This window comes from Longispora fulva, assembly GCF_015751905.1.
Taxonomy (GTDB): Bacteria; Actinomycetota; Actinomycetes; order Mycobacteriales; family Micromonosporaceae; genus Longispora; species Longispora fulva.
The window spans coordinates 57,672-172,279 of record NZ_JADOUF010000001.1; the positions used below are offsets into that span (position 1 = coordinate 57,672).

The 114,608-nt window shown below is 69.7% G+C and carries 105 protein-coding genes and 5 pseudogenes (1 of these 110 only partly in view); 60 read left to right on the forward strand and 50 right to left on the reverse strand.

The window, feature by feature from the left end:
* Nucleotides 1-4,465, forward strand: partial view of a beta strand repeat-containing protein gene (locus tag IW245_RS00240; protein ID WP_197001165.1) — the 3' portion only. It extends 1,367 nt beyond the left edge of the window; the window shows 4,465 of its 5,832 coding nt (coding positions 1,368-5,832); the start codon falls outside the window, past its left edge; its stop codon occupies nt 4,463-4,465.
* 72 nt (nt 4,466-4,537) lie between these two features.
* On the opposite strand, the gene IW245_RS00245 is transcribed toward IW245_RS00240, so the two are convergent.
* The 5 genes from IW245_RS00245 to IW245_RS00265 all read right to left on the reverse strand — a co-directional run bounded on the left by IW245_RS00245 (nt 4,538) and on the right by IW245_RS00265 (nt 12,395).
* Nucleotides 4,538-5,467 (reverse strand): sugar kinase, encoded by a 930-nt coding sequence (locus tag IW245_RS00245; protein WP_197001166.1) that lies wholly within the window; start codon nt 5,465-5,467, stop codon nt 4,538-4,540.
* 186 nt (nt 5,468-5,653) lie between these two features.
* Nucleotides 5,654-7,621, reverse strand: coding sequence for a S8 family peptidase (locus tag IW245_RS00250; protein WP_231398604.1), 1,968 nt, complete (start codon nt 7,619-7,621; stop codon nt 5,654-5,656).
* A gap of 255 nt (nt 7,622-7,876) precedes the next feature.
* Nucleotides 7,877-8,827 (reverse strand): hypothetical protein, encoded by a 951-nt coding sequence (locus IW245_RS00255; protein ID WP_197001167.1) that lies wholly within the window; start codon nt 8,825-8,827, stop codon nt 7,877-7,879.
* A 161-nt stretch (nt 8,828-8,988) separates the two neighbouring features.
* Nucleotides 8,989-9,918: a sugar kinase gene (locus IW245_RS00260; RefSeq protein ID WP_197001168.1), complete on the reverse strand. Its 930-nt coding sequence runs from the start codon at nt 9,916-9,918 to the stop codon at nt 8,989-8,991.
* Between the two features lie 41 nt (nt 9,919-9,959).
* The gene (locus IW245_RS00265) at nt 9,960-12,395 is read right to left on the reverse strand and encodes an RICIN domain-containing protein (RefSeq protein WP_197001169.1); all 2,436 of its coding nucleotides are present in this window, start codon (nt 12,393-12,395) and stop codon (nt 9,960-9,962) included.
* Between the two features lie 329 nt (nt 12,396-12,724).
* On the opposite strand from IW245_RS00265, the gene IW245_RS00270 reads away from it, so the two are divergent.
* Nucleotides 12,725-15,061: a M4 family metallopeptidase gene (locus IW245_RS00270; protein ID WP_197001170.1), complete on the forward strand. Its 2,337-nt coding sequence runs from the start codon at nt 12,725-12,727 to the stop codon at nt 15,059-15,061.
* Nucleotides 15,062-15,247: 186 nt separating this feature from the next.
* Here the strand turns inward: IW245_RS00270 and IW245_RS00275 are convergent, their stop codons facing one another.
* From IW245_RS00275 to IW245_RS00305, 7 genes are read right to left on the reverse strand one after another with little or no spacing between them, the layout of a single operon-like run.
* Nucleotides 15,248-16,108 (reverse strand): SMP-30/gluconolactonase/LRE family protein, encoded by an 861-nt coding sequence (locus IW245_RS00275; RefSeq protein ID WP_197001171.1) that lies wholly within the window; start codon nt 16,106-16,108, stop codon nt 15,248-15,250.
* Complete coding sequence (locus IW245_RS00280) at nt 16,105-17,034, reverse strand: sugar kinase (protein WP_197001172.1); 930 nt, start codon at nt 17,032-17,034, stop codon at nt 16,105-16,107. The genes IW245_RS00275 and IW245_RS00280 overlap by 4 nt, the downstream gene beginning before the upstream one ends.
* The gene (locus IW245_RS00285) at nt 17,031-17,651 is read right to left on the reverse strand and encodes a bifunctional 4-hydroxy-2-oxoglutarate aldolase/2-dehydro-3-deoxy-phosphogluconate aldolase (RefSeq protein ID WP_197001173.1); all 621 of its coding nucleotides are present in this window, start codon (nt 17,649-17,651) and stop codon (nt 17,031-17,033) included. The genes IW245_RS00280 and IW245_RS00285 overlap by 4 nt, the downstream gene beginning before the upstream one ends.
* Nucleotides 17,648-18,484, reverse strand: coding sequence for a hypothetical protein (locus tag IW245_RS00290; RefSeq protein ID WP_197001174.1), 837 nt, complete (start codon nt 18,482-18,484; stop codon nt 17,648-17,650). The genes IW245_RS00285 and IW245_RS00290 overlap by 4 nt, the downstream gene beginning before the upstream one ends.
* A 2-nt stretch (nt 18,485-18,486) precedes the next feature.
* The gene (gene dgoD, locus IW245_RS00295; RefSeq protein ID WP_197001175.1) at nt 18,487-19,632 is read right to left on the reverse strand and encodes a galactonate dehydratase; all 1,146 of its coding nucleotides are present in this window, start codon (nt 19,630-19,632) and stop codon (nt 18,487-18,489) included.
* A complete protein-coding gene (locus IW245_RS00300; RefSeq protein WP_197001176.1) occupies nt 19,629-20,351 on the reverse strand; it encodes a FadR/GntR family transcriptional regulator in 723 nt (240 codons plus the stop codon). Before IW245_RS00300 ends, dgoD begins: the two co-directional genes overlap by 4 nt.
* A 36-nt stretch (nt 20,352-20,387) precedes the next feature.
* Complete coding sequence (locus IW245_RS00305) at nt 20,388-21,134, reverse strand: SDR family NAD(P)-dependent oxidoreductase (RefSeq protein WP_197001177.1); 747 nt, start codon at nt 21,132-21,134, stop codon at nt 20,388-20,390.
* Nucleotides 21,135-21,524: 390 nt separating this feature from the next.
* Between IW245_RS00305 and IW245_RS00310 the strand changes: the two genes are divergently transcribed.
* The 4 genes from IW245_RS00310 to IW245_RS00325 all read left to right on the forward strand — a co-directional run bounded on the left by IW245_RS00310 (nt 21,525) and on the right by IW245_RS00325 (nt 25,918).
* Nucleotides 21,525-22,565: a substrate-binding domain-containing protein gene (locus IW245_RS00310; RefSeq protein ID WP_197001178.1), complete on the forward strand. Its 1,041-nt coding sequence runs from the start codon at nt 21,525-21,527 to the stop codon at nt 22,563-22,565.
* Nucleotides 22,553-24,100, forward strand: coding sequence for a sugar ABC transporter ATP-binding protein (locus IW245_RS00315; protein ID WP_233473187.1), 1,548 nt, complete (start codon nt 22,553-22,555; stop codon nt 24,098-24,100). Before IW245_RS00310 ends, IW245_RS00315 begins: the two co-directional genes overlap by 13 nt.
* Nucleotides 24,097-25,137: an ABC transporter permease gene (locus IW245_RS00320; protein WP_197001179.1), complete on the forward strand. Its 1,041-nt coding sequence runs from the start codon at nt 24,097-24,099 to the stop codon at nt 25,135-25,137. The genes IW245_RS00315 and IW245_RS00320 overlap by 4 nt, the downstream gene beginning before the upstream one ends.
* Nucleotides 25,138-25,249: 112 nt before the next feature.
* Complete coding sequence (locus IW245_RS00325) at nt 25,250-25,918, forward strand: ribonuclease FAU-1 family protein (protein ID WP_197001180.1); 669 nt, start codon at nt 25,250-25,252, stop codon at nt 25,916-25,918.
* 128 nt (nt 25,919-26,046) lie between these two features.
* Here the strand turns inward: IW245_RS00325 and IW245_RS00330 are convergent, their stop codons facing one another.
* On the reverse strand, nt 26,047-28,524 hold the full coding sequence (locus tag IW245_RS00330) for a glycoside hydrolase family 97 N-terminal domain-containing protein (protein ID WP_197001181.1): 2,478 nt from the start codon (nt 28,522-28,524) through the stop codon (nt 26,047-26,049).
* 1,700 nt (nt 28,525-30,224) lie between these two features.
* Entirely contained in the window at nt 30,225-30,476 is a 252-nt protein-coding gene (locus IW245_RS00335; RefSeq protein ID WP_307788951.1) for an ATP-binding protein, read from the reverse strand.
* Nucleotides 30,477-30,505: 29 nt separating this feature from the next.
* Between IW245_RS00335 and IW245_RS00340 the strand changes: the two are divergent.
* Nucleotides 30,506-30,763 (forward strand): annotated as a pseudogene (locus tag IW245_RS00340) (ATP-binding protein); the annotation flags it as partial.
* Between the two features lie 978 nt (nt 30,764-31,741).
* Here the strand turns inward: IW245_RS00340 and IW245_RS00345 are convergent.
* Both IW245_RS00345 and IW245_RS00350 read right to left on the reverse strand, forming a co-directional pair.
* Entirely contained in the window at nt 31,742-32,431 is a 690-nt protein-coding gene (locus tag IW245_RS00345; protein WP_197001183.1) for a hypothetical protein, read from the reverse strand.
* 15 nt (nt 32,432-32,446) lie between these two features.
* Nucleotides 32,447-33,226, reverse strand: a complete 780-nt coding sequence (locus tag IW245_RS00350) for an HNH endonuclease (protein ID WP_197001184.1) — start codon at nt 33,224-33,226, stop codon at nt 32,447-32,449.
* Between the two features lie 495 nt (nt 33,227-33,721).
* On the opposite strand from IW245_RS00350, the gene IW245_RS00355 reads away from it, so the two are divergent.
* Entirely contained in the window at nt 33,722-33,991 is a 270-nt protein-coding gene (locus IW245_RS00355) for a ricin-type beta-trefoil lectin domain protein (RefSeq protein WP_197001185.1), read from the forward strand.
* Nucleotides 33,992-34,171: 180 nt separating this feature from the next.
* On the opposite strand, the gene IW245_RS41960 is transcribed toward IW245_RS00355, so the two are convergent.
* Together IW245_RS41960 and IW245_RS00365 are read right to left on the reverse strand one after the other, a co-directional pair.
* Entirely contained in the window at nt 34,172-35,959 is a 1,788-nt protein-coding gene (locus IW245_RS41960; RefSeq protein ID WP_197001186.1) for a protein kinase domain-containing protein, read from the reverse strand.
* Nucleotides 35,905-37,533 (reverse strand): serine/threonine protein kinase, encoded by a 1,629-nt coding sequence (locus tag IW245_RS00365; protein WP_197001187.1) that lies wholly within the window; start codon nt 37,531-37,533, stop codon nt 35,905-35,907. Before IW245_RS00365 ends, IW245_RS41960 begins: the two co-directional genes overlap by 55 nt.
* Before the next feature lie 116 nt (nt 37,534-37,649).
* Between IW245_RS00365 and IW245_RS00370 the strand changes: the two genes are divergently transcribed.
* The 9 genes and pseudogenes from IW245_RS00370 to IW245_RS40105 all read left to right on the forward strand — a co-directional run bounded on the left by IW245_RS00370 (nt 37,650) and on the right by IW245_RS40105 (nt 48,492).
* Entirely contained in the window at nt 37,650-39,452 is a 1,803-nt protein-coding gene (locus tag IW245_RS00370; RefSeq protein ID WP_197001188.1) for an AfsR/SARP family transcriptional regulator, read from the forward strand.
* Nucleotides 39,453-39,487: 35 nt separating this feature from the next.
* On the forward strand, nt 39,488-40,141 hold the full coding sequence (locus IW245_RS00375) for a hemerythrin domain-containing protein (protein WP_197001189.1): 654 nt from the start codon (nt 39,488-39,490) through the stop codon (nt 40,139-40,141).
* Nucleotides 40,138-40,722 carry a cysteine dioxygenase family protein gene (locus IW245_RS40100; RefSeq protein WP_197001190.1) on the forward strand — a complete coding sequence of 195 codons (585 nt, stop codon included), beginning with the start codon at nt 40,138-40,140 and terminating at the stop codon, nt 40,720-40,722. Before IW245_RS00375 ends, IW245_RS40100 begins: the two co-directional genes overlap by 4 nt.
* A gap of 96 nt (nt 40,723-40,818) precedes the next feature.
* A complete protein-coding gene (locus IW245_RS00385) occupies nt 40,819-43,674 on the forward strand; it encodes an AfsR/SARP family transcriptional regulator (RefSeq protein ID WP_197001191.1) in 2,856 nt (951 codons plus the stop codon).
* A 306-nt stretch (nt 43,675-43,980) separates the two neighbouring features.
* Nucleotides 43,981-44,265, forward strand: coding sequence for a DUF485 domain-containing protein (locus tag IW245_RS00390; RefSeq protein WP_197001192.1), 285 nt, complete (start codon nt 43,981-43,983; stop codon nt 44,263-44,265).
* Complete coding sequence (locus IW245_RS00395) at nt 44,262-45,953, forward strand: monocarboxylic acid transporter (RefSeq protein ID WP_197001193.1); 1,692 nt, start codon at nt 44,262-44,264, stop codon at nt 45,951-45,953. The genes IW245_RS00390 and IW245_RS00395 overlap by 4 nt, the downstream gene beginning before the upstream one ends.
* A 118-nt stretch (nt 45,954-46,071) precedes the next feature.
* Nucleotides 46,072-47,961 (forward strand): acetate--CoA ligase, encoded by a 1,890-nt coding sequence (gene acs / locus IW245_RS00400; RefSeq protein ID WP_197001194.1) that lies wholly within the window; start codon nt 46,072-46,074, stop codon nt 47,959-47,961.
* A 211-nt stretch (nt 47,962-48,172) separates the two neighbouring features.
* A pseudogene (locus IW245_RS42540) lies at nt 48,173-48,298 on the forward strand (hypothetical protein); the annotation flags it as partial.
* Nucleotides 48,268-48,492 carry a SigE family RNA polymerase sigma factor gene (locus IW245_RS40105; protein WP_231400880.1) on the forward strand — a complete coding sequence of 75 codons (225 nt, stop codon included), beginning with the start codon at nt 48,268-48,270 and terminating at the stop codon, nt 48,490-48,492. The pseudogene IW245_RS42540 and the gene IW245_RS40105, both read left to right, overlap by 31 nt.
* A gap of 349 nt (nt 48,493-48,841) precedes the next feature.
* Here the strand turns inward: IW245_RS40105 and IW245_RS00410 are convergent, their stop codons facing one another.
* Together IW245_RS00410 and IW245_RS00415 are read right to left on the reverse strand one after the other, a co-directional pair.
* Nucleotides 48,842-49,507 (reverse strand): hypothetical protein, encoded by a 666-nt coding sequence (locus tag IW245_RS00410; RefSeq protein WP_197001196.1) that lies wholly within the window; start codon nt 49,505-49,507, stop codon nt 48,842-48,844.
* On the reverse strand, nt 49,504-50,001 hold the full coding sequence (locus IW245_RS00415; protein WP_197001197.1) for a hypothetical protein: 498 nt from the start codon (nt 49,999-50,001) through the stop codon (nt 49,504-49,506). The genes IW245_RS00410 and IW245_RS00415 overlap by 4 nt, the downstream gene beginning before the upstream one ends.
* A gap of 200 nt (nt 50,002-50,201) precedes the next feature.
* On the opposite strand from IW245_RS00415, the gene IW245_RS00420 reads away from it, so the two are divergent.
* Both IW245_RS00420 and IW245_RS00425 read left to right on the forward strand, forming a co-directional pair.
* Complete coding sequence (locus IW245_RS00420; protein WP_197001198.1) at nt 50,202-51,089, forward strand: hypothetical protein; 888 nt, start codon at nt 50,202-50,204, stop codon at nt 51,087-51,089.
* 108 nt (nt 51,090-51,197) lie between these two features.
* On the forward strand, nt 51,198-51,767 hold the full coding sequence (locus IW245_RS00425) for a DUF4760 domain-containing protein (RefSeq protein ID WP_197001199.1): 570 nt from the start codon (nt 51,198-51,200) through the stop codon (nt 51,765-51,767).
* Nucleotides 51,768-51,846: 79 nt separating this feature from the next.
* Here IW245_RS00425 and IW245_RS00430 read toward each other — a convergent pair whose 3' ends face one another.
* Together IW245_RS00430 and IW245_RS00435 are read right to left on the reverse strand one after the other, a co-directional pair.
* Complete coding sequence (locus tag IW245_RS00430) at nt 51,847-52,191, reverse strand: hypothetical protein (RefSeq protein WP_197001200.1); 345 nt, start codon at nt 52,189-52,191, stop codon at nt 51,847-51,849.
* Between the two features lie 151 nt (nt 52,192-52,342).
* On the reverse strand, nt 52,343-52,612 hold the full coding sequence (locus IW245_RS00435; RefSeq protein WP_197001201.1) for a hypothetical protein: 270 nt from the start codon (nt 52,610-52,612) through the stop codon (nt 52,343-52,345).
* A gap of 23 nt (nt 52,613-52,635) precedes the next feature.
* On the opposite strand from IW245_RS00435, the gene IW245_RS00440 reads away from it, so the two are divergent.
* A complete protein-coding gene (locus tag IW245_RS00440; protein WP_197001202.1) occupies nt 52,636-53,298 on the forward strand; it encodes a tetratricopeptide repeat protein in 663 nt (220 codons plus the stop codon).
* A 133-nt stretch (nt 53,299-53,431) separates the two neighbouring features.
* Here the strand turns inward: IW245_RS00440 and IW245_RS00445 are convergent, their stop codons facing one another.
* The 3 genes from IW245_RS00445 to IW245_RS00455 form a co-directional block, all read right to left on the reverse strand.
* On the reverse strand, nt 53,432-53,701 hold the full coding sequence (locus IW245_RS00445) for a hypothetical protein (protein WP_197001203.1): 270 nt from the start codon (nt 53,699-53,701) through the stop codon (nt 53,432-53,434).
* 685 nt (nt 53,702-54,386) lie between these two features.
* Nucleotides 54,387-54,986 (reverse strand): hypothetical protein, encoded by a 600-nt coding sequence (locus tag IW245_RS00450; RefSeq protein WP_233473188.1) that lies wholly within the window; start codon nt 54,984-54,986, stop codon nt 54,387-54,389.
* Nucleotides 54,987-55,069: 83 nt separating this feature from the next.
* The gene (locus IW245_RS00455; protein ID WP_197001204.1) at nt 55,070-55,591 is read right to left on the reverse strand and encodes a hypothetical protein; all 522 of its coding nucleotides are present in this window, start codon (nt 55,589-55,591) and stop codon (nt 55,070-55,072) included.
* Nucleotides 55,592-55,701: 110 nt separating this feature from the next.
* On the opposite strand from IW245_RS00455, the gene IW245_RS00460 reads away from it, so the two are divergent.
* Nucleotides 55,702-56,118, forward strand: a complete 417-nt coding sequence (locus IW245_RS00460; protein ID WP_197001205.1) for a site-specific integrase — start codon at nt 55,702-55,704, stop codon at nt 56,116-56,118.
* 187 nt (nt 56,119-56,305) lie between these two features.
* Nucleotides 56,306-57,349 (forward strand): HNH endonuclease, encoded by a 1,044-nt coding sequence (locus IW245_RS41965; RefSeq protein ID WP_197001206.1) that lies wholly within the window; start codon nt 56,306-56,308, stop codon nt 57,347-57,349.
* 42 nt (nt 57,350-57,391) lie between these two features.
* Here IW245_RS41965 and IW245_RS00470 read toward each other — a convergent pair whose 3' ends face one another.
* Both IW245_RS00470 and IW245_RS00475 read right to left on the reverse strand, forming a co-directional pair.
* Nucleotides 57,392-57,886, reverse strand: coding sequence for a hypothetical protein (locus IW245_RS00470; protein WP_197001207.1), 495 nt, complete (start codon nt 57,884-57,886; stop codon nt 57,392-57,394).
* Between the two features lie 205 nt (nt 57,887-58,091).
* Nucleotides 58,092-58,709, reverse strand: a complete 618-nt coding sequence (locus IW245_RS00475) for a hypothetical protein (protein ID WP_197001208.1) — start codon at nt 58,707-58,709, stop codon at nt 58,092-58,094.
* Between the two features lie 210 nt (nt 58,710-58,919).
* On the opposite strand from IW245_RS00475, the gene IW245_RS00480 reads away from it, so the two are divergent.
* The gene (locus IW245_RS00480; protein ID WP_197001209.1) at nt 58,920-59,564 is read left to right on the forward strand and encodes a hypothetical protein; all 645 of its coding nucleotides are present in this window, start codon (nt 58,920-58,922) and stop codon (nt 59,562-59,564) included.
* On the opposite strand, the gene IW245_RS00485 is transcribed toward IW245_RS00480, so the two are convergent.
* Nucleotides 59,521-60,999 carry a SigE family RNA polymerase sigma factor gene (locus IW245_RS00485; protein ID WP_197001210.1) on the reverse strand — a complete coding sequence of 493 codons (1,479 nt, stop codon included), beginning with the start codon at nt 60,997-60,999 and terminating at the stop codon, nt 59,521-59,523. The genes IW245_RS00480 and IW245_RS00485 overlap by 44 nt on opposite strands.
* A 187-nt stretch (nt 61,000-61,186) precedes the next feature.
* Entirely contained in the window at nt 61,187-61,327 is a 141-nt protein-coding gene (locus IW245_RS00490) for a hypothetical protein (protein ID WP_197008946.1), read from the reverse strand.
* Nucleotides 61,328-61,330: 3 nt separating this feature from the next.
* On the opposite strand from IW245_RS00490, the pseudogene IW245_RS00495 reads away from it, so the two are divergent.
* Nucleotides 61,331-61,618 (forward strand): annotated as a pseudogene (locus IW245_RS00495) (transposase); the annotation flags it as partial.
* On the opposite strand, the gene IW245_RS00500 reads toward IW245_RS00495, so the two are convergent.
* Both IW245_RS00500 and IW245_RS40120 read right to left on the reverse strand, forming a co-directional pair.
* A complete protein-coding gene (locus IW245_RS00500; protein ID WP_197001211.1) occupies nt 61,610-61,933 on the reverse strand; it encodes a hypothetical protein in 324 nt (107 codons plus the stop codon). The pseudogene IW245_RS00495 and the gene IW245_RS00500 overlap by 9 nt on opposite strands.
* Nucleotides 61,934-61,982: 49 nt before the next feature.
* Nucleotides 61,983-62,546, reverse strand: a complete 564-nt coding sequence (locus tag IW245_RS40120) for a helix-turn-helix domain-containing protein (RefSeq protein WP_231398605.1) — start codon at nt 62,544-62,546, stop codon at nt 61,983-61,985.
* Nucleotides 62,547-62,847: 301 nt separating this feature from the next.
* On the opposite strand from IW245_RS40120, the gene IW245_RS00505 reads away from it, so the two are divergent.
* From IW245_RS00505 to IW245_RS00520, 4 genes are all read left to right on the forward strand, one after another.
* Nucleotides 62,848-63,036, forward strand: a complete 189-nt coding sequence (locus IW245_RS00505; RefSeq protein WP_197001212.1) for a hypothetical protein — start codon at nt 62,848-62,850, stop codon at nt 63,034-63,036.
* A 2-nt stretch (nt 63,037-63,038) separates the two neighbouring features.
* Entirely contained in the window at nt 63,039-63,782 is a 744-nt protein-coding gene (locus IW245_RS00510) for a hypothetical protein (protein ID WP_197001213.1), read from the forward strand.
* A gap of 62 nt (nt 63,783-63,844) precedes the next feature.
* Nucleotides 63,845-64,213: a hypothetical protein gene (locus IW245_RS00515; protein ID WP_197001214.1), complete on the forward strand. Its 369-nt coding sequence runs from the start codon at nt 63,845-63,847 to the stop codon at nt 64,211-64,213.
* A gap of 7 nt (nt 64,214-64,220) precedes the next feature.
* Nucleotides 64,221-64,889 (forward strand): class I SAM-dependent methyltransferase, encoded by a 669-nt coding sequence (locus IW245_RS00520; RefSeq protein ID WP_197001215.1) that lies wholly within the window; start codon nt 64,221-64,223, stop codon nt 64,887-64,889.
* 80 nt (nt 64,890-64,969) lie between these two features.
* Here IW245_RS00520 and IW245_RS00525 read toward each other — a convergent pair whose 3' ends face one another.
* The gene (locus tag IW245_RS00525; RefSeq protein WP_197001216.1) at nt 64,970-65,320 is read right to left on the reverse strand and encodes a hypothetical protein; all 351 of its coding nucleotides are present in this window, start codon (nt 65,318-65,320) and stop codon (nt 64,970-64,972) included.
* A 480-nt stretch (nt 65,321-65,800) separates the two neighbouring features.
* Here IW245_RS00525 and IW245_RS00530 point away from each other — a divergent pair, with 480 nt between their 5' ends.
* The 4 genes and pseudogenes from IW245_RS00530 to IW245_RS00545 form a co-directional block, all read left to right on the forward strand.
* Nucleotides 65,801-66,142, forward strand: a complete 342-nt coding sequence (locus tag IW245_RS00530) for a hypothetical protein (protein ID WP_197001217.1) — start codon at nt 65,801-65,803, stop codon at nt 66,140-66,142.
* Between the two features lie 83 nt (nt 66,143-66,225).
* Complete coding sequence (locus IW245_RS00535) at nt 66,226-67,461, forward strand: AAA family ATPase (protein WP_197001218.1); 1,236 nt, start codon at nt 66,226-66,228, stop codon at nt 67,459-67,461.
* 12 nt (nt 67,462-67,473) lie between these two features.
* Nucleotides 67,474-67,716 carry a hypothetical protein gene (locus IW245_RS00540; RefSeq protein WP_197001219.1) on the forward strand — a complete coding sequence of 81 codons (243 nt, stop codon included), beginning with the start codon at nt 67,474-67,476 and terminating at the stop codon, nt 67,714-67,716.
* 19 nt (nt 67,717-67,735) lie between these two features.
* Nucleotides 67,736-68,053 (forward strand): annotated as a pseudogene (locus tag IW245_RS00545) (ABC transporter ATP-binding protein); the annotation flags it as partial.
* Nucleotides 68,054-68,089: 36 nt separating this feature from the next.
* Here IW245_RS00545 and IW245_RS00550 read toward each other — a convergent pair.
* Nucleotides 68,090-68,974: an ArsR/SmtB family transcription factor gene (locus IW245_RS00550; protein WP_197001220.1), complete on the reverse strand. Its 885-nt coding sequence runs from the start codon at nt 68,972-68,974 to the stop codon at nt 68,090-68,092.
* Nucleotides 68,975-69,044: 70 nt separating this feature from the next.
* Here IW245_RS00550 and IW245_RS00555 point away from each other — a divergent pair, with 70 nt between their 5' ends.
* Together IW245_RS00555 and IW245_RS41385 are read left to right on the forward strand one after the other, a co-directional pair.
* Nucleotides 69,045-70,355 (forward strand): MFS transporter, encoded by a 1,311-nt coding sequence (locus tag IW245_RS00555; protein WP_197001221.1) that lies wholly within the window; start codon nt 69,045-69,047, stop codon nt 70,353-70,355.
* A 198-nt stretch (nt 70,356-70,553) separates the two neighbouring features.
* Complete coding sequence (locus IW245_RS41385; protein WP_267920129.1) at nt 70,554-70,685, forward strand: hypothetical protein; 132 nt, start codon at nt 70,554-70,556, stop codon at nt 70,683-70,685.
* Between the two features lie 201 nt (nt 70,686-70,886).
* On the opposite strand, the gene IW245_RS00560 is transcribed toward IW245_RS41385, so the two are convergent.
* A complete protein-coding gene (locus IW245_RS00560; RefSeq protein ID WP_197001222.1) occupies nt 70,887-71,570 on the reverse strand; it encodes a hypothetical protein in 684 nt (227 codons plus the stop codon).
* A gap of 857 nt (nt 71,571-72,427) precedes the next feature.
* On the opposite strand from IW245_RS00560, the gene IW245_RS00565 reads away from it, so the two are divergent.
* The 8 genes from IW245_RS00565 to IW245_RS00600 are packed head-to-tail and all read left to right on the forward strand — an operon-like array spanning nt 72,428 to nt 80,011.
* A complete protein-coding gene (locus IW245_RS00565) occupies nt 72,428-73,957 on the forward strand; it encodes an Hsp70 family protein (RefSeq protein ID WP_197001223.1) in 1,530 nt (509 codons plus the stop codon).
* A gap of 2 nt (nt 73,958-73,959) precedes the next feature.
* The gene (locus IW245_RS00570; protein ID WP_197001224.1) at nt 73,960-75,090 is read left to right on the forward strand and encodes a tetratricopeptide repeat protein; all 1,131 of its coding nucleotides are present in this window, start codon (nt 73,960-73,962) and stop codon (nt 75,088-75,090) included.
* A complete protein-coding gene (locus tag IW245_RS00575) occupies nt 75,087-75,551 on the forward strand; it encodes a nucleotide exchange factor GrpE (protein ID WP_197001225.1) in 465 nt (154 codons plus the stop codon). Before IW245_RS00570 ends, IW245_RS00575 begins: the two co-directional genes overlap by 4 nt.
* Entirely contained in the window at nt 75,535-78,252 is a 2,718-nt protein-coding gene (locus IW245_RS00580) for an FtsK/SpoIIIE domain-containing protein (protein WP_197001226.1), read from the forward strand. Before IW245_RS00575 ends, IW245_RS00580 begins: the two co-directional genes overlap by 17 nt.
* On the forward strand, nt 78,252-78,701 hold the full coding sequence (locus IW245_RS00585) for a hypothetical protein (protein WP_197001227.1): 450 nt from the start codon (nt 78,252-78,254) through the stop codon (nt 78,699-78,701). Before IW245_RS00580 ends, IW245_RS00585 begins: the two co-directional genes overlap by 1 nt.
* A 10-nt stretch (nt 78,702-78,711) precedes the next feature.
* Nucleotides 78,712-78,972, forward strand: a complete 261-nt coding sequence (locus IW245_RS00590) for a hypothetical protein (RefSeq protein ID WP_197001228.1) — start codon at nt 78,712-78,714, stop codon at nt 78,970-78,972.
* A complete protein-coding gene (locus tag IW245_RS41970; protein ID WP_197001229.1) occupies nt 78,969-79,712 on the forward strand; it encodes a ribonuclease domain-containing protein in 744 nt (247 codons plus the stop codon). The genes IW245_RS00590 and IW245_RS41970 overlap by 4 nt, the downstream gene beginning before the upstream one ends.
* A gap of 2 nt (nt 79,713-79,714) precedes the next feature.
* Nucleotides 79,715-80,011: a barstar family protein gene (locus IW245_RS00600; protein WP_197001230.1), complete on the forward strand. Its 297-nt coding sequence runs from the start codon at nt 79,715-79,717 to the stop codon at nt 80,009-80,011.
* Nucleotides 80,012-80,384: 373 nt separating this feature from the next.
* Here IW245_RS00600 and IW245_RS00605 read toward each other — a convergent pair whose 3' ends face one another.
* The 3 genes from IW245_RS00605 to IW245_RS00615 are packed head-to-tail and all read right to left on the reverse strand — an operon-like array spanning nt 80,385 to nt 83,027.
* Nucleotides 80,385-81,410, reverse strand: a complete 1,026-nt coding sequence (locus IW245_RS00605) for a hypothetical protein (protein ID WP_197001231.1) — start codon at nt 81,408-81,410, stop codon at nt 80,385-80,387.
* On the reverse strand, nt 81,404-82,246 hold the full coding sequence (locus tag IW245_RS00610; protein ID WP_197001232.1) for a hypothetical protein: 843 nt from the start codon (nt 82,244-82,246) through the stop codon (nt 81,404-81,406). Before IW245_RS00610 ends, IW245_RS00605 begins: the two co-directional genes overlap by 7 nt.
* 19 nt (nt 82,247-82,265) lie before the next feature.
* Entirely contained in the window at nt 82,266-83,027 is a 762-nt protein-coding gene (locus IW245_RS00615; protein WP_233473189.1) for an AraC family transcriptional regulator, read from the reverse strand.
* A 111-nt stretch (nt 83,028-83,138) separates the two neighbouring features.
* Here IW245_RS00615 and IW245_RS00620 point away from each other — a divergent pair, with 111 nt between their 5' ends.
* Both IW245_RS00620 and IW245_RS00625 read left to right on the forward strand, forming a co-directional pair.
* A complete protein-coding gene (locus IW245_RS00620; RefSeq protein ID WP_231398606.1) occupies nt 83,139-84,413 on the forward strand; it encodes an alpha-L-fucosidase in 1,275 nt (424 codons plus the stop codon).
* A 755-nt stretch (nt 84,414-85,168) separates the two neighbouring features.
* Nucleotides 85,169-86,043, forward strand: a protein-coding gene (locus tag IW245_RS00625; protein WP_372445297.1) for an IS5 family transposase whose coding sequence is annotated in 2 segments (ribosomal slippage) — nt 85,169-85,516 and nt 85,519-86,043 — 873 coding nt in all. Because the reading frame shifts where the segments join, the coding sequence is not laid out codon by codon here.
* A gap of 15 nt (nt 86,044-86,058) precedes the next feature.
* Here the strand turns inward: IW245_RS00625 and IW245_RS41390 are convergent.
* Nucleotides 86,059-86,187: a hypothetical protein gene (locus tag IW245_RS41390; RefSeq protein ID WP_269215921.1), complete on the reverse strand. Its 129-nt coding sequence runs from the start codon at nt 86,185-86,187 to the stop codon at nt 86,059-86,061.
* Nucleotides 86,188-86,608: 421 nt separating this feature from the next.
* Here IW245_RS41390 and IW245_RS00630 point away from each other — a divergent pair, with 421 nt between their 5' ends.
* Both IW245_RS00630 and IW245_RS00635 read left to right on the forward strand, forming a co-directional pair.
* Nucleotides 86,609-87,148: a hypothetical protein gene (locus IW245_RS00630; RefSeq protein WP_197001234.1), complete on the forward strand. Its 540-nt coding sequence runs from the start codon at nt 86,609-86,611 to the stop codon at nt 87,146-87,148.
* Nucleotides 87,149-87,547: 399 nt separating this feature from the next.
* Nucleotides 87,548-88,183 (forward strand): nucleotidyltransferase domain-containing protein, encoded by a 636-nt coding sequence (locus tag IW245_RS00635; protein ID WP_197001235.1) that lies wholly within the window; start codon nt 87,548-87,550, stop codon nt 88,181-88,183.
* A gap of 654 nt (nt 88,184-88,837) precedes the next feature.
* On the opposite strand, the gene IW245_RS00640 is transcribed toward IW245_RS00635, so the two are convergent.
* From IW245_RS00640 to IW245_RS42550, 7 genes and pseudogenes are all read right to left on the reverse strand, one after another.
* Complete coding sequence (locus IW245_RS00640) at nt 88,838-89,749, reverse strand: hypothetical protein (RefSeq protein ID WP_197001236.1); 912 nt, start codon at nt 89,747-89,749, stop codon at nt 88,838-88,840.
* Between the two features lie 384 nt (nt 89,750-90,133).
* Entirely contained in the window at nt 90,134-90,619 is a 486-nt protein-coding gene (locus tag IW245_RS00645; protein WP_197001237.1) for an NHL repeat-containing protein, read from the reverse strand.
* Nucleotides 90,620-90,865: 246 nt separating this feature from the next.
* Complete coding sequence (locus IW245_RS41975) at nt 90,866-93,403, reverse strand: tetratricopeptide repeat protein (protein ID WP_197001238.1); 2,538 nt, start codon at nt 93,401-93,403, stop codon at nt 90,866-90,868.
* 479 nt (nt 93,404-93,882) lie between these two features.
* Nucleotides 93,883-94,140, reverse strand: coding sequence for a LutC/YkgG family protein (locus tag IW245_RS00655; protein ID WP_233473213.1), 258 nt, complete (start codon nt 94,138-94,140; stop codon nt 93,883-93,885).
* Between the two features lie 181 nt (nt 94,141-94,321).
* Nucleotides 94,322-94,471: pseudogene (locus IW245_RS42545) on the reverse strand (transposase family protein); the annotation flags it as partial.
* Between the two features lie 205 nt (nt 94,472-94,676).
* The gene (locus tag IW245_RS00660; protein WP_197001240.1) at nt 94,677-96,383 is read right to left on the reverse strand and encodes a hypothetical protein; all 1,707 of its coding nucleotides are present in this window, start codon (nt 96,381-96,383) and stop codon (nt 94,677-94,679) included.
* Between the two features lie 107 nt (nt 96,384-96,490).
* Complete coding sequence (locus tag IW245_RS42550; RefSeq protein WP_372445064.1) at nt 96,491-96,802, reverse strand: DUF4262 domain-containing protein; 312 nt, start codon at nt 96,800-96,802, stop codon at nt 96,491-96,493.
* A gap of 261 nt (nt 96,803-97,063) precedes the next feature.
* Here IW245_RS42550 and IW245_RS00665 point away from each other — a divergent pair, with 261 nt between their 5' ends.
* The 3 genes from IW245_RS00665 to IW245_RS00675 all read left to right on the forward strand — a co-directional run bounded on the left by IW245_RS00665 (nt 97,064) and on the right by IW245_RS00675 (nt 98,392).
* On the forward strand, nt 97,064-97,351 hold the full coding sequence (locus IW245_RS00665) for a hypothetical protein (RefSeq protein WP_197001241.1): 288 nt from the start codon (nt 97,064-97,066) through the stop codon (nt 97,349-97,351).
* Between the two features lie 56 nt (nt 97,352-97,407).
* Nucleotides 97,408-97,728, forward strand: a complete 321-nt coding sequence (locus tag IW245_RS00670) for an NUDIX domain-containing protein (protein WP_197001242.1) — start codon at nt 97,408-97,410, stop codon at nt 97,726-97,728.
* Nucleotides 97,729-97,801: 73 nt separating this feature from the next.
* The gene (locus IW245_RS00675) at nt 97,802-98,392 is read left to right on the forward strand and encodes a hypothetical protein (protein ID WP_197001243.1); all 591 of its coding nucleotides are present in this window, start codon (nt 97,802-97,804) and stop codon (nt 98,390-98,392) included.
* 384 nt (nt 98,393-98,776) lie between these two features.
* Here the strand turns inward: IW245_RS00675 and IW245_RS00680 are convergent, their stop codons facing one another.
* The gene (locus tag IW245_RS00680) at nt 98,777-99,676 is read right to left on the reverse strand and encodes a LysR family transcriptional regulator (protein ID WP_197001244.1); all 900 of its coding nucleotides are present in this window, start codon (nt 99,674-99,676) and stop codon (nt 98,777-98,779) included.
* A gap of 119 nt (nt 99,677-99,795) precedes the next feature.
* Between IW245_RS00680 and IW245_RS00685 the strand changes: the two genes are divergently transcribed.
* The 6 genes from IW245_RS00685 (at nt 99,796) to IW245_RS00710 (ending at nt 106,123) form a co-directional block, all read left to right on the forward strand.
* A complete protein-coding gene (locus IW245_RS00685; protein WP_197001245.1) occupies nt 99,796-100,143 on the forward strand; it encodes a DoxX family protein in 348 nt (115 codons plus the stop codon).
* Nucleotides 100,143-101,399 (forward strand): GDSL-type esterase/lipase family protein, encoded by a 1,257-nt coding sequence (locus IW245_RS00690; RefSeq protein WP_197001246.1) that lies wholly within the window; start codon nt 100,143-100,145, stop codon nt 101,397-101,399. Before IW245_RS00685 ends, IW245_RS00690 begins: the two co-directional genes overlap by 1 nt.
* Nucleotides 101,400-101,419: 20 nt before the next feature.
* Nucleotides 101,420-102,775 (forward strand): S1 family peptidase, encoded by a 1,356-nt coding sequence (locus IW245_RS00695; RefSeq protein ID WP_197001247.1) that lies wholly within the window; start codon nt 101,420-101,422, stop codon nt 102,773-102,775.
* Between the two features lie 21 nt (nt 102,776-102,796).
* On the forward strand, nt 102,797-103,909 hold the full coding sequence (locus tag IW245_RS00700) for an FAD-dependent monooxygenase (protein ID WP_197001248.1): 1,113 nt from the start codon (nt 102,797-102,799) through the stop codon (nt 103,907-103,909).
* A 298-nt stretch (nt 103,910-104,207) separates the two neighbouring features.
* Entirely contained in the window at nt 104,208-104,825 is a 618-nt protein-coding gene (locus tag IW245_RS00705) for a hypothetical protein (protein ID WP_197001249.1), read from the forward strand.
* A gap of 20 nt (nt 104,826-104,845) precedes the next feature.
* Nucleotides 104,846-106,123 carry a DUF4303 domain-containing protein gene (locus tag IW245_RS00710; protein ID WP_197001250.1) on the forward strand — a complete coding sequence of 426 codons (1,278 nt, stop codon included), beginning with the start codon at nt 104,846-104,848 and terminating at the stop codon, nt 106,121-106,123.
* Nucleotides 106,124-106,330: 207 nt separating this feature from the next.
* Here IW245_RS00710 and IW245_RS42555 read toward each other — a convergent pair whose 3' ends face one another.
* From IW245_RS42555 to IW245_RS00725, 3 genes are all read right to left on the reverse strand, one after another.
* Complete coding sequence (locus tag IW245_RS42555; protein WP_372445065.1) at nt 106,331-106,654, reverse strand: hypothetical protein; 324 nt, start codon at nt 106,652-106,654, stop codon at nt 106,331-106,333.
* Entirely contained in the window at nt 106,600-109,107 is a 2,508-nt protein-coding gene (locus tag IW245_RS00720; RefSeq protein ID WP_197001252.1) for an NACHT domain-containing protein, read from the reverse strand. Before IW245_RS00720 ends, IW245_RS42555 begins: the two co-directional genes overlap by 55 nt.
* 563 nt (nt 109,108-109,670) lie before the next feature.
* On the reverse strand, nt 109,671-109,856 hold the full coding sequence (locus IW245_RS00725; protein ID WP_197001253.1) for a hypothetical protein: 186 nt from the start codon (nt 109,854-109,856) through the stop codon (nt 109,671-109,673).
* A 201-nt stretch (nt 109,857-110,057) separates the two neighbouring features.
* On the opposite strand from IW245_RS00725, the gene IW245_RS42560 reads away from it, so the two are divergent.
* The 5 genes from IW245_RS42560 (at nt 110,058) to IW245_RS00750 (ending at nt 112,963) form a co-directional block, all read left to right on the forward strand.
* The gene (locus IW245_RS42560) at nt 110,058-110,198 is read left to right on the forward strand and encodes an SEC-C metal-binding domain-containing protein (RefSeq protein WP_197001254.1); all 141 of its coding nucleotides are present in this window, start codon (nt 110,058-110,060) and stop codon (nt 110,196-110,198) included.
* 91 nt (nt 110,199-110,289) lie between these two features.
* Complete coding sequence (locus tag IW245_RS00735; RefSeq protein WP_231399130.1) at nt 110,290-110,703, forward strand: barstar family protein; 414 nt, start codon at nt 110,290-110,292, stop codon at nt 110,701-110,703.
* An 834-nt stretch (nt 110,704-111,537) separates the two neighbouring features.
* Nucleotides 111,538-111,876, forward strand: a complete 339-nt coding sequence (locus IW245_RS00740; RefSeq protein ID WP_197001256.1) for a serine integrase family protein — start codon at nt 111,538-111,540, stop codon at nt 111,874-111,876.
* Complete coding sequence (locus IW245_RS00745) at nt 111,873-112,565, forward strand: hypothetical protein (RefSeq protein WP_197001257.1); 693 nt, start codon at nt 111,873-111,875, stop codon at nt 112,563-112,565. The genes IW245_RS00740 and IW245_RS00745 overlap by 4 nt, the downstream gene beginning before the upstream one ends.
* Complete coding sequence (locus tag IW245_RS00750) at nt 112,562-112,963, forward strand: hypothetical protein (RefSeq protein WP_197001258.1); 402 nt, start codon at nt 112,562-112,564, stop codon at nt 112,961-112,963. Before IW245_RS00745 ends, IW245_RS00750 begins: the two co-directional genes overlap by 4 nt.
* Nucleotides 112,964-114,262: 1,299 nt before the next feature.
* On the opposite strand, the gene IW245_RS00755 is transcribed toward IW245_RS00750, so the two are convergent.
* Nucleotides 114,263-114,568, reverse strand: a complete 306-nt coding sequence (locus IW245_RS00755) for a hypothetical protein (protein WP_197001259.1) — start codon at nt 114,566-114,568, stop codon at nt 114,263-114,265.
* Nucleotides 114,569-114,608: the final 40 nt, after the last annotated feature.

A 114,608-nucleotide genomic window follows, 5' to 3' on the forward strand; every position in this document is an offset into this window, starting at 1 on the left:
CGCCGGCGAGACCGGCACCGGATTCCGCAACACCTCGGCGCTGACGGTGGGCTCCGTCACGACCACCGACGACGCCTGCACGCCCGTCACCGTCCCGGTGTCCTCGCTGTCGGTGGTGAAGTCCGCCACCCCCGCCGACCAGGCGTCGTTCGTCGTGGGCCAGGTGGTCACGTACTCCTTCGTGGTCACCAACACCGGCAACCAGACGCTCACGAACGTGACGGTCGACGAGACCGGTTTCAGCGGTTCGCCCAGCCCCACGGTCAGCTGCCCGGCCGGGGTGGCGTCGATGGCGGCGGGTGCCCAGGTGACGTGCACCGCCACGTACACGGTGACGCAGGCCGACGTCGACAACGGTGCCGTCACCAACACGGCCACGGCGTCGGGAACCCCGCCGAGCGGGTCGGCGGTGACCTCGACGCCGTCCTCGTTCACGGTGCCCGTCCCGGCACCGGCGCCGGCGCTCGTCGTGGCCAAGTCGGTGTCCCCGACCTCGGTACCCGGTGCCGGAGAGACGGTGACCTACTCCTTCACCGTCACGAACACCGGCAACGTCACGCTGACGAATGTGACCGTCACCGAGACCGTCTTCGCGGGAACGGGCACCGCCCCGGTGCCGAGCTGTCCGCCAGCGGCCGCGTCCATGCTGCCGGGCGCGCAGGTGGTGTGCACGGCCACGTACCAGGTGACTCAGGCGGACGTCGACAGCGGGTCGGTGCAGAACTCCGCGACCGCGTCGGGCACGCCCCCGACGGGTCCGGCCGTGACGTCCCCGCCCGGCGGCGCGACGCTGACCGTGCCGTCGACGCCGTCCCTGGCGGTGGAGAAGTCGGCGAGCCCGAACTCGGTGACGGCGGTCGGACAGCTGGTGACCTACTCCTTCGCGGTCACCAACACCGGCAACGTGACGTTGACCGGCGTGATCATCAACGAGGTCACCTTCGGTGGCACGGGTCCCGCCCCGGTCGTGACCTGCCCGCCGGGACCGCTGGCCCCCGGTGCGCAGCAGGTCTGCTCTGGCACGTACACCACGACGCAGGCCGATGTCGACGCCGGTTCGATCTCCAACACGGCCACGGCGTCGGGGACCCCGCCGAGCGGCCCGGCCGTGACGTCGGACCCGTCCACACTGGTGCTGCCGGTCACGAGGACGCCGTCGATCGACCTGGCGAAGTCGGTGTCCCCGGCCGGGCTGAGCGCGGCCGGCCAGGTGGTGACGTACTCGTTCACGGTCACCAACACCGGCAACGTCACCCTGCACGACGTGGGCGTCAGCGAGACGGGGTTCACGGGCACCGGTACCCCTCCGGTCGTCACCTGCCCGGCCGGCGCGGCGTCGGTGGCACCGGGCGCGCAGGTGGTGTGCACCGCGACCTACCAGGGCACCCAGGCGGACATCGACTCCGGCGCCACCATCGTCAACACGGCGACGGCGTCGGGCACGCCCCAGGGTGGTCCGACGGTGACGTCGGCGCCGGCGGGGGTGGCCCTGCCGGTGACGGCGCGGTCGGCCCCGGCCCTGTCGGTGGTGAAATCCGCGACCCCGCTGGATCCGGCGTCGTTCGTCGTCGGCGCGGTGCTCAGCTACTCCTTCGTGGTCACCAACACCGGCAACGTGACGATGGCCAACGTGACCGTCACCGAGACGGCCTTCAGCGGCACCGGGCCGGCCCCGGTCCCGGCGTGCCCGGCGGGAGCGGCCTCGATGGCGCCGGGTGATCAGGTGATGTGCACGGCGACCTACACGGTCGTCCAGGCCGACGTCGACGCCGGTTCGATCACCAACACGGCCACGGCGTCCGGCACACCACCGACCGGGCCCGCGGTGACCTCGCCGCCGTCGTCGCTGACGGTCCCGGCCCCGGCGAAACCCGCGATCACGATGGCGAAGTCGGTGGACCCGACCGGGGTGGTCGGCGCCGGCCGGGCCGTCACGTACTCGTTCCTGGTCACCAACACCGGCAACGTCACCCTGACGAATGTGGCGATCGACGAGAGCGCCTTCACGGGTACCGGTCCCGATCCGGTCGTGACGTGTCCCCCTGGTCCGCTGCCGCCCGGCGCGCGGGTGACGTGCACCGGCACGTACACGACGACTCAGGCGGACGTCGACGCGGGCTCGGTGGACAACACCGCCTCGGCGTCGGCGGTGCCGCCGTCAGGGTCCCCGGTGCTGTCGCAGCCGTCGAGCTCGACGCTGACGGTGACCGCGCCGCCGGCCCCGTCGTTGTCGGTGCTGAAGTCCGCGTCGCCGCTGGCCCCCTCGTCGTTCGTCCTGGGCCAGGTGCTGACCTACTCCTTCGTGGTCACGAACACCGGCAACGTCACGCTCACCAACGTCGTCGTCGCCGACACGGCGTTCAGCGGCACCGGCCCGGCCCCGGTGGTGTCGTGCCCGCCCGCGGCGGCCACGATGGCGGCGGGCGCCCAGGTGACGTGCACGGCGACGTACACCGTCACGCAGGCGGACGTGGACGCCGGGTCGATCACCAACACGGCCACGGCGACGGGTACGCCCCCGACCGGACCACCCGTGACCTCCACTCCCTCGAACCTGACCGTACCGGCGCTGTCGTCGCCCTCGCTGTCGGTGGTGAAGTCGGTGAGCCCGGACGGGGTGACCGGTGCCGGTCAGGTGGTGACCTACTCGTTCCATGTCACCAACACCGGCAACGTCACACTCACGAACGTGGTGGTCAACGAGCTCTCCTTCACCGGTACGGGGCCGGCGCCGGTCGTGACGTGTCCGCCCGGAGCTCTGCTGCCCGGTCAGCAGGTGACCTGCTCCGGCACGTACACGACGACACAGGGTGATGTCGACGCCGGGACCGTGACCAACACGGCCACCGGGTCAGGGACCCCGCCGTCGGGTCCGCCGGTCACCTCCCAGCCGTCCACCTCGACCCTGACGGTGACCCCGACGCCGGCCCCGTCGCTGTCGGTGGTGAAGTCCGCGTCGCCGCTGGCTCCGGCGTCGTTCATCGTCGGCGGTGTGATCACCTATTCGTTCGTGGTCACCAACACCGGCAACGTGCCGCTGATCAACGTGGGCGTCGCCGAGACCGGCTTCAGCGGGTCCGGGACCGCCCCGGTCGTCACCTGTCCGTCGGCGGCGTCGTCGGTGGCGCCGGGCATCCAGGTGACGTGCACGGCGGCGTACGCGATCACTCAGGCCGACGTGAACGCCGGCTCGCTGACCAACACCGCCACCGCGACCGGGACACCACCGACCGGTCCGGCGGTGACGTCGCCGCCGTCCTCGCTGACGGTCCCGGCCCCGGCGAATCCCGCACTCACCATGGTGAAGTCGGTGACCCCGGCGTCGGTGACCGCGGCCGGCCGGATGGTGACCTACGCGTTCCGGATCACCAACACCGGCAACGTCACGCTCACGAACGTCGTGGTCAACGAGACCATCTTCACGGGTACCGGGACCCCGCCCGTCGTGACCTGTCCGGCGGCCGTCGCCTCGATGCTGCCCGGCGCGGTGGTGGTCTGCAACGCCACGTACACCACGACCCAGGCGGACGTCGACGCCGGCACGGTCCAGAACGCGGCCACCGCGTCGGGCACCCCGCCGACCGGGCCGGCGATCCTGTCGGCACCGTCGAGCGTCGGGTTGCCGATCACCAGGGCACCGGCCGTGACGCTGGTGAAGACCGCGACGCCGAACCCGGTCACCGCGGCCGGGCAGACGGTGACGTACTCGTTCACGGTCACCAACACCGGCAACGTCACCCTCACCAACCCGATCGTCCACGAGACGGCGTTCACCGGCACAGGAACGGCCCCGGTCGCGACCTGTCCTCCGGGGACGGTCGCCCCGGGCGCGCAGGTCGTGTGCACCGCCACCTACACGACCACCCAGGCCGACATCGACGCCGGCACCGTCGGCAACACGGCGACCGCGTCCGCCACACCGCCGGGCGGTGGCACACCGGTGACCTCAGCACCGTCGACGCTGGCCCTCACCGTCGACGTCGCGAGCAAGCTCGGCCTGGCCAAGACCGCCCACGCGGTCGACGTCAACGGCGACGGCCGGATCGGCGCCGGCGACCGCGTCGAGTGGACGCTGCGGATCACCAACCAGGGCGGCACGACGCTGGCCGACATCCAGGTGGCCGACCCGACCGCCGGCCCGGTCACGTGCCCCGCCGGCAGCCTCGCCCCGGGGGCCAGCACGACCTGTACCGTCGCGGCGCACGTCGTCACCGCGGCGGACGCGGACGCGGGCACGGTCACCAACGCCGCGACGGCGACGGCGACCGACCCGCACGGTCGGACGGTCCACTCGGATCCGGCACGCTCCAGCGTGGGGGTCGGCAGGGGCGTCGTCCCCGCCCCGGTGCTGCTCGCCGTCACCGGCATCCAGCGGATCCAGCAGCTGACCGGCCTCGCCGGGACGATGGTGCTCCTCGGCACCATGCTGCTCCTGGCCACGCGGCGGCGCGGAGGGACAACCTGACCGCCCGACCGTGGGGGTTCGGCTCCCGAGCTCGGGGCGCACGACGCGGCAGCCGACGGCCGGTGGCCCCGTTCAGCGCAGCGGGATTCCGTTCGCATGGTCGAGCAGCGGCAGTTCCGCGCGGGTGGGCAGTCCCTGCCAGGCGCCGACCGTCGCGGTGGCGAAGGCGGCGACGGTGACCGCCCGTTGCAGCCGGTCGGCGACCCCGAGGCCGTCGAGGAGCCCGGACAGGTAGCCGGCCACGAACGCGTCCCGGGCGCCGAAGGCGTCCACCGCCCGCACCGCCCGACCCGGCTGGTGGCGGCACTCCGAACGGGTGTGCGCTGTCGCACCGCCCGCGTCGTGCCGGACGACGACCTGGTCGACGTGCTTGAGGAGCTCGGCGGGGTGCGGATCGTCGGTGACGATGGCCAGTTCCTCGTCGGAGACCACGAGCACGTCGACGGACCGGAGCAGTGGACGCAGACACGCGGCGGCCTCGGCCTGCGACCACAGCGCTGACCGGTGGCTGACATCGAGGCAGACGGCCGCCCCCGTCGCCCTGGCCAGCGCGATCGCGTCGCGGACGGCGCTGCGGGGCCCGGGGCCCAGCGCGCAGGTGACGCCGGTGATGTGCAGGATCCGGATCGGTCCGTCGGCGAAGCCGTTGAGCACGTCGTCGGTGTTCAGCGTGGAACCGGCGGAACCGGCACGGTGGTAGGAGACCCGGGTGACCCCGGCGATGCGGGTCTCGACGAAGAACAGCCCGGTCGGGGCGGACCCGTCGATCCGGCCACCGGACATGTCGACCCCCTCAGCGCGCAGGGTGCGACGGACGAGTTCGCCGAGTTCGTCGGAGCCGGTGACGCCGATCCAGCGGACGTCGTGGCCGAGCCGGGCGAGGCCCACGGCGACAGTCGCCTCCGCGCCGGCGACGGACAGCGTCATCGTGCCACCGAGACGCAGCGGCCCGTCGGCGCGCACCGAGGTCATGGCCTCGCCGAAGGTCAGGACTTCGGTCACCTCGCACTCACCACCATCGGCGTCGGCCCGGCGGCGGTGAGTGACGCCCTCGCGTCCAACAGGTTCAACGGAACTCCTCGCAGGACAGAGCCGTGGACCACGGCTGGGAGTGCTGGCCTGAACTGACTGCTGGCATGGGGGCGGGAGCCGGCCCGGGACGGCCGGCCCCCGCACTTCGTCAATCCGTCAGGACACCGTGAGTGCGGTGTCGTCGATGACGAAGTTGGTCGCGAGGCTGATGTCCTCGGTTCCGGTGAAGGTGATCGTGACGGTCTGGCCGGCGTAGGCGGCCATGTTGAAGGTCTTCTGGGCGTAGCCGGTGGCCTTGTTCAGGTTGCTGTAGGTGGCCAGCGTGGCGCTACCGACCTTGACGGTCAGTTTGTCGTACTGGACGGAGCTGGTGGTCTCGGTCGTGTCGATGTGCAGCCAGAACGACAGGGTGTAGGTGGAGCAGCCGGCCGGGATGGCGACCTGCTGCGAGGCGGTGGTGGTGTTGGTGGTGCCCTTGCCGCCGAGCAGCGCGAGCTTGGTGCCGCCGTGCGCGGGCTGGGTGGTGGTGCCGGCCCGGATGACGCCGGTCGACGCGGTCCACGGTGTGGCCGTGGCCGCCTCGAAGCCGGGGTTGCCGAGCTTCTGGCCGGCGCCGGTGCAGCCGGGTGCGGTGCCCTTGACGGTCAGGCTGTATGTGGCGGTGTGACTTGTCGAACCGGTGCCCTTCACCGTGATGGTGTACGTGCCGGCGGCGGCCGTGGTACTGGCCGCGACGGTCATCGTGGACGAGTTGCCGGAGGTGACCGAGGTGGGGTTGAAGGTGACCGTGACCCCGGCCGGGGCACCACTGGCGGTCAGGTTCACCGTCTGGGCGTTGCCGGAGGTGGTGGTGGTGCCCACGGTGGAGGTGGCCGACTGTCCCGGGTCGATCGCACCGGAGGTCGGGTTCAACGACATCGAGAAGTCGTTGACCGGGGGCTGCCCGCCGCCGACGAACAGCAGCTTGTTCGGCGAGCCGGTGCCGGGGCTGGTCACCCTGTTGTCGCTGGCGGCGTTGACCATGGCGTCGCGGACCTGCTGGGGTGTGTAGTTCGGGTTGGCGCCGAGGATCAGCGCCGCGGCCCCTGCCACGTGCGGGGTGGCCATCGAGGTGCCGCTGATGGTGTTCGTGGCGGTGTCGCCCGAGCCCCATGAGGAGGTGATGTCGACGCCCGGGGCGAAGATGTCCAGGCAGGTGCCGTAGCTGGAGAACGACGCCCGGGCGTCGGTCTTCTGGGTGGCGCCGACCGTGATCGCTGCGGGGGTGCGGGCCGGCGAGTCGTTGCAGGCGTCGCTGTTGCTGTTGCCCGCCGCCACCGCGTAGACGACGCCGGAGTTGATGGAGTTGGTGGTGGCGTCGTCGATGGCCTGGTCGGCGCTGCCGCCGAGGCTCATGTTGGCCACGGCGGGCTTGACCGCGTTGGCGGTCACCCAGTCCATGCCGGCGATGACGTTGCTGCTGGAGCCGGAGCCGGAGCAGTTGAGCACCTTGACCGCGACGACCTGGGCGGCCTTGGCCAGCCCGTACTCCGCGCCGGCGATGGTGCCGGCGACGTGGGTACCGTGCCCGTGGCAGTCGGTGTTGTTCTGATCGATCGTGTTGGTGCCCCAGGTCGCCCGGCCGCCGAACGTGGTGTGCGTGATCCGCACCCCGGTGTCGATGATGTACGCGTGCACGTTCGCCGCGTCGTTGGGGTACGTGTAGGAGTTGTCCAGCGGCAGGTCACGCTGGTCGACCCGGTCGAGCCCCCAGGACGGCGGGCTGGGCTGCGTGCCCAGGACGTGGACGACCTGGTCCTGCTGGACGTAGGAGACCGCGGGGTCCGCCGCCAGTCGCGCGGCCTGGCTCTCCGACATCTCGGCGGAGTAGCCGCGCAGGGCGCTGGTGTAGGTGTGCGTCACGGTGCCGCCGTACCGGGCGGCCAGGCCGCCGTCGAGGGTGGCGCCGTTCTTCAGGACGATGATGTAGCTCCCGGGAACCGCTGTGGCGCTGTCGGCGCCCAGCACGACCCCGACCGGGGCGGCCGCGGTGGCGGTGCCTCCGGTGAAGGCCGACCACGCGGCGACCGCTGCGGACAGCAGCACGACGCCCGACAGCCGGCGACGAGCATTCGATGTACCCATTCCTGTCACTCCTTCGTGAGGGACTCAAGGTAGTCGAATGCTATTGACGCTCGCCAATAAAGACAAGAATCGATTTGAATTACGGGTTCCGCTACACTCCCGCGCGACGTTTCCGCAGGTTACCGGCCCGTTGTAAGTAACTTCGTGGTGTCGGTAACCACAACTTTCAGCACGGTATTTGACTTTCTTTTTGCCAGTCAAAGACTTTCAATTTGACGTTGTTCTACTTTCACCTTGACAGTGGGGCGCACAATTTCACGGCCATTCCCAGGACATGCCGAAAAGGCCGGCCGGCACTGTCTGGACCGCCATCCGCGCCGTGTGGCTGTCGTCGAGGGGCACCTCGCGGAGCAGCCGGACGTCGGAGTCGAGCGAGGACTGGACGAACTCGTGGCAGCGCACCGGCACCGCCCGGGGATGGAAGGTCACCTCCGCCACGTACAGGTTCGACGGTCTCTCGAAGATCCGCGCGAACCGGTACTGGGCGTCGCCGCCCGGCCCGAAGGTGATCTCGAAGTCGAAGACCGCCACATCGCCGGGTCGCAGTGCCCGGTCGAACAACAGCTCCAGCACCCTGGACCCGGTGTCGGTGCGCACCCGGCCGGGTCGGCAACCGGATCCGGCCCGCAGTGTCCCCGTCCAGCTCGGACGGCCGGGGTCATCGGCCTGATAGTGGACGAGCCACCGGTCCACCTCACCGAGCGCCCGGGCGACGTGGTGCACCCGGACCCGGGCCTCGGCACCACGCTCGTTGAACTCGTAGTGGTCGTGCACGCTCAACGACATCAGGTCCGGATTGAGGGTGTCCGGCCGTCTTCCCGCCCCGAAGTCGGCCAGCAGATGCCGCGTCTCGAACAGTCGACTGAACCCGACCGCCGGAAGGGTTGCCACACTGCGTCCCCGTCGCCGACGCGGTCCCAGCAGGGCGACCAGCGAGTCGCCGGGCAGGCCGAGCACCTTCTCCAGCACCACCACAGCGCGCAGCGACTGGGCACGCTCGGGGCGTCGGAGCCCGCGACGCCACAGACTCAGCGTCGACATGCTCACCGGGATGCCGGCCTCCGCCAGCCGCGCCCGTAGCTGTTCCAGGCTCAGGTCGCGGTGCTCGATCGCCCGGTGCAGCGCCGCCGCGAACGGGGCGAGGCGCGCTGGCCGCACCGGCTCTGGGGGAGTCGCGCCGGGTGGGGCGCTCGGAGAGATTGTCATCGGCCCGTTCCTCACTCGAAGGGAGGTGGCCCGCACCGCGCGGTCCGGGAAGCCACCGGTGGTGGCTCGCACCGCCGGCGCGGCGACATGATCGACGCGTCGGCCGTGCGAGCCCGGATGATGTCGGTCAGGCGATCGTGGGGCGGTCAGGATCGCGCGGTCTACAGGGGACGGCCGTACGCGTCGCCGAGGAGCGGCAGTTCGGCGCGGGTGGGCAGCCCCTGCCAGTAGCCGACCGTCGCGATGCCGAACCCGGCGACGGTCGCGGCCCGGTACAGCCGGTCGGCGACCCCGAGCCCGTCGATGAGTCCGGACAGGTAGCCGACCACGAATGCGTCCTCGGCCCCGGTGGGGTCCACGGCGGACACCACCCTGGCCGGCTGGTGGCGGCGTTCCAGCCGGGTGAGGGCGGTCCCCTCGCCGGCCCCACCGTGGCGGAGCACGACCTGATCCACGAATCGCAGGAGCTCCGCCGGTGTGGCGTCCCCGGCGATGACGGCCAGGTCGTCATCGGACGCGATCAGCACGTCGACGGATCTCAGCAACGGCCGCAGGCACGCGGCCGCGTCGGCCCGGGACCACAGGGCCGGCCGGTGGTGGACGTCGAGGCACACGGTCACCCCCATCGCCTTGGCCATGGCGACCGCCTCGATGACGGCGCGGCGCGGGCCCGGTCCAAGGGCGCAGGTGATGCCGGTGACGTGCAGGATCCGGGTCTGGCCGTCGGCGAACCCGTTGAGCACGTCGTCGGCGTGCAACCGCGACCCGGCCGACCCCGCCCGGTGGTACCCGATCCGGGTCGTCCCGGCCAGCCGGGTCTCGAGGAAGCACAGCCCGGTCGACGCGCCCGCGTCGACCCGGCTGCCCGTCGTGTCGACGCCCTCGCCCCTCAGGGTGCACCGGACGAGCACGCCGACCTCGTCGGCTCCGGTGACGCCGATCCACCGCGCCGCGTGGCCGAGCCGGGCGAGCCCGATGGCGACCGTCGCCTCCGTTCCGGCGACGGACAGTCCCATCGGGCCCCCGAGCCGCACCGGCCCCTCGGCGCGCAGTGCACCCATGGCCTCGCCGAACGTCAGCACGTCGGTCATGGATGGTCCGCCTCTGTGTTCAGGGAGCTGGTGAGTGACTGTTACGGGACCTCGACCAGGGTCCACTGCTGGTTGGTTCCGTTGTTCGAGGTCCACTGGATGACCTTGGCCCCGTCGGTGGTGGAGGCCCCGGACACGTCGGCGAGCATCGAACTGTTGCGGTTCTTCAGGGTGGTGTAGCCGCCGGTGGTTGTGAGCGTCCACTGCTGGTTTGTTCCCCCGGTGCCCGTCCGCTGGGTGAGCTGGGTTCCGGCGGTCGTGCCGGCGACCTCGAGGACCTTGCCGCTGCCGACGTTGGTGAGCACCGAGTACCCGCCGGTGGTGACGATCTTCCACAGCTGCCCTGCGGAGGCCACGTCGGTGGACTGGATGATGAGCGCGCCGTCGGCCGTGGAGTTTCCGGTGACGGTGAGGGCCTTGCCGCTGTTGCGGTTGATCAGCTTGTATTTGGGGTCCGGGTTGGTCTGCCCGGCGGTGACGGCGAAGTTGTCGTACTGGGCGTTGATGTAGTTGCTCATGCCCAGCCCGACCTGGCCGGCCGCGTAGGCGCTGTCCGTGACGGAGCCCAGGGTGGTGCCGTCGACGGCGGCGGTGATCGTGGTCCCCTGGAAGGTCAGGGCGACCTTGTGCCACGCGTTGGTGTTCAACGCCGTCGTGGTACCGCTCTTCAGCGAGGTGAACTTCCACGCGGAGTCGCTCTTCTGGATGGACCAGGCCCCGGTGTTGGACACGCGTAGGTGGTAGGCGTTGAGCCCGTTGTTGTTCTTGTTCTGCGTGCCGACGCGGCCGAGGAGCTCGACGGAGCCGGCCTGTTCGAGGAGCACGTCGGAGCTGACGGTGTAGTTCGTCCAGTCGAGGGCGCCGAACGTGGTGTACGGGTAGAAGAAGGGTTCGTCGGTCCACCGGATCGGCGCGGCCGGTGCCATCTGCCGGACGCACTTGCCGGTGCGGCCGGCGGCGCAGGGGAGGGTCTCGAAGGAGCCGTTCATGTCGGTGAAGTACTTCGGGGACCGGTTGTCGCCGTAGCCGTCGAAGGTGTCGGAGTAGGGCAGGTTCAGCGGCGCCCGGGCCGGCGACGTGGCGGTGCCCTTGGCCTGGCCGGTGGTGGTGGTCAGGCTGTAGACGTAACCGGGCTTGAGGGTGAGGGAGAACGTGCCGTTGGTTGCCGGGGCGATGTCGGGCTGCTGGACGAAGTGGTCGGTCGCGTTGTTGGAGCGCATGTCGGTCGCCCACACGTGCACCGCCCCGGTGGACAGCCCGCCGCTGACCGTGAAGTTGGCGGTCTGGTTGGCGGTGGCGTCCATGGTCTCGATGACGGTGCTGTAGTTCCCGCCGGTGGGGGCCTTCAACGACACGTAGCTGCCGTTGGTGCGGGTGCCGCCCAGGTAGCCGCCGGCCGAGTCGATGTAGGTCCAGCCGGGCTGGGCGAACTGGGCCGTGTGCGCCAGCGCCCACGTCGTCTTGCCGAGGCTGTAGGCCCCCGACCACGGCTGGTCGGCGAGGGCCAGACCGTCGGTGGAGAAGGACAGGTTCTGGTACAGGGCCGCGATGATGGGCCAGTTGATGAACGCCGTCATCTTCCCGTCGATGTAGCCCCGGTTCACCCCACGCGCGACGGCCGCCGCCCCGGTGTTGTAGTCCTGCGAACCACTCTCACTCGCCCACAGCGGCTTGCCGGTGTTCACGGCCGCCGTCGAACTCGGGCAGTCGGTCTGGTTGCCGAGGTAGCCGCACGCGTAGTGCGAGCCGATCACGTCGACGGCGTTCTTGAACGCCGCGTCGCCGGCGATCGCGTCGATCTCGCCGCCGAAGCCGGTGTTCTCGTTCGCGACGACCTTCGTCGTCAACCCGGCCGAGGTCAGGCCGGCCTTGAGGTTGATGAACCACTGCTTGTCGTAGCCGCGCTCGTTCCAGCCACCGATGTAGTCGATGGTCAGGTTGTGGTCGGACTTCGCGTGCTGGATCCACTTGATCAGATAGTTGATCATGTTCTGGGACCAGAAGGTGCCGTTCCCGATCCAGCCGGGCGCTCCCCACGACAGGGCCACCAGCTTGATGTTCGGGTTACGCGCCTTGGCCTGCTCCATCAGCCACCACTCATAACCGCGCTGATAGTTCTCATCCGTCGCCGAGTGCATGTGGCTGGGCTCGGCGCCGTCGGTGGAGTTGGTGTCCCCGCCGACCTCGACCTTGAGGATCTGCAGGGAAGCCCCGTAGCCGGGCTTGAACAGGTAGTCCAGGATCTGCGAGCGCTGCGGCTCCGGGTAGTCGAACAGCAGGCGCGAGTTACCGCCACCGCCGCTGATCGCGCCCACACCGTCGAACGTGCGACCGCCCTTGGAACCGTCGATGCTGATCGACGTGGCGGCCTGGGCTGCCGTCGGAGCTCCCACGGCGATCAGGGACGTCACGAGTGCGAGTGCCGTGAGCAGGACCGCGGGCCTGATCCGCATGGAGAAGTTTCTTCGGATGCTCATTGAGATCACTTCCAGTGAGGAGGCGGCTGCCTCACGCGCACACATCGCGACGTCGCCAGTTCGACATCGACGGCACCCGCCATGTGGGTCAGGAGCGTATTCCCAACACAGTCGAACGTCAATCACCGCTGTCAACCAACAGTCCAACAACATCAAACACTCCGAACTGAAACGCTCAGCGGCAGAACATCGATAGAGGCGCATGTTCATTAGCTGGCGAAATCCCGGAACGCTATGGACACGATAAGACTGTCTTATGATTCAGTTAAAGTTCTCGATGCTTCCATGGGCGGGCCGCGAAGACGCGGTCTCACCTCAAGGGAGCACAGATGAGACGCAGAACAGCGACGGCCGGGGTATCCCTGGCCGTCTTCGCGGGAGTGGCGCTGACCCTCGCAGCCAATCCCGCCACCGCCACGAACGCCGCCGACCACAATCTCGGCGACGCTCGGGCACTCGCGATCTCCGTCGCGGACCGGGCCGCCGCCAGCGGCCTCGACGCCCTGGCGAAGGGGCCGTTCGAGGAGTACGCGCAGAAGAGCGTGACCCCGTGGGTGAACGGCCTCTACGCGGTCAACTACGACCGCAGCTACCGGGGCCTCCCGGTCGTCGGGGGCGACGCTGTCGTGCTCGCCGACGCCCAGGGCCACGTCCGCAGCACCGCCTCGGCGACCTCGGCGCGGATCAACCTGTCGATCGACCCGTCGGTCACGGCCGCCGCGGCGGAGGCCACCTCGCGCGGCCAGCTGGCCAGCGTGGACCGGGTGGACTCCAGCCGGCTCGTCGTCCTGGTCCGGGACAACAACCCGCGCCTGGCGTGGGAGACCACGATGACCGGCCTGACCGAGACCGCGCCGAGTCACCTGCACGTGTGGGTCGACGCGGCCACCGGCAAGGTCCTCTCGACGCACGACGACGTCGTCGCCGGCTCGGGCACGGCCAAGTGGAACGGCCCGAACCCGCTGACCTTCACCACCAGCGGTTCGGGCAGCAGCTTCAGCATGAAGGACACGACCCGACCGGGCCTGGAGTGTCGGGACTACAGCGGCGGGGCCGTGTTCACGGGTACCGACGACGCCTGGGGCAACGGCGACGGGACCAGCAAGGAGACCGGCTGCGTCGACGGCATGTACTCGGCGCAGCAGGAATGGGACATGCTCTCGTCCTGGCTGGGCCGCAGCGGCATCGACGGCAACGGCAAGTCGTTCCCGATCAAGATGGGCGTCGACCAGGTCAACGCCTACTGGGACGGCAGCAGCGTCACCATCGGCCACAACAACGCCGGTGAGTGGATCTCCTCGATGGACGTCATCGGCCACGAGTTCGGCCACGGCATCGACGCCAACACCCCCGGCGGTGCCAACCACGAGAACGGGCTCGGCGAGGCCACCGGCGACATCTTCGGCGCGCTGACCGAGGCGTACGCCAACCAGACCGCCCCGTACGACGACCCGGACTTCCTGGTCGGCGAGAAGATCAACCTGGTCGGCAAGGGCCCGATCCGCAACATGTACGACCCCTCGAAGGTCAACAACAACCCCAACTGCTACTCCTCGGCGATCCCCAACACCGAGGTGCACGCCGCGGCCGGCCCGCTGAACCACTGGTTCTACCTGATGGCCATGGGCACCAACCCCTCGGGCGGCCCGGTCAGCCCGACCTGCAACAACACCACGCTTACCGGCATGGGCATCCAGAACGCCGGCAAGGTGTTCTACGGCGCGATGCTGACCAAGGTGTCCGGCCAGACGCACATGACCTACCGGACCGGCACCCTGACCGCGGCGAAGGCCCTGGACTCGACCTGTGGTCTGTTCAACAAGACCAAGGCCGCGTGGGACGCGATCAGCGTTCCGGCGCAGTCGGCTGACCCGACCTGCGGTGGCACCCCGGCCAACGACTTCTCGATGTCGCTGAGCCCGGCCTCCGGTTCGGTCAACCCGGGCGCGTCGGTCACCTCGACCGTCGGCACGACCACCACCTCGGGCAACGCCCAGACGGTGAACCTGACCGCGAGCGGCGTTCCGGCCGGTGTCACCGTCAGCTTCAACCCCACCTCGGTGACCTCGGGCAGCTCCTCGACGATGACCGTCGCGGCCAGCTCCACGGCCGCCGCCGGCACGTACACCATCACGGTGACGGGCGCCGGTTCGGCGACCCACACCGCGACGTACAGCCTGACCGTCAACGGGACGGGCCCGGGTTGCACGGGTGCGGGTCAGAAGTTCGGGAACCCGGGCTTCGAGTCGGGCACCACACCGTGGACGGCGTCGACCGGCGTGATCCGGGCCGGCACGACCGCGCAGCCGGCGCACGGCGGCACCCAGCTCGCCCTCCTCGGCGGCAAGGGCACCACCAACACCACCACGCTGTCGCAGCAGGTGGCCGTCCCGACCGGGTGCACCACCTACACCCTGTCGTTCTGGCTGCACATCGACACCAAGGAGACCACCACCTCCACGCAGTACGACAAACTGACCGTCAAGGTCGGCAGCGCCACCCTGGCCACGTACAGCAACCTCAACAAGGCCACCGGCTACGCCCAGAAGACGTTCAACATGGCCGCCTACGCCGGCCAGACCGTCACGATCACCTTCACCGGAACCGAGGACATCAGCCTCGCGACCAACTTCGTCATCGACGACACCGCACTCACCGTCTCCTAGCCGAACGGTGACGTTCGGGGGCCGGCCGTCCCGGGCCGACCCCCAAACTTGTCCACAGTCGAGGTGGCGCGCGGCAGGCGGCACCACACCTGTCGCCACCTCCTGAACCTCCTGGAGGGGGGAAAGGGGCCGGTCACCACGAGGGAGGTGGCCGGCCCCGCTACCTGCTGTCCGTAGCCGTCCTCGTCACGGTGAGAGGGCTGAGCCCACGGCCCCCGGACACGCAGGGCGGCCCGCGACATCCACCGTAGCCACCAACAGCGCGCCGTCGGCGCCCCCGGGTTCCCGCAGCCCGTAGCCGGCGGTGGTAATGAACAGGGTGCGCAGGTCCGGGCCGCCGAGGCAGACACTGGTCGGTTGGCGGGCCCCGACCGGCAGGTGCACGTCGAGGGTGCCGTCCGGGCGGTACCGGCGCACCGCGGAGCCGCCCCACAGCGCGACCCACAGGTTGCCGGCGACGTCGACGGTCATCCCGTCCGGGGACCCGTCGGCCGGGTCGATCCGCGCGAAGGGCCGCCGGTCGGCGACGTCGCCCGAGGCGTCGACCGTGAGCCGGTCGATGTGGCCAAGGGCGCTGTCTGCGAGATACAGGACGGTGCCGGTCGCGTCGAACGCCGGTCCGTTCGGGATGGTGAGGCCGTCGAGGACCACGGCGTGCCCGGTGCTCGGGTGCCAGCGGTGCAGCCGGCCGGTGCCGGGAGTGGCGGCGTAGGTCATGGTGCCGATCCACATCCGGCCGGCGGGGTCGGCCACGGCGTCGTTCACCCGGGTTGTCACCGGATCGACCCCTAGGTCGACCAGCGGGCGCGGCTCCGTCGTGGGCGCGAGGCTCCACAGGCCCGTTCCGGCCGCCGCGACCCAACCCTCCTTTCCGGGTACCGGTGCCACAGCGCCCAGCGGCATCGGCATCCGCAGCACCTCCACGGGCGGCGCGTCCCCGCGCGCCTCCAGGAGGCGGCCGGCGAGCAGGTCGACGAAAACGAGCCGGCCGTCGACCCAGCGAGCGCCTTCGCCGAGTTCGAAGCGTTCGTCGCCCAGGACCCTCATCGCAGCGTGCTTCCGGACGCGTGGTCGAGCAGCGGCAACTCGTCCCGGGTGGGCAACCCCTGCCAGTCCCCGACCGTGGCGACGCCGAATCCGGCGACCGTGACGGCCCGTTGCAGCCGGTCGGCCACCCCGAGGCCGTCGAGGAGACCCGACAGGTAGCCGGCCACGAACGCGTCACCGGCCCCGGTGGTGTCCACGGCGGTGACGACCCGGGCGGGCACGTGGGTGTGTTCCGTCCGGGTGTACACGGTGGCCCCGGCGGCGCCGTGCTTGACGACGACCTGGTCGACATACCCCAGAAGGTTGGCGGGGTTGGGGTTGTCGGCGACGACGGGCAGTTCCTCGTCCGAGGCGACGAGCACGTCGACGGACGGCAGCAGCGGGCGAAGGCAGGCGGCGGCCTCGGCCTGCGACCACAGTGCGGAGCGGTGGTTGACGTCGAGGCACACGGTCGTGCCCATGGCTCTGGCCATCGCGACCGCCTCGACGACGGCCTTGCGGGGACCCGGGCCCAGGGCGCAGGTGATCCCGGTGACGTGCAGGATCCGCGTCGCCCCGTCGGCGAACCCGTTGAGCACGTCGTCGGCGGTGAGGCGGGATCCGGCCGAACCGGCGCGGTGGTAGGCGACCCGGGTCAGGCCGGCCAGCCGGTTCTCGAGGAAGAACAGGCCGGTCGGCGCGGAGGAGTCGATCCGCACGCCGGACGTGTCGACCCGTTCGGCGCGCAGGGTGCGCCGGACGAGTTCGCCGAGCTCGTCCGCTCCGGTGACGCCGATCCACCGGGCGTCGTGGCCGAGGCGGGCCAGGCCGATGGCGACCGTGGCCTCCGCGCCGGCGACGGACAGCCCGAGCGGGCCACCGAGGCGCAGCGGGCCGTCGGCGCGCAGCGCGCCCATGACCTCGCCGAAGGTGAGAACGTCGGTCATGCCGTCACCGCCGCCAGCATCAGCGCGGCGCGGGCCCGCAGTTGCAGGAGGTCGCCGCCGTGCGGGGCGTCGCCGAGCAGCGGGGAACCGACGCCGACCGCGACCGCGCCCGCCCGCAGGTACTCTCCGGCCCGGTGCGCGTCGACGCCGCCGACCGGAACGAGGGGGATGTCCGGGAGCGGGTCGCGCAGCGCGCGCAGGTATTCCGGGCCGCCGATCGAGGCGGGGAACAGCTTCACGGCCTCGGCCCCGGCGGCGTGCGCGGCGATGACCTCGGTCGGGGTGACGGCGCCGACGAGCGCGGGCAGGCCGAGTGCGCGGGCCTCGGCGACGCTGGGCGCCAGGCCCGGGGTGACCACATACGACACTCCGGCGTCGGCGGTCGCCTGGGCCTGCTCCACGGTCAGGACCGTGCCGGCGCCGAGCCCGAAGTCCGGGCCCAGGGCGCGTCGGGCCCGGGTCAGCACGCCCAGTGCGTCGGGGGTGGTCAGCGACACCTCGATCAGGGCGATCCCGCAGTCGGCCAGCGTGAGAACGGCGTCGAGGGTGGCCGCCGGGTCCGAACCCCGCACGATCGCCACCAGACGGTACTGGCGCAGCGCGTCCAACAGCTTCAACGTTGCTCCTTGCGGTTCGTGTGCGCGGTGAGGGTGAGCCGCCAGGACACGACTCCGGAGGCGGGCACGGTGGCGGCCTCGTCCGGGCCGGCTTCGGCGAGGTCGAAGACGCCGCCGAGCATCGGTTCGACGCCGATGCTGCGGTAGGGCTGCTCGGGGGGCCAGCCGCGCAGGTTGCGCCACAGCGCTGTGGACACCGGCTGGCCGGGGCAGTGCAGGGACATGTCCAGGGCGTCGGGCCCGTCGGTGACCAGTACCGACGCGCAGCCGAGCAGGATCGCCCCGACTGCGGTCGCGTCGTCGGGTCCGAGCACGTCGAGCCGGGTCCCGTCGGGCGCGGGCCACGGGCCGGAGGGTGTCGGGCCGGCGTCCGGGTACACCCGGGTCGGGGCACCGGCCGGCGCGGTCAGGGTCGCGTCTTCCCCGACGTCGAGGAGCGCGTGGGCGGCCCACACGAACCGGTACCCGGGTTCGGCGCTGAGTGTGTAGTCGGCGACGACCGCGCCGGACCGCGCGCGGACGGAGCGAGACAGGACGAAGTCGGGGCAGTGCGTCGTCCACAGGTTCGCGCCGGTCTGCCGCCAGGGTCGGCTCCACGCGTGGCCGTGGTCGGGCACGCCCCGCACCGTGGGGACGCACTCCTCGAGGCCGCCGGCGTCGACGAACGGGTGCCCGGGCCACACCAGGTGGCGGTCGGTCGTCGACCGGTGCCAGAGCCACTCGCGGTCGGTGGTGCGCAGGGAGGTCCACCGGCCGCCGTGCGCGTGGTCGAGTGCGGCGCGCAACGGGGTCCGTCGGCGGCCCGGGACGGGGGAGCGGGCCGTGGCCCGCATGGTCACCATTCCGCGAACGAGCCGTCGTCGTGCCGCCACACCGGGTTGCGCCAGGCGTGCCCGGCCCGGTCGGCGCGGCGGACGGCAGCCTCGTCGATGGTCACGCCCAGCCCGGGGCCCTGGGGGGCCCGGATGTGGCCGTGCAGGATGCGGAGCGGTTCGGGGTCGGCGACGTAGTCGAGGAGGTCGGCGCCGGCGTTGTAATGGATGCCGATGCTGTGTTCCTGGATGAGGAAGTTGGGGGTGGCGCAGGCGATCTGCAGGCTCGCGGCGAGGGCGATCGGTCCGAGCGGGCAGTGCGGGGCGAGCAGCGCGCCGTGGGTCTCGGCGGCGGCGGCGATCCGGCGGACCTCGGAGATACCGCCGGCGTGGGACAGGTCCGGCTGGACCACGGCCACGCCGGCCCGGAGCGGCTCGACGAAGTCGGTCCGGTTGTAGAGCCGTTCGCCGGTGGCGATCGGCACCGGCGAGCAGGTGACGATGTCGTGCAGCAGGTGCGCGTGTTCGGGGAGCACGGGCTCCTCCACGAACAGCGGGTGCAGGGGGGCGAGTTCGGGCAGGATGCGGCGGGCGGCCGCGGCGGTGGCCCGGCCGTGGAAGTCCAGGGCGACGTCACGGTCGGGGCCGAGCACCTCGCGGACGGCCGCGAGCCGGGCCACGATCGCGGCGACCTCCCCGGCGGTGGGCAGGGGGGACATCCGACCGGACGCGTTCATCTTCACGGCCGTCATGCCGGCGGCGACCTGGGCGGCGACCGCGTCGGCGACCTGGTCGGGCTCGTCGCCGCCGACCCAGGAGTAGACCCGGACCCGGTCGCGGACCGGCCCGCCCAGCAGGGCGTGCACGGGCGCGTTGTAGTGCTGGCCGGCGATGTCCCACAGCGCCTGATCGAGGCCGGCGACCGCGCTGGACAGGATCGGGCCGCCCCGGTAGAAGCCACCCCTGGTGAGGACCTGCCAGTGGTGCTCGATCCGCAGCGGGTCCTCACCGATCAGGTACTCAGCGAGCACGTCCACGGCGGCCCGCACCACCTCGGCGCGGCCCTCCACGACCGGCTCGCCCCAGCCGACGATGCCCTGATCGGTCTGGATCCGGCAGAACAGCCAGCGGGGCGGTACCGCGAAAGTCTCGATCTTTTCGATCTTCACCGCTTCTGTCCTTTCGCGCCCGGTCCACCCCGGGCCTTGTGCAGGTCGTGGGCGGCCTGGTCGAGCAGCCCGCCCATCGCGTTCTCGGCCGCGGCAGGGTCGCCGGCGCGGATGGCGTCCAGGACCGCGCGGTGGCTGGGGATGGGGTCGTCGTGGTGCTGGCTGTAGTGCACGAGCCGGTCGCGCTCGGCGAGGCCGATCTCCAACATGACCTCCATGCGTTGCAGGAGCTCGTTGTGGGTGGCGGCCAGCAGCGCGCGATGGAAGTTCAGGTCGGCGGCGATCTGCGACGCCGGGTCGTCGCCGGCGGCCTCCATCGCGGTCAGGGCGGACTCCAGCGCGGCGAGGTCGGCGTCGTCGCGTCGCTCGGCGGCCAGCCGCGCGGAGGCCGGCTCGACGATGCCGCGGACCTCCTGCAGTTGGTCGATCATGCGGTCGCTGGCCGAGCTGGCGAACTGCCAGCGCAGCACGTCGCCGTCGAGGAGGTTCCAGTCGGAGCGGGGCCGGACGAAGGTGCCGCGCTTCTGGCGGGCGTCGACCATGCCCTTGGCTGCGAGCACCTTCAACGTCTCGCGGACGACGGTGAGGCTGACGTCGAGTTCGACCTGCAGGGCGGCGATGTCGAGGGTCTCGCCCTCGGCCAGGGTGCCGCCCAGGATCCGCTTGGCGATGGTCTCGACGGTCTGCCCGTGCACTCCGCGGTTGACGTAGCGTGCCATGTGTCCTCGTGTCCCCTCAGGAAGTCTCGTTGCCGGTCACGCGGAAGTCTTCATGGCGGTCCAGCCGCCGTCCACCACGAGGCTCGCTCCAGTCACGTACGCGGCGTCCGCGGAGGCCAGGAACGCCACGGCGGACGCGACCTCGGCGGGCTCGCCGAACCGGCCCAGAACGGTCTGTGCGACGCTGCGTTCGCGCTCGTCGGGGGGCACCCGGTCCCAGGTCGGGGTCAGGATCGGCCCCGGGACGACGGTGTTCACCCTGATCTCCGGTCCGTACTCCACGGCCAGCTGCCGGCCGAGGGAGACCAGGCCGCCCTTGGCCGCCGCGTACGCCGGATGCCCGGGGATGCCGACCTGGGCCTGCACGGAGGAGACCAGGACGACCGACCCGCGCGTCTCCCGCAGGTCGGCCAGCAACGCGCGCACGCCGAGGAATGCGCCGGTCAGGCACACGGCCAACTGCCGGTCCCACGAGTCGCGACTGAGCTCGTGCGCAGGGGCGACCTCGACGACGAAGGCGTTGCTCACCAGGATCCCCACCGGCCCGAACGCCGCGCGCGCGGCGCCGGAGGCGGCGGCCCAGCCGGCCTCGGTCGACACGTCGGCGGCCACCGACAGCGCCCGGCCGCCCGCGGCCTCGATCTCGCGGCACAACACGGTGGTGTCGGCGACGTCCATCAGCGCCACGGCGGCGCCCTCCGCGGCGAGCCGGCGTGCGCAGGCCGCGCCGATCCCCGACGCGGACCCCGTGACCAGGGCCACCTGACCGGACATTCGGCTCATCGGGGCTCCTTCCCGCTCGCGTAACGAATATTATTTATGAAAACATCTTGCGCCATCGCGCCGCCGTGCGCAAGCCATGATCACCGGTGATCTGGAAGCTGCCTCCAGTGAAGCCCCCGGTGGGGGTGGAGCGGCCTGGGTTGGTGGGCCCGAGTGACATGGCGACCTCCGATGGTGTCCGTTTTCGTGATCAGGCGTGACGGCGGGTGATGGTCAACCAGACTGGAGCTGAAGGGCGCCACGCTCGATTACTTGATTAATTACGAATACATATTGACACTCGATCGGCCCGCTGTCACTCTCTGAAGTGAGATCGGTAACACGATCGGTCACCTCAGAGTCCCCCGGCACCGCACGGTGTCGCGGGCGATGTCAAGGAGCGTCACGTCCATGGTCAGATCCAAGATCCTCACCGCCCTGGCGGCAGCGTGCACCGTCGCCGTGGGCCTCAGCGCCTGCTCATCGGGCAAGGAGCAGGCCGCCGACAACGGGGGCCAGCCGGTCAGCGGCAAGATCTCCATCTCGTTCCTGCAGAAGCAGGGCGATCAGGAGTACTTCGTCGGCGAGGCCGCCGGCGCGCAGGCCAAGGCGAAGGAGCTGGGGATCGACCTGAAGGTCGTCAACCTCGGCAACGACGCCAACAAGACCGTGAGCGAGGTCAATGCCGCCATCGCCCAGAAGGCCAACGGCGTGATCATCGTGGTGCCCGACCCGGCGGTCGGCCCGCAGGTCGTGCAGGCGGCGAAGGCCGGGGGCGTGACGCTGCTGACCGCCGACGACCAGATCTGCGTGGACGGCACCGACCCGTCCAAGTGCGCCAAGGACAAGCTGGTGCCCCGGATCGGCTTCAGCGGCGCCCAGATGGGTGGTGAGGTCGGTAAGCGCGCGGGCGAGGAGTTCACGAAGTCCGGCTGGGCGGTGGAGGACACGGCGATCATCTCGGCGTGGAAGCAGGACGTCACGGTGTGCACCGATCGGGTGAACGCCGCCAAGGCCGCGTTCAAGTCGGGCACCGGCAAGGACGTCAAGAGCATCGACGTCGGCACGGACAACAGCGCCACCTCCGCGCAGGACAAGGTCGCCGCCACGGTCACCGCCAACCGGGCCGTCAAGCACTGGGTCGTGTGGGGCTGCAACGACGAGAACGTCTCCGGTGGTGTGACCGCCCTGCAGAACGCGGGCTACACGGCCGACAACGTGATCGGCGTGGGCCTGGGCGCGTACCTGGCGTGCAAGGACTGGGGTTCGGGCAAGCCGACCGGGATGAAGGCCGCGCTGTTCATCAACGGCTACGAGGTCGGGGCCCTGGCGGTGCAGACCATGTTCGACAAGCTCCGCAACGGCAAGGACATGCCCGCCGAGGCGTTCGCCCCCACCAAGATGGTCGACGCGGGCACCTGGAAGGAAGCCGGCGTCAAGTGCTCGGCGTAGGACACGAACTCACCGTCGGCGCGGGTCTCCGCGTCGACGGGGTGAGCAAGAACTTCTCCGGGGTCCACGCCCTCACCGATGTGACCCTCGAGTTTCCCGCGGGCCAGGTCACGGCGCTGATGGGGGAGAACGGGGCCGGCAAGTCCACCCTGATCCGGATCATCAACGGCGACCACCTCCCCGACGCGGGCGCCGTCCGGCTCGACGGCAAGGTGCTGGCGCTGCACAGTCCCGCCGACGCCCGTGCCGCCGGGATCCGGATCATCCCGCAGGAGCCGGAGATCATCCCGCACGTCTCCGTCGCCGAGAACGTCTACGTCGGCGCGCTGCCCCGGGGCGTGGCGCACCGCCTGGACAGGTCGGCACTGCGGAACAAGATCCGCGCCGACCTGGCCGAGCTGGGCTTCGAACGGGCCCTCGACCCGGACGAGCTGGGTTCGCAGTTGTCGGCGTCGCAACGTCAGCTCGTGGAGATCCTGCGCGCGCTGACCACCGACGCCCGGGTGATGGCATTCGACGAGCCGACGTCCTCGCTGTCCGAACACGAGGTCGAGGCGCTGTTCGCCCTGATCGGCCGGCTGCGGGACCGGGGGATCGCCATCGTCTACGTCTCGCACCGGATGCGGGAGATCTTCCAGCTCGCCGACCGGGTCTCCGTCCTGCGCGACGGCCAGGTCGTCGGCACCCGGCAGATCTGGTCCACCGACGAGCAGGAGATCGTCCGGATGATGGTCGGCCGGGACCTGTCCACCCTCTTCACCCGCCAGCACGGGGGCGCGGGCGGGACGGTGCTCGAGGTCCGCGGTGTGACGACCGACGACGTCCGCGACGTGAACCTGACGGTCCGCGCCGGTGAGATCGTCGCGCTCGCCGGGCTGGTCGGCGCGGGCCGCTCCGAGCTGGCCCGGGCGCTGGCGGGGGACCTGCCGATCCGGTCGGGCACGGTGGCCGTCGGCGGTCGGACGGTGAAGCTGCGCCAGCCCGCCGACGCGATCGCCGCCGGGATCGGGCTGGCCCCGGAGGAGCGCAAGGCCCAGGCGCTATTCCTGCACCGGTCGGTGCGCGACAACGCCTCCCTGGTGGTCCTCGACCGGCTGCGCCGGTTCCGGTTCGTCCGCCGGGCCGCCGAACGCCGCCTGGTCGGCGAGTACGTCGAACGGCTTCGGGTGCGCACCCCGTCCCTGGAGCACGAGGTGCGCAAACTGTCCGGCGGAAACCAGCAGAAGGTGGTGCTGGCCCGGTGGCTGGCCCGCAAGCCACAGGTTCTCATCCTCGACGAGCCCACCCGGGGCATCGACGTGGGCGCCAAGGCCGAGATCTACCACATCATCGCCGACCTGGCCTCGGCCGGAGTGGCACTGCTGGTGATCTCCTCCGACCTGCCCGAGGTCCTCGGGCTCGCCGACCGGATCGTCGTCATGCAGGGCGGCCGGATCACCGGCGAACTCGACCACCGTGACGCGACCGAGGAGAAGATCCTCGCCCTGGCGATGGCCGACGACCTGACCACACCATCCACTGGAGAACAGCCATGACTCCCACGACCGCACCCGCTCCGGCGCTGCCGAACAAGAGGCCGGCCGCAGGGCCGCCCGATCGGCTGCGCGCCCTGACGGGCAGGATCGGCGGCCAGAACCTGAGCCTTCTCGCGGCCCTCGTGGTCGTCGCCGGCGTGTTCGGTCTGCTCAACCCCGCCTACCTCAGCGTCGCCAACATCGCCGTCATCGGCGAGACCGTCACCATCGCCGGCCTGCTCGCCGTCGTGCAGACCGTCGTCATCATCTGCGGGGCCCTCGACATCTCCGTCGGCTCGCAGGCAGGCCTGGCGTCGGTGATCAGCGCGATGGCGTTCACCGCCACCGGAGGCAACCCGATCCTCGGGATCGGCGCGGCGATCGCGGTCGGGATCGCCGCCGGCGTCGTCAACGGACTCATCATCGTGTACGGGCGCGTGAATGCGGTCATCGCGACCCTGGCCACCCTCGCCGCCTACAAGGGGCTCGCGCAACTTGTCTCCAACGGGCGCGCGCAGGGTTACGTGCTCGGCGACGACTTCTTCGTGTTCCTCGCCCGGGGCAAGCTCGCGGGCCTGCCCGTGATGGTGTGGATCCTCGCGATCGTCGCGCTGGGCGTGCACCTGCTGCTGAAGTTCACCGACATCGGCCGCAATATCTACGCCATCGGCGGCAACGACACGGCGGCCCGCCTCGCCGGTATCAAGATCAATAAATATCTGATCTCCGTGTACGCCCTCGCCGGCGTCGTCGCGGCCGTCGCCGGCATCCTGTTGACCGCCCGCACCGGTTCCGGCCAGCCGGTGTCCGGCAGCGAGGGCCTGGAGCTCAAGGCCATCACCGCGGCGGCCCTCGGCGGCTGCGCGCTGAAGGGTGGCAAGGGCGGGGTGGGTGGCACCCTCCTCGCGGTGGCCCTGCTCGGCGCGCTGGAGAACGGTCTCACCGTCGTCGGCGTCAACTCCTTCTGGCAGAACGTCGCCCAGGGCGCCCTGCTCGTCATCGCCGTCGTCATCCAGCAGTGGCGCAACGGCGAACGCGCGGTGGGACTGCCCACGTGAACCGGCGGTTCGTCTCCGACGCACCGCTCGACAAGTAGTATCCCCAGAACAGGAACTCCCGGCCGAAACCCCTTCCGGCCGGGAGTTCCCCTTTCTGTGCCCACGTCATGGCATGGACCTGGTGGCCCCCGCCATCCGGCCGTTCCCGGGCGTGGCGACCGGCCCCGATGGCCCGCCGGACGCCGACTACCAGCTGGTCGACGACGCGCGCGGCTGTCGTCCAATCTTTCCTGGCTCATGGCAGGGTGGCCGGATGAGTCATGAAGATGAGACGGGCCGCCTGGTGACGGTGATCCGTGACGGCGTGCTGCGCGCGGTGGGACTGCGCCGTGGTGGTGTGGTCGCCTATGACTGGGGCTTCGAGAAGGACGGGCGGGCGTACACTCAGCGCAGCTTCGTCTTGTTGGACGACGGTGTGCAGATCAACCAACCTGCATTGTTTCCGGCCGAGCAGCGGGGCTGGTGGTATTGCGATCTGGTGGCGGTCGCAGATCACGGTGACAGTGTCGCGGTGGATGACCTGCTGATCGACGTGATCGTGGGGCCGCCTGACCATCCGTATCGGATGCTGGACCTTGATGAGTATGCCGACGCCATGGCCTCGGGCCGCTTGGACGCTGTTGCGGCGGCCGACGGCCTACGCCGCGTCCAGCGGTTCCTCGACCGGCGGCTGAACAGGAGACACGACACGACCAGGACGTGGCCGTCGTTTCCGCCTCGTGAGGTCGCCGACCTCCAGACCGCAGTACTACCCCAGGACTGGGAACTGCTGACGTCCTAGCTCGGTGCTCCGCGGAGCCTGACGTGCAGCGGTCCCGACGCGGGCGGCACAACCCATACGTGACGGGACGCGGGAAGCTCCCGGCCGAATCTTTCGGCCGGGAGCTTCCGCTCAGACGCTGTGGGGCGCTATCCGATGGCTTTCACCTCGGCGAGGGACAGGATCCCACTGCTGTTGAGTTGGATCATGACGTACCGTCCCTTGGTGCCCGCTGGGAGCGGGACACTGGTCGGGCTCCCGGCCTGGGTGGTGTAGTGCTTGCTCCAGACCCGGGCCTGCCCAGCCTGCTGTGCGGGTGGGAGCGAGGTGTCGAAGGGTGTGTCGGAGACGAAGACCCAGTAGTCGCTGAGTCGGGATCCGTACCCGTCCGTGCGGTTGTAGATCTCGATGGCTGTCAGCGTTTTCACCGAGTCGAGGTCGACCCTCCACCAGGGTGGGGTGGTCTGCGCCGGGTCGGTGTGGGTGACGGAGTTGTTCGCGAAGTTTCCGTCGGTGTTGCCGTCCACCGCCCGCGAGGCCGCGCCGCCGGCCGCGCGGGTAGAGGACTGGTCGGCGAACTTGTTGAGCGCGAGGTCCCTGACCGGGGTCAGGCGCACCGCGTAGCCCGCGCTGCCGGCCATGGACGGCGACAGGGTCGTCGTCGACGTGACGACCTGCTCACTCATGACCTGGGTGGTCGTCTTGGTGTCGCCGTCCGGGGAAGCGGCTCCGCCCTCGACGATGGCCGCGCGGTACTGCACGCCGGGGGTCAGGAAGGTCAGCGGGATGGTGGCGGTGCGGGCGCCGTTGTTGACGCTGCCGACCCACCACTCGTTCCCGGACCGCCGGGCGACCGTCGCGTAGCTGGCGACCTTGGATTCGAGGAACCGGGTCTCGTCCCAGGTCGTGGGGAGGTTGTCCCACAGTTCCGGCACGGGGTTGACGATCGCGGGGCCGGGGGGAGTGTCGTACCAGTACAGGAACTGCAGGGGGCTGTGGAAGACGACGGCCGCCGCGTACCGGAACGATCGGCTGGTGTTGGAGGCCGTGCGCATGTAGCCCCAGGTGTGGTCCGCCGGACCCTGCACGCCCCGGGTGAACAGGCTGCGGAGATCCATCGCCGCCGTGGGTTCCTCCTCCTCGCCGCGGATCCCCTCCATGGTGAGCAGGTTGGGGTAGGTGCGCTCCAGGCCGGTGGGCACCCAGTCGTCGTGGATGTCGACGACAAGGTGGTACTTGGCGGCGAGCTTGACCCAGTCGTACACCCGCTTGGTGGTGGGCTGGGAACCCACGGGGATGAAGCCGAACTTGACCCCGTCGACGTGCCACTCCTCGGAGAACTTCTTGAACATCGCGTCGAGGTTCTTCGTGGGGTCGGTGGTCTTGTCGGCGTTCCACAGCGCCCGGTAGTTCACGTACAGCAGGACCTTCTTGCCTTTGGAGTCGGCGTAGGCGCCGATGGCCTCCGGGTCGAAGCCGGCGATCGGCGAGAACGGGGTGGTGCTCCAGCTGTCCTCGGCGCCGTACCACCGAGCGTCGACTCCCAGGTAGTCGATGCCGCGGTCGACCATGGTGTCGATGACGGCCTTCGAGCCCGTCGTGGACAGCGGCACGGCGGGTGCCGTCTGCCTGTCCATGGGGCGCAGCACGGTGCCGGGCTGGATCCAGGAGGTGTCGGCGATCGTCGACGGCGGGTTCAGGGTCTTGACCAGGTAGCTGCGCTCGACCAGTTGACCCTCGTTGTCGCCGATGACGATCGTGCGCCACGGTGAGGAGAAGTCGGCGGCGGCGACGTTCACGCTGACGGTGTTGGTGACATCACCGGTGGCCATCGCGATATTCCTCGTCGTGCCGTCCAGGCGGGTGACGAGGGTGCCCGGCTGGCCGCTCACCGGCGCGAACGCCGTCCGGCAGTAGTCGAGTTGGCTCGCCTCGGTGATCGCCAGGGCGTATCCGGTGCCGACGACGGTGACCGGGCGGGCGTACATCGAGTCGTTGAGGGAGCCGACGGACTTCGTGACCGCGTCGCCCTGCGAGAGGTTGCCGGCGAAGCCGTAGGCGGTGGCCGTGTTCTCGAGGTTGAACTGGCTGGCCTCGCTGGCGATCGTGAAGGCGGGGGCGGCGGTGCTCTGCGGGAAGACGTACCTGAACGCGACGCCCTCGTTGTAGACGCGGAACACCACGCTGAACCGGAAGCTGTTGGCGCCCTGCAGGTCGACGGTGTAGGACTCGTAGTTGTCGGGGACGGTCCTGCGGGTTCCGAAGTTGTCGGTCCATGTGGTGTTGGACTGGTTCCAGCTGGTGTTCAGGACGGTGAGCCCGGAGCTGTAGTCGGCGGAGTCGGTCTTGAACCCGAGGCTGGAGTCCTCGACGACCTGCTTGCCCTTGTAGGACACCTTGTACTTCGCCACTCCGCCTTCGACCCAGAAGTTCACGGTCTGGTTGTTGTCGGGGGACTGGGTGACGTCGGGGGACGCCGCTGTCGTGTCGGACGCCGACGCGGAGACCGCCCCGACCGTGACCAGCCCGACGACGGCCAACGCGCCGGTCAGGGACGCGGCCACTAGGGCGCGCAGGGCCCTGTTCGCTCTGGCGGGTGGTGGCTGTGTTCGAAATACGACAGACATCTGCATACCTCACTACTTGGCGACAGAACCGATCCCCCGGGTGCGGTGTTTCGATCGTGTTACCGATCTCACTCCAGACGGTGCCAGCGGTTCGACTCCTCGTCAAGATGTATTCGTAATTAATTAAGTTTGCCGACCTGGAGTGCCGAGTGTCCCGGTCGTGGACGGCGACAGCGCGGCCCGCGCAGCGCGACGAACTCGCCGGGCAGGTCGACATGGTGCGGGTACAGGGTCCGGCCGTCCGCGCCGAGGGTGCTGGGGCCCCAGTGGTGGCCGCGCGGCAGGCCGGCCCGGGTGCCGTGCGCGGCGCCTTGCGGGCGATCCAGTCGCAGAGCACTTCGAGGCGATCGTGCCGTCGACCCTCGGCCCGATGTCCGGTAGCAGGTTGCCAACCGAGCCGATGGGTTTAAGTCCCCCGTGTCGCGCGGACGCGCACGCCGGGGGTCGGTTTGAACTAACATTCCATCGCGACACCGCCCATTGGCCTGGGTCGCCAGCCGACCGAGTCCGAGTGCGGAACCGCGGAATTCGATCACCGCGCTCACGTGCAGAAGCCTTACCTGCACCCGACTGCTGGACCGGTGGTAGGGGAGGCGTTCGGCGCTGGGAAGTCCTCCTGCTGAGGGTCTTTGGATCGCCCAGTGGGTCGCGCACTTGATTTGCGTGGCACCGGACGTGGTACCGCGCCTGTCTGGCGCTGTGTGGATCAAGCCCGCTGGGATGGATGCTACGGATCGAAGATGTCGAATAATCCCAGCTAAATGGACCTAAGCGGATTATCTAGTGCTATCTAGCAAAAGATATAGACAACTGGGGGTCAAGGGGTCGCAGGTTCAAATCCTGTCAGCCCGACAGTATTTTAGCAGGTCAGGCCTGGTTTTCTGGAGATCAGAAAGCCGGGCCTTGATCGTTTGACCCTCGTTTGACCCCTGACTGGGCGATGCCAGGGGTCATGAATCACCAGGTCGGCGAACCCTGACGGAGGGCCGACACGCTGTGGTTGTTAGATCCGGGCGGCGGTAACGTCTACATCGAGTCAGATGCGACGGCGAGGCCCGCCAGCCGGCAAGACATTGTCTTTGGGGTTCCCCAACCGCTCTACGCTCGTGCCGGACACACGGTGGCCCGATCCGCCCGAGCGTAGAGGTAAAAGTCGTAGACACTTCGTGCAGGCGATCGTGTCTGCCTCGCCGTCGCTGTTGGATCCACCAAGTTGATACCCGCGTGTGCCTGCTTGCGCCCCCGAGGCCGCCATCAGGGCAGTCTCGGGGCGCGGATGGTGCTACTTGCCGATGAGCCGGTGCAGGCCACCGGCTGTGGCCAACCCGGCGGCAATGCCAGGGGGCAATCCCACTATCAGATCGGCCCGTGGGCCAACTGCAGCGCCGAGCACGACACTGGACACGACGCCAGCGAGGATACCGAGTCCGATCGACACGGTGCCGATGAGCGCCCACCGAACCGACAGGCCAACACCCTGGTCGGGTGGCAGCAGCGCAGGCCGACCGCGTGGCCGTTGGCTCATGAATTTCCCCTTCGAATCGAGTACGTGTCAACGGTCATGACGTCCCCCGGGCTGGTGGCCGCGAGGCCGCCGGCTGGGTGGACACGGTTTCTCCGGATGGGCGGCCCGTGGGATCTCCGGGTGGGCGGCCGGTAGGCCGTCCGGGTCGGTGGTCGCCGGTTTTCCAGGTGGGTGGCTAGTTCAAGGGGATCACTCCTTTGCCTGCGAGGGCTTCGGCGAGGCGGTGGCTGTCGCCCTTGGTCGGGACGAGGTGGGCGTGGTGCAGGAGCCGGTCGGTGGTGGCGGTGGCCAGGGTCTTCGGCATGATCGAATCGAATCCGGACGGGTGGATATTGCTCGTCACGGCGATCGAGCGTCGCTCGTATGCGGCGTCGATGATCCGGTAGAACGCTTCGGCGGCGTCCTGGCCGGCGGGGAGCATGCCGATGTCGTCGACCTATCCCGACATCGGGATAGATCGACGAACTGGGCTATATGGAACTCGACCGCAGGGGTGCTGAGCTGCTGTTCCAGGTGCTCACAGAGCGGGAGGAGAACGCGAGCGTCGCGATCGCCAGCAACGAATCGTTCTCCGGCTGGACGAAGACGTTCACCGACCCCAGGCTTTGCGCCGCGATCGTCGACCGGCTCACGTTCGGCGGGAACATCATCCAGACCGGCACAGAGTCCTACCGCCTCGCCCACACCCGAGCCCAACTCGCAGCCGCCGCCTGAGGCGGCGAGCAACAGGCCCACGGCCCGGTCGAGCACTCCCTCGGCCGGGCCCTGTCATCACCGGGAAGACCGAGGTAGCAACCGGAGGATGGGAAGGCCCCGACGCGGTCGGGCTGGCCTTCCACACCACCCTGCACTATGGTTTCAGCACACATCCGAGCAGCCATGCATGGAAGTTCAATGCCTCGCCGAGCACCAGGCGAAATCCGGTCACAGCTCCACCAGCGCGATACCCGGCACCATAGACGGACGGTCATCAAGGGCTTGTCGGCGTCGACCAATCGGCAGATAGGTGACTTCGAGCGTCAGCGCGGACTTCCCAAGGGGGATATCGCCCTAGCCTTCCAGCGCTGGTCGAGCCGCGCCCGGCGATCTCGTAACGCCGAGGAGTGGCGCTACGGATACGCCGACGTCCCTACCGGCCACATTCGCAGCCTCCTCGAACAGGCCCTGCGAAACCTCCGCCCCAAAGCCCGGCGGGAACTACGCACAGCACTTGAGCCGATCGATGCCCTTGTCCTTGGCCGGACTGTCAACGACCCGTTCGCGTTCCCATGGCATCCGTGGTGGCTACGTCGATTCGAGATCTGACTATAGGTTTCGCACCCACTCAGCGACCCATGCCGCCAAGATCAATCATGGAAGGTGGGCCAGGGGCCAAATAGCTCCGCCACACCCATCGCAGAGCATCAACCTGCAGGTGGGGCCAGATATGACCGTCATCCACCCCAACCCTCATCCCTAAAGACACCCCGGACGGGGCCAGCCTCGCCCGTCACCCCGGGGCCCCTTACGGCTGCCCAAACCACCGGAGCAAGGGGCGGGTGCAGATCAGCAATAGCCGGGGTCGGGTCAACGGGTGGACCAGCCATAATCGGGTGTTTGGGATCTGCGTCGCCGTCGACGGTGCGGCCAGACCGGGCGCGGCGGGCAAGACGCTGCTGTAGGACCTTCTGGGTCAACGCCATAGCCCGGGGATCAGCGTCGGCCCAGGTCAGTTCGAAGTTGGCTGGCGCTCAGGCTGTGTGAGGTAAGCGCGACGACCATAGCCAGGCCGGCGAGGGCGGCGAAAGCGAACTCAAGCGCCTGCGGCAGTCTGGGGGTTAGGGCGTGGATCGTGCCGATCACGGTTCCGAAGACCCCGGTACCGGCGGCTTTCCAGATGTCATCGCGTAGCCGTGGCCTGAACCGTGCGAAGGTCCTGGGGTCGACGAGGTGATGGACGCGCCAGACCTGGCCGGCGGCCAGCATGCCGTAGGCGCCGAAGGTGAACCACCAGCCAATGAGTAGGGCGCGAGGTGAGGAAAGCCCCGTCACCTGGTAGGCGAGGATCGAGAACAAGAGAAACTCGCACAGGGCCAGGAGTAGCGGCGGGCCCAGGTCCACGACGGCTGGCACGCGGGGTGGCAGCGTGATCGAGCCGATCATTGCTCCGGCGAAGGCGACCGTGGTGGCGAGCAGGCTGACGATCCACAGGACGGCGAGTAGTGCGTGGACTTCCGCGAACGGCGGCGAGGATGACAGCAGACTGGCGGCGGAGATGCCGGCGACGCCGAGTGCGACGCTGACCACGGTGATATGCGCGGTGGTGTAGTGGTTTGCCAGATACATGTCCTGACGCTGGCGCAGCATCAGCGCGTCAACCTGCTGATCCTCTGGTGAGACCATTGCGGATGCCTCCTGTCAGGGTGCGTTGCCTTTGCGGAGGTTGCAGATCCAGTGTGCTGTCTGCAGGTTCGTAGTCGAATGACTCCCTCCACGAGTCACTGGGAGCACGTGGTCAAGGGTGATCGACATGGGATGCGGCCATAGATAGCGGCGCTCAACCGGGTGCTGGCAGAGTTGGCAGATCCAGTCGTCGCGGTCGTAGATGTCCTGCGGGTCAACCTCGTCGGCAGCCGCAGCATGAATGCCGAGTGCGCGCTTGCGCGCTTGGTAGGCGTTCTTCGCTCTGGTGGTGCGGGATCGCTTCTGGGACAGGTCCATCCGGGCGGGCGTCCATAGCTTTTCCGGCCGGGCCGGGCTGAATACGGTGGCATCCCACTGGTATTCCTGGCCAGCGTCGTCGACGTCTTTGATCATCTCGATGCCCTGGTACAGGTCAACCCCGGTTAGCGGCTCGCTGCCGTAGGTGCGCTGTCCAGTCGGAGTGTCGTAGGCCCAGACCTCGGCCATGGCCAGGCGTATGGTTTCACCGGTGGTTTCGATGAAGTGGACCGTCCACATGCGCGCGTCGGGACAGAGAACGCCCAGTACCCGGGCTGCGGGAAGTTTTGTATCGGCCAGTACCCATGCCAGATGGTCGGGCAGCCACGGTATCTGATCTAGCGGTACGTAGTGGCTCGTCACGCCATGGCGTTCGATGACGTCGCCGACGATCGGGAACCAACTGTGTTCGTAGGGGAACTCGGCTTCCCTGACCGTGCGGAAGATCTGTGGCGCGCGACTGGCGCGCTCACTCATTATCGCCAGCGTGCCAGCATGTGGCTGGTACCCAGGGATCTCGCCTCGCTCAATCCGACGTTTGAAGCGGCGCTTGAGCGAATCATTGCAGCGTGGAGAGCACACATGCCGGTCGCGTTGCTTCGGATGTGCCGTTGGTGAGATCGGCTGCTGGCAGATCCGACACGGTTCTCCGCCAAGGGCACGACTGTCGGCGGCGAGCATCTGGTCGAACCAGTCCCAGTATGGCTCCACCATCGGCGATCTCCTGTGTTGTGGACGTGCGACCACGGCAGCGTCGCTGAGCGGCGACACAGCTTTGTGAACAGTATCGACGGCCTACGTCGCGGCCGATGTCGGGTAGTCGACCGGACACGTATAGCAATTGTCTGGGCGTGCATCTGACGATATCGTCAGATGTCGATCTAAAGATGCGAATGGGGACATCCAAGGCGGCGCCTGGTCCCATCGGCGGTGCGTGGAAGGGGCTGGGCAAGCGCAGGTTCACACCAGGCGATGGTGCCGGTATCGCCGCAGCAGTGGAACGTGCGGGCCGGGCGGTCGGCGTTCCCCGGCAAGTGCGTGGACCTGGATCAGAACAACCGCTACAACGGCGCGAAGATCCAGTCCTACGACTGCAACGGTACCGACGCCCAGCACTGGTCGGTGCAGGGCAACGGTGAGATCAAGCTCGCCGGCACCGACTTCTGCCTGGACGCCTGGGCCGGTCAGGGCAGCCCGGTCCGGCTCTGGGGCTGCAACGGCACCGCCGCCCAGCGCTGGTAGTACGACCCGAACACCCAGGCCTTCGCCCACGAGGGCGGCGTCTGCATGGACGTGACCAACGGGAACCGCAACAACAGCACCCCGCTCCAGGTGTACGCCTGCAACCAGACCGACTCGCAGCGGTGGACCTTCTAGTACGGTGACCGGTCCGCCCCCGTGCCCGCGTGGCACGGGGGCGGATCAGTGCTGGGCGTGCCGGGCCGCGGCGGCCAGGGACTGAGCGCTGTCGTACCGCAGCGCCGGGTCCTTCGCCATCGCCTTCTCGATCACGGCGCGGACCGCCTTCGGCACCGTGGCCGGCAGCGGGGGCGGCGGCTCGTGGATGTGCTTCAGTGCGACCCGTACCGGGTGGTCCGCGGTGAACGGCGGCCGGCCGGTCAGGCAGCGGTAGCCGACGACACCGAGGCTGTACAGGTCGGCCGCCGGGGTGACCGGCTCGCCGGCCGCCTGCTCGGGGGCGAGGTAGGCGGCCGTGCCCAGTACCGCGCCGGCCGTGGTCTCGTGGTCGGCCCGCAGGCCGCGCGCGATCCCGAAGTCGGTGAGCACCAGGGTGCCGTCGGGGCGGAGCAGCAGGTTGGCCGGCTTGACGTCGCGGTGCACCACGCCGAGGGCGTGCGCGGCGGACAGCGCGTCGGCGGCCTGGGCCAGCAGGTCCAGGGTCCGCGCGGGGTCGAGAGTGGGCTCCTCGTCGAGGAGCGCGCCGAGGGTGCTGCCGTCGACGTACTCCATCACCAGGTAGGGCGCGCCGTCGGCGGTCTCGCCGTAGTCGTGGATCCGGGCCACGTTGGGGTGGTCCAGCCCGGCCATGATCCGGGCCTCGCTCCGGAACCGGGCGAGGAATCCGGGCTGGCCGGCGAGCTCGGCGTGCAGCAGCTTGACGGCGACGGACCGTTCGAGGACGAGGTCCGTGCCGAGCCAGACTCCGCCCATGCCGCCGGCCGCGATCCGGCGGAGCAGGCGGTACCGCCCGCCGATGTCGGTCATCGGCTCGGGCTCACCGACGGGGCGCGCGACGGTGGTGGCGTCGTTCGCCGGAGGCGCGAGCGGGGTGACCGGGGCCGGCGGGCTCTTCGGACCGCGGCGCGCCCAGAGTCGGCGGCAGATCGGCGGCGCCAGCATCCCGCCGGCGAGCAGTATGCCGGCGAGCAGTACCCACCACCAGGGCGCGATGCCCGTCCTGCCCGGGCCGCCCGCCGTCGTGGCCGGGCCGGTCGCCGCGCTGGTGGCGGACGGCGCCACCGGTGGCGTACCGCTGCTCGCCGGGCTGACGGGGGCGGCCGTGCGGGCGCTCTCGGTCCGGCCGGGGACGGCGGGGGCGACCGCGGTGGCTGGCGCCCGGGTCGGGGTGTTCGGGGCATTCGGGGTGACTGGCGGGGGCGGGGCCGGTGCCGGGGGCGGCGACGTGTCGAACAGCCAGCTCTGGGGCTGGCCCGGCTGGCACGGCCGCGTTTCGAGCGGCCGGCCGGCGCCGACGTCGGTGACGCAGTTGCCGGATTGGAGGTTGACGATCTTGTAGGCGTTGGGGATGTTGTCGACGATGCCCATCCACCACTTCTGGTTGTCGTTGCAGCAGTTGCCCCACAGGGTCACGGTCCTGCCGTCCTCGACCTTCTGGTCGAAGACCCGTTCCAGGCCGTTCGGCGCCCGGTTCACCAGCTTCGAGTGTGGATGGCCGAGGGTGTACTCGAAGAAGGTCTGGGACCAGTCGCCGACATAGGCCGCCGAGACCAGGTTGACCCCGTCGGCGGCGAGGTCGGCCCCGGCCACGGCGATCACCCGGCCGGTGTCGACGTTCCTGATCCGCATCGCGGTGCCGAACGCCGCGGCCGGGCCGGTCGGCACGACCAGGCTGGCGGCGGCGAGCAGCGCGACGAGCAGGAACTGTCGGAACCGGGGTCGCAGGTCCACTGTGCTCAGCCCGACTCCGTCGAGTTCAGCTTCCAGTACTGGCTGGTCGACTCGGTGCACGCGGTCACGGTCACCTGGCCGGGCGTGCCGTTGGCCGAGGTGTTGGTCAGGCACTCGCCGGTGTTCACGCTGACGAGCTGGACCCAGCCGTCGCGCTTGTTGCGCAGCCACCACTTCTCGTTCGCCGGCAGCCCGTTGTCGGCGAGGTAGGCGTCGCGGCCGCCGTCGATGTGCCACAGCTGTACCCGATTGCTGTGGGTGTCCTTGTCCAGCACGAAGGTGTCGGGTGCGTCCATCGGCGTGATCGCCGTGGTGCCATCGGGGTAGGTGTGCAGGCAGAACCGCTGGTTGTTTCCTCGGGTGCTGCCCGACCAGATGTAGGTCAGCACCTGGTTGCCGTCGGTGAGCTGGTTGTTGTACAGGTCGAGGTACCAGTCGTCCACGAAGCTCTTGATCCCGGCGCACGCCGCGACCGGCGGCGCGGACGGGCTCGGGGTGGGGGTGAGGGTGGGCCCGGCCGAAGGTCCGGGCCGGGAGGGCGTCGCCGAGGCTTCCGGGGAGCCCGCGGTGCCCGGCGTCGACGGCCGGCTCGACGGGCCGGCCGACCTGCTCGGCGAGGGCGTGGGACCCGGGGTCGGGGCGGCACCCGGGTAGGACAGCGGGGCGGTGCTCAACGCGGCCGGCCGAGCGGCGAGGTCGGGCCCCGCGACTCCGCTCCGGCCGCCGGTCCAGGCCTGGGCGCCGGCCACCAGCGCCGAGGCGACGACCACCGCCGCGGCCATCGCGAACCGGGTCCGGAGCCGGAGGTGGCCGGAGCGGCCCGCCGGAGTGTCGCCGGCCTTCCGTGCGGCCACCGCGAACGCGGTCGCGTCGGCGTACCGCTCACCGGGCGCCTTGCGCATCGCCCGCTCCACCACCTCGCGGACCCCGGCGGGCACGCTGACGGGCAGCGGCGCGGGGCTCGCCTGGATGTGCTTGACGGCGATCTGGATCGGATTGTCGCCGGTGAAGGGCGGGTTGCCGGTCAGGCACCGGTAGCCGACGACGCCGAGCGAGTACAGGTCGGCGGCCGGGGTGACCTCGTCGCCGGTCGCCTGCTCGGGTGCCAGGTAGCTGGCCGTGCCGACCAGGTCTCCGAGTGTGGTGCCCGGATCGGTGCCGGCGGCGTGTGCGATGCCGAAATCGGTGAGCACCAGGCCGCCGTCCGCGCGGATCAGCAGGTTGGCCGGCTTGATGTCGCGGTGGATGATGCCGTGGCGGTGCGCGGCCGCGAGCGCCTCGGCCGCCTGGGCGAGGAGCTCCATGGTCCGGGCGGGTTCGAGCGTGCCCACCCGGTCCAGCAGCGCGGCCAGGCTCTCGCCCTCGACGAACTCCATCACCAGGTAGCCGGCGCCGTCCAGCTCGCCGTAGTCGTGGATCCGCACCACGCCGGGATGCCGGATCGTCGCCGTCAGCCGGGCCTCGGCCCGGAACCGGTCACCGAAACCGGGCCGGCCGGCGAACTCGGCTCGCAGCAGCTTCACCGCGACGGTCCGGTCGAGCACCAGGTCGGTGGCGCGCCACACCTGTCCCATTCCGCCGACGGCGATCCGGTCGGTCAGCCGGTACCGCCCGTTGATCAACGCCCCTAACATGATCACCCCCAGCGGAGCAGGCTACAGGAGACACGCGGAGGGTCCGGGCGGTGATCCACCCCGCTCTATAGGGCAGGATTGTTGACTGGTCTACGGCCGGAGGAGGTGCATGGCGCGTGCATGCCGTCCGATTCGATCTACTGGGTCCGGTTCGCGGCTATGTGGGCGGGGTGGAGACGCCGCTCGGAGCCCGGCAGCAGCTGGCGTTCCTCACCACGCTGCTCGTGGCCGGCGGCCGCACCGTGCCCGTGGACCAGCTCGTCGACGGCATCTGGTCGGAGGACCCGCCGGCCCGCGCCATCGGGGTGATCCGCACCTACGCGTCCCGGCTGCGCGGCCAGCTCGCCGGCAGCGGGGTGGACATCATCCACCGGGCCGGCGGCTACGCGGCGACCGTGCCGGCCGGCGCGCTCGACCTCGACGAGTTCGAGGAGCACGTCGCGGCCGGCCGGCTGTCCGCCGCCCTCGCGCTGCACCGGGGCGAACCCCTCGCGGGCGTGCCGGGCCCGCTCGCCGAACGGCACCGCGCCCGGCTCCTCGAACGGATCGGCCAGGTCGTCGAAGCCCGGATCGACGCCGACCTGGCGGCCGGACGAGGCGCGGACGTGATCGTGGAGTTGACCGCCCTGATCGCCGAGCAGCCGCTCCGCGAGCGGTGGCGGGGCCAGCTGATGACGGCGCTGTACCAGTCGGGCCGCCAGTCCGACGCCCTCGCGGTCTACGCCGATGCGCGCCGGATCCTCACGGAGGAGCTCGGCTGCGAGCCGGGCCCTGAGCTCCGGGAGGTCCACCGCCAGATCCTCACCGAGGAGATGGTGGTCGCCCCGCGCGGTGCCGCGCCCCGGCCGGCGCAGCTCCCGGCGGCCCCGACGGACCTGACCGGTCGGGACGCCGTGATCGGCGCGCTCGCCGGCCGGACGCCGCCGATCGTGGCGCTCACCGGGCCCGGCGGGGTGGGCAAGACCGCGGTGGCGCTCACCCTCGCCCACCACTGGCGGAACCGGTACCCGGACGGCCAGCTCCATGTCGACCTGCGCGGCGTCGACGCGGACCCCCGGGACCCGGCCGACGTGCTCGCCGACTTCCTCCGAGCCCTGGGCGCCGAGGTGCCCGACGGCCTGCCCGGGCGGGCGGCGCTGTACCGGAGCATGCTCGCCGACCGCGAGCTGCTGGTCGTGCTGGACAACGCCCGCGACCTGGCGCAGGTCACGCCGCTGCTGCCCGGAGCGGCCGGCAGCTCCGTCCTGATCACGAGCCGGACCGCGCTCGACGGTCTGGCGGGCGCGGAGGCGGTCGAGCTCACCGCCCTGTCCCGGTCGTCGTCGGTGGATCTGCTGGCGCGGATCGTTGGCCCGGGCCGGATCGCCGCCGAACCGGACGCGGCCGACGCGGTCGCCGCGGCCTGCGGCGGCCTGCCGCTGGCGCTGCGGGTGGCCGGCGCGCGGCTGGCCAAGCGGCCCGGCTGGTCGGTGGCCGCCCTGTCCGAGCGCCTGGCCGACGAATCGGGCCGGCTCGACCAGCTCCGGGCCGGCGACTTCACCGTCGAGGCCGCCTTCGCGCTCAGCTACCGCCAGCTCGACCAGGAGTCCGCGCGGGCGTTCCGGCTGCTGGCCGTCGCGCCGGCCGGGCTGGTGTCCCTGGCCGCCGCGGCGGCGCTGCTCGACCGGCCGGCGCGGGCCGCCGACGAGCTGCTGGAGTCGCTGGTCGACTGCGGCCTGCTGCGCACCCCGGCTGCCGGGCAGTACGACTACCACGACCTGCTCCGGCTGTACGCCCGCAAGTGCGGCAAGTACGAGGACTCGCCGGCCGAGCGGGCCGCCGCGCTCGACCGGCTGCTCGCGCACTACCTCGACGAGCCCGGGGCCGAGGCCGCGCACCGGGGAGGGCCGCACCGCGCGGGGCTGTTGATCAAGCGTTGAACCAGCGTTGATCACCGTCGGTGACCATGGCTGGCATGACCGACCACCGCCCTGACACCCACGACATGATCCTGGTGCACCGGGTGTACCGCCGCGAGTTCGCCCTGGCCCCGAGCCTGATCCGCGACGTCGAGCCCGGCGACCACCGGCGCGCCGCCGAGCTGGCCGTGCACATCGACACCCTGCTCGTCGGGCTGCACCGCCACCACCGCACCGAGGACGAGCTGCTGTGGCCGAAGTTGCGCGAGCGGGTCCGGATCGACGGCCTGCTGGTGGACCGGATGACCGACCAGCATGTCCGGGTCGCCCAGCTGATCGACGGCCTGGGCGTGCCGCTGGCCGCCTGGCGCATCAGCCCCGAGGTCGTGCGCCGCGAGCGGCTGGCCCGACTGCTCACCGAACTGGCCCTCGAACTCACCGCTCACCTCGACGACGAGGAGCAGCTCATCCTGCCCCTCGCCGCCGAGCATCTCAGCGTTGAGGAGTGGGACCAGCTCGGCAAGCATGGCATGGCCGGCCTGCCACAGGACCGGCTGCTGATGGCGCTCGGCGCGATCCTGGAGGACGCCGACCAGGACGAGCGGGCCGCCTTCCTGGCCAAGCTCCCCGTGCCCGTCCAGCTGGTCTGGCGACAGATCGGAGCCATCGGGTACGAGCGGACCATGGCGCGGATCCGGGCCGCCGCGTGAGTCCCCGGATCACCGAGCTGCTCGCCGACCTGCGCCGGTACGCCGAGTCGGGCGTGCTGTACGCGCCGACCGCCGCCGACCTGCTCCGCAAGCACCTCGCGGCGGGGCTGGACCTGGACCCGGAGCTGTGCGCCGGCGAGGCGACCGGTTACAGCCAGCGCGTCCTGTACTCGGGCCCGAGCCACTCGGTGCTGGCGCTGACCTGGATGCCCGGCCAGCAGACCTCGATCCACGACCACATCGCCTGGTGCGTCGTCGGAGTGCTGGAGGGCTGCGAGCTCGACGAGGTCTTCCGGCTGTGGCGGGTACCCGGCAAGCGCCGCCGCTATCTGGTCCCCGACGGCCAGACCACCAGCACCGCCGGCCGGGTCACGATGCTCCAGCCGCCGCACGAGGACATCCACCGGGTCTCCAACCCGGGCAGGACCCGCGCGGTCTCGCTGCACATCTACGGCGCCGACATCACCGCCAACGGCTCCAGCTCGATCAACCGGGTGTTCGGCGAGGCGGTCCTCGACGAGCCGCCGCTCGGGGCGCGGCCCGTCACCTGGCGCGAGCCGGCGGGGCCCCCGGCACCATGACCGCCGCGCCGGGAAGCGGGCCACCGCGATGGGGCATCGGGCCCGCTCCCGGCGCGGTTGATCCGGTGTTGATCGCCGGCTGACACCGTCGCCGGCATGATGGACACACTGCGTTTCGAGGTGCTCGGCTCGGTCCGCGCGTGGCGGGGCGACTCCGAACTGAACGTCGGTGCCCCGCAACAACGCGCGGTCCTGAGCGTCCTGCTGCTCCGCCGGGGCCGGCTGGCGACGGTCGACGAGCTGGTCGACGCGCTGTGGGAGACCGACCCGCCACCCCGCGCGGTCGGCGCGCTGCGCACCTACACGTCGCGACTGCGCGCGGTACTCGGCCCGGAGACGCTCCGCTCGGCGGCTGGCGGCTACGTGCTCGACGCGCCGGAACTGGACCTGGCGACCTTCGAGGGCCGGATCGCGGCGGCCCGGCGGGCCACCGACCCGGGCACGGCGGCCGGGCTCGTGCACGACGCCCTCGCGCTGTGGCAGGGCGAGCCGCTGGCCGGCGTGCCGGGGCCGTACGCCGCCGCGCAGCGCGACCGGCTGACGGAGGAGTGGCTGGCTGCTCTGGAGTACCGGATAGAACTGGATCTTCATCTGGGTCGGCATGCCCGGCTGGTCGGCGAGCTGGCCGAGCTCACCGCCCGGCATCCGCTCAGGGAGGGGCTGCGGGCGAGCCAGATGCTGGCGCTGTACCGGTCCGGCCGGCAGGGTGAGGCGCTGAAGGCCTTCGCCGACACCCACGAGCTGCTGGTCGAGGAGCTTGGCGCCGACCCCGGCTCGGCGCTGCGTGAACTCCACCACCAGATCCTCAACGGGACCGTGCCCGACGCGGGCGCGGAGGTGGCCGTGCCGGCGCAGCTGCCCGCCGACGTGCCCGACTTCACCGGCCGGGCCGGAGAGGTGGACGCGGCCCGCGCGGTGCTCACCGGCGCCGGGCAGCGGCCGATGAGCGTGGTGGCCGTGTCGGGCGCGGGCGGGGCGGGCAAGACGACGTTCGCGCTACACCTCGCGCACCTGGTCCGGGACCGCTTCCCGGACGGCCAGCTCTACGTCGACCTACGCGGCGTCGGTCCGGCGCCCCGCGAGGCGGACGCGGTGCTGGCCGCGTTCCTGGCGGCGTTCGGCGTGCCGATCGAGCGGCTGCCCGACGACCTCGCCGAGCGGGCCGCCCTCTTCCGGTCCACAGTGGCCGACCGGCGGGTGCTCGTCGTCCTCGACAACGCCCGCGACGCCGCGCAGGTCCGGTCGCTGCTGCCCGGTACCGCCGGCTGCGTGGTCGTCGTGACCAGCCGGGCGCGCCTCGTCGACCTGCACGCCTCGCACGTCGTCCACCTCGACGCGCTGCCCGTCAACGACGCGCTCGACCTCCTCGGCCGGATCGTCGGCGGGCACCGGACCGCGGCGGAGCCGGACGCCGCCATCGACCTCGTCCGGCTCTGCGACCACCTGCCGCTCGCGGTCCGGATCGCCGGCGCGCGGTTGGCGGCGCGGCCCGAGTGGCGCATCGGCACCGTCGTGGACCGGCTTACCGACGAGCGGCACCGGCTCGACGAGCTGCGCGCCGGCGACCTGGCGGTCGAGGCGACGATCCTCGCGGGCTACGACACCCTCGAACCGGAACTCGCCCGGGCCCTCCGGCTGCTGGCTCTGCCGGAGGCCGCCTCGCTGTCCGTGCGAGCCGCCTCCGTGCTGCTCGGCGTCGCGGAACCGGCCGCCGAGTCCCTGATGGAGCGGCTCGTGGATCTGAGCCTCCTCGGCGCGCGGGCGCCTGGCCGGTACCGCTTTCACGACCTGGTCCGGGTCGTGGCCCGCAAGCTCGCGGCGGCCACCGAGCCGGCGGCGGAGCGCACGGCGGTGATCCGGGCCCTGCTCGAGGACTACCTGGCGACCGTGAAGTCCCTGATCCGGGTCGCGGTGCCGGGCAGCGCGACGCTCGTCGGCCAGCTGGCCGATACCACGTCGCCCGGGGAACGGCTCGCCGACCGCGACGCCGCCCGCCGCTGGCTGGCCGCGGAGCACTCCGCGCTCCTCGAGGCCGTGCGCCAGGTGGCCGGCTGGCCCGAGCCGCCGGTCCGGGTGGCCGCCGACCTGCTGTTCGGGCTGCGCGACACCCTGGACTGGGACCACCACTGGTCGGAGACCGAACACGCGGCGCGCACGGTGGGCGCGGCGGCGGCCCGGGTCGGTGACCGGTGGGCCGAGGGCCGGGCCCGGGGCGTCGGCTGCACTCTGCTGCAGGCCCGGGGCCGGGTGGCCGACGTCGAGGCGGAGCTGCCCGGCGTCCGGCGCCGCGCCGCGCAGGCCGGCGACGCGCTCAACCTGGCCTACATCAGCCGACTGTCCGGCAGCGTGGCGATGGCGATGGGCCGGCCCGAGCAGGCCGCCGGGCTGTGGGCGGAAGCCCTCGTGGCGTTCGAGGAGGCCGGCGACGGGGTCGGTGCGGCCAGCACCCTCGCGAACCGGGCCGCCGCGCTCGCCGGCCTGGGCCGTTTCGACGACGCCCTCGAGGCGGGGGAGCGCGCGCGGACGCTGCACCGCGAACACGGTTTCGCCGAGGGCGAGGGGCATGCCCTGCACACCCTCGGCCGGATCGCGCGCCGGGCCGGCCAGCCGGAACTCGCCGCCGACTACCACCAGGCCAGCCTTGCGATCTACCGCGCCGAGGGCTACCGGGGCCGGGGCATGGGCTGGATGCTGTTCCGGCTGGCCGAGGCGCAGCTCGACGCCGGCCGGGCCGGGGACGCCGCGGCCTCGGCCGCCGAGTCGACGCGCATGCTTCGCGAACTCGGCGACCAGGTCGGCATGGGCCAGGCCCTGGGCGTGCTCGGCCGGGCCCTCGAAGCGGCCGGCGACCACCGGGCCGCCGCGGACTGCTGGCGGGAAGGGCACGCGGCGCTGGCCCGGGCGGGCAGCCCGCTGGCGGCTGGCCTGGCGGAGCTCGCGGCCGGCCGTTGATCCGTTGTTGACCTCCCGCTGCCAGGCTCCGTGCCGACAACCCGACCGAGAGGAACACCGATGAGCACCCCCGAACCGGAACCCGTCGACGACGTCCAAGCCGCCGACGAGGCCGTCGAGCAGCACCCGACCCACGACGGCCCGAAGCCGCTCAGCCTGGACGACGACTGGTGAGCCGCGCGGACATCCGTTGTTGATCAGGTATTGATCGCCGCCGGACAGGATCTTCGATCGGAGCGGGTCGCGGGGTCGACGGGGGCCGCGTGGCCCGCTCCGTTCGGAAACTTCTCTGGGGGTTCACAGGCAATGTCGTCCACTGATCCACGATTCATCGAGCTGCGGGGCAGGTTCCGGCGGTTCGCCTTCCCGATGACCGTGCTATTCCTGGCCTGGTTCGCCGCGTACGTGCTGCTGTCGGCCTACGCCCGAGAGTTCATGGCCGTCAGGGTGTTCGGGCACGTCAACATGGCGCTGCTGCTCGGGCTCGGCCAGTTCGCGTCGACGTTTGCGATCACGGGGGTCTATGCCCGGTTCGCCCGCCGGCGGCTCGACCCGCTCGTCGCGGAGCTGCGCGCGGAGGGCACGCGATGACCCTCGGACTGTTCCTCGCGTTCGTGGCCGGCACGCTCGGCATCACCGTCTGGGCCAGCCGGTCCAACCGGACCGCCGCGGACTTCTACACCGGCGGCCGGTCGTTCTCGCCCCTCCAGAACGGGCTCGCGATCGGCGGCGACTACATGTCCGCCGCGTCGTTCCTGGGCATCGCGGGGATCATCGCGTTCACCGGCTACGACGGGTTCCTGTACTCCATCGGGTTCCTCGTCGCCTGGCTGGTCGCGCTGCTGCTGGTCGCCGAGCCGCTGCGCAACTCCGGCCGGTTCACCATGGGCGACGTGCTCGCCGCGCGGATGCGCCAGCGCCCGGTCCGTACCGCCGCCGGGGCCTCCACCATCGTGGTATCGATCTTCTACCTGGTGGCGCAGATGGTCGGCGCCGCCTCGGTCGTCTCGCTACTGCTCGGTGTCACCGGCGACGGCGCGAAGATCTGGGTGATCGTGGGCGTGGGCGTGCTGATGATCTTCTACGTGACGGTCGGCGGCATGAAGGGCACCACCTGGGTACAGATCGTCAAGGCCGGTCTGCTGATGGGCGGCGCCGCGCTGATGACCGTGCTGGTGCTCGCGAGGTTCCACTTCAACATCTCCGAGCTGCTCGGCGCGGCGGCGACGAAGTCCGGCAAGGGCGAGGCGTTCCTCCAGCCCGGGCTCAAGTACGGCGCCACCGACGCGTGGAGCAAGCTCGACCTGGTCAGCCTCGGCTTCGCGCTGGTACTCGGCACCGCCGGGCTGCCGCACATCCTCGTCCGGTTCTACACGGTGCCCACCGCGCGGGCAGCCCGCCGCTCGGTGATCTGGGCGATCGGCCTGATCGGTACGTTCTACCTGATGACCCTGGTCCTCGGCTTCGGCGCCGCGGCGCTGGTCGGCGGAGCGGCGATCAAGAAGGTCGACCCGAGCGGCAACACCGCGGCGACCCGGCTGGCCGAGGTCCTCGGCGGCGGCGCCGGCAGCACCGGCGGCTCGATCATGCTCGCGTTCATCGCGGCGGTCGCGTTCGCCACGATCCTCGCCGTGGTCGCCGGACTGACCCTCGCCAGCTCGTCATCGTTCGCCCACGACCTGTACGCGAACGTGTTCCGCCGCCGCGGGGCCGCCGCCGTCGACGGAGCGCAGCGCGAGGCCGACGACAAGGGCGAGGTGCGGGTCGCCCGCGGCGCGGCCGTCGTGATCGGCGGTGTGTCGATCGTGCTGTCGATCTTCGCCCGGGACCTGAACGTCGCGTTCCTGGTCGCCCTGGCCTTCGCGATCGCCGCGTCGGCGAACCTGCCGGCGATCGGCTTCTCGCTGTTCTGGAAGCGCTTCAACACCCGGGGCGCGACCACCGGCATCTACGTCGGGCTGGCCGCCGCCGTCGGTGTCGTCGCGCTGTCCCCGGTCTGCTGGGGTGGCGCGTCGGCCACGAAGCCGGCCGTGAAGCTCACCGCCACCCAGGCCGCCACCTGCGACGTGCCGGTCACCTCCAAAGGGGTCGGCAACCCGACGGCCCTGTTCAGCTGCACGACTGTCGCACCTGTCCCGCTGGAGAACCCGGGCCTGGTGTCGATCCCGGTCGGCTTCCTCGCCGCGGTCGTCGGCACCCTGTTGACCCGCCGCCGCACAGACGAGGACAGCTACGAGGCCTTCGAGGTGCGTTCCCTGACGGGCGTGGGTGCCCGGTGACCCGCCGCCGCTCCACCATCGACATCGCCGACGAGGCCGCCCGCCAGATCGTCGCCGGCTGGCTCGGCTCGCGCCGACGCTGGTACACCCGCCTCCTCACCCGACGGAAGTAGACATCATGGACAACAGCTATCCGCCGCCGGCCGACTTCGCCGCGCGGGCCAACCTGACCAGCGACGCCCAGCCCGCCGACCGCCTCGCGTTCTGGGCCACCCAGGCCGCCCGGCTCGACTGGGAACGCCCCTGGGATGAGGTACTGCGCTGGGAGCCGCCGAACGCCGAGTGGTTCACCGGCGGCACCCTCAACGCCGCCGTCAACTGCGTCGACCGGCACGTCGCCGCAGGCCTCGGCGACCGGGTCGCCATCCACTGGGAGGGCGAGCCCGGCGACACCCGCACCATCACCTACGCCGATCTGCACGACGAGGTCCGCCGGGCCGCCAACGTGCTCACCGAGCTGGGCGTGCACGCGGGGGAACGGGTCGCGATCTACCTGCCGATGATCCCGGAAGCCGTGGTCGCGATGCTCGCCTGCGCCCGGATCGGCGCCCCGCACACCGTCGTGTTCGGCGGCTTCTCCGCCGAGTCCCTGGCAGCCCGGATCACCGACTGCGACGCCCGCCTGGTGATCACCGCGGACGGCGGATTCCGGCGCGGCGCGGCGAGCGCCCTGAAACCGCAGGTGGACGCGGCCGTCGCCCGCTGCCCCGGCGTGCTCAACGTGCTCGTCGTCCAGCGCACCGGGCAGGACGTCGAGTGGACCGAGCGCGACCTGTGGTGGCACGAGACGGTCGGCACGGCGTCGACGGCGCACTACGCCCGGGCGTTCGACGCGGAGCACCCGCTCTTCGTGCTCTACACCTCCGGCACCACGGCCAAGCCGAAGGGCATCCTGCACACCACAGGCGGCTACCTCACCCAGGCCGCCTACACCCACCACGCCGTCTTCGACCTCAAACCCGAGACCGACGTGTACTGGTGCACCGCCGACGTCGGCTGGGTCACCGGCCACTCCTACCTGGTGTACGGCCCGCTCGCCAACGGCGCCACCCAGGTGATGTACGAGGGCACCCCCGACTCCCCGCACCGCGGCCGGTTCTGGGAGCTCGTCGCGAAGTACGGGGTGACGATCCTCTACACCGCGCCGACGGCGATCCGGACGTTCATGAAGTGGGGCGAGGAGCTGCCGGCCGGCTACGACCTGTCGTCGCTCCGTCTACTGGGGAGCGTCGGCGAGCCGATCAACCCGGAGGCCTGGCGCTGGTACCACGAACACATCGGCGGCGGCCGGTGCCCGATCGTGGACACCTGGTGGCAGACCGAGACCGGCGCCATCATGATCTCGCCGCTGCCCGGCGCCACCGCCACCAAGCCCGGCGCGGCCCAGCGCCCCCTGCCCGGGGTGTCCGCCGACGTGTTCGACGAGGCCGGCCAGCCCACGGAGGTGGGCCACCTGGTCCTCACCGAGCCGTGGCCGTCGATGCTGCGCGGCATCTGGGGCGACCCGGAACGCTACCGCGACACCTACTGGGCGACCTACCCCGAGAACTACTTCGCGGGCGACGGGGCCCGGCGCGACGCCGACGGCGACATCTGGCTGCTCGGCCGGGTCGACGACGTCATGAACGTCTCCGGCCACCGGATCTCCACCACCGAGGTCGAGTCCGCCCTGGTCAACCACCCGGCGGTCGCGGAGGCCGCCGTGGTCGGCGCCTCGGACGCCACGACCGGGCAGGGCATCGTCGCGTTCGTGATCCTCCGGGAGAGCGCGGAGCTGGGCGAGGAACTCGTCGGCCGGCTGCGCGGGCACGTCGCCGAGCAGATCGGCGCGATCGCCAAGCCGCGGCAGATCCTCCTCGTCCCGGAGCTGCCGAAGACCCGGTCCGGGAAGATCATGCGCCGGCTGCTGCGGGACGTGGCCGAGCGGCGGCCCTTCGGGGACGTGACGACCCTCGCGGACTCGTCGGTCATGGACCTGATCGTCGAGGGGCTCGCCCCCGCCGCGTGAGAAGCGGGACTCCGGCCCACCGAAGGCACGCCAGGACGGCGCGGCGGGCCGGAGCACCCCTCGCGGCGGGCTTCCCGCCGCTATCAGCGGCAGCATTCCGGTGGATTCGGCACGGTCGCACGACGAACCCTCCGTACCATCGGGCCGGGTCGCCGAAAATTTGTCGGTGGGCCACGCAACCTCCGCCGAGGGCTCGCGGGTGTGAGAGGGCATGAGACGAAGATCGTCCCCGGCCGACTGGGAACTCGACTACGTGGCGTATGTCCAGAACCGGGCGCCCGCGCTCCGTAAACTGGCGTACCTGCTGTGCGGCGACTGGCACCGGGCCGAGGACCACACCCAGAACGCGCTGCTGCGGCTCTACGCCGCCTGGCGGCGGGTCGAGCCCGCGACGGCATCGACCCCTACGCCCGCCGGATCCTCATCAACGTCGTGCACAGCGCGGGCCGGCGCCGCTGGCTGCACGAGCGGCCCACCCCTGACCTGCCCGAGCAGTCGGCTCCCGCCGACCAGACCGAGCCCTCACATTGACAACCGGAAGCAGCGGCGCAAGCACCGCCCACTCAACATCAGTCAGATCACCGTTCGCCACACCGTTACAACGAACCCAAGATCCGCCAGTTACGCCCTAGGACTCGATCACTACGAAGGCCGCAAATGGACTGGCTGGCACCACCATGTCACCCTCGTCGCCGCAGCTCACGCCTTCTGCACCCTGCAACGGCTTCACCCAAAAGCCCACGTGCCGGCCTGACTCTCTACGGCGTGCTTCACGACCTGCAAGCACTCCTCGCCCGACTGACCGGCGCATGCCCCACCTGCCAAACCCGCTTCCCCACAACGAGAACCCGCGACAAACCCAGATCATGACGAAGCACTACTAGGCGTTGCGTGTGATCAGGTATGCCAACAGCAGGATGATGATCACGCTGGTGAGGCTTGCAGACATGCCCCAGTAGAAGGATTTCCAAGACCATCCGATCTGGGCATGCCGTTGGCTAGCCATCGTCATGTTGGTCGCCGCCTCGTTCATCGAGTCTGCGACTGCCTTCCAGCCACTGCGGCTGGCCTGGGTGGAGGACAGTGTGTTCGACGCCGACTGGAACATGCTGAGTGCCTGCTCGATGGTGGTTGCTGCCTCGTTGAGACTGCTGGCGGAGTTTGAGATCTTGTCGGCGACCTCCTGATTGAGCTGGCTGGAGGCGTAAGACAGTTGGTCGGCGACCTGGGGGTTGATGTTGCGGGAGACCGCCCAGAAGGCTTCTGCTACATCGTGGTCGATGTTGCGGGACGCAGCCCAGAGAGCTTCGGCAACGTCGTTGTTGATGTTGTTCGAGGCCGCCTCGAGCGCGCGAACCGTGTCGGGGCTGATGACACCGTCGCGTAGCGCCCGGGCCAGAAGGTCGCCGAGCTGCGGCGCCTTCTCGCACAGCGTCGTCAGCGCCTCCTTGGTCTTGGCGTCCATGCTCTCGATGCGGACGTTACCGGCGATGAACGTCCCTGAGCCGTGATTGTGCTGCTCGCGCGGAGCCGTGGCGGAGGTCACTCGCCCTCCCCGCTCGATGAGCCCGTCGTGTTGTAGACGTTGCCGGCGATGAACATCCCGGTGCCGTGGTTGTGCTGAGCTTCGACATGGACGGCCTGGTCGCCAGTGAGGATCACGCCGCTGTTGGTGCCGACGGCCACGGACCGGGCTCCTTGCGCCTGGACGTGGCTCCCCGCAGACGCGAGGATGCCCGCGACGTCGACGGCGAGGCCGGGGTCTGCAGCCAATGCCTTGCGGATCTGCAACCGCAGTGCTACTTCGGCGTCCTCCTCGCCAGCGGCCACGTCAACGAGGGCGCCTTCGATCACCTCACGCAACTCGTCCCTGTTCAGTACCCGATCCAGGACACGGCGGCCTATGTCGATGGTCGCGTCGGACAGGCGATCCGTCACGACGTCGCGGATCTTGGCCACCGTCTCCTTGCCATAGGCGGCCACCACGGCAGTCACGTAGGGCATGGCAGCGTTGGCGGTCTGCGCGATTTCGATATCCACGACATCTAGATAGCGGTGATCGATAAGGGGCGGAAGGTGTCGATCGGATATCTGTCGCACGGCATGAGCGACGATCACCGGCCCTCCACGACCGGGCCGAACAACAAGTCCAGACCTGTGGCCGCGTCGCCACGCCGAGTGAACAGGGACAGCGGTCGCATCGATGGTGGCCTGCCTCGCTGGCAGCGACAATGCCCGACATGAGCCAAGACGCGTTATCCGCGCTCGCCACCGCCATCAGTGACCAGGCAAGGGCCGTGGACATGCTGGTCGTCCCGGTCACTCCAGGCGAGGACGGCGGGTTCGCCGTCGAACTCACCAGCGAACACATGACAGCCAAGGACTTCCTTGCCCTGGCCGGTGCGGCAGGTGCCCGCATGTTTTACATCGAGACGACGCCACTTGACCCCGACGACCTGTTTGACGGTCTGGACGAAGACGAGTTCGATGAAGACGTCTGGGGTCAACTCGACGGCTTCCGCGCCGAGGCGGCAGCCCGGACGGACCAGGTAAGCCAAGTGGAACTGGCTTTTGTCGCTGGATCAGTGCTGCACCTGTGGTCGGTACAAGCCGACTGGGTCACCGACCTTGCCAATCGCATCAGAGCACTCGTGCCCGAGATTGTCGTGGAGTCACGTTCCAGAGCCGAGGTCGACGTTGAGGGTCTCGCGACCCGGCTGGCCGACTCTGCGGAGTTTCGCGCCGTGCGGTTCCAAGCCCGCACGACCGCAGCCATCGACCTGCTCGCAGAGCTACGAGCGTTGGAGGAAGCGGAAGGGCCTCGCGCCTACGAGGTGCGCCAAGTCGTCACCCGCGCCGGGGAGATCATCGAGGAGCGCCGCACCGCGATCTACAACCAGCTCCGGCCGACCTTCCCCGACCTCGCCCTCCTGCTGGCAAAGGACCCTGACTGGGTCAACGGCGGTGTAATCTCCCTGCGCAGAGAAGCCGTAGACCAGTTCCTGGCACAGCACGCTGACGGATACCTGCCCACAACCCTCGACCGCGACCGGATCATGAACCTCACGCCAGTCGGGAAGCGCCGCAAGAATCCAGTCCAAGGACCGCCGGACTCGGTGTTCGACTGAGCCGCCCAGCGGTCAGTGTCGCCTCCGGGCTGCGCAGCTAGGACGGGGATTCGTTCCCCCTCTTCCGGGGATGGGCAGACGGCAATGGCTTGCCTGGTTGGTGGCCCTGTGCGCGGGGTCGAGGAGGCGCAGTGCGGCATCTATCGTGCGGTGGTGGACGCTTCTACTCTGGTCAATGTTGTCGCCATCGCCGTCTCGCTGCTCGCCCTCGGTCTGTCGACCACCCTGGCCATCCGGCAGGTGCGGATCTCCCGGCACGCCAATCACGTGCCCGCGGTACTGGCCCTGCTCACCGAGTTTCGGTCGGTTGACTTCCACGACCGCCACGACTTCGTCACGGCCCGACTCGCCACCACCCACGACCCGCGGCTGGGTCTGTCGGGCCTGCCGGACGACGCCCGCCGTGCGGCATTGGACGTGGCGTATTACTACCAGATGTTCTGGACGATGATCATGCTCGGGATCCTCGACGAGCAAGCTGTCACTTTGATGCTGCGCCTGCGCGTCATGCTCGTCTGGGAGGCACTGGCGCCTTACGTCCACCGCGAACGGGAGATCAACCCGGTCGGCGCCCACCTGCTGGCCGGCCTGGAAGCGTGGGCGGCGAAGGCGGCCGTCATCACCCCCGAGGCGGTCGACAGGTTCTACCGCGTGCACGGACCACGAACGTCGTCGTAGGCAATGCGCCGGCGGGGCTGAGGCACATCGTGTTCTCAGCCCCGCCCATCCTCTACGTCGTAGACGGGCTCGGGCCGGGCTACACGTCCAGGAAGCGTTGCCGCCACCAGGCACCTGCGGCCCACGCTGAGTGGAACCGGGCCTGCGGGTTCCAGGTGGTGCGCCTGAGGAAGTTCGCGTCCAGCCGGTCCACGATCCCTTCAAGATCGATCCGAGCGCCCCGGGGCAGCAGGCGCAGGGCCTGCCCCAGTTCCTCTCGGGCTTCGAGTGGATCACAACAAGGGCAGTCCGCCCACGGGCGCCGCAGGTCACGCCCGGGTTGGCGGAGATAGCGCTGGAATCGTTCGATGCCGTCGGCCACCGCACCTGGCCACAGGTGCTCCTCCTCAACGCGGCGGATCGCCGCGCGCGTTCGAGAGGACACACCGGCCACGTGACGGCCGCGGGGACGGGAGGGTTTCCACTGCTCGGAGCGGAGACTGCTCGGGCGCCTACGCGGCATAGCCCTTTCGGATCGCGGTCATGGCGAAGGATCATGCCACATCACGATGTCCGGCGCATCGGATCGTCGCAGGTCATGATTCCTGGGCGGCGCGGATCCGGGTCTCTTCGGCGGCGATGGCGACCATGAACGCGCGCAGGATCTCTAGTGGCAGATCGCCGGTGCTGGTCAGGACCCGGGTGGTCGTCGGGGGATCTTCACCGAACAAGGCCGTGACGATCGCGGGGCCGAGTTCTCCGTCGACGAGTTCGGCCAGCTCGACCGCCCAGGTGTCACCTTGTATGGCGTCGTGGTACGCCATGGCCTGGAACTGGCGTTCGCCATGCGTCAACAGGGTCGTCACCATCCGATGATCACACGAACGGTGTGTCCGCGGCTCAGCAGGCGTTGTCCGCCACCAGCATGCTGGCGGTTGGGGGCCGTGAAGCGGAAGCGGAGGCGTGGTACCGACGTGCCGCCGAGGCCGGACACGGCACCGCGATGAGTAACCTCGGAAACCTGCTGCGCGACCTGGGCAGCCTCCAGCAGGCGGAGAGCTGGTATCAGCGCGCCGTTGACATGGGCAACACCGACGCGATGAGCAGCCTTGGTGTCCTCCAGTTCGGGCGAGGTGACCTGCAGCAGGCGCAAGTTTCATTCCGGCGTGCCGCCGAAGCCGGACGCATCGACGCAATGTTCAACGTAGGACAGATAAGTAAGGCGCTTGGCGACCATTCAGAAGCGGAAGTGTGGTTCCGGCATGCCGCCGAAGCCGAATCCATCGACGCGATGTGCAACCTGGGCGTCCTCCTGTACGAGCGAGGTGACATCCAAGAGGCGGAGGTCTGGTTCCGGCGTGGTGCAGACTTCGGTGACACGGACACGATGTGCAACCTTGGTGAGCTCCTGTTTATACGAGGGGAAATCCAAGAGGCGGAGGTCTGGTTCCGGCGTGCCTCCGACGCCGGACACACCGGCGCGATGAATCACCTTCGGGAGCTGTTGGATGCGCACGGCCTCGACGGGCACTGCGGAGAGCACAAGGACTGAGCTGATAAGAGCGGCGTGGACGCTCACTCTGGCCGAATTGGCCCGCGCCCCGTTGCCTCGCGACTGTAGCCAGCCTGGACGTAACGCTCAGGAGTAGGACAGATTGCGTACGGACACGACGAGGTACGTCGGGTCAGGAGTTCGGCTGCATGGTCCACCAGCGCGGGGCAGTGAACGTGTCGCGGCTGGTGGTGCCGGCGCGCTGGGTCCACTGGAAGCCGTGCGGGAACGTCTGGCCCTTGAACGGGTCCACCTTCATCCGGTACCGGGCCGGATCGGTGTTCAGGTAGTACGGGTCGTCGGAGAAGAACCCGTGCACACCCCGGGCCAGCCAGGTATCCCGGTCGACGTGGCGGTTGACGGTGTGCAGCACCACCTTCACCCCGCCGGCGATCAGCGCCACGTTGGCTGATCGTCATTGTCGAATCCCACTGCCTCCTCACACAGCCGCTTCAGGACCTCGAGGTTGTTCCGCACGTTGACGGGGTCGTAGGTATGGGTCGCCTCGATGTGGGCGCTCACGAAATTCCTCGCTGATCTTGGTTCGGCGCTCAAGTAATTCCCCACAGATCGCGTCGGGTTCGACCGGTCTGTGGGCCACGTTGAGAGTGTCGGCCCGGTAGTACCAGTAGCCGTTGCAGCAGTCGACGAACCGGTAGTTGATCTGCCACCGCATCCACTCACCCCGAGGTCAGCCCCACCGGTGGAGGACGCCACGCCCGGCGCGGCATACCCCAGATCGAGGCGACCAACTGAACCTCCAGCAGACCGTGGCGCCACTGAACCCGAACGTCGTGCTTGTCCGGCGGTTCGTGGCGTGTCTGAAACTGTCGCCGGAAGCCATCGCGCTCGTGCAGGCTCACCTCGTGCACCAGCGGCCCGGATCCGCCCGGGAGCATGAACCCATCCGGGGTCGCATTGCGCTGGGACGCCCCAGGCTCACCCCTGGACTGTTTCGTCCACCAGGTCCGCACCCACTGAGCCACCACCGTGGCCTCAACTGGCGTCTCCCGAGGCATCGCCCCAGGATGCCGGCCGGCGGCCGGAACCGCACCCGGATTCGCACCCGAACGCGCCGCCGCCACCGGTCACGGCGACAAGCCCCACCAGGCGACGATGTCCCTCCAGAACTCCACCGTCACCACCTCACCGTGGTCCAGGCCGCGCTGATCGACCGTCGGTCCACCGAACTCGTGGCCGATGTAGTCGGCCAGATCGAGCCCGTAGACGATGATGTCCGTCTGGTGCATCGACAACACTGGGTGCCTGAACTGGCCCCGCCCGGCGGGCAGGTACCGGTGGGAGTACACCGGTACCATCCGTGGAACACGAGCCAGATGGCGGCGAGCGATCAGCAGCGACTCGCGCGGATCGTCCGGTCGTGGCCCCCAAGCCGGGTACCAGTCGCCGTTGTGCTCGACGTCGAACAGCACGCCGTCCACCGGCCCGTCCAGCCTGCGCCGCAAATCGCCCGCGTCGCCATCGCGCCAGTCCGGCCAACTACGCGACCCGACCGGCAGCCCGGCCTGCAGGAACGACCGATGATCGTCAGCGAACTCGAACCCGAACGCCCGTTCGACGCGCGCCACCTCGCCATCCGTCAGTCCAGGCGCGATCTCCACACGCCCCAGCGCCGCCAACTGGCGGGCAGCCTGCACGCCCGGCGCCGGCTCAGCATTCCCACTCACCGGGGAAGCGTAGCGGCGGATAGCGCGGGCTGGGGCTCAGTCTCGTTGATGCAGGTGCCGCCGGTTCCGGCGGCAGCATGCTGCTACTCCTCGGCATCGGCGGCAGCCGTGCACAGTGCCTGCGCGGCGCTGCGCGCGGTTGCGACGTCGATGCTGAGCGGCCCCACATGCAGGACGAAATGCCCGGGCCTTCGCTCAGAGAACACGGGGAACGCGGCGGCGGCATCGGCACGCTCAAGGTCCGAGCCAGTGGATCGCTGACCACGCTTCTGCAGGCGTCCTGCGCCAAGTAGGTATTCATCGAAGTGCTCGAGCACATCACGGGCGTCCTTAACCCCAGGCAGATCAGTGTGGAACCTGTCCAACGCGTCGGAGATCAGCTCGCGTGCTGGTCCGGTTGTGTGGCGTCGTAGCACCTCGGCAGCACGCAACACCTGGCGAAGGGGATACAACAGCAGCATGGCATCGACCTCGGCCTGCTCGAGAGTAGCGTCCGGGGCGAGGATCCGATTTGCCTGAACCGTCACAGCGCTGGCTGCCCAGGCTGCGCGTCCGAGGAACAGCTTGTCGACGTGGGTGAGCATGATCGTGCGCGGATTGTTCAATGCTGTTCCCTCCTCCGGCGGCGCGCCACCGGGACACACCGTCTCGGGTTCAACGATGGAGGCAGCCCCCGCGCGGCGGACTTGTCGGAGGTGGTGGATATAACGGTGGTATGGAGATAGCCCTCGTCGATCTCGCAGCTGAACCCGATTCTTCCGTCGGCGGCGGCGTGCGCACTTGGTTGGCCGGGATCCCCAACGAGAACACCCGCCGGGCCTACGCGGGCCACCTGGAGCACTGGCTGAGCTGGTGTGCTCGGGAAGGTCGTGACCCGCTGGACGCCTCCCGCGATGATGTCGACGGATTCTTCGACAGTCTCCGGGGGGCGGCGGATCCGCCGACGGAGAACACTATTCGGACCCGTCGGTCGGCCCTCACGAGCTGGTATACCCACTTGATCGACTGCGGGATACTCGCCGACAACCCGGCGGCATCCGTCCGGCCAACCGGCTGCAAGGTCGAAGGCTGCCCGGAGGCTACGGCAACGGGTTTTGCAAGGTCCACAACCGCCGGAACAAACCCACGGTGATCCGAACACGGTCGGCAAGAGAGCACCCGTCACCCGACGAACGTGCGCCCGATGTGCTCACGTCGGCCCGGTAGAGGAGTTCTGGCAGAACCGAAACATTTGCATGCCGTGTCGACCTGTCGTCGAACAGGACGCGTACGACCAGCGAGCGGCTGCTGGAGAGACGAAAGAGTGCAGAAGGTGCCGGGTGACCAAGTCGCTGGCGGAATTCACGCGAGGTCACGCCCGGTGCAGGGCCTGCGCCTACGAGGACAAGATCAATAGCCAGGTTGAGCGTCGGGCGGACCCGGAGACGGAGCTGACGTGTGCTGGTGCGTGTGGGCTCACGCTACCGACGGTCAAGTTCGATCCCGGCAGCGTGACCTGCCGTAGCTGTCTGGACGCCCCAAAGTTCCTCGCGCGGGCCGAAGCGGCGGCACGTGGCGCGACGAAGCAGTGCCGTAAGTGCCTGGAGATCCGATCAGTGATGGAGTTCGCTCTCGGGTCCCTGGTCTGCTGGCCGTGCTGCGAGGTCTGGAAGACTCAGCGCTGGGCTGAGCTCGTGGCGACCGAGTCCCGGAAGCCATGCGGCGACTGTGAGTATGTCAAACCATTGGGCGAGTTCTATCCCTGGGACCGGCTGTGTCGGCGGTGCCGGCTTGCCGAGGTCTCCCGCCAGTGGCATGCCGATCTTGACGGCAACCGTGCTCGCAGGCGTGCTGTCTACGCGGCGAACCCCGAGCCGGCGCGCGCACGGTCAATGGCCTTCTCCAAGACATCGGCCGGCCGAGTAGTCCAACACCGGTCGTACTGGAAGCGGCGAACTGTGCTCCTCGCGAAAGGCAGACGGCGCTACGAGGAGCACGGCGAGCAGATGCGGACGACAAGCAAGGCGTGGAAGGACCGCAACCCCGACCGGGTCAACTGGCATACCCGCAAGCGGCGAAACCGCATTGTCGCGGCGATTGGCTCACACACGGACCGTGAGTGGCGGGAAATGCTGCGCCGACACGCGGGACGCTGTGCGTACTGCGGGAAACAGGCGGTTGAGCGCGACCACGTCGTTCCCCTCACCCGCGGCGGTTCGGACTTCGTTTCGAACCTCCTGCCAGCCTGCCGTGGATGCAACTGCTCGAAGAACAACAAGCTCCTCGTCGAGTGGCGATACCGGATTGACGCCGACGGCGTCCGCCGGACAGCGCCGATCCTGCATCGCCTGGCCAGGGCCCTGCCGCGTCACCCACTGCCGTGAATCAATGGCCCCACCGGATCGCTATGTGTTGATCGCAACCCGTCAGGATGCTGGGTTTCGTGCGGCTGGAGCCCGTTCCCGAAGGGCATCTAGTTCCGACGGTAGCGCAACGAATTCGCCGATAAGTTTTCGCAACCAGTCATCGTCCACAGTGATCGGCTTGACTTGCTGGTCAAGCTCGGTCAGGAGATCGAGGATGCGAAGCTCGAGTAGCGCGGCAAGCATGACGACTCTGCCGACCATGCCATAGAACGGTTCGGGCACGTGGCTTAAGGCTCTGGCCTCCCCGCTGATGGGGGCGCGGACGTTCTCGATGACCTTCACGCACGCGTAGGCCTGGCCGTCGGCGCCGTGCTTCATGACGATCGGGGCGGCGAGGCGACCCTGGAACGAGATGGTGTTCTGACGCTGGAACTTCCCAGTAATGGCTGCTCCCTGTGTGGGGCGGGTGCGGCCCGGGGCGGTGGGGCCCTGTGCCGCGGTGACGAGATCAGGCAGGCTCGGCCACGGCAGGGGGCGGCAAGGATCAACGGTCAAAAGATCTTTATGGCCCGGGTGCTCTCCCCGGGCCGATGATCAAGATGTTTTGCCCCCTTGCGCCCCCTGGCTGGGGTCGGGCGTGATGAGAGCTGTCACGCGGCTGGGGCACATCGACCTGTCGCACCAGCCACACCAGGGAGCAGCATGCTCAAGCCAGAAACACCGACTTCACCTCGACAACCCCCTCATGCGGGACAGGTGCTCAGGCTGCCGCCGTGGAACTCTCGGGCCAGGTGCCGGCTCCAGGGGCCGGGACGGTGAAGTCCTTCGCATGCTCGCCGGCCCACCCGTGCCAGTCGACGACACCCGCGTCGATGGCGGCCTTAGCGGCGCGCTGCCACGCGGCGTACCGGGCCAGATCGCCGGCCCCGAACCCGCTCGGAGGCTGAGGACGTCGGTCAAGGAACGCCACCGCCTGGTGGACGCTGCCGTCGTCGCGCCAGTCGGTGCTGGCCCGGGCCAGGTTGTATCGGGTCCGCGCTAGCGCCTCGCCCAGGCTTTCGGCACCGAACCAGCTGTGACTCGTGCTTCCGCCGGGGCGCACGACGTGCTCACTCCACATCGGTGTGTCGTCGGGACTGGGTTCCAGGGACACGATCGCGGTGTGTCCGCGAAACACCTGCACTGCAGGGCGCTGGTAGAGGGTAAGGAAGGAAGTCATGGTCGTGGTGAGGGTGTCGGCGGCGGCGCGCTCGGTGCGCCCCGTTGCCTGGAAGGCTCCGGACTCGATGGTCCAGTCCTGCTGGCGGCCTGCGGACCGGTGCGCTGTGGCTGGAACGGGGAGGCGGATGGTGCGGTCGCGGGTTACGGCTTCGGGCATCAGGGTGTCTCCGGGGTGATTGGCTGGGATTCTGTGCGGAGCGCAGACTGGACGTGGTCGCTCTTGGCACACGGGTGTGGCTGCTTCACCCGAGCCGGTTCTTCAGACGGCAGGGGTGCTCGACGAGTTGGTCCAGGTCGTCGGGCTGGCGGTGCTCGACGGTTGGGTGGCGGCCCGGTGGCCGCAGGGGCAGGTTTCCACACAGCGGCTGTGGTGGGCGTAGCGCCGGACGATGACCCGGGGGTCGACCACTGCGGGGCCGAGCGCGGCCGGGGTGGCGGTGAGCCAGAAGCCGCTGCCGTGCTCGTCGGTGACCCGCGGGCCGAGGACACCCGCACCTGGTTCGTGGCCCGGGGCGTCCCGCCGAACAGCACGGTCGCCCGGTACTGGGACGACGCCGGCATCGACCGCTCGAAGGTGATGATCTCCCGCTTCGACTACTTCGGCCACTCCAGCTCCGACGCGTTCTTCCTCCAGTACGGCTGGAAGAACGCCAAAGGCGACCCGGCCAACGTCCGGGGCGAGGCCATCATCACCAAGGACCGGCTCGACCAGCGGCTGGCCGACGCGGGGGCGTTCGCGCCCGGGGCCGTCGCGCACCTGTGGGGCTGTTACCTCGCCGCCGACATGGCCCAGGTCCTGCGCAAATACGTCTCCAAGGTGATCGCCGCTGAGGGCCGCACCGACTATGAGGGGCTGGTCGGCAACCCGGCCGCGCTGCCGGCACCGGCCGACCAGGGGTCGTGGACGGTCCTCGCGGCCGCCGACCCGGACCCGGCCGTACCCGTCTCACCGTCGCCGTCGTCCCGTGCTACCGCTGCTTGTCGCCGATCGCCACATACCAGTTCCCGGTGACGAACCTCGGGTCCACGCTGATCGTGACCGTGGAGCCCGCCGGTGGGTTCGGATACGGCGCGGAGTACTTCGTGCCGGTGGCAATCCCGATGTCGTGCCCCTCGTAGTCCCACCAGGTCATCGTCCCGGTGGGCCGTCCGTCGACCAGAAGGGCGAGGATGCCCGGGGTCTGCGAGTACCCGCTCAGCCACAGCTCGGGTCCCCACACCACCGTCGCGCTCAACGTGCCTGGGCGCAGCACCGGACCCGTGCCGGACGGGGCCGGCAGTGCCTTCAGCGGGTCAGGGCGGACAGGCAGCGGGAACCGCTCGAACGGGACCGCCTCGGCCAGCCCGATCGTGAGTGTTCCCGGGTCGGCTGGCGGCTTCGGTTGTCCACCGACCGGCACCGGGAGGATCTCGGTCACCTTGCCCTCGGAAATTCTCACCGTCGTCGGCCGTCCGATCGTGACCCCGGCGGCCTTCAGCAGATCAGCGTCGAGGGGGCGCTCCCGCTTCACCTGTGGGACACCACCGCAGCCGACGGAACCGACGTTCAACCCGTTCATCGCGACCATGAACCACAGCGGATGCTCCAGGATAAGAGGGCACAGGGTGTACAGCCGAACGTCCAGCGTCGACGGCGTCCACGGGAACTCGACCGGGGCCGCCCCCGTCATCGGCATGGTCGCGCGCGGAGCACCGGTGATCACCCGGTACCCCTCCTCGAAGTCCGGGAGGTCGGGCAGCGCCACCACCTTCTGTGGCACCGGCCCGGTCGTCGGCACCGGATGCGGCGGTGCCGGCGGCAGGGACTCCCGCGTCGCGGGCGCCATGACGTACGCCACCAGCAGGGCCAGCACGACGGCGACTGCCGCGCCGGCGGCGGCCAGCCGTCCCCGACGCCGACGCTCTATCCGGGTACGCACCGCGGCCAGCCGCTCGGCGGCGTCGGCACCGGGGGCGGCGGGCACCCGCAGTTCGCGGAGCCCCGCGTCCAGGCGCAGCTTCGCCAGGCCCTTCGCCGAGTAGCTCTTCACCGTACCCGGGGACAGGGACAACGCCTCGGCCGTCTGCTCCTCGGACAGGTCCTCCAGGTAGCGCAGCACCAGCACCGCGCGCTGCTGGCGGGGCAGCACCCGCAGTGCCCGCCAGACGGCGTCGCGGTCGTCCACGGCGCGCTGCGGCCCGGCCATCGCCAGCTCGGGCAGGACGTCGGCCGGCCGTTCGCGGTGCCAGGCCCGCCGCCACCAGGAGTTGTACGTGTTGACGATGACCCGGCGCACGTACGGCTCCGGGTCGTCCACGATCCGCCGCCACGCCGACCACGACTTCGCCAACGCCGTCTGCACCAGGTCCTCGGCCATCCCGTGGTCCTGGGTGAGCCCGTAGGCCAGCCGCACCAGGCGCGCCGACCGGCCCACCACGAACTCCTCGAACCCCGCGTGCCTGTCCATCCCGCCCCACTCTCCTGATCAGACCTCACCTGTAGGTACCAGTCGGCGGGCCTCGGAGGTTCTACCACCGTGCGACGTGGGCTACGTCACAGTGGATGCCAGGCCGGCGCCGGCCTCCGTGCACGGCGGTCCGTGGCGGAGCGACGGGCTGAGCACGCGGTCGGTTCGGGCCACCGTCGGCACGGGGTCACGGCCGGGTGGTCGGCGTGCACCTCCCGTCCGGCTGGCAGACCACGTAGTCGCCGGTGTTGAACCGGGGGAAGACGTTGTAGTTGTAGCCGGTGGCCGAGTACACGGGCACGCCCAGGGTCGCGGCCAGCAGCCGCATCAGCTGGCCGCCTACGCCGGCCTCGCGCCGGTCACCCGCAGATCCGGGTCCTCCATCCGCGGCGGGACGGATTCTCGCCGCGGCAACAAACAGCTCAAACGCGCGTTCTTCCTCGCCGCGTTCGCCTCCCTGCACCACCCCGCCTCACGCACCTACTACCAGCGAAAACGCGCCGAAGGTAAGCGTCACAACCAGGCGCTGCTCTGCCTGGCCCGTCGACGCCGCGACGTCATGTTCGCCATGCTCCGCAACGGCGTCTGCTACGAACCGAGACCAGCCGCCTCAGGCTGAACCGCCCAGGGCCCTTCTTGCCTCTGCCCACAGCCGCTCGAACTCCTCCCCAGAAATCTCGACAGCATGCTGCTGGTCTTGCCAGCCGTCGAGACTGCCCTCCGCGAGAACACCGAACTGCTGCTCGTACTGACGCATGGCCGCAAGGTCGGCGCAGTCACGCAGGCGAAGAACATCCTGCAAGGAAGCAGCCATCACCGGCGCTGAGTCCGCCCCTCGAACCTCCACCTGCCGAGCGGCCCAACCCTCGTCATCGGCTTCGAAGTACAGCCACAGGTCTTCGTCCTCGTAGTAGGTACGGAACCAGCTGGTCATCCCGTCATCCTCGCCCACCCCACGACCACAGACCAACCACGGCCAGAGCTCACCCCTTGACCAAACACATAGGGGCACCCCCCGTGGTCAAGAATCCAGCCCTCCAGCCGGGCGAGCTGTGGCCACGTCCACTGGACCGTGACGCCGGACCAGCCGTCGGTCTGCCGTCGTGACGTAGGGATGCTCGGCGAACGTGTGCCAGTGGTACTGCTCGAGGATGCGGACCGGCAGGCGCGGTTGGCGGGAACGTAACCGGCGTCCGGGCGCGTTCCACGGCATCCCTTCCCTGGTTGATCAAGGTGCCTAATGTAGGCACGGGAAGCGACGCCCAAGACTCAGAATCCACGGTCGCGGTGTGGGCTGGTGTGGGCTGGCGCCCCGCCAAACGTCGGGCCACCCGGGCGCGTTCCTCCCGGTCGTAGAGGGCCGTCAGGGTGTCACCGGAGCCCAAAACGAAGTCGCAGCGGACCGGCACGTCCCGCGACGGCCAGCGGGCATCGCGTTCGACCTGCGAGAGATAGCTGTAGTCGAAGCTGGCCTTCTTCCCGAGTCCGCGCAGGGAGAAGCCACGTTCGTCGCGCAGTCGCCGTAGTGCCTGACCGAAGGTTTCCATCTGCCTGCCACCTGCCGGGGTGTGGGCTGGGCGATGTGGGCACACGGCTCACATCTTGGGAAGGACCGACCGTAGGCAACAGGCTACTCACAGCGGGCGCGGCGGTCGAAGCCCCCACGAGACTCGGCCGCCGGGCCCGTCCCACATCCGACAGAACGCGGGAGGTGACACGGCCATGAAGGACTACCTGTACAGCGGCGAGAAGCCCGAGCCCGACGCGGACGACGACGAGTAGTCGCCCCTGGGTCGCGAGCTTGAGTTCGCACGTCGGGGGTCCGGCCCCAATCCGGAAGGCCAGGTCATGCACACCGTCTACATGTTTCACCCGGACCGACCGGACCACCCCGTCCGGCAGGTCGAGGCGGCGAGCCCCCACGAGGCGTCGCTGATCGCCGCCCGATGGCGCAACACGACCGCCGTGATCAAGAACGGCTACACGGTGGTCGTCGAGCCCACCGTCATTCCCTTCCCGCTCCGCATCAGGAGGTAGCAATGTCTGCGACTGTGATCGACCAGAAGCTGATCGAAGTCGAGATGCCCATCGCGTTCACCGCCGGATGGAACCAGGTCGCCGGGGTCTCCGTCACGGGGAACCTGCTCGCCATCAACCCCGGTGAGTTCTTCTTCCGCTACACCAACCCCAGCTGGCTGCTGTGTGACTGGGGCCGGGTGGCCGCGGAGCTGCTGCCGGCGGTGGAGTCCGACGAGATCACCATCGAGCAAATGGTGTGCGACTTCGTGAAGGCCAACGGGCGTACCAGCACCGACCCGGCCGAGGTGCTGGCCACCGCGCACTCCGTCTACGCGCACATGTACCGCCCCGAGCACCTGGACAACCCGGAGCTGGACTTCGCCACCCCGAAGACCCTGACCATGCTCCGTGAGCTCGGTACCCTGATGGCGCTCAACCGGGTAGAGATGGACGGCACGATCAGCAACGCGTCCCCGGCCTGGATGCTGTGCGCTACGGCCCGGGTCGTCTACGACCTCGACGAGAGCGAGGCTCAGGTTCTCGACGAGCTGTACCACGGTACGTGGTTCAACGAGTCCCGCCGCAGGGAGAGCGTCCTGGCCCATGCGGCGCTGGGCGGCAGGTTGGTGCACGGCTGCCAGGGGACGCCTAACATGAGCGGTGGCTGTGTCGTCCCGTTCGGTGCTGACATCGACCGGTTCCGGAAGGAGCTGTCGGCGATGCGCGGGCCGTGGATCGAGCGCAGCCTGGGCGACCTGGCGTAGGTCGCCTGACCCGTCGGAGGACCACCCGCCGGGTGGTCCTCCGACCGTCTCAAGGAGGTTGTATGGCAGTACCCAAGGACACGACCGGGCGGGTCGTGGTTGTCCGCGACATGCTCGAGGGGATCGGCACGACGCTCAAGTACACGAACTACCAGCTCGACACCGCGGGCGTCTCCCTGCCGCCTCACCCGCACAACTGGACCGAGTCCGCCGGCATCCTCCGGTCGGTCCTGACCAAGGAGGCGCAGCTGTTGGAGCAGGTCGCCGGCAACATCGACCGGTGGATCAAAACCAACCCGGGCGTTGACGCAGGCGACGTGGCCGCGATGCGCACCGCGTCGAAGGAGTACAAGGCCATCGCCCGAAGCCTGATCGGCAACTCGAAGAAGGCCCGCACCATCCAGTCGCACCTCGAAGTGACCGGAAGCTAAAACTCCGATGCGTGAAGCCGCCGCCGTCAACGCTGCCGCGTGGAACCACCAGGCACTTAGTGCCGGAAATCCCGATGGACAGACGGTCGGCCGCCTCGAACTCACGCAGTACCCCGGCCACGGACCCGGCATCGAACTCCTCGGCGATGTCAAGGGCCTGCGGGTCGTTGAGCTGGGTTGCGGACGCGGACACAACCTTGCCGCCCTCGCCGCAGCCGGAGCGTACTGCGTCGGCGTGGACATCGCCGCCGAACAGATCCGCTGGGCCCGCGCCGCATGGCCGCACATCAACTTCTACGCGGCCGACGCGCTTGACTACCTCGCCGACGCCCCGCCTGCTGACCTTTACCTGTCGATCTTCGGCGCGGTGGGACTGTGCGAGCCCGGGCTTCTACTGCGCGTCCTCGCCACAACGCTGCACCCGCAGGCGCGTCTGATCTTCGCCACTCCTGACCCAGGCTGGCTCGCTGACCGTTCCGGTTGGCTGAGCAGCCCTGGCGGGCGTCAATTCCCTGTCCGTCGGTGGCCGCTGACCCTGCCTCAGTGGCTTGGTCAGATCGAGGAAGCCGGGCTGATGGCATGCGGGCATCTCGTCGTTGACCAACCGGGCACGCAGCAGCCTTGCACCATGATCGTAACGGTGGAGCGCAGACCAGCAGGCGGCCGGCCTTGCTGAGCACCGCCTGTACCCTGCTCGTGCCGCGGGTGACGGAGGACCCGGCGTGCCGAGCTCCCGGGGCGGGAGGGCGGGCCGATTCACATCTCAGTGCGCGGTTGTTCCTGGGCGCGTCGCAGTGGGCGAATGTTGCCCTGGCTGCCGAGTTGGCTACGATGCCGGACGATCTCCTCATGCTGGGCGGCGAGCCGGGACAGTGCCATGGTCTTCATCGCCGTGAGTTCGGCGATGGTCGAGTCGCGGTCACCGATCCGGGTTCGCAACCTGGCGATCTCCTCTTTCAGCCGGGTGATCTGGGCGTCGCGGGGGTCGGTGATCTCGCCTGCTCGCCGAAGGCGCTCACGCCGCTCCCCGAACTCCTCCTTGAGGTGGGAGTACGTGGTGTACAGGCCATTGCGGGACACGCCGGCCTCGGAAGCGAGGGTCTTCACGTCGCACCGGCCACCCGGGGGTGTGTCGCCGCGTAGGAGCCGGTCCATCGTGCCGCGGATACGCGCGCGCGGCCTTTGTGGAGGCGTTTGGACGCGGTGCCGGCTGGCCTGATGCGGCTGAACACAAACCGGCCGGCCATCGGCCGGTGGCGTCCGTGGCGGATCTTCGACCCGGTGCGCCAGGTGACCCGAACCGCAGACCGGTGTCCCCGGGCTGTGATGTGGGTTTTGACCGTGACCGGCTCGTCGCGATAGACCGCCTGAGGTCGCGGTCCCAGACCGCTGTAGGGCGTCGTGGTGCGCACCGCGTCGGCGGGTACGGTCCCCGACCTTGCCTCAACAATGACGCACTCACCGCCTCCAGCAGGCTAACCACCGAAGAAGAGGGCCCCGGGGCAGCGGGCCACTCACCTTCGAAGTGGAGGGTAGCTCGGTGCCATGGGACTGGTGCCGTGCGTTGTGGTGGGTGATGATGGATACATGAGCCGACCGGCGCGGGTGGCAATCTGGGCGACGTGTTTGGCGCTGCTCATTCTGGCAGCAGGGTTTGTCCTGCTGGGTTCGGTCAAGGGGAACTATCCCGCACAGGTCCTGGGGGCGTTGGGCGCCGTCGCCGCGATCGGTGTCACCCTGTGGGCGTCGTTGCGTTCGGGGCAGTCGGGGTCCCGTGAGGTCAGAAGATCAGGTGATGCCACGGCGTCGGGCTCCGGCAGTGTGGCGATCACCGGCATGGTCGGTGGCGGCGGCGGCAGACTGGTGGAGGACACCGGAAGCGCTCGGGCCGAGGGTGGTGGACGGGCGATCACGGGCGATGAGCAGTGAGCCCAGGTCGAACGGTCGGTGGGTGGAGACGATTCCTGTCCGGTGAGGGTAGGACCGTTGTGCGGCACACCGGAGATGCCGATGTGCGCGGAACCGCAAACGTTGTTGTCACGGGGAAAACCGGCAACGTCGCGGTCACGGTGTATCAGATCATCAACCGGAGCTTGGACGAGCAACTGGCTTCCGCGGAGACTGAGCTCGTGGGGGCGACCCGCCTTGTGGAGCAGTTGCGCAACCGCGAGTCCGAGCTACTCGGGCAACTCGCCGAAGCCACAGCCGATCGTGATCGGCTTCGGGAAGAGATCGCCAGGACCAAGGGGCGGATTTCCGAGTCTGAGGCGGAGGCGCGTCTGCTTCGCAAAGTGCTGTCCGAACAGTTTCTCGTGTTCACCGAGAGACTCTCGGATCTGACCAGGAGATGCGGGGAGGCCGAATACCGGATCACCGTGTCGGCTGCGGAACTCGCTGCGGTACGCGGACAACTCGGTGGTGCAGTGGCCAGGTTCCACGGGCTGCGGACCCGACAGTCGGCACTGGTCCAGGCCAAGCCCTACATCGGAGACGTAGTGAGGCGTGACCGGATACTGAGTTGGACACTGCTGTTCATGGCGGTCGGCGCCGTATGCGCTCTCCTCGGCGGCTATGGAGTGGCGTCAGGGGTACTCAACCACGTTGCGGCGCCGCTGGCGGCGGTCGTGATCGTGGGCACGGCGCTGTTCGTCGGACGCTGGACGCAATCGTTGACCCTGATGGTCCCAACTCTCCTGACCGTATGGCTGATGATCTCAGGTAGTTCCGCGGAGGACCTGGTCGTGATCATCGCAGTCGGCGGCTCGCTCGTCGTCATTGTCATGACAGTGGCCAGCTTCCGACAGCGGGACCCGGTTGCCATGGGCACGGTCGAAAGCCCGGTGCGGAGTGCCATCGGTACGACGATCGTTGTCTTCGCCACGGTGCTGCCGGTGTCTGCGGCGGGACTGGCTTTTGGCGGCACCGAGTACGTGGGATGGCGCTACGCGCCCTTTGTTATCTCCTTCACGTGCGTGGTGGCGCAGACCACCTGGATGACTGATCGTCGCGAACGGATGTCGGGGGCGGTCGCAGGCGTGATCTACGCCGCGTTGCAGATACTGGCGGTGGCGGGCTTTCTTTCTGGAGCGTCAGCAACCACAAGATCGGCCGGCACTTCTCGGTCTGTGGACGCCCTGCCGGCGGCCGTCACCACTATGGTGATTTTCGCGGTCTTGTGCATCTTGGGAATCGCTGCGTTCGCCATCACGATCAGCGGCAGAAAGGACTCCGTCTCCAAGAGCCTCTGAGGACCAAGCCGGATGATGTACCGGATCACCACCCACTCCGCTCATCTTCTCGACCACGAGCACGAGCACGCGGTCGTCTACCACGTCCGTGCCGATGCCGCTGGTACCCGCATCGACCCGGCGACCCGTCCCGGCGAGCACGCGGCGGTCTGCGCCGACCGCGGCTACCGGCCGTCTGATCTCAACGTGCGATCTCTGACGTCCACTCTAGGACCGACCACGTCATCGCCGCATTCCTTCAAGGCGCTCGCCTGAACCTGGTTGGCAGCGTACCGGCGAGAAGCAGCTGATCACCATCGCGCGCGCGTTCCTCGCCGAGCCGGCCATCCTGATCCTCGACGAGGCGACCAGCTCCGTGGACACCCGCACGGAGGTGCTGATCGAGCGCGCGATGAACGAACTGCGCAAGGGCCGGACCAGCTTCGTGATCGCCCACCGGTTGTCCACGATCCGCGACGCCGACCTGATCCTCGTGATGGAGCACGGCTCGATCGTGGAGCAGGGCACGCACGAGGGTCTGCTCGCGGCGGACGGGGCGTACGCCCGGCTGTACGCGGCCCAGTTCGCCCGCGCGGTGGCGGAGGTGGACTGAGCGACGGTGCCCGAGGGTGGCCGGGCGGTGAGGGCCTCAGTCGCGGCCGAGGAGAGCGGTGCCCAGGTCGGTGACGGAGTAGAGGACCTCGCGGCGGTACCGGTGCGCCGCGACCAGCCCGCCGTCACGCAGCACGGCCAGGTGCTGGGACACCGCGCCGAGGCTGAGCCCGGTCCGTGCGGCGAGCTGGGTGGTGCTGGCCGGTGAGGTGGTGTGGGCCAGCAGTCGGGCCCGGCTCCGGCCGATCAGCCTGGCGAGCCCGTCGGCGGCCTGGTGGCCGCGTTCCCACAGGGTGCCGACCGCCCGGGCCGGGTACACCACGTGTGGGCGCGGCGCGCCGGCCACGGGCAGCAGGACCCGGTGCCCGGCGAACACGCTCGGGGTCAGTGGCAGTCCGTGGCCCCGGACGTCGAGCGTGTCGGTCTGGCCGTCGTCGGCGACCAGCCGGTCGCCGGCCCAGCTCAGGCTCGGATGCAGCCGGTCGAGCAGGGTCTCGAAGCCATCCTCGGCGAGTTGGCGGGCCCGGTACCCGATATCGGCCTCCAGCACGGCCCGCATCTGGGGCCAGTGTGGTTGGACCGCCGCCCGCCACCAGGCGCGCACCGCCGCGATCAGTGGGGGCAGCTCCGGGCCCGGGCTGGCCGACGCCGTCGCGAGTTCCTCCTCGAGGTCGGCCAGCGGGCAGGCCGGCGGCGGGGTGAGCCCGATCGGTACCTGGTCGGCCCGGACCAGGTCGAGCAGTGGGGCGAGCTCGGTGGCCAGGTCTTCGGCCAACGGCCGGGCGGCCCGGATCCAGTCCAGGTGCAGCGGGTGGTGACCGGGGTCGGTGAGCGCGCGCAGGCTGCCGATGGTCTCGCCGAGCGGGGACACGGCGAACCGGATCGCGGCCACGTCGCCGGCCCCGAACCGGATCTCGGTCAACCCGCCTCCTCGTTTTCGTCCAGTCTAAAACATTGGCCCGGGCGACCCGGTCCGAGCGATCTTGGCAGGTATGACAGCACCTCGCGCCAGCCTGTTCCGCCATCCCGACTTCCGGCGCCTGTGGGCGGCCGACGCGGTCAGCCAGACCGGTACCGCGGTCACGCTGGTCGCGCTGCCCCTGGTCGCGATCGGCACGCTGCACGCCGGCCCGGCGCAGGTCGGGTGGCTGGTGACGTTCGAGTACCTGGCGTTCCTGCTGATCGGCCTGCCGGCCGGTGCGTGGGTCGACCGGGCCCGCCCCCGTCGGGTGATGCTCGCCGGCGACCTGGGCCGGGCGGCGATGCTCGGCTCGGTGCCGGTGGCCGGTGCGCTCGGGGTATTGACGCTGCCGCAGCTGTACCTGGTCGCCTTCGGCCTGTCGGTGTGCACGGTGTTCTTCGACGTGGCCTACGGCAGCTACCTGCCGGCCCTCGTCTCCGACGACCAGGTGGTCGCCGGCAACGTGGCGCTGGAGGTGACCCGTAACGTCGCCGGGATCGGCGGGCCGGGCCTCGGCGGTCTGGTGGTCGCGACGGTGACCGCGCCGTTCGCGGTGGCGGTGGACGCGGTTTCGTACCTGGCGTCGGCGGCGTTCCTGAGCCGGATCCGCCGGGCGGACGTCCGCCCCGATCCGTTGGCCGGGGCCCGGCTGTGGCTGGAGATCCGGGCCGGGCTGCGGTTCGTGTTCGGCCACCCGCTGCTGCGCGTCATCACGGTCACCGGCGCGATCTCCAACCTGGCCGGGGTGCTCGGTTCGTCGATGCTGCTGGTGCTGCTGGCCGGACAACTGCGGCTGTCACCGGGACTGTGCGGGCTGGTGTTCAGCGCCGAGGCGGTCGGTGGAGTGCTCGGCGCCCTGGTCGCCGAGCGATTCATGGCCCGGCTCGGCCAGGGCCGCGCGATGTGGGTGTCCATGCTGGTCAGCAGTGTGTTGTGGCTGGCGGCGGTGCCACTGTTCCAGGCCGACGCCCGGCTGGCCGGGGCGCTGCTGCTGCACTGCCTGGGCTGGGTGGTGTTCATGACCTTCAAGATCAGTGCGGTGGGGTTCCGGCAGCGGGTGTGCCCGCCGGAGCTGCTCGGCCGGATGACCGCCACGGTGCGGTTCGTGATGTGGGGCGCGATGCCCGTCGGAGCGTTGCTCGGCGGGCTGCTCGGCCAGACCTTCGGCGCCCGGCCCGCGATGTGGGCAGGGGCGGTGCTCGAACTGCTCGCGGTGCTGCCGGTGCTGCTGTCCCCAGTTCGGGGCATGCGCGACCTGCCGTCGACACCCGGTCCCCAGCCGGCGGCCCCGGTTGCGGCGGATGCGGTCGGGCCGGACGTGCCGGTCGGATCTCCTCGATGATCCGACCGACCAGTGCGGGGCGTCGCCGACCACGAATCCCACCGTGTCCTCAGCCCGCCGGGGCCGCCCGGCGGGCGTGCAGCAGGGTGGCGTCCAAGGGCAGTCCAGAGGCCGTGCAGGGACTCCGGCGGCAGCCAGCTGTGGACCTGGTACGCCCAGACGAACAACAACGGCTGGAACTACGGAATGATCTGCAACGTGCGCTCGAGGATGTGCCTGTTCCTACGTGGCGAGTCCAGCAACGAGGGCTCCCCGCTCGAGCAGCGGCAGGGAGAGCCGTGGACCACTGCCCTGCAGTACCGGGTGGTCGAACCCCACAACCCCGACTGATGACGGAATGGCTGCATGTCGGGCGGCGATCAGCAGAATCGGTTCTCTTTTCCAGAGGAGCGGTCAGTCCGCCGGAGTGGCGGCATATCTGGGCGTGCATACGCACGGGTGGTCGAGATCGAGGCTGTGGCTGCCATCCCCGGGCGGCCCTCCATGGAGTCCTCGCCCGCGTGCGCGAACTCGGCGCCGTCCCCATCTCGGTCACGACCGGACGAGACGCACGCCGGTCGTGAGCAGCCAGGCGAGCCAGGCGACGAACCCTAGGAGCCCAACGAAGATCAGCGGCGAGCCGTCGGCGATCGCGAGGTTGCCCAGCCCTGCGGCGAGCAGCAGGCTCCCGCCCACCATGCCCAGCAGGCGCTGCCAGGTCGGAGTCAGCCCGCTCGCGTGCGCGGCGAGGGTCGAGCCGATGCAGGTGGTGGCGAGCATCGGCAGCGTCAGTGCGAACGCCGCCGCGTGCATCTGCCAGACGAGCCCGAACGCGGGCGTCGGCTCGGCGAGCCCGCTGGCGGAGAGCGCGAGCCCGATCTGCAGGACGTTGACCAGCACGAAGATGGCCGACAGCGTCGCGCCAGCGGCCAAGGCGAGGCGCGACCAGTCGGCGCCCGCTCCGCCGCGCCGCTCCACGAGGCCGTGCAGGCCCGTCACGAACACGAGCAGCAGCGGCAGGTACAGGGCTACCAGCCCGGACACGATCGCGACCGCGTCGCGGTTGGCCGTGTAGTAGGCCAGCACTTCCTCGATCGGAGCGTCGTAGGCCGGCGCGCCCGTTACCGCGAACAACACGTTCTCTATCAGCACCAACACCGCGAACGCGATCGCCGCGGCACCGACGAGCCGGCCTCGAACGAACCAACTGCTGGAGGTGTTCTGTGGTGATCTCATCACTTACTCCTTCGTTGCGGTCGGATGACCGGCGGTTTGTCGAGCGGGTTCGGGGTTTTCGTTCGGCTAGTCATTGGTTCTTCATGCGGCAGGAGCGGTCCGTCCGCCGAAGTGGCGGCAGGTTTGGGCGTGCGTACGCGCGGGGAGGGCGACCCACGTGCCGATGGTGACCCAGGGCCGGGTCGCAGCAGACCGGCCCCGCCGGTAGGGGAGGTTGGACATGCCTCCACGGTGCCCCGGCGGTGGGCGATTCACATCGGCACAAGGAGCAGTCGGCTCGTTGGCCGAAAGTACAGCGAGCAGCCTGTGCTTGTGCCCTGTGCCCGACGGTGCGTGCTCGCACCCCGAGCCACACGCCGGCCGGGTAGCCCGTGATGAAGGGCCGGTGGGCACGGAGATCCTCATCCTGGTGCGGCGGGGACTGGGGGCATGCCCGTCGGCGCGGGCGCCCGCCGCTACTGTGCCCGGCCTGACGTCGCCCATGTGCCGGTCCACGACGCGCCGCCCGTCCAGCGGACCGGTGTGGCTGGAGGCCGGCACGACCGCGCGGGTCCAGGCGGTCGAGGCCAACCGCGCGGAGTGGGGAAGTGTCACTGTGCAATGTGGAGCTACTACTCTCCGTCAGGCCCGTCGTCAAGCGCGTTCTCGTCTCCGCGACCGATCACTGGATGATCGGTCGCCTGTTGTGTCCGGACCGTCTCGGTACGTAGTCCGAATAGATGAATAACAGTCAATGCCCAAGTGCTAATGTCGACCGCGTTCGGCGACAATATTCGGAAATCCATAATGGCCCCGCGTGCGCCGAAACTCATACGTGTAAGTAAAACGTAATTCCGAATGCGCGGAGGGCAGAATACGTGGGCCGCATTATCGGGATTGACCTGGGGACGACATTCTCCGCCGTCGCGGTGGTCAACAATCTCGATCAACCAGAGGTTCTCCTCAACCGGGACGGCGAGGCGATCACCCCATCGGTCGTGCTGTTCCAGGGCGACTCGCCGCTCGTCGGCACGATGGCCAAACGCGCCGCCACGACCGCCCCGCTGGACGTGGTGGAGTTTGTGAAACGGTACATGGGGGATGCTTCTTGGCGATTCGACACCACCGAAGGTCGGACCTTCCGGGCTGAAGAGGTCGCCGGGATGATCCTCAAGCGGCTCCGGGAGGACGCCGAGGCGGCGCTCGACGAGCCGGTCACCGATGCGGTCGTCACCGTGCCGGCCTATTTCGACGACGCCCAGCGCAGGTCGACCCAGGATGCCGGCACGATCGCCGGACTCAACGTCGTCCGCGTTCTGAACGAACCGACGGCCGCCGCACTCGCCTACGGACTGGCGACCGGATTCAACGGCACCGCGCTCGTCTACGACCTCGGCGGTGGCACCTTCGACGTCACTATTCTGCGAATCTCCGGCGGCGACTTCGACATCGTCGCCACTGGTGGCGACCGTAATCTCGGCGGCTTCAACTGGGATAACGAACTGATGAATCTGATCAATGCCCGGTTCGTCGAGTCGGGCGGTGAGGACCTGATCGACGGCGGGCACCTCGAGGCCCTGCTCCGCGAGCGCGCCGTGCTGGCCAAGCACTCGCTGACCCAGGTCGCCAGGACCCGGGTGGTCCTCGGCACGCCCGCCCACACTGGCACCGTCGAGGTCACCCGCGAGGACTTCGAACGGGTCACCGCGAGCCTGCTGAGCCGGACCCGGGAGCTGACCGAGATGGTCCGCGACGATGCCGGGATGGCGTGGGAGCAGATCGACCGGGTTCTCCTGGTCGGCGGTTCCACCCGGATGCCGATGGTCCGCCGGATGGTCGACACCGTCATCGACCGGCCGGTCGAGCGCCGGATCAACCCGGACGAGGTCGTCGCGCTCGGCGCGGCCGTCCAGGCCCGGCTCGCCGAGGCCGAGCGGGGCACCGCGCCCGGCCTGCAGATCAACGGCAGCCCGGTCCGGATCGGCGACATCACCTCGCACGGCCTGGGCACTTTGGCCCTGAACCCGGACACCGGCCGGCAGGAGAACAACGTCCTGATCCCGCACAACTCGAAGATCCCCGGCTACGGCACCGGTGTCTTTCACACGATCCGCGATAGCCAGACCCAGATTGACGTGGAGGTCACCGTCGGCGACGACACAGACCCGAACTATGTGCGGATCGTCAACGGGGGTAATCCGGTCCGGGTCACTATCCCGCCGTATCCAGCCGGTGCGCCGGTGGAGATCAAGTACGCCTATGACATCGACCAGACCGTGTTCATCGAGGTACTCGACCTCACGTCCCGGTCGTCGCTGGGCACGTTCGAGGTGGCCAACGTTTCCAATATGTCCCGAGCCGACGTCCTGGACGCGGCGCAGATGATGACCGCGACAGAGGTTGGATAGCCATGGCTGACGAGTGGGTCAACTACTACGAGATCCTGCAGATCGCCCAGGCCGCCGACGTGCCGGCGATCCGGGCCGCCGTGAGCAAGGAACGCCGGACCTGGATCAAGCGGCAGGCCAGTGCCGACCCGGCGCGCCGGGCCGAGGCGGAGCTGCGGGTCCAGCAGATCGACCGGGCCGAGCAGGCGCTGCTCGACGCGGCCTCCCGGTCGGCGTTCGACGAGCGGCTCGCCCGGCAGCGGTCCCAGCCGCAGGCCGAGAGCACGGCCGGCGAGGGGGACTGGCTGGAGCGGGCCCGTGCGTACATGGCGATGGGCAACCCGGGGGCGGCGCACCGGGCCGCCCGCGAGGCGACGAACCTGCGGGGCAGCGACCACGAGGCGTGGGCGCTGCGGGCACAGGCGTCGTTCCTGACCGCGCAGTTTCCGGATGCGGAGTTCGAGTTCGCCGAGTCGATCCGGTTGGAACCGGAGAACTACGACTACCACCACGACCTGGGCGAGGTCTACAGCGAGCAGACCAAGTGGGCGCAGGCCATGCGCGAGTTCGACATCGCGTTGCGGCTGTCGCCCAACAACCCGGTGACCCGGACCGCGGTCGCCCAGATCCACCTGGCCACCGAGGACGCCCCGAAGGCCCTCGTGGTGATGGAGTCGGTGGTGTCCGGGAACCCGGACAACGAGTACTTCAAGTACTACCTGGCGGCGGCGCTGGAGGGCGTGGCCCGGCAGTCGCTGACGCTGCTCCGCGACGGCGCGATCGTCGCGACCTCGGAGGCGCAGGTCCAGCGGCTGGAGCAGCACGCCGACCGGATCGCCGCCCTGCGCCTGAGCGACCCCGACGCCGCCGAGGCAGTCCGTGACCTGCGCCGGATGGCCGGCGCGTCCCGTGAGATGAGGTGGGAACACTCCAATGTGGGTGGTTGGATCACCGGCCTGGTCATCCTGATGTGCATCGGATGTGGCGGCCTCAACAGTGACGGCGGCACCGGTACCGCGATGGCTCTGTTGTGCGCGTTGCCCCTGATGGCTGGCCTGGTCTACCTGTACGTCCACCTGCACCGCAAGCCCGCGTGGCAGCATGCCGACGCCATCTTCCGGTCGACGAACCTGATCGTGAGGAAGGGGATATGACCGAGCCGCTGATCGTCCTCGCCGAGGAGGTCGCCGGCCTGCGGGACCTGTTCCAGCGCCGGCTGCTGGAGGACCGGGGGCGGCAGCAGCTCTACGACCGGCTGTACCAGGAGCTGGAGTTCGGCCGGAAGAACCTGGTCCTGCAGTTCCTCGCGCCGGTCTACCGCGAACTCCTGCTCATCCTCGACCGGGTCGGTGCCGTCGACGCCGCACCGGAGCCGGCCGTGGCCTCGATGGTCGACGAGCTGACGGAGGTCCTGGCCCGGCGGGGCGTCCGACCGATCGAAGCGCTCGGGTTGGCGTTCGACCCGAGATGGCACGAGGCGGTCGAGCAGGTGCCGGTCGAAGACCCGAAACACCATGATCTGGTACTGGCGGAGAGGCGTCGCGGGTACCTCGTCGACGATGCCCTGCTCCGCCCGGCGCAGGTGCTGGTGGGGCGGTATGCCCACGACGGGTGACGCGCTGGCCCTCGCCGCGACCGGCCTGCGCACCGCGGCCGCCCGGGCCCTGGGCGTGCTGGCCGCGGCCGACCGCACCGCCGAGGTGGCCCACACCGACCGGGTCGCCGAGGCGGGCGTCGCCCGGGGAATGGCGACAGCCGGGATCGCGGCCCGAGGTCGCCAGGCGGCTGGCGAGGCCCGGCGCGCCTGCAGGGCCGCCGTCGCCGCGCTCGCACCCGGGGCGGCGGGCGCGCCCTGGGGCTCCGACCCGACCCCGGTGACCGATCCGCTGGCCTACTCCCATTGCGTGCGGATCGGCGAACTCGACGGCGTACCCCTGCTCGTGCCGCTGCTGGACCGGGCGAGTCTCACGGCGTACACGTCGGAATCGCCCTTGGGTTTTCTGCACGGTGTGACGCTGCGGGCGCTGCTCGGCACGGGGCCGGGTCAACTCGCGCTGAGCGGGTTCGATCCGCTGCTGCGCGGGCTGTTCGCGCCGTTCGCCGAACTCCGGCAGGCCGACCCGGACCTGGTCGAAGCCCCGGGCGCGAGCGAGGCCGATCTCGGCGACCTGCTGGGGCGGCTGTCGGAGGACGTCCGGCGGATCACCGACCTGCGGCGCGGCCGGGGGGTCACCCTCGGCGGGCTGCGCACCGCCGCCGGCCGGCCCGTCGAGATGTTCCGCCTGGTCGTGCTCCTGGACCTGCCGCACGGACTCACCCCGGCGCTGTCCTCGACGCTGCGGGCGCTGCTGCGCGCCGGCCCGGCCTGCGGCATCAGTTTCCTCCTGCACCTGGACCCGGCCGGCCCGTCCGACCTGTTCGGCGACGTCGGCGACACGGTCACCATCGGCGTGTCGGAAGGTTGGTCGCGGCTGCCCGGCACACCGGTCCGCCTGGACCAGCCGCCCGCGTCCCGGATCCTGACCGGCGCCGTCGGCGCGGCGGCCCGGCTGGCCCGCGCGGCCGCCGCACCCAGCGTCCGGTTCGCCGAGCTTCTAGCGACCGCTGACGCGACCAGGTCCAGCGTCGACGGCATCTCTGTGCCGATCGGCATGGACGGCGCGACGGTGGTGGAACTGAGCCTCGGCGACGAACGCGACCAGCGGCACAACGTCCTGGTCACCGGTGCCGTCGGCCAGGGCAAGTCCAACTTCTTGAAGGTCCTCGTGCACGCCGTCGCCGCGTACTACGCGCCCTCGCAGGTGTCCCTCTACCTCCTGGACCTCAAGGACGGCGTCTCCTTCTACCCGCTGGCGGCGACCCCGGACAGCCCCGACTGGCTGCCGCAGGCCCGGGTGATCGGCCTGGAGAGCGACCGGGAGTTCGCGGTCGCGGCCCTCGACTATCTGTTCGGGGAGTTCGAGCGGCGCAGTGTGCTGATCCGGCCGCACGGAGACAACCTGGCCACCTATCTGCGGGCGGTCCCCGGCACAGTCCTGCCCAGGATCGTGGTGGTCATCGACGAGTTCCAGGTGCTGTTCGAGGAGACCGACGCGCTCACCGACCGGGCCGTGGAGCTGGTGGAACGGCTGGCCCGGCGCGGCAGGGCGTACGGCATCCACCTGGTCCTGGCCTCCCAGACCATCTCTGGCATCACCGCCCTGCTCGGCAAGCAGGACGGCATCTACGCGCAGTTCCCGATCCGGATCGCGTTCAAGAACTCTGCCGGGGAGTCCCGGGCGATCCTCGACGCGCAGAACCCGGACGCGGCGCACCTGCGCTACCGGGGCGAGGCGATCGTCAACCTCGACTTCGGACAGCGCGCCGCGAACCGGCGGGTCGTCATCGCGGCCGGCGAGGACACCGAGCTGCGGAACATCCGGCACACCGCGTGGACGCGGCGAACCGGCTGTGACGAGCCGCCGGTCGTGTTCGCCGGCGGCCGGCCAGCGCAGCTCGCCGACGCCGCCGACGAACTCCTCCGGCTCCGCGCCGCCGCCCCCGACGGCCCGCGCGTCGCCCTGCTCGGCCTGCCCATCGCCCTGCCCCTGCGCCCCGGCGGCGTCGCACTGAGCGCCGAACCGGGCCGGCACCTCGCCGTCCTCGGCAGCGGCGGCCGGCGCGCCGAGGCGGGCGGGAACCTCGCCGTAGGCGCCCTGCAGGCGGCGGCGGTGTCCCTGGCCCTGCAACACCCGGCCGGCGACGCCACGTTCACCCTGCTCAATGGGCTCGGCGCGGCTGAGTTCACCGGGAGCGGCACCGACGAGCTGCTCCGCTTGATGGAACTGCTGGGCTATCCGGTCCGCACCATCGCCGCTCCCGACGTCCCCGACGCGCTGCGGGACCTGGCCGCCGCGCTCGCCGCCTCCACGTCCGCCGCTGGCCCGCACTACGTCGTCGGGCTCGCACTGGACCGGATCCGGGGCATGGACACCCCCGGGGAGGACTTCGTGACCGGTGCCGACGCGCTCCGCACGGTCCTCCGGGCCGGGCCGGTGTGCGGCACCCACCTGCTCGGCTGGTGGACGAGCGTCGGCACCTACCGCTCCCACCTCAGCTTCGATCCGTCAGTCGAGATCGACGCGATCCTCGCGGTACGCGTCTCCCAGCGCGACATCGTCGACCTGATGGGACACACGGTGACGTGGACGCCCAGGGACAACCGGGCGCTGTTCCACGACCGGCACGAGCACGCCGAACCCGTCACCGTCGTCCCCATGGCCCCGCTGGACCGCCGGACGGCCTCGGCCCTGCTCCGCGTCGACTGGAACGCGTGATGGCCGACTACGAGGACTACCTCGCCGCGCTCGCCGACGTCACCGGCTCAGCTGGGGCGACCCGCGCGGCTGCCGGACGCCTCGACCAGCAGTACGACACCGAGGTCGCCGCCGCGGCCGCCGAGCGCGACGCAGCCCGGGCCCGGCACGCCCGCCTGCGTACCGAGACGGGCCGGCGGATCGACGCGGCCCGCGCTGCGCTGGCCCGGGTCGGCCGCCCGAACCTGCTCTCCGGGCCCCTCGATGCCGTCCCCGTCACCCGGGCCGGCGAGGCGGAGGTGACCGCCGCCGTCCGCGCCGTCCAGGCCGCCGCCGACCGGGTGATCGCCCTGGCCGTCCCTGCCCCCGCGCCGCCTCCGCCGTCCTCGCCGGCCGGTTCCCGGTGGTTCCTGGTGGGGCTCGGCATCGCGGTCGCGGTTTTGGTCCTGTTGCTCCTCTTCCACCCCTAACGGAGGTCCGATGTCCCAGCTCGACCAGCTCCGCCAGCAGATCCACCAGCTCGGCCAGGACGCTCGAACCCAGGCGGGCGGGCTCGCGGCGTTCAAACCGAAGTTCTCCCAGGCTGTCGGCCACGTCAACGCGATCATCGGCGGCAGCGCCCAGCAGGTCGACAAGAACATGATCGCGACCTTGCAGGCCGCGGAGAAGCAGGTCGACCAGGCGATCGCGGCTCTGACGGAAGCGGCCTCCGCCGCCGGGCGGTACGCGGCCTCGCTGTGACAGGTCGGTCGGAACTCACGGGCCTGTGCGAGGCGGTCCGTGTCATCGGCGGGGGCACCGACGAACTGGCCCATGCGCTGCACGGGCAGGCCGCGCGGCTGCGGTCCCAGGCGGCCCGGGCGTCGACGGCGGTCGCGCGCGGCCGTGACCCGGCGGCGGCGAGGGCGGCTGCGGCGTTCCGGGCGGCGGCCGAGGCGTGTGCGCGGGCGGCCGATGTTCTGTTGGGCTGTGGCCGGGTGGCCCGGGCGTACGCGGCGCGGAACTGCGGTGGGACGTCGGTCGGCGCGTCTGCCGGGGCTGCGGTCATCGCGCCGGCCGGGACCGCGGAGTCGAGTGCCGCGACGGGCTCCGGGGTGCGCACGCCGGTCGAATCAGCAGTGAACCGCTTGCGGACGGCCGAGGCCGCCAACCCGCTCATCGAATCGCTCAGGAATACCGGACGGCTACCCGCCAACTACGTCACCAAGGACGTGGCCAAAGCTGCCGGGTGGGAACCTGGAAAGGCGTTGGGAAACTACGTTCCCGGTGGCCAGATGGGTGGTGATCTCTTTGGGAACAATGCTGGCGACGTGGTGCCGCCTGCGCCTGGCCGAACCTGGCGGGAGGCTGACGTCGGGCTGCGGTCGGACATGAGCCGCAAAAAGCAGCCGGGAACCAGGCTGCTGTGGTCCAACGACGGGCTCGCATACATCACGTGCGATCACTATGAGACGATCTATGAGCTCCCAAGGTGGAAATAGACATGGCGACGATAGTCATCCCTGGCGGGGAAGTACATTCAGAAGCGGACCTTCATCGGGTACTTGCCGCGGCCTTGGATTTCGGTCCGTACTATGGAAACAATCTTGATGCGCTGTGGGATCGCCTGACCACCGACGTTGAACGTCCTGTTCACATCGTCTGGAAAGAGGCCGCCCAGAGCCGAAGCCTTCTGGGTGAACCTCTTTTTGAGAAGATCGTGAACCTCCTCAGGAGGGTCGCGGCCAAGGACGTGGAAATCGGATACGGCAAGCGGCTGACCATTTCCGTTGAGGAATAGCGACAGGTCAACCGACAGACCAGCCGCTCGCGGACCCCGCGAAGCACCGTGTGCGACCCGCCGTGACCTGAAGGCCGGGACCAGGGTGGGGCCAGCCTTCGGTCCTTCTTCTCGGAAAGCTGGGGTCCGGTGAGCCAGCTGGGCTCCGGAGCAGGCAGCTAGCTGGCGGGATGCGGCGTGGTCCGTGCCGGTTGGCCGCTCGCCCGCCACTCGACGGCGTCAACGGCCTCGTGGAATTCCAGAAGATGCTGCCCGGCGATGTTCTCCACATGGCTCGACTCCACTCGGCGGCGGACACATCCTGACCGAACGGCGGTCCATTGTGGCCGCCGATCTTCGGCTTAGCTCAGAGCTGGGACGGGCAACGGCCACGTCAGCGTCGGCGCGCCTCGTGTAACAGGTAGCGGCCGAGTAGGTGCACCCCGGCGCGGTTCGTCACCTGGATCTTGGTTACCGCCTCGGGGCTGGACCAGTCGTAGGCCCCCAGTTCGGGCGCTGCGGCCAGGGCCGACAGGAGCTGATCGGCGGTCGCGTCGGCCAGCGCGTCTTCTGTCCCGAGGGCCAGCCGGACCACCCCGTGCCGGGGCCGTACCGGATGGGCGGTGAACCAGTCGAGACCGGCCCGGACAGCGGCGACGACACCCATGGCGGCTGGCGCGTCCCAGTACACGTCGAAAGGGTGTGGCACTTCGAGGTCCACGCCGTGATCATGGATCTCGAAGGCGAACGCCGGGTGCACCTCCGCGCCGAGCCACCGGCCTCCGGCCGCCACGGTCGCCGCCGCCACCTCGCTCAGAAATTGGTTGAGCCGCGGCGTGTGCCGCGCCGCGAGGCGGTGGTTGGGCAGGTAGTCGTCGGCCCGGAACACGTGGACCGGTGCGAGGGTCCAGGGAAGCCAGATGCTGCTGCGCAGGGCGATCTCGCCCTGCATCGGGCCCTCGCTGACCTGGTCCTCCGCGAAGTCGCGTCGGCCGGAGAGCGTGAGCGGTGCGAGCGCGGTCCGCCCCCGGCGCGGGTGCACCGACGGCGCACCCGCGAGCTGTGACATCGAGGTCGCGTCCACCTCGCGCACCTGACCGTCGGTGTCGTCGAAGGCCAGGAGGGTCGAGGCTTCGACGTCGAGGCCGTCGTTGAAGATCACCTCGGGGACCACGAAGGGGTACGGAAGCGCGCGTGGCAGCCGTTCCGGATGCCGGCCGAGAAAGTCCGCGATGAACCCGTCCCGTTCGCGCAGGTAGTCGATCGCGGGAATGGTCCGGACCTCGAACACCCGGTGCCGGGCCCCTGACGTGAGGACCTCGCGGTGCCAGGCGCGCAGAACGTCGAGCGGCTGATCGGCCGGGAACTCCCAGGCCCACAGCACGGGCGGGTCGTCGTACACCTCCCACGGGTTCAACATCCGGTGACCCCTACGGCACGCAGATCCGTCCACACGTGCGTCCCAGTGCCGTTGACGATGACCAGGCGGTACGCGAGCCGCTGCCCGTTCCTGCACAGGTTGCCCATCGCCTGCTTCAACGGCCCGGACAGCAGGCGTTGCAGGCCTTCCCGGTCAGCTCCGAAGGTCCGCGGGCCGACGGACGGTTCCAAGTACAGCTGGATGGTGCGTTCGAAGCCGGGCGGCGAGTTCTCGGTGACGCCGGTTCTGGGGTCGACGCCACTCATACCGTTGAGCTGCCTGCCGGCCTCACCGATGCGGGTGCCGATCGTACTCCTGCTCGAAGGGACCGATCCGGTCGCGGCGAACGCCGCGTTCGCGGCGTCGCGGGAGCCGTTCGGCGTCTGGTTCAAGGAACGCGCCGGGGCCATGATGGGCGTGGACTTCGACCAGCCGATCCCCGCCCATCCGGAGCTGATCCACACCTCCGTCCCGACGACAGCGCTGCCGGACAGGCCGTCGCGGTCGCGATTCCCCTGGTGGCAGGTAAGAACGAGGCGCACCGGCGGATCGCTGCGGAGGTCAAGCGCCCGCGCCGTTCCGGGTTCGACGCGTTCCACGAACGTGCCGGGGTGACTGAGGACTGGTGGATCCAGTCCACCCCCATGGGAGACCTCGTCCTGCGGTACCTCGAAAGTGATGATCTCGCCGCGGCGATGGCGCACCTGGCGCGGGCGCAGGACGAGACCGAGGTCTGGTTCAAGAAGGCCACCCTCGCTCGGTGCCGCCCTCCGAGCGGCCAGGATCGCGCGCAGCAGTGCGCACGACATCGATGGGGGACGCGGCGAGGTTGACATCCGTCTGATCAGTGCGCCCTTAGGTCCCTGTGCCTGTGCGCACGGTGCGCGGCGCGGCGCCGAGTTGCCGTCGGCATGCCTTGTTGAACGCCTGGAGATCGGGTATGCCGACGGCGGCGGCGATGGCGGGGATCGGCATCGTGGTGTGGCGCAGGAGGTGTTCGGCGCGGGCGAGGCGGCGCTGGCGGAGATAGCCGACGACGGTGTCGCCGGTCTCGGCCCGAAACAGCCGGGTGAGCTGGTTGTGCGAGATTTCGGCGTAGTGGGCCACCTGGGGCACGGTGATGGGCTCGTTGAGGCGCGCCTCGATGAATTCCGTCGCCCGGAGCACGGCCAGGTGCCGCCCCTCGAGGCCGGACTGCTGGAGCTGGGCGATCCGCCAGAGCGCCGCCCAGAGTTCCGCGGCGGCCCGGTCGGGGTGGCGGGGCAGAGCCGCGATCGCCGACCGGAGCATCCCCGCCAGGGGTTCGGCACTCCGGGCCGCGTCCTGCATGACCGGGACCCGCTGGGCCTCGCCCGCCGTCGGCAGTCGCAGGTGCGCGTAGAGGTGCTCCGACCGGCCCTCGTACCGGAACCGCACCTCTTCACCGGGTGGGACGAGGCTGACGTGCCCGGGCCTGATCGGGTGCGTGACCCCGGCGACGGTGAGTGCGCCCGAGTAGGCGTAGAGGTGCACCTGCCACAGGTCGGGGAGCAGGAAGGTGTCCTGCAGCGTCCCGGTCCCGTGGATGGCGGCCCCGGCGTTGACGACGGTCGGCGGCCGGTGGAGTCGAAGTTCCACGAACCCGGGCATGGTGAAAAACTACCAGTATTGGTGACTGTAGCCAACGCGCTACCAGCGCCTTGGTGCTTAGGCTGATCTGGAAACGACCAGTACTGAAGGAGTGCTTCCATGGCGATGCGGCCCTGGTTCCCCGACGCCAAGCTCGGTATCTTCGTCCACTACGGCATCTACGCCGTCAAAGGTGTCCCGGAGTCCTGGGCCATGTACACCGGCGAGGTCTCCCGCGAGGAGTACCTCGCGCAGATCCACGGCTTCACCGCGGCCGGGTATGACCCGGACGCCTGGGCCGCGTTGTTCGCCCGGGCGGGTGCCCGCTACGCCGTGCTCACCGCCCGCCACCACGACGGCTTCGCCCTGTGGGACACGGCGTTCGGCACCCTCGACGTCACCGGCTCTCCCGCCGGCCGCGACCTCGTCGGTCCCTACGCCGAGGCGCTCCGCCGGCATGGACTGAAAGTCGGCCTCTACTACTCACACTCGGACTGGAACCACCCCGACTACCCCACAGTGCGCCACCCGGCACCCCGTCGCGACGCCGAGCACATGACGGGTCACCACCTCGTCGAACCGGTCGACGGGCAGGAGGACCCGGTCGCGTGGGCGCGGTATCTCGAGTACCGCGATGGTCAGGTCGCCGAACTCATGCGGCGTTACCGCCCGGACCTGCTGTGGTTCGACGGGGAATGGGAACGCGCCGAGGAACAGTGGGGCATCGACCGGCTCGCCGACCTCATCCTCGCCGCCAACCCCGAGACGGTCCTCAACGCGCGCATGCTGTCCCGTGGCGACTACGGAACCCCGGAGCAGGGCGTTCCGATCGTGCCGCCGACGGGACCGTGGGAGCTGTGTCTGACGATCAATGAATCCTGGGGCTACCAGGGCGGGGACACCCGGCACAAGTCGGTACGCCAACTGGTGCGCTACTTCGTCGAGGTGATCGGCGCCGGCGGCAACCTCCTCCTCGACGTCGGGCCCCGGGCCGACGGGACCATCACCCCGGAGCAGACGGCCCGGCTCGAAGGTCTGGGCGACTGGATCGCCAAGCACTCCGAGGCCGTCCACGGCACGGTCGCCGGACTGCCGGCCGGACACCACTACGGCCCGAGCACCCTGTCGGCCGACCGGCGCACCCTGTACCTCACCTGCTTCGACAGCCCCCGCGAGGTCATCGGCGTCCGTGGCCTGCGGTCACCGGTCACCCGGGTCCGCGTCGTCGGCCACGACACCGAACTGCGGCACACGGTCACCGGCGGACTGCACGACGTCCCCGGCGTCCTGTGGATCGACGCTCCCGCAGCCGACCAGCTCGACGACACGGCGACCGTGATCGCCGTCGAGCTCGAAGGGGAGCTGGACCTGTACCGCGGCACCGGCCGCACATGAATCCCGACCCCGCTACCCAGACCACCGACACCGGAACCGACCCGCAAAGCTGGGCCCTGACCAGAATCGCAGCCTGACCAGGGCGGCAGAGGCCCGCGCCTCATGACGCAAGGTCTCGACCGCGCTCCCTTCGTCGGCAGACGACGGGGGGAGAGACGCCCACCCGCATGCACCGAGTCGCCGAGGGCCGCGAGTGCCGCCAAACATGAGTGGACTCCAAATCTTGCCGCGCTGTCCTCATGCGTCTGGCTCGCAAACGATCCAAGAGAATGCAGATCAGGTCGCCAGGCACTCCACTGTCGGAGTGGTCTCGTAGCTTGTCGCAACCCGAACGGTCCGCACCGGACAGCCCGGCACCAAACCCACACTACCCGCCACGCGTGCCCGCACGATCGCACCGGGTGGTGTGGCTTCCGGGCGTGAGATGGCAGGTTGTGGCACACCTGGAAGACGGCCCAACCCGGGTCGCCGAAGCCTCCGCGCCCGCCCAACTCCGCGTACCGCAGAACCGGGGCGGGCCAACCCGGACGTTATCGCCGCACGCACACCCAACTTCCCGGCGCCTCGGTCCCCGCTCCGGCACGATGGGCCGGAGCGGGTTGCTTGTAGGGGTACTCCTCATCGGCGACGGTCAGTGGTGATCGGCTTTCCTGCGGGACGAAGGTCAGATCCGGCGGCCGGGGCGGGGGAGCCGCTCGCGGCCGCCGGGACAACGGGCGGCGCCCCTAGGGTCTGTTTGAAATGTGGTTCGTTAGATCGGTGTGGCTGATTTGACGGATGCGCAGTGGGCTCGGTTGGAGCCGTTGTTGCCTCAGCGTGGCGTGATGGGTCGTCCGCCGAGGGATCGGCGGATGGTGATTGACGGGATTCGGTGGCGGGTACGGACGGGGCCTCCATGGCGGGAGGTTCCGGAGCATTACGGGCCGTGGGAAACGGTGTATGGCCTGTTCAGGGCGTGGCAGCGTGATGGGACGTGGGCTCGGGTGTTGGCGAGGTTGCAGGCCGCCGCCGATGCCGAGGGGATCATCACGTGGGATGTGTCGGTCGATTCCACGGTGGTGCGTGCCCATCAGCATGCCGCTGGGGCGAGTAAAAAGGGGCCGGGCAGGTAGATTCGCCGGGCGGGGTGGACATCGAGCCCAACGACCATGGGTTAGGTCGGTCGCGGGGCGGATGGACGACAAAGATTCACCTGGCCATCGAGCAGGGACAACGTCCGCTGTCGATCGTGATCACTGCCGGTCAGGCCGGCGACAGTCCCCAGTTTGAGATGGTCCTGGAGCAGATCCGCGTCGTCCGACCGGGCGTCGGTCGGCCGCGCACACGCCCTGACAGGGTCCTGGCCGACAAGGCCTACAGTTCCCGTTCCAACCGGGCTTACCTGCGCAGACGTGGTATCAAGGCCACGATTGCAGAACCCGCCGATCAGATCGGTCACCGCAAGAGACGCGGCTCGGCGGGCGGCCGTCCGCCGTTGTTCAGCACCGAAACCTACAAGCAACGCCATGCCGCCGAGTGCGGCATCAACCGGCTGAAACGCAACCGGGCGGTGGCCACCCGCTTCGACAAGCTTGCCGTGCGCTACCTGGCCACCGTCCGCATCGCGGCCATCAACGAATGGCTCCGATGACATTTCAAACAGGCCCTAGATGCCGGCGGGCGGCGGGGTCAACCCTTCGTGCTCGGGGGTCTCGGGGTCCGGGTCAGGGCCGCCAGGGAGTTGGATGTCGAAGGAGCCGGCTTCGATGGTCATCGGGTCGTCGGGCTCGGTCATGAAATCTCCTCATGGGTTCCAGGTGCCGTGATCGACACCCGTCCGAACCTACCGATTACCGTCGCCGGCACGCCATGCCGCTGCGCTGATCGGTGACGTCGACCCCACGCTGACGCCCACACCGCCGCCGCCCTGGACGAACCGGGCCGAATGCTCGGGTTGGCGCAGTTCCCGGCAACGCCGGCCGGCCTCACGGACCTGCTCGGCCGGCCGAGCCAGCACGGCTGCCCAGTCAGCTCGGTCGGCGTCGAGGTCCTGTCGGGGCCTTCGAAAAAATCGGGCCGTGCCCGCCTCAGGCGTTGGCAACGGTGTGGTGCGATGGCAGGATCAGTACGCATTAGCCCTGGAAGTAACCAGAAGCCCGATTGGCGTCCTGGTGCCGGCTCCGGTCGCGCCCTCGCTCATGGAAAGAGGACCTGCTGTGTCGATGCGCCTGCCCTTCGCCGCCGACGGGCTGCCCGACGGAAACTACGACAACCCCAACGACGGCACCAGCTACCTGGCCTGCGTCGCGGGCACCGAGGTCTACCACATGCCGTGCGCGAGCGGGCCGGACGGAAAGCCCCTCTACTACCTGACGGGCTCCGGCCCGGACCCCGTGCAGTCCCGCGCCGACTACTTCGAGGTCGTCCCCCAGGACATCACCGTGTCCATCACCCTGGGCAAGGCCACCATCGTCGACACGTACAACCGCGGGGCCTACCTCGTCGCCGAGCTGCACGCCCGGGTGACCCACACCGACGGAGCCCCGGTGTTCGCCGCGCTGGTCACGTTCACGACCCGCCACGGCGCTCACCTGGCCTCCGGCCATACCGACGCCGAAGGCAACCTCACCCGCACCACCGACGGCCTGCCGTTCACTCGCAAGACCCTCGCCGCCGGCTACCGGGCCACGTTCGCCGGCAGCGGCGACGGCATCTGGAACCCGGTCAGCGCCGACGGCACCTTCACCTTCAGCTGACCCCGGAGCGGGCCGCAAGGCCCTCTCATCGAGGCGAAGGGGAAGCGGCGGCCGTCGGCGGCCCCGCACCGGGTGCCGCCCGGCCTGCGTGAAGACGGCACCCGGTTGCCCGCGTTGCCGGGGCTGTCCGTCATCTGACCTCGCCCCGTAGCACTCGCCAGAGTCCGGAGCGCCGGCCGCATCCGAAGTTTCGCCATATTGTTTAAGGCAAAGCTCTCACTGAAGCGCACGTGGCCACATGGCGAGCCGCAGCTTGGCGGGACTTCCCTCGCCAGATCAGCTGTCAACTGACACGAGGCGTTGGTTCAGCAGGGCGTGGTGTTGCCGGCCCGGTGACGGCCGACGTCACTGAAGCGAATCTCTGTCGCTCGAACTTCTCTGGCTGCCTAGCATCCGCGCATGGATGTCCGTCTCGCCGCCGCCCCGTCCCTGCACCGCGACTTCGCGGTCGCCACGATCGAGTTGCTCACCAAGGATCCGCGCGTTGTCGGGATCGCGGCTGCCGGCTCGCTGGCGGGCGGCACGATGGACGAGTTCAGCGACCTCGACTTGGTCATCGCGGTCGAGCCGGCGTCGCACGCGGAGATTACGGCGGAGCGCCAACAGTTCGCCGAGGCGCTCGGGCCGCTGCTGACCTGCTTCACCGGCGAGCACGTGGGCGAGCCGCGCCTGCTGATCGCGCTCTACGGCCCGCCACTGTTGCATGTCGACTTCAAGTTCGTCGCCGTGGCCGACGCCGCCGAGCGGGTCGACGAGCCGGTTGTGCTGTGGGAACGGGACGGCCGGCTGACGGCCGCGTACGCGACCGACGTGGCGCGCTATCCGCACCGCGAGGACCAGTGGTACGAGGACCGGTTCTGGGGTTGGGTGCACTACACCGCCTCCAAGATCGGCCGCGGCGAACTGTACGACGCGCACGCCGCCCTGAACTTCCTGCGTACTGTGGTCATCGGCCCGCTCGCCCTCGCCGCCGCCGGCCACCAACCCGCGGGTGTACGACGCATCGAGACGCGCGCGCCCGACGTCGCCGCATAGCTCAAGGCCGCCCTGGTCGGGTTCGACCGGGGCGGGTGCGTCGTGGCTCTTCGCACGATCATCGCGCCTACCGGCAGCTTCGCCCGGCCACCGCGGTGCGGCGCGACGCGGCCGGGACAGCCGCCGCAGCGTACGTGGACGAGATCGCCGCCAGACGCTGAGTGCGAGGGAAATCCGCCACTGCCTGCTCGGCGCACATGTCGCGTGGAACTTCTGGCAGAGCTTCCTCGGACTACCGGTATCCGGCACTCCCGGCCACGACGGCTTCTGGACCACTCAGCTCACCGGTCCCAGATGGCTGACCGGAGGGATGTTCGGGTACGAGGCATCGCTCATCACGGTCGCCCTCTGACTGGCCATCGCCGCACTCTCCGCGGTCGTGGCTGGCCGGCGCGGGCAGTTGCGCTCACCCAACTGGCGGTCGCGGCAGAAGACGGCAACTGCCGCGATCTGGGAGGCCACAGCCTATGGTCACGGGCGGTGTCGAGCAGGCCGAGGACGAAACCGGCGATGCGCTTGACGTCTTCGCCGTCGACGGGCAGCGCCCGCCAACTTCCCCTCATCTGGTCCTTGTCGACCGACCCCCAAGGGCCGGCCTGGCGATCCCGGCGTCACGTAAGCTGTTCGGCTACCCGCCGCCGGCGGGGCCGCCGGTCACCAGTCCAGTCGGATGCCGTACATCCCGGGGCGGGCGTCGGTGACCGCGATGCACACGCTGGGGATGTCGTCGGGCCGCAGTTCGCGGAGTTCCTCCTCGGGGGCGGACGCCGTGGTCTGGTGGAACGCCACGCACCGGGCCGGCACCGCCCCTGGGACGAAGGTGATGTGCAGGGTGTATATGGGCAGAAGTTGGAGCACGGCCTGAGCCATCCGCGTCTCAGGCCCCATGCCCGGCGGTGCCACCACGGTGTATTCGATCACCGTCGTCTCGCCCTCGGCCAGCGGTCGGCCGAACAGCAGCTCCGCGCCGAACTGGCCTGTGGCCGGGTCCCACCGCACCCCGCCGCGTCGGCAGCCCGCCAGATCCACGAGCCGGGGCGGCCCGGAAACCGGCCCTTCCGGGTACCACGCCACGATCTTGCGGGTCACCCCGTCGGCCAGGGAGCGCAGCGTCACGCGGATCCGTTCCTGCCGGACAGACCCGTTCGCGCCCATCGTGACGTGGTTGTCGATGCTCAACGGTCGCAGGTCCGACCGGGCCGGAATCTCGAAGTCCTCGACCGCTTGGGCGGCTGCCGGATACAGGCGCAGATCCATGTTCCGGCCCCCGAGGCCGCGGCTACGTAACCGGGGAGAACGGAGCAGCCCGACCAGGGACCCGGCCGGCAGCGACAGCAGCTCCTCCAGGACGGCGACCCCGTGCAGCGACTCCGCCCGCTCGGGTTGGGACCGCCCGGTGCACCAGTAACTCAACGTCGCCGTGCTGATCTTGATGCCGCGCTCGGCGAGCCGGCACTGCAGCCGGCTCAGGCCCAGGCCCCGGCGGCGCACGGCCAGCGACAACGCCAGGTGGAACGGCCCGTCCACCAGTGCCCGGTCGAGTTCGACCTCGAGATCGGATCCCACGTCAACCCCCTGCGGGCCGTACGACTGGTGCACGGAGTGTATGCGCTGGACCCCGGCCAGGTAAACGGTTGCCCCGGTCGGACCGCGAGGCTGGGTTCGTCCTTCCGAGGCCACTGCGAACGGGGCTCCGTGGTCAGCCGCCGGACACGCCTCGCATCAAGCTAAGGTCCACATCGTCATGCGGCGTCAGCTAACGGGACATGAAAGATCCCTCAAGGCAGCCTTAAGCCAGTTAACAGCGACTAACTGTTAACCGGTGTCGGTGCGTTGTCGGCGTGCCGGAAAGCGAGGGCTGCCCGGACCCCGCTGTCCACAAAGCCAATCGGACTATGAGTCGGCCCACGCGACACGGGCTGTCCGCTACACCGGCTTGCGGTTGGAGAGTCATGCGCTCGGGCTGATCCGGACGTGTCGGCCGCCCACAAGCCACTCGGCCACGTGGATGGTGCCGCGGGAGTCCACGGCGATCGCGTGTGGGCTATTGAACCGGTCGGCCGGCGGGTCGGGTGCGATGGTGGTGCCGGCGGCGTCGAGGGCGTTGGGCCAGCCCGGACGGCCGGGTGCGGCGGCGTCGAGGCCGAGGCGCCGGATCAGGCGGCCGGAGTGGTCGAGCTGGACGATGGACGCCTCGAGTTCACCGACCCAGATCGTGTCGCCGTCCAGGGCCAGGCAGCTTGGCCTGCGCAGGTTCGCGGCGAGTACCCCGATGAGGTGCCCGTCGATGTCGATGCGGACCACGCGGTTGTGTTCCCGGGCCGCGAGCAGGATGTTCTCGCCGTCCCACACCATCGCGTGTGGGCATTGGAAGGCCCCGTCCGCGCTGGCTGGTGCGACGCCTAGGTAGTCGCCGTGGGCGTCGTAGCGGTGCACGAGTCCGTTGCCGTAGCCGTCGCTGACCCAGATCTGCCCGAGGGCGGGTAGCGGGAGGACTGCGGTCGGTTCGAATCGGGTGTGGGTGTAGCCGGGCGGCAGCGGGAGTTCGCGGGCCGGGGTGCCGTCGGTGCGGATCGCCAGGGCGCGTCCGTGTCCCTTGCCGCCGGGCCGCCTAAATCGGGCGGGGCAGGGCCCGTATTCCTTGAGCGCCGCCGCGAGGGAGTTCTACCTCGCGGCCTCACATCAGAGCGAACCGACATCTGCTTCACGACCGAGCGCGCGCAGCGTGTCCGCGAGACAGTGTCGGGTGTTCAGGGTGTCGGGGTGCTCGGGACCCAGGGTCCGGGCCTGGATGTCGAGGACCTGTCGGAACTCCGCTTCGGCCTCCCCGTAGCGACCCTGTCCGTGCACGGTGCCCGCAACGTTGTTCCGGGTCTTCAGGGTGTCGGGGTGGTCTGGACCGAGGGTCCGGGCCTGGATGTCGAGGACCTGTCGGAGTTCCGCTTCGGCCTCCTCGTAACGGGTCCGGCCACGCAGGATGCCCGCGACGTTGCCCCGAGCTTTCAGGGTGTCAGGGTGCTCGGCGCCCAGGGTCCGGGCCTGGATGTCGAGGACCTGTCGGAACTCCGTTTCAGCCTCCTCGTAACGGGCCCGGCACTGCAGGGTGCCCGCGACGTTGTTCCGGGTCTTCAGGGTATTAGGGTGCTCGGCACCCACGACCCGGGCCTGGATGTTGAGCACTTGCCGGAGCTCCGCTTCGGCTTCTTCGTAGCGGCCTTGCGCGATCAGTGCGGTCGCAAGGTTGCTGCGAGCGGACACGGTGTCAGGGTGCTCGGCACCCAGGGTCCGGGCACGAGTGTCAAGGACCTGTCGGAACTCCGCTTCTGCCTCCCCGTAACGGCCTTGGCTGTGCAGTGCGTTCGCGAGGTTGTTCCGGGTGTTGAGGGTGTCGGGGTGCTCGGCACCCAGGGTCCGCGCCTGGATGTCGAGGACCTGACCGAACGCGGCTTCCGCCTCGCCGTAGCGGCCCTGCTTGTACACGGCGACCGTGAGGTTGCCCAGGGTCTTCGCGGTCTCAGGGTGCCCGGCACCCAGGTTGCGCGCCTGGATGCTGAGGGTCTGCCGGAGCTCCGCTTCGGCCTCCGTGTAGCGGCCCTGGCCGATCAGGATTCCCGCAAGGTTGTGCCGGATGCCCAGGGTGTGGGGATGCTCGGTGCCGTTGTCGATGGTCAGATGAGCGATGTGATGGCGCAGGACGCTGACGATGGTGGCGGGTAGCCGGTTGCCGGCTTTATGGACGAACAGCTGCTCTTGCATCTGTTGCAGGTCGCTCGTGGTGTGCCGCTCGGCGGTGGTCGTGATCGCGGTCGCGATGGTCGGGTCCAGGGCGCGGGCGGTGACGGAGTCAGCGCCGAGGAGGGCCGTGATCGCGGCGGGCACCCACACTCGGGGTGCCGTGGCGATGAGCCCGGTGACGGCCTGGTGGGCGGCGGGCTGGTAGGCGGTGGCGTAGGCGAGGACCCGCAGGGCACGTTCGGCGTGGCGTGGATTGTCGCCAACGGCCTGGGATATCGCCTCGGCCAGGAGCGGGTCTGAGACGAGGTGGTCGGCGATGTAGTACCCGAACAGCAGCGCGGGCAGGTGCGGTGCCAGCCAGTAGCCGGTGCGCAGCGGGTACAGGCCACGCAGCCAGATCGCCAGGTCCGCCCGCTGAGGTGGGGCGAGGCGGTGGCCGGGTAGGCAGGCCAGGACACCGTCTGCGGCGTCGGGGTCGGCGGCGCCGATCAGGGTCGTCATGATCACGGCCTGGCCGAGCTGGAGCGCGGGCACGGCGCCAAGACCCGCAGCTGCGGCGGAGGTACTCCAGTGCGCCTCCTCTCGCGAGAACACCTCGCCGACCACTGTGTCGGTGTCGATGGTCCCGGTCGTGCGTTGCTCGACGGCCAGGACCGCGGCGGCGTGGACCAGCAATGGCCCCGGGGCCGGTCCGGTGACGGCGAGCTGGGCCACGGGCGGGTCGGTCTGGAAGTGGTCGGCGTAGGCGCGCAGGAGCTGGGTGAAGTTCTGCCGCTGGTTTCGGGGACTGGTCGCCAGGGCCGGCAAGGTGACCGCAGGGCGGGCCGGCAGTCGCCCGCTGACCTCCGGGGGCACCCTTCGGCGGAGGTGGGTCCACCACGGGCCGAAGTCACGTGCGGCGAGCACGACCGCCAGGTGCGGGGGTTGGTGGTGGTGCCATCCTGCCAAGAGGTCGGGCAGGTCGGTGTGGGTGTCGGCGTTGTCGACGATCAGCAGCACCGGCGCGTTGAACCCGGCAGCGGCGGCCACGGCCTCGGCACCGTGGCCTGGGCGCACCCAGCCGCAGAGCACACCCTCGCGGGCCAGGTTCGTGGCCAGCTCGACCAACAGACGCGTCTTACCTCCCCCCGCAGCCCCGGCCAGTGCCACGATCTGCCCGAGAGCGTCGTTGCCGCCGGCGGCGGCCCAGCGTTGCAACTGGTTGAGGTAACGCAGGTGCAGCTGGTTGTAGGGCGTGATCCCCGCGTCGGGGTTCAACGCCGCGAGCAGGCTCCCCGGCTCCGCCGCGCCGTGTGAAGGGCCGATGTCAACCGCTGACGCCCACGCCGTCAGACGGACCCGGGCGGCGGCGCGACACTCCCAGACCACGGTCCCGGCAAGCCCAAGGGCCCCTGACGCCAGCCCGAGCAGTACCGCCACCGGCCACGGCACGAAGTTCGCCAACGCCGCGGTCGCCCCGCCTGCCGCCAGCAATGCGATCGCCACGGCGGCCGACCCGCGACCAGGAAGCGGTGGCCAGCCACGGAGCGTCATCCGACACCAGCGGATCTCATTCGCAGCCCTCCGATCCAATTCGCTGTCACAAGTCTCGATCATCCGGGCAACCGGTCACCACCACCGCACCCGGCACTGTCGCGTCCCGGACGCAGCGATGCAGAGCCAGACGTATGATCTTGGTCAAGGCCACCTGCCAGCGCCGGCCCCAGCATCGCCCGAAGACCGATCATCCTGTTCGCTCTGGTCATCCCGGTGTGCCTTGAGGCTGGTTGGCGACGTGGCCTGTTCCAGTCACTGTCGACTGTGGATCTGGGTGCCACACTTTTGACACATGCAGCCCCGATAGTCGTCAGCGACCTGGACCTTGAGCTGCGGAAACAGGGCTGCGTGCCAGCGTTGCTAGCCCGACGGGGACTCGAAGTAAAGGTCGACATCGCATTGTCAACGTCGATACGGCACAGTATTCGTCAACTTGGGCTGGTCGTCAGGATGACGATCAGGGTGCGTGGTCCGTGGACTCCTTCGACGCGGTCGAGTTCGATGTCGCTGGTCGCGGAGGGTCCGCTGATCCAGGTCTGGGGCCGAGTCGGATCAAGTAGCGCGACGGCGTCGGTCACCGTGGCGACCACCTGCGTGGCCTTCACTACGCAGACGTGCACATCGGGTACGAGGGTGAGTGCGCGCCGGCCCTGGCCCGTACCCGTGTCCAGGACGGCGGGCTGCACGCCGAAAAAACACCCTCTGAACTTCCAAAACACCAAGATCACTGAGCTCGGCGATAGCCGCGTAGTGCGACGTCAAAGTCGCCTCCAGCAGCGGTGTGTATCGGCCATGCGGACGGGTCAGCCCGACGATCTGTTCGGCGAACGTCACCACCGGGCATTCGCCATCCCAGCAGCGAAAACGGCGAACCATCACCACGATCACGACCTGGGCGCCACCGACTGGCCCATCCGCCACCCGGCGCTCATAGCGACCATGGACCCGCTCTGACACCCGGTCACACCCCGGACACATCCACGATCGGGCCCTCGAACGAACCCTGAGTAGCAGCATGCCTCCTGACCGCTCGACACGATCGACGACGACACCGGCCAGATGAGGAAGGAGCACTTCTAAGCTCTATAACGGACACCGGCATCATGATCGCACACACTCCGATCACAAGATCGGCGACAGAACCAAGATCTGAGACGCCGAAGCGCTGCCTCGTGAGCAACACAGATGTCAAAGCGGGCCGTCCGAACCTTCGGCGGCGGTGTCAGGGCGGCGGTCGGTCGTGCCGTGGGTCGCCGAGCGCCGGTGGCTGCCGGTCACGTGGACTGTCCGTGTTTCCCGGGCGCTTCGGCGAGGAGAGTCGCAGGCGGGGCTCAGATGGGATTGGTGCCGGCCCGTAGCCCCTGTAGAAGGCTGTGGGCGGGGCGGGCACGGGCGCGGCTCCGACACCCTTGTGGAACTGTGCGGGCGGGGCGGGCGGGGCGTTGACGTATCCCGGGTGGGTGGGTCTGCTTTCGGCGGTAGGTCGGCTCCTGAACCGGTGGCCGGCGGCCACGGACAGTCCCGTGCCCACCGCCGCGGCGGCCAGCCCTGTCCACGCGGCGTGCGGGTAGCTGTCGATCGTGCCGGTGTTCCACGCGTGAAACGGCAGGTACGCGCCGACACCGGTGGCGGCTGCCGTGACGGCGGCCATCGCGAGTCCGGCGGGACGCAGCCCGCCGGAGGAGATGTGGAACCCGGTCGCCAGGACCGATCCGGTGATGAGGGCGACAGCCCCGGTCACGATGAACGCCATATCCATCGGGAAGTCCGCGTTCCACCCGAGGAACAAGACCAGAGAACCCACGGCGACGACGGGTACGGGCGACACGGCGTAGGGACCCCACCTGTCTCCGCGCCGCCGGGCGGCCAGCATCGCCGCCGCCCAGGCGAGCAGTGCCAGGCCGACGGCGAGGCCCGTCTCCGCCCGGATCGCCGGACCGCCCGTCAGCGACGGTGCACGCTGTCCTGGAACACGCGCGCCCTCACTGTCGGTGTACGCGGGGAAACCGATCCGGGTCCAGGTGCCGTGCCGGTCGCGCAGGAGCAGCCCGTCGCGCTGGTTGCCGACCGCGACGATGTGGTCGCCGCCCGGCAGCGCGAGGACGGCGACGGACGTGGAAGCCAGCCGAGGGCTCGATTCCCGGTAGGCGGGCGGGTAGGCCCGGCTCAGGTGTTCGAGCCTGCCGGCGGGGACCTCCCAGGCGGTGGTCCAGCTCACGCCGTCGCTGGACTCCTCGACCCGCAGGTGCTCACCGTCGACCCGGTAGCAGTGCGCCGGGACCGTCGGCGCACAGGCCGTGCGGGCCGGATCTGGTTCCGCTCCGGGATCAGACGAGGACGGACAGGTGGCCGTCTGTCCGGAGCACTGGGGCGTGGGGACGACCCTGGCCACCGCGTACCAGTGCGTGCTGTCCGAGCTGCCCAGGTAGCCGAATCGCAGCTGGCCGTCGGCTACGGACACGTCGTAGGTCGGCGGGCGATACGCCGAGGTGGCTGCCACAGACAGGAGACAGAAGGGCAGCACGACGAGTACCCGCAGGAGACGGGTGGTCCGCTCGGGTGCCGGACGGTCCCGCACCCGCGTCCACACCCACCAGGACAGGCCCAACGCCGGCAGCGCCCACAGATCCGTCGGGTCGGCCAGCACCCGCGACGGCCCGGCCAACACACCCCACAGCTCCGTGGCCACCGCGGCCCCGACACCGCTCACCTTCACCAGCGTGAATCCGATACCCGTCACCGGCACGGCCCACCGGGCCGGCAACACCAGGGCGACGAGGGCCGGAGCCAGCACCAGCCCAGCGACGTCGGACAGCTTCCCCGTGACAGGGCCCGGAAACGACGGCTTCAGCAGATGGTCGTTGAGCACCAGCAGCAACCCGGCCACCACGGTGACCGGGTGCGCGAGCCAGGCGAGAGCGCGGGACATGCGCCTCATCCTGCCGGCACGACATCGCGGACGGATCTCCAGACGGCGACGATCATGCCCGCGACCACCCCCGTTGGGCCGCGTGTCGCACGCGACGAAGGGCCAGGTCACCGGGTTGTACGGAGCGGAGCCGGAGCCCGGCCCCATTTCACCGGTCCAACCGCACCGGCGCGTCCGCGGCACCGGCCGCGCCCAGCCGCCGCCAGTCGCCCGCCGGATGCTCGGACGCGGGCCCAGGTCGCCGGTTGGTGTGTGCCCGTTCCCGGCAGCGACCCGTCCGAGTCCGGCCACACGATCTGGCGCACCGGGGGAACGGAGCCCGGGTAGAACTCCTGGAGCAGGCCGAACAGGGCGACCGGCCACGACGGGTGCACCGGTCGGACCAGCTCCGACGCCGGCCAGCGGTGAGCGGACGGCATCGCCTTTGTGTCGCGTTCCTAGACGACCGGGTTCGTCATCGAGGAGCAGGCGTATCTCGAGTTGGAATCCACCGGAGAATGGGAATCCCTTCTGCACTCCATCTCGCTGAGTGACCATCCTCGGGTGGACGAGATCTCCGACGGCGTGGCGATCATGAGCGGTGACCGCGATCGGCAGTTCGTCTCCGGGCTACTGGCCCCGGCCTGACGGGCGTACTCGGCCCCCTCCTCCGCGACCCCGACACCGGGCGCGTCGCGCTGGTGGACCTGGAGTTCGTAGGAGCCTACGTCGAAGGACTCGATCTGGCGCTGGCAGACCTGCTCATCGGCTCACGCAGCCCCGCCCTGCGCGCCCGCGTCGCAGCCCGCGTCGCCTGCGACGGACTCGGCGTCGGGTACGGGCTCAACCTGCTGCTGCTCGTCGCCCGCGAGATCGCGCTGCACCGCCACCTGCCCGACCCCACGGTGCGCGCCACGAGGCACAACCTCCTCCCCGGCGAACTCGACCGGGCGCAGGCCGTCGCCGACACCGCCCGGCGCCACGCGTGACCACCTCACAAGACGACCCGACGACCCGAGGGCCCGGCACCGCCCACCAGGAGTCCATGACCCACCCCGCCCCACCCGAGCCCTGCGAACTGCGCGTCACCGGACGGGCCGTCATCATCCACGACGACCGTGTCCTCCTCACCGCCAGCGGCACCGACCCGCTCCTGTGGGTGCTTCCTGGTGGTGGCCTGGACTTGGGCGAGCACGCTGATGCCGCGACCGCGCGGGAGGTTGCCGAAGAGACCGGGCTGGAGGTCGAAGTCGAAGACATGATCATGGTGCGCGAGGCGATGTACCCGCTGCCCGGCGACCGCAGCGGCACCGCATCGACCTCATCTTCGCGGCCACCGCAGACGCCCCCGACGACGCGCGCCTAAGGCGCAACCTTTCGTGGCCTGTGCGTATGCGAGATGATGAACGTCCCCTTGCCCCGCCAGCGCGGAGTATCGTATGTCACCCAAGCTGCCCAGATCCGTCGTTGTAACGCTTCTGCTCACAGGAATGCTTCTGCTGGGGGTGAGCACCTGGCTTGAACTCGAGCACCTGGACCTTCTGTCCAGTCACCCGATCTATGTCAACCTCCTGTCCGGTGCTGTCGGGTTTTGCTTCGGGGTTTTGGCGCTGTCGGCCGTGTTGACCCGCATCGTGGAAAGGACGCGACAGTACGAGGCAAACAAGCTACTCGGTGCGGGTCTGCTGCATCTCGCCCAACAACTCAGGAGGATTCAGGTCGTGGTGAGTCGCGGCCCTGACCACAATTTTCCAGGCTTGCCCGTCGCGAACGGCAGCCTGCTCGTGGCTGTCGAAGCGTTTGCCGTCGACAGTCGAGCGACGCTGAGTAGCCATCTCTATGACGCCGCTTCGGCGTGGGTCGCCGCCTGGGAGCATGCCAACAAACACTATGGCGCGGTCGTCGCGGCAAGCGACCGCATCGTAAGGTGCAGATCATCGCTGAACATGTCTTCCCGGACGCCTTCGGGGGATGCGGCGGTACGACTGATCGAGGACCTCAATGCGCTCGCCGTGCGCTTCCCTGACTAGCTTGAGTTGATTTACTGCAGCGTGCTCGGCAAGGATGCGGCCAGTTAGGCCCGCTACCGGGGCACACCACCGTCGTCGCCTGGGTCGGCCTCGACGCGCTGGCCGGCTTGGACCTTCGCCCGCCATGCTCGTAGATCTCCTGCCCCGGATCGTCGCCGGACAACCGGTGCCCCGACATGTGACCGACAGGGAGACCGGCCACCAGACCGACGGACACCCGCGATGAGCCCGCCCGGCCCCGGCCGACGCAGCCCCAGCACACCCCGTCAGGCCGAGCGTTCAACTGGACCATGGGCGGATCGCCACCGCGTCGCCGGCACTGCTCATCCGGCCCAGCACGCGGGCAGTCCGCGACGAGCTCGCTGACCTGGGAGAGACCGCCGGTCAGCTCCACCGACCGGCGGCGGCGACCTCGCGGGCTAGCTCGGCGAACGCCCCGATCGCCGGGGTGGCCACGTCGGCCCGCCAGACCAGCCCGCACCGCAGCGGCGGCGCGTCGCTGATCGGCACGAAGGCGAGGTCCGGGCGGGCGTGGTAGCGGCGGGACAGCGCCCCGACCGTGAACACGCCCCGCCCGGCGGCGACCATGGCCAGGACCTCGTTGATGGTCCGCGCGTGCGGGCCGCGGGCGATCGGCCGGCCCGACGGGGTCCGGCTCGGCACCCGGTTGGACAGGTACCCCTCGCCGATGTCGGGGATCTGCACGAACGTGGTCTCGGCCAGATCCTCCATGGTGATCGCCGGCCGCCCCGCGAACGGATGCCCGGCCGGCACGGCGAGCATCGTCTCCTGGCGGATCAGGTCGGGCCCGGCGACCAGGTCGTCGTCGTATACCGGCAGGTTGATGTGGATCAGGTCGGCCTGGCCGGACCGCAGCCACGGCAGCGCGTCGACGATCCGGGCTTCGAGCACCTGCACGTCGCAGCCCGGCAGCCGGGTCGCGGCGACCTCGGCGGCGCGCAGCATCAGCTTGCCGCCGGCCGCGCTGACGAAGGCGACCCGGAGCGTGCCGGTGATGTCGTGGCCGGCGGCGATGGCCGACTCGACCGCGGTGGCGATCCGGGCCCAGGCCGGACGCAGCTCCGCGGCGAGCTGGCCACCGAGGGTGGACAGCTCGACCCGGCGGCTGGTCCGGTGGAACAGCGGGCTGCCGATCCGCCGCTCGAGCTTGCGGATGGTCTGGCTGACCCGGGTGGTGGAGACCCGCAGCCGCTGGGCGGCCCGGCCGAAGTGCAGCTCCTCGGCGACGGTGAGGAAGGCGTCGAGTTCGTGTCGCTCCAGCATGCTGCCCCCTGATCGTGAAGTCCGAGTTCACGATGCTCCCACAGTTCGATCTTGTTCACGAGGGGCCGTGGTCGCGAGAGTTGACCGCGTCACGCACCACCAGTCAAGGAGCACGTCCCATGTCCACCGCGTACACCGTGGTCACCGTCCTCGCCGCCCTGTGGGTCGGCTTCTCCGCGTTCTCCCTGGCCCGCAAGGCCGACTTCGTGACTCAACCCCTCATCGAGTACGGCGTGCCGCGCGCCTGGTGGGGCTGGCTCGCCGCGGCCAAGGGCGCCGGCTCGCTCGGCATGCTCGTCGGGCTGGCGATCCCGCCGCTCGGGGTCGCCGCGGCCATCGGCCTGATCCTGTACTTCCTCGGCGCCGTGATCGCGGTGCTGCGGGCCCGCTCGTACAAGACCGTCGCGTTCCCGGTGCTGTACCTGGCCCCGGTCGCCGCCGCCCTGCTGCTCGGGTGGGCCGCCTGATGCGGAAGCCGACCCTGGTCGCGCTGCTGGCGACCGTGAGCGCGATTCTGCCCGCCGCCCCGGCGGCGGCCGGCCACCGGTGGAGCGGGGCCTGGACGGCGGCGATGATGCGCCCGTCCGGTTCGCCGTTCCTGCCGACCTGGGCCGAGGGCGGCTTCGACCATCAGTCGCTCCGGCAGGTGGTCCGGCTCAGCACCGGCGGCAGCGTGCTGCGGATCCGACTGTCCAATATCTACGGCGCGAGCCCGCTCCGGGTGACCGGGGCGACCATCGGCCGGACGGACACCGGCGCGGCCGTGCTGCCCGACACGATCCGGACGGTCCGGTTCGGCCGCGCGGCCTCGACCGTGATCCCGGCGCACGCCGCGGCGGTCAGCGACCCGGTGCCGCTGCCGGTGGCCGACCGGGGTCAGGTCACCGTGACGCTCTACTTCGACCGGCCGACCGGCCCGGCCACCTACCACATGATCTCGATGGCCAACACCTACCGGGCCGCCGGTGACCACAGCCGCGACACCGACCCGGCGGCGTTCACCGACACCGTGCCGCCAGGCTTCGGCTCCTGGTACTACATCGAAGGCGTCGAGGTCACCGGCCGACCCACCCGCGACGCCGTCGTCACCTACGGCGAATCCACCACCGACGGCTTCGGCGCCACCCCCAACGCCGACAACCGCTACCCCGACGCGCTGTCGGAGCGGCTGATCGCCGCCGGCCAGCACCGCCCGGTCCTCAACGCGGCGATCAGCTCCAACAAGCTGCTGTCCGGCTCGGCCTGCTTCGGCGACAGCGCCGTAGCCCGCTTCGACCGCGACGTGCTCAGCCAGCCCCAGGTCGGCACCGTGATCGTCTCGCACGGCATGAACGACATCCTCCGCGACGACGACAGCCTGTGCGGCGGCACCCGTCCGGACACCCCGGTCACCCTCCAGCGCCTGATCGACGGGCACCGGGCACTGATCGCCGCCGCGCACGCCCGCTGCGTGCGGATCATCGGCGCGACCCTGATGCCGTTCACCTGGCCCGGCGGCCGGGCCGACCCGGACACCCTCCGCCGCGACCAGCTCCGCAAGGACCTCAACACCTGGATCCGCACCTCCGGCGAGTACGACTCGGTCGCCGACTTCGAACGGGCCATCGACCCGAACGGCACCGGCACGATCCCCGACGGCTACCACATGGGCGACCACCTGCACCCCAACCCGCTCGGCTACCGGACCATCGCCGCAGCCGTCGACCTCGCCGCACTGCGGTGACCTCTTCCCTGGAGTACAAGATGAGACGTTCCGTTGTCCTCGCCCTAGCCGTGGTGGCGGGGAGCGTGACCATGGCGCTGCCCGCCCAGGCCGGCGCCATCACCACCGACCAGCCCGCGACCAACACCGCAGTCGCCGTCCTCACCGCCGACCCGGAGCAGGATCCCCTGTGGCTGCCGGGCCTGCGGGAGGCCTACGACGCGGCCGTCGACCGCGCGATGGCCAACCCCGCCGAGCTGGCGATGCCCTACCTGTCCGACGACCTGCTGATGGCACCGGTCACCCAGACGGCCAGCGCCACCGCCGTCAGCACCGCCCAGGCCGAGCTCAACGTCACCGCCAGCACCGACACCCTGACCGGCGGCGAGGACACCCCCGCGCAGGAGTCGGACAAGGCCACCGCCGAGCCGCTCCGGCTCGCCCCGCTGACCGCCGGACCGTCGGTCACGATCCGGCCGACCGTGCCGCGGGTGAGGTACAGCCTCGCCCAGCTCAGCGCCGTCCAGGACGAGATCCTCACCCTGCCCGGCACGGCGGACCTGCGGGCCGCCCACATCGACGCCGAACACAATCGGGTACTGGTCAAGACGGCCGCCGTCACCCAGGAGCTCCGCGAGGCGCTGGCCAGCCGGTACGGCGCCGACCGGGTCGCCCTGTACCTGATCCCGGGCATGCCGGCACTCGACGGCAAGGCGACCCGGGGCAACGACAGCTCGCCGTACTGGGGCGGAGCCTCCTTCTACACCGGCGTGGCCGGCTGCACCACCGCCTTCGCCTGGGTCGACCGGGGTGCCTCCTACCTGCTCAGCGCGGGCCACTGCACGGCCATGAACGGTAAGGCCTACAACACCGGGCACACCCTCGGCACGGTCACGGCCGACAACTGGGGCAACAGTGTCGGCACGGTCAAGGTGTACGGCCAGAACTACTACGCCGGCGACGCCTCGCTGATCAGGCTGGAGGACGGCCAGACCTCCTCAGCCAAGATCTACGCCGGCGGGCCGGACTCCAGCTCCTGGCGCGGTGTCACGGCCCGGTGGACTAAGCGGTCCGGGCGCGCCGACCCGTACTGCGTGGGCGGCCACATGACCGGCGAGATGTGCGGCTTCAAGGTCACCGCCACCAACGTCACCACCCGGTACGGCAACCAGATCGCCCGGGGCGTGACCGAGGGCTACCGGTACGGCAAATGCACCCAGCACGGCGACTCCGGCGCACCGATCTACACGATCCGCAGCGGCGGCAGCGGCGGCGTCGCGGCGAAGGGCGTCCTGTCCGGCGGCACGACCAACACCTCCGGGAACTGCCGGGACTACTTCACCGACACCACACTGATCGAGCAGTCCTTCCCGGGTGATCTCCGGATCTCGTCCTGACCATCTGAAGGGGAGCCAGTCGTGGGTAAGCGGAACGCGATCGTCATCGGCGCCGGGATCGGCGGACTGGCCGTGGCCGGCGCACTCGGCCGGCACGGCTGGCACGTCGACCTCTTCGAGCGCCGGCCCGAGGTCTCCGCCGTCGGCGCCGGCCTGCTGCTGGCCGCCAACGGGGTCCGCGCCGTACGCGCGCTCGGCCTCGGCGGCCAACTCGCCGGATTCGCCAGCCCGGTGACGACCGCCGGGTTCCGTACCCCGTCGGGCAGCTGGCTCGGCCGAATGGACCCCGAACGGCTCGCCGCGCGGCTCGGCGACCGGATGGTCGCCGTGCCCCGCCCGGCACTGCACCGGATGCTTGCCGACGCGCTCGGCCCGCGGGTCACCGTCCATACCGGCGTCACCGTGGACAGCCCGCCGGAAGGCGAGCTGGTGGTCGCCGCCGACGGGATCGCCAGCGTGGTGCGCGCCGCACTGGCACCGCGGGTGCTGATCACCGACGTCGGCCAGGTCGCCTGGCGGGCCCTGGTGCCGGCCGCGGTGGTCGATACCGAGGTACCGTTCGCCGAGACCCTCGGCGACGGACTCCGGTTCGGCTCGGCGCCGCTCGGCCGGGCCGGCGTCTACTGGTATGCCACCGCCCCCGCCGGCCTCATCGCCGGCAGCCCCGCCGAGCAGCTCGGCCAGCTCCGGCTGCTGCTCGGCGACTGGCACCGGCCAGTGCCGCAGCTCCTGGCCGCCACCGACCCGGCGCGGCTGCTCATCCACCCGATCGCCCAGCTGGCCTCCGTGCCGACCATGGCCCACGGCCGCACCGCGCTGCTCGGCGACGCCGCGCACGCCATGACCCCCAACCTCGGCCAGGGTGCCTGCCAGGCCCTTGAGGACGCCGTCACCCTCGCCGCCCTGGTCACCGACGGCGCCGACGTGCCAGCCGCCCTGACCCGCTACGACGCGTTACGCCGGCCCCGCACCGCCGCCGTGCGGGCCCAGGCCGACCGGCTCGGCTCCCTGGTCCAGGCCCGCGGCCCGCTCGCCCGCCGGCTGCGCGACCTACTGCTGGCCGCCATCCCGGACCGGATCACCGAGGCCGGCGCCGTGCAGCTCGCCGACTGGCGCCCGCCGGTCACGTCCTGAGCCGACTGGTCGCGTCCCCAGGACAGGTCCGAGCCGTAGATCACGCCGTGCGGGCCGGCGGGCAGGACGTCCAGGAGCAGTACGACGCTGTCCCGGTCGAACCCCACGACCACACAGCCGAGGACGGCCCCGATCCAGACCCCGTCGAGTTCGCTCATCGGGCCCAGTCTGGCACGCCACGCCCACCCCCGGGGACCGTGCCCACACGGGCACCGCCGGACCCGTCGCCAGTGACGACGACCGAGCCGTTAGCCTGTGCCCCGGACTCTTCAGCCCGCAACCGGTCGCCTACCAGTTCGTGCGCGCCGAGCTGTGGCAGACGACGCACCTGATGCACTTGAGCCTCCCCGAGACATCGCCGCCGCAGCGAATGCTGTTTAACCTCTACTACAAGATCCACGGAGAGCGGGCGCACGCGCTGCCGGCCCTGCTGCCCGAGGTATGGCTGCACTGGGACCCCTACACAGCCAAGGCACGCGGTGCCAAAACGATGCGGAACCTCCGCATGGACTTCCTCATGCTCCTGCCCGGCGGACACCGGATCGTGCTCGAGGTCGACGGTCGCAACCATGACGCAGAAAGCGGTAGAGCCGAGCCGACGATCTACGCCAAGACAATGCGCGGCGACCGCGAACTCAAACTCGCCCGCTACGATGTCTTCCGTTTCGGCGCCGCCGACCTGACCGACGAGCCTGCGGCACGCAAGCTACTCCAGGCATTCTTCTCAGACCTGTTCAAGACCTACCACGTAACCGGCGATCCCAAGCATGAGCTAGCGGCTCTGCCCGAAAGGTTGTCCTGGCAATTTCTGCGGCTATCCATGTTCGATAGCCACGTCTCGTGGGGACCGTTCTGCCAAATGTTGTACGGGCATCTCGGCTGCGACATGCAGGACGTGCTCAGGAGGGGCGGCTGAGGCGGGGTACGGTGTCGATCATGACGGCTTTCGACTGGGGCGGCTTCGAAGATGCGGTGACCGAACGGATCATCGGCGCCGCTCGGGATCTGCTGACCGAAGCGGCCGGCCAGACGCCGTACGCCCTCGCTCTGTCGGAGTTCTACGCCGAAACCGCCGGGGTCATCTACCTTCCGCTCCTGGCACTGGCCACCGAGGAGAGCGTGTCTGATCACGACAGCCGGTTCAGCCCACCCGACTGGGTACACGTCGCCGATGAGTGGGCCGCCACCGCGCCCGTGAGCGATTGGGCCCGGCGCCTGATCGAAGCCGTCGATGGACTACCCCGGGCCCGCTGGCAGGAATCCCACGGACGCTACGAGCAGGCGATGCTCGACGCCATCGCGCGGGTGAAGAAGGCACTTGTCGACGACGGCCTGCTGGCCTCTTCGGTGGTGTGCTACCTCGCCGATGAGGAGGGGCGCCTGCTGCGGCGCTCCGTCACCGACGCCGAACTGGCCGAGCACTTCCCGTACTACGCCGAAGCCGAAGCAGCCGAAGCCGAACTCCTGCAACTGCCGGCCGCCGCGCGAGCGACCCGCCTGGCGGCGGCTGTCGGGCTGATCCCCGGGCCCGCGCAGGAACCAGGCCCGCTGAGCTCCGAACGGGCAACCCAGCTCCTCCTTCGACTGGGCGCGGACGCCGTGCCGGCCGTGATCGACGGCCTGGCTCACGCCGGCACCCGCTGGAAGGCCGCCAAGCTGCTCGCGGATCTGCACCTGCCCACGCCCGATGTGCTCACCGCACTCCGCGCGCACCTGCGCTGCGACGATGACGAGGCCAACCGAAACTGGGTGGCGATCGCGCTGGCTCGCCTCGGCACGGGCCACATGCTCCTCGACCGCACAGATCTTCCGGCGAATACGGTGGCCAGTGGAATTGCCGGACCGTACCGGTCGTTCCGGGACCATGCCATCGCGCACCTGCCGCTGGACTACGGCCTACTCAGTGCCGCTCTCGACCGCGCCGATCTGGCACCGCTGCTCACCGAAGAGCTGGCGCCCGGCCGCGGGGAGTGCACCCTCGACGCCGTCGACCTACCCGGCGCGGTCGCCGGGCTCGACTCACCGCACGCCCTCATCCGTCGCCACGCGGCATCGGTACTGAGCTGGGCCACCGGACCGATGGGCGACCTCGACCTCGATTACAGGGTCCGCGCCTCGGCACTGGACAGGATCCGTGCGATGGCCGCCGACGACCCGGACGAGTCCGTCCGCACAGCCTCTCAACGGGCGGCTCAGCCCAGGTTGGCCTGGTAGTCCGAGCTGCGGAATTTGGAGTTGATCGCGAAGCCTAGTTTCGGCAGGGCTTCGCGGTTGCGCCAGCGGATGTAGGGCTCCGATCGTTTGGCCTTGTTCGGTGTGGGTGTGGGACGTCGAGGGTTGGGCGGGCGACAAAGCAACCCACGATATGCGGTGCGAATTTGGTAGGAGCACCGACGACCGGATCGCCACTGACCGGGGCCACTAGTGAGTGGTGCTGGCGTTGGGTTCGTGGCCGGCGAGCCACAGTCGGACGGTGCAGTCCTGGCTTCCAGTCGTGAGGAGGTGGCCATCGGGGCGAAATGCGACCGTGACCACGCTGTACTCGTGTCCGGTGAGGGGTGGAGCGGGTGGTCGGGGTCGGGGTCCCGAGGCAGAGTTCACCGGGTCGCGCGGCCGGCCGAGCGTTGCGGGGTCAGCGCAGTTGAGTTCGAACCGAGAAAGCGTTGAATGCAGGGTAGTTTGGCATTGGATCACCGTGATCTCCGGCTTCCGCGTGGTGGGGCCGGCACGCGGGTCGGTCCACATGCCATGGTCTCAAGACCACGGTCGAAGGATTTGGGACGGCGTTGTCTTTCGGGGTCGGTCAGTCGTTCCTGAAGCAGAGCGTGGCGGAACTGGTACACACCGCCGACCTGTCTGAATACACCTCGTCGGTGTGCGTCGTCGACGAACTGCATCAGTCGCCATGGAATGCGTCCCCGAACTGCGAGCCAGCCGACCGTAACCCAATATCCGGTGACCGAGTGCGGGGCGAGTCCGAACAGGAGCCCGAACACGAACCAACTGACGAAGCCGGATATCACGCCCGCTTCTGATCCGTAACCTTGACCGTAGAAGTATCCGATCAACGGACCGAAGGCGACTCCGATGAGAACCAGGTGAGCGATGGCGGCTGATGCGTCCTGCCGAAAGATAGAGCGAGGGCTGGAGGCTCGCAGAACGTCTACCGGTGCCCTCCACCACTGGGCCAGGCCGATGACGGATCCGAACGTGATTCCGGTCATGAGTCCGATCGTGATCCCGGATGCGGTGCCGGAGACGATGCCCGCAATGAGTCCGGTGACGGTGCCGACCGCGAGCCCGAAGCGCCGTGACATCGAGGGCCCGGCCTTCCAGGGGACAAGGAGCCAGACGATGAGAGCTGGTATCAGGAGGATCATCAACACAATGCCGATGAGGTTCGCCGTAGTTGCCTCAGGGGCGGCCGCCAGACCGCCGATGACCCCGCCTGAGAGACCCCCGAACATGGAGATGCTGAGATTCGCGCTCAGTGAGCGAATGCGACGTCGGCCGTCTGGATTGAACTGGGTTGGCGTGATTTGGGCGGCAAGTGTGTACCCGACTGTGATGCTGGCGGCGAGGCCGACGATGACGCCGAGCACGAGCCCAGCACCCAACCCGTAGGCGAGTGGATCTTGTCCCGCGTCCGGCTCCGTGGTGAACCCGATCCACATGCCGAATGAGGCACCGATGGCCAGACCCATACTGAGGCCGATCCCCAGGCTGAAGCGAACTCTGCCGGGAAGGCCTGCGAGGAGTCTGGCCACGAGTGCGCACATGGTTGTGACCGCCAGCGCGTATGGGAAACCGGCTACGACCCACACTCCGAAGGCGACCAGGGCGCACGCGACCGCTGTGACTATGGAACTGGGACCCCTCAGCGCTTTGTGCAGCTCCCACCACGCCAGATCTGTGGTATTCAGCCCGTCGAGGTGTCCTGCGAGAAACCTCAGGTGCGCCAGCGCCCGCTCTGGCCGATATCGCCGGTGACGGCGTGCGTCCAGAGGATGTGGGGGTTGGTCGGCATACAGGGCGGGGATCAGTGCGTCGAGGAGGTGGCGTTCGACGGCTTCAATGTGGTCGAACCGCGCCTCAAGAAGTTCAGCCGGGTTTGTGATGGGGGCAGCGTAGACGCGGCGGAGGAGCCACACCATCAGTGGAGTCGACAAGGCCGTCGCCAGTACGCTGGATGCGTCGCCGTGAAGGTGGTCGATCACCGGCCGCCAGCGTTCCTGAGGGGCCAGGCCCGCCCGTTGGAGGAAGTCCACCACGTCTGCTGTATCAACGCGTTCCAACTCGATCACTGCGGCAGCCGACAGAGGGCCGGCGTTCGCCGCCACCGCCCGTATGTACTCCGTGGTCCTGCAAGTCAGCAGCAACGATCCGCCGTTGGCCAGCGCCCGGTCGATCGCCTCTAACGCTAAAGCATGTACATCAGAAGCCATCTCGTCGAGTCCGTCCAATACCGCCAGCACCTGGCCCGTCGTGACGAGTTGTCGCGCGGCGTGCGGGCCGTACACGGATACGTTGTTCAGGGCCGGGTACGCCGAGAGGAGCTGACGCGTGATCATGGTGAGAAGGTGTTCTGTGCCCGGATCCCAGGATGCCACCGAGATGGGCACAGGGATCGGATCTCCGTCCTGCCAGCTTCTCAGTAGCGCGAGCGTGAAGGTGACGGCGAACACGGTCTTCCCGGACCCGGGACTGCCCAAGACAACTAGTTGACGAGGCAGATCCCGGAATTCTGCAACAACGTCGTCGAGATCACCGGAGGAAATCGACCTGGTCCGTGTTGGGCCGACGTTGTCGGCGAGAACGGCTGAGTCAGGAGCTGCGATCGGCCATGTCGTCGCCGACCAGGTCACCCGTAGCGGAACGGGTCGCAGGAGATCACGGTTGGCGGCTTCCTCGGTCCACTGCTGGCGGACTGTTGCGGCCAGATCTCTTGATGCCCGCCGGAACAGGTCCTCATCCACCGTCGACAGGACAGGTCCGCCATCCGGGCCGGCCGCCCGCCGACGCCATCCAACAAACTCACCCGCACCTGCTAGCGCCGCGGCAATCAACATCAACTGCCACCAGGGCAGATCCAGCCAGGTCGGAGGTTTGGCCGCTGCCAGGTTGACAATCCACCCGGAGAGCAACAGCAAAATCAGTACAGCACTGGCTCGCCGCACGAGACTCAGCTCCCATCCCACCCGATGAGTGTGTCTGCTCGCCGAGGGCAATCAGCCAAGGCGTTGGCCTTGCTAGACATGGTCTCTGACTGGATCTTTAGGAGGGCCTTGGGAAGCGCTTTTTGGCCCTGCCAGGTTGAGCCGGGAAATCTTGGAAGAACACCCGAGCAGCGGTCGTCTTGTAGCCGCAATGATGCTCCACTCTGCCTCTTTGCACACGGAACGCATTTAGTCAGTTGCGCGACAGCGTTGCTGCCCACGGCAGCGCGCACGCCTACTCGTCGCGCTTAGCACTCCACCGCCATCATGCTGGCGGTCGGTGCCGCGTTCCAGAGCTCCCGTAATGGTGCGACGGTCTGGATGTGGGTGCCGATCGCGGCGAGTTCGGCCGCGCGGTCGGGTCCGGGCGGGGTGAAGGAGAACCCGGTGTCAGTGCCTGTGGTGTGGAGGTCGGTGAGGGCGGGGGTGTCTGGGAAGGCGAGCTGGAGGTGGATCTGCCACAGGAAGGGTTCGTCGTCGTCGGTGAGGGCGAGTTGGCGGGTGAGGGTCAGGGAGGGTTGGTGGTCGTTCCAGCTCCACCGGCCCTACTGCACGATGAACCCGTCCGCGTCGGCGTCTGGGTCTGGGTCGGTGCCGTCGATGTCGACGTGGAGGAACTCGCAGTAGGCGTCCCACGCCGCGGTGACGTCGGTGATGGTGTCGGCGTGGAGTCCTCGGCGGTGCAGGATCTGGCCGAAGGTGTCCTCGCAGTGCTGCCAGGGGATGCGCACGCCGCAACCTAGCAGCCCTGCCGCCGGGATATGCGGTGGCTGGGACAGCCGGTGCTGGTCTACGGTTCACCGGCCATCACCCCGTTCGACCTGGGAGGTCATCATGTACCGCGACTACGACGCCGAGGCGTCCTTTGAGCCGACCAGTAAGCGCCGCAGGGGGTTCCCTCTAGCGAGACGCGGGTCAAACGCGGCAACCGCGTGGTCGGCAACGGCAAAGAGCTGATCGAGAAGCTCGGCGGCAAGGACCCGTGCCCGTGCGGCTCAGGGCGGCGGTTTCGGCCGCTGCTGCCGGGCCGGCGGCGGCTACGACGATACGAACGGGCACTACTACATCCGTGACTGACTTCTCCGACGCCGGAACCCCGACCGGGTTTTGGCCTCGTCCAGGCCATCGGGGCACGCGCATGGTCGTATGCTGCGGTTCGTGACCATGAACGAGGACGGTCGTGTGGTGCTGGTCGTGGACGGGGCGAACTTCGGAGAACTCGCCGGCTTCGCCGCCGAGTTCTCCCGCCTACTGTGCCACTACGAGTGGAGCGGGAACCTCGACGCGTTCAGCGATATCCTCCGTGGCGGCTTCGGGACCCCCGACGGCGGCTTCATCCTGCGGTGGCTGAACTCCGACACCTCCCGGGCGGCCCTCGGGCACGAAGCGACGATGGAGCGCCTGGAGGGGATCTTGCGCACCTGCCACCCGAGCAACCGCGACAGCGTCCGGGCCCGCATCGCCCGCGCCCGGCGCGGTGAGGGGCCGACACTGTTCGACGAGATCGTCGACATCATCCGCGAGCATGGTCCCGGCGGTGAGGAAGCCGAGGACGAAGTCGTGCTCGAACTCGCGTGACGGCCGCCTTCGCTTTCTGCTTGGGCGGCCGCCACGCAGGTAGGCCGGCTGCCCGGCTGCCCGTGCCTCGACGCCGGCGGCGATCCGCCACGCGAGGCGGTCCGACAGCTTGCCGACCGCCGCCGCCAGCGGCAGAAACGTGAAGCCCCGCAGCTCGCCGGGGTTCGACCGGATCGCTGCGACCTATTCAGGGCTGAGCACGCCCCGTCGAACAGCAGGATCAGGCCCTCAGACTTGCCGGGCCTGGCGGGGTCTCGCATCATGCGTTCGCTCATCCTGTGCCGATCAGGATGAGCGCGTCGGGGTACGCGCGCGCCACTGGTCTCCGGCTGCGCAAACACGACGTGTGATGGTGTCCAAAGTCAAGGTCGTTCGGAACTGACCCTCCTCGGAAATTTCGACCACGCCGATCCTGGAGTACGAGAGGAAGTCCAGTGCGCTCCGCACCTCAGCCTCGTTGACGCGCCAGCCCTGATTGCGCAATTCTCGGCAGAGCGATGCGATATCGAGCCAGCCTTCAAAGGCCAGCCGTTAATGCATGACGGATATCGACGCCTGTGAGCGCGACGGATGAGTACGAGGCCGCGACGCCTTGCGCCGTGGACTTCGACACGCGATCGACGATCCCGGGTCCTCGATCTGCAGGCGTCCCGCTGACCGGCACAGGAATCCGCCGGATCGGTGCCGAGTTCCACGACTTGTATCCGGCGGAACAAGCGGTTTCTGGTGCAAAACTTCCAGGCCCTGCCCGTCGCGGCGCTTGTCCGGAGCGGGTGAGGCCCCTTCACCTGACAACTCGCGCCGAATGATTTAACAACGGTTATGCTGTTGGGTGTGGAAACCGAGATGTCCGCTGCTCGGCTCGAGGGTCTGCGCCGCTCCAGGACGGCTGGGCTCACCCCGGGGCCGAAGTCGAAGGTGCCGCCGGCTGTGGTCGACCGGATCGTCGCCGAGCGCGGTACAGATCCGGAACTGCCGTTGACCGGGTGGCGCACGATCGCCGCCGGCCTCAACGCCGACGGCGTGGCAACGGCCCAGGGCGCGCCCGCCTGGTCGCCGGCGACGGTGCGGGCGGTGTGGCTGCGCGCGACGACCGGCTACGCCCGGGGCTCCTCGACGGCCACCATCACCGTAGTCGCTCAGCAGACCGACACCCAGTGGAGCGCGTCATGACCCTCGCCCACCAGTCCACTGGCACCGGCGGCCGTCGGGTCGACTTCCCGCTCACCGTGCCGTACCGCTATGACCTCGACAGCGTTATGGACGTTGGCCGCGCACTCGGTGCCGCCGAGGAAGGCCACCCCGCCAGGCTGACCCGCCGCGACGGCATCACGCTGTTGATTGTGGCGCACCCGCTGGAGGCCCGGCCGCGACGGTGGCAGTCGATCCTCGACAAGCCTGGCCAGCCCGGCGGGTCGATCGTCGTGCACTACACCGGTCGGTTCGACCCAACCGACCAGTTCGCCGTCGGCCGCGCGCTGGGCGCCGCAGAAGACGGCAGGATCGCGTGGCTGCTGCGCGAAGACGGGCTACTGCTGTCGGTGATGCGCGAGGACCCTGAACCGATCGCGGACCCGGTGGCGATGGCCGCGATGGAGGAGGAGGCCAGAGTCGTCATGGACAACCTCGCCGCCCGTCACCCCGACCCTCACGACCAGGAGCTTTTCCTGCGCGCGGAGGGCCTGCACCGCCATCACGCCCGTCGTGGCCGGCTGCCCGAACTCGCAGACTATTTGCGCACCTTGCGGGACCTGCAACCGATGACTGGTGACACTGAGGAACAGATGAACGCCGAAGCGAACGCGGCGCTCATCGAGGACGCAGAGGCTCTGGCCGCCTACCCGCTGCCGGACGCCTCGTGACCCTGCTGGTTCTCGACGCTCCCGTCGTCGCCGCGCTGTTGGATGACCGTGAGATGTTTTTGTGCCGCACCGCGACGACCCGGGGCTGGCAGCTGTTGGTGTCCCAGCACGTTCTGCGTCATCTGCGCCGGCCGTTCACGCACCTGGTGATGGTCGCCCCCGACCGGGTCACGGTGTACCGATATGAGCCGGTCGACTCCGCCCTCGCGGGCCCGGCCGCCCAGGCGACCGCGTGGTTGGCAGATCGCACCGGCCGCCGCCACGACGTCCTCGGACATGTCGTCGCCCTGGCCCTGCACCATGACGCGACCATCGTCACCACCCCCGAGCGGCTCCGCGCCTTACGGTTCGTGTGGCCCGACGACCTGAAGATTCTGCCCTTGACGTTCAGCGGCTGACCTACGAACGACGAACACCCATGCAGGTGTTCCACCCCAGTTGAGGCGAAGTCGGTGTCCCGCGTCCAACCAGGCGTCGTCCAGGACCTTCCCGACCGCGAGTGGGTCCCGTACCCCTTTGGCTGCCGTGAGGAGCTTGCGCCTGACTACCTCGAAGGTGTGCCCGGTGAACAGGTCGGCTTCGTGTGGTGGGGCTCGTGTAGTTCGAACTGGGGGCGTGTCGAGCGGCGGTTGCGTAGTGGGGTCGGGGGTTGTGTAGGGGATGGTGTGCAGATCTCCATGCGGAAGGGTCCCTCCCTTGGAGGGTGTCTGGGCTGCCGGGTGTGTCGTGGCTGCTCGGTCAGGCGCTTGACCTGCGTGTATGGGGTGGTCGGCGTGGGCCTGGCGTGCCGGGTTCGGCAGCGCGACGCCAGGGTGAACGCTGGGGTCAACGAACAGGTCAACGACGGGCCCGCAGGACCCGCTCCAGAGGTTGCGGGCAGTGTTCCTGCTGGTCGGGGACTTGCGTTCCCTTGGGTTCGAGCTATTGTCATGAATATACATCGAGCACTTCGCGTCACCCCCCGGTAGGTCCAGCCAGGGCCCAACGCTTGCGATCCGGCAGACGACACCCCACCCGCCTTCGGGCCGGTCGGGACGTCCCGCCGCCGAGGCATCCCTGGCCGCACCCACCGAACACCACCACCCGCCGAACCTGGCATCTGCTGCTTCGCGGCCGGTTAGTCCCAGTCCGGCCGCCGCCTCACGGCGCGAGCAACCGCGCCCCCGCCGGCCGGCACCCTGGCCGTATCGCCTCGACCTCGACTGCCAGGTGTATCTTGGCGCCGCGCTCCGTCGAAGTGTGCGGGTTCTGTGGCCCTACCGTCCGGCCCATCCGACTCGGCATGTGGCTGACCAGCTCCGCGCGCTGACCAGCGCAGGCAGGCGGAGCGCCTCGCGCCGTGGCCACCCAGTCGCGCGCCCCATCTCGCCGCGGCGTCCGGCGTTTCGGGCGCCTGGGTGGCTTGATCCGGCCGCAGCCGATCCCCAGCCGTGGGAAGCGGCGGCTCTTTCCCTCGTTGTGGAGCATCCTCTCTAGCCGCGACTTGATGAAGCGGTCGCCATATCGGAGTCGGGGCACATCCAGCTCTGACATGCCTGCCGGCTGGGGGCCGATGCCTGAATCCGGCCCGCCGGCCCGCCCGGTGAACGGGACCTGCAATATCCAATCCGGATTTGGCAGAGCTGACGCACACCGTCAGGCTCCGCCAGCCTCTGCCACACCTCTGCCACACCTCTGCCAAGCTCTAACACCGCAGGTCACAGCGTTGCGGCGTGTGGCTCTGCCAGAGCGCGCGCCCGGCTGTGAGAGCACGCCGACCGCAACATAAAGCCCCGATCGGATCCGGAAACGCCGGTGGCGGAGGCGTCGACGAGGGACTCCCGGCACTGCGGTGGCGTGCTCAGCGCGTCGCGATCAGAGCGACGCGTGGTCAGGCGGTGGGCGCGACAACGATCGGCCGATCGCTTCGGCCGGGCATCGAAGGCCGGTCCAGCGGTGACGATGTCCACGATGATCCGCTTGTTGGTCTCGACGTTGTCAGCGTGCTTGGACACTGCCTGCACGAGCTGACCTTCGGGCCGTGTCCCGACGTTCAGCAGCGGA

What these genes read in the sequence shown, in the direction of transcription:
- IW245_RS00250 (WP_231398604.1), bottom strand. Translation starts at nt 7,621, where the DNA reads ATGGGTACATCGAATGCTCGTCGCCGGCTGTCGGGCGTCGTGCTGCTG.
- IW245_RS00255 (WP_197001167.1), bottom strand. Translation starts at nt 8,827, where the DNA reads ATGACAATCTCTCCGAGCGCCCCACCCGGCGCGACTCCCCCAGAGCCG.
- IW245_RS00260 (WP_197001168.1), bottom strand. Translation starts at nt 9,918, where the DNA reads ATGACCGACGTGCTGACGTTCGGCGAGGCCATGGGTGCACTGCGCGCC.
- IW245_RS00265 (WP_197001169.1), bottom strand. Translation starts at nt 12,395, where the DNA reads ATGAGCATCCGAAGAAACTTCTCCATGCGGATCAGGCCCGCGGTCCTG.
- IW245_RS00270 (WP_197001170.1), top strand. Translation starts at nt 12,725, where the DNA reads ATGAGACGCAGAACAGCGACGGCCGGGGTATCCCTGGCCGTCTTCGCG.
- IW245_RS00275 (WP_197001171.1), bottom strand. Translation starts at nt 16,108, where the DNA reads ATGAGGGTCCTGGGCGACGAACGCTTCGAACTCGGCGAAGGCGCTCGC.
- IW245_RS00280 (WP_197001172.1), bottom strand. Translation starts at nt 17,034, where the DNA reads ATGACCGACGTTCTCACCTTCGGCGAGGTCATGGGCGCGCTGCGCGCC.
- IW245_RS00290 (WP_197001174.1), bottom strand. Translation starts at nt 18,484, where the DNA reads ATGCGGGCCACGGCCCGCTCCCCCGTCCCGGGCCGCCGACGGACCCCG.
- IW245_RS00300 (WP_197001176.1), bottom strand. Translation starts at nt 20,351, where the DNA reads ATGGCACGCTACGTCAACCGCGGAGTGCACGGGCAGACCGTCGAGACC.
- IW245_RS00305 (WP_197001177.1), bottom strand. Translation starts at nt 21,134, where the DNA reads ATGAGCCGAATGTCCGGTCAGGTGGCCCTGGTCACGGGGTCCGCGTCG.
- IW245_RS00310 (WP_197001178.1), top strand. Translation starts at nt 21,525, where the DNA reads ATGGTCAGATCCAAGATCCTCACCGCCCTGGCGGCAGCGTGCACCGTC.
- IW245_RS00320 (WP_197001179.1), top strand. Translation starts at nt 24,097, where the DNA reads ATGACTCCCACGACCGCACCCGCTCCGGCGCTGCCGAACAAGAGGCCG.
- IW245_RS00325 (WP_197001180.1), top strand. Translation starts at nt 25,250, where the DNA reads ATGGACCTGGTGGCCCCCGCCATCCGGCCGTTCCCGGGCGTGGCGACC.
- IW245_RS00330 (WP_197001181.1), bottom strand. Translation starts at nt 28,524, where the DNA reads ATGTCTGTCGTATTTCGAACACAGCCACCACCCGCCAGAGCGAACAGG.
- IW245_RS00345 (WP_197001183.1), bottom strand. Translation starts at nt 32,431, where the DNA reads ATGGTCTCACCAGAGGATCAGCAGGTTGACGCGCTGATGCTGCGCCAG.
- IW245_RS00350 (WP_197001184.1), bottom strand. Translation starts at nt 33,226, where the DNA reads ATGAGTGAGCGCGCCAGTCGCGCGCCACAGATCTTCCGCACGGTCAGG.
- IW245_RS00355 (WP_197001185.1), top strand. Translation starts at nt 33,722, where the DNA reads ATGGTGCCGGTATCGCCGCAGCAGTGGAACGTGCGGGCCGGGCGGTCG.
- IW245_RS00365 (WP_197001187.1), bottom strand. Translation starts at nt 37,533, where the DNA reads ATGTTAGGGGCGTTGATCAACGGGCGGTACCGGCTGACCGACCGGATC.
- IW245_RS00375 (WP_197001189.1), top strand. Translation starts at nt 39,488, where the DNA reads ATGACCGACCACCGCCCTGACACCCACGACATGATCCTGGTGCACCGG.
- IW245_RS00385 (WP_197001191.1), top strand. Translation starts at nt 40,819, where the DNA reads ATGATGGACACACTGCGTTTCGAGGTGCTCGGCTCGGTCCGCGCGTGG.
- IW245_RS00390 (WP_197001192.1), top strand. Translation starts at nt 43,981, where the DNA reads ATGTCGTCCACTGATCCACGATTCATCGAGCTGCGGGGCAGGTTCCGG.
- IW245_RS00395 (WP_197001193.1), top strand. Translation starts at nt 44,262, where the DNA reads ATGACCCTCGGACTGTTCCTCGCGTTCGTGGCCGGCACGCTCGGCATC.
- acs (WP_197001194.1), top strand. Translation starts at nt 46,072, where the DNA reads ATGGACAACAGCTATCCGCCGCCGGCCGACTTCGCCGCGCGGGCCAAC.
- IW245_RS00420 (WP_197001198.1), top strand. Translation starts at nt 50,202, where the DNA reads ATGAGCCAAGACGCGTTATCCGCGCTCGCCACCGCCATCAGTGACCAG.
- IW245_RS00460 (WP_197001205.1), top strand. Translation starts at nt 55,702, where the DNA reads ATGGAGATAGCCCTCGTCGATCTCGCAGCTGAACCCGATTCTTCCGTC.
- IW245_RS00475 (WP_197001208.1), bottom strand. Translation starts at nt 58,709, where the DNA reads ATGCCCGAAGCCGTAACCCGCGACCGCACCATCCGCCTCCCCGTTCCA.
- IW245_RS00485 (WP_197001210.1), bottom strand. Translation starts at nt 60,999, where the DNA reads ATGGACAGGCACGCGGGGTTCGAGGAGTTCGTGGTGGGCCGGTCGGCG.
- IW245_RS00490 (WP_197008946.1), bottom strand. Translation starts at nt 61,327, where the DNA reads ATGCGGCTGCTGGCCGCGACCCTGGGCGTGCCCGTGTACTCGGCCACC.
- IW245_RS00500 (WP_197001211.1), bottom strand. Translation starts at nt 61,933, where the DNA reads ATGACCAGCTGGTTCCGTACCTACTACGAGGACGAAGACCTGTGGCTG.
- IW245_RS40120 (WP_231398605.1), bottom strand. Translation starts at nt 62,546, where the DNA reads ATGGAAACCTTCGGTCAGGCACTACGGCGACTGCGCGACGAACGTGGC.
- IW245_RS00505 (WP_197001212.1), top strand. Translation starts at nt 62,848, where the DNA reads ATGCACACCGTCTACATGTTTCACCCGGACCGACCGGACCACCCCGTC.
- IW245_RS00510 (WP_197001213.1), top strand. Translation starts at nt 63,039, where the DNA reads ATGTCTGCGACTGTGATCGACCAGAAGCTGATCGAAGTCGAGATGCCC.
- IW245_RS00515 (WP_197001214.1), top strand. Translation starts at nt 63,845, where the DNA reads ATGGCAGTACCCAAGGACACGACCGGGCGGGTCGTGGTTGTCCGCGAC.
- IW245_RS00520 (WP_197001215.1), top strand. Translation starts at nt 64,221, where the DNA reads ATGCGTGAAGCCGCCGCCGTCAACGCTGCCGCGTGGAACCACCAGGCA.
- IW245_RS00530 (WP_197001217.1), top strand. Translation starts at nt 65,801, where the DNA reads ATGAGCCGACCGGCGCGGGTGGCAATCTGGGCGACGTGTTTGGCGCTG.
- IW245_RS00540 (WP_197001219.1), top strand. Translation starts at nt 67,474, where the DNA reads ATGATGTACCGGATCACCACCCACTCCGCTCATCTTCTCGACCACGAG.
- IW245_RS00555 (WP_197001221.1), top strand. Translation starts at nt 69,045, where the DNA reads ATGACAGCACCTCGCGCCAGCCTGTTCCGCCATCCCGACTTCCGGCGC.
- IW245_RS00560 (WP_197001222.1), bottom strand. Translation starts at nt 71,570, where the DNA reads ATGAGATCACCACAGAACACCTCCAGCAGTTGGTTCGTTCGAGGCCGG.
- IW245_RS00570 (WP_197001224.1), top strand. Translation starts at nt 73,960, where the DNA reads ATGGCTGACGAGTGGGTCAACTACTACGAGATCCTGCAGATCGCCCAG.
- IW245_RS00575 (WP_197001225.1), top strand. Translation starts at nt 75,087, where the DNA reads ATGACCGAGCCGCTGATCGTCCTCGCCGAGGAGGTCGCCGGCCTGCGG.
- IW245_RS00580 (WP_197001226.1), top strand. Translation starts at nt 75,535, where the DNA reads ATGCCCACGACGGGTGACGCGCTGGCCCTCGCCGCGACCGGCCTGCGC.
- IW245_RS00585 (WP_197001227.1), top strand. Translation starts at nt 78,252, where the DNA reads ATGGCCGACTACGAGGACTACCTCGCCGCGCTCGCCGACGTCACCGGC.
- IW245_RS00590 (WP_197001228.1), top strand. Translation starts at nt 78,712, where the DNA reads ATGTCCCAGCTCGACCAGCTCCGCCAGCAGATCCACCAGCTCGGCCAG.
- IW245_RS00600 (WP_197001230.1), top strand. Translation starts at nt 79,715, where the DNA reads ATGGCGACGATAGTCATCCCTGGCGGGGAAGTACATTCAGAAGCGGAC.
- IW245_RS00605 (WP_197001231.1), bottom strand. Translation starts at nt 81,410, where the DNA reads ATGTTGAACCCGTGGGAGGTGTACGACGACCCGCCCGTGCTGTGGGCC.
- IW245_RS00610 (WP_197001232.1), bottom strand. Translation starts at nt 82,246, where the DNA reads ATGTCAACCTCGCCGCGTCCCCCATCGATGTCGTGCGCACTGCTGCGC.
- IW245_RS00620 (WP_231398606.1), top strand. Translation starts at nt 83,139, where the DNA reads ATGGCGATGCGGCCCTGGTTCCCCGACGCCAAGCTCGGTATCTTCGTC.
- IW245_RS41390 (WP_269215921.1), bottom strand. Translation starts at nt 86,187, where the DNA reads ATGACCGAGCCCGACGACCCGATGACCATCGAAGCCGGCTCCTTCGAC.
- IW245_RS00635 (WP_197001235.1), top strand. Translation starts at nt 87,548, where the DNA reads ATGGATGTCCGTCTCGCCGCCGCCCCGTCCCTGCACCGCGACTTCGCG.
- IW245_RS00660 (WP_197001240.1), bottom strand. Translation starts at nt 96,383, where the DNA reads ATGTCCCGCGCTCTCGCCTGGCTCGCGCACCCGGTCACCGTGGTGGCC.
- IW245_RS42550 (WP_372445064.1), bottom strand. Translation starts at nt 96,802, where the DNA reads ATGCCGTCCGCTCACCGCTGGCCGGCGTCGGAGCTGGTCCGACCGGTG.
- IW245_RS00670 (WP_197001242.1), top strand. Translation starts at nt 97,408, where the DNA reads ATGACCCACCCCGCCCCACCCGAGCCCTGCGAACTGCGCGTCACCGGA.
- IW245_RS00675 (WP_197001243.1), top strand. Translation starts at nt 97,802, where the DNA reads ATGTCACCCAAGCTGCCCAGATCCGTCGTTGTAACGCTTCTGCTCACA.
- IW245_RS00680 (WP_197001244.1), bottom strand. Translation starts at nt 99,676, where the DNA reads ATGCTGGAGCGACACGAACTCGACGCCTTCCTCACCGTCGCCGAGGAG.
- IW245_RS00685 (WP_197001245.1), top strand. Translation starts at nt 99,796, where the DNA reads ATGTCCACCGCGTACACCGTGGTCACCGTCCTCGCCGCCCTGTGGGTC.
- IW245_RS00690 (WP_197001246.1), top strand. Translation starts at nt 100,143, where the DNA reads ATGCGGAAGCCGACCCTGGTCGCGCTGCTGGCGACCGTGAGCGCGATT.
- IW245_RS00695 (WP_197001247.1), top strand. Translation starts at nt 101,420, where the DNA reads ATGAGACGTTCCGTTGTCCTCGCCCTAGCCGTGGTGGCGGGGAGCGTG.
- IW245_RS00710 (WP_197001250.1), top strand. Translation starts at nt 104,846, where the DNA reads ATGACGGCTTTCGACTGGGGCGGCTTCGAAGATGCGGTGACCGAACGG.
- IW245_RS42555 (WP_372445065.1), bottom strand. Translation starts at nt 106,654, where the DNA reads ATGTGGACCGACCCGCGTGCCGGCCCCACCACGCGGAAGCCGGAGATC.
- IW245_RS00735 (WP_231399130.1), top strand. Translation starts at nt 110,290, where the DNA reads ATGAACGAGGACGGTCGTGTGGTGCTGGTCGTGGACGGGGCGAACTTC.
- IW245_RS00745 (WP_197001257.1), top strand. Translation starts at nt 111,873, where the DNA reads ATGACCCTCGCCCACCAGTCCACTGGCACCGGCGGCCGTCGGGTCGAC.